Source organism: Pseudoalteromonas sp. S2755 (genome assembly GCF_005886535.1).
Taxonomy (GTDB): Bacteria; Pseudomonadota; Gammaproteobacteria; order Enterobacterales; family Alteromonadaceae; genus Pseudoalteromonas.
This window is the reverse complement of sequence record NZ_PNDS01000022.1, coordinates 1-90065: the sequence shown is the minus strand read 5'-3', so window position 1 is coordinate 90065 and position 90065 is coordinate 1. Positions and strand designations below refer to the sequence as shown.

The following is a 90065-nucleotide window of genomic DNA, read 5'->3' as shown; positions in this document are numbered from 1 at the left end:
CGTCTGTCATACTTACCCCTAGCAGACAAATCCCAATAATAGGGCCTAATACCAACCCATGTAGCCTAAGGGACCATAATCCCGGTGAGCGCGGTACCGAAACAACCCGACCATCGCATTGGCTCGGGTAGCTTACACCACTAAAGTCGTCTCTCGGCGCAAATCTGTCTTTACAGGGTTTTGCTTCTTTAAACTTACAGCCGTTTAGTTCTTCAGCCTTAGCTAGTCGTTCCTTATAGCTTAAGTTATGGAGGTAATCTTTGGGTAGTTCTTCGTAATAAGAATCATTAAGGCAATAACCAACCCTTCTATCTATATACTCTTCTCTTTCTGCTTCTCTTTTCTCTTCTTCAGTTGCTTCTTTTCCGTAGTATTTCTCTCTTTCTTTTGATCTCTTCGTGAAATGGTCATCTAACTCTTCCCGAGTCATATCCTTAATCTTTTTCAAATTCAGTACCCTTCTATTTTATTGGCGGCCTTTCAGGAAATCTGAACTTTTGATTTAATCTTGAAAGTTCTTTAATGTATCTAACCCCTTTAGTGATCAAATAACCATCGTCTTTTTTGGTCACCACCGTTGGCAAGGAGTACAACTCAGTTGCGCTCTCGATCACTTTTTTACCTTTACCATTGGGGTAGCTTTCTACTTCTATGATTAACTCGATAGAGCTACCAACTTCTAGGTTTAATAGTTCGCAAAGCTTTCCTTCAGTGAACTCAAAGTAATAACCGGTTCGATTAGGGTATAGCTTCCAACCACTGCTAAGCTTGGCCAACTGATGATGATTTATCTCCTGTATTTTGTCATCACCTTCTTTTGACCAATAAAAACGAGCAGAAAACCCTTCTAATTCATTGGTAAGGGGCGCGCTTACCTGCACTTTAAACACACTTAAAAATCTTTGAATATTTATCGCAGGCGAGTACAACATACTATAAAAATCGGTTAACGCATTTTCCATTTTTTGCTGCCATGTTGACGCCCGTATAGCCGAAGACTTATTGCTATCGTCTATATATTTTTGTTGGCGATTTTTACTCCAAGAGCAGGCATTTAACCAAGCCTCAATTTCAGACTCATGAAAAATAAGCAGTAAACCAGCACCAATTAAAATAATCAATAAACCCAATAACCCTAGCGCACTTGCAATAGCGCCAAATGTTGCGACTGCGCCAACACTTAAGGCGGAAATTAAATGTGTTGCAGCGACTAAACTTGCTGAAGCGGTTAGTGACAAAAAGCCTACCATCATCGTCATATTGGCATAATATAATGCAGTATCTCCACTTTTCTTTTCTAACATCGCATCCTTAAACGCAACATAAGCACTAACGACAGCGGCAAGTAGGGAAATCGCATTTGCAGTAAAAACCAATACCCCTCTTAATACGACCATACCTGAAACATACGATGCTGAGTTTTTCAATATGGCGTTGACTTGCTTGGGAGTTGGTAACCCAGCCTTTTTTTCTACCACATTCGCACCGATATTGATCATAATGTCGGCAAAATCAAGAATTGCTGACGCTTTTGTAAGCCCACTTGCACTAGCATTTTTCATTGTATCGAATAAATTAATTGCCTCTAATGCGGCAACAAAAGATAGTGCACCGTTTAATGCTATATTGTATGTGCGAGGTTTTACGCTAAATTTCGAGAGTCTTTCTAAGGAATCCACTTCTTTTTTAATACTATCCAATTCCCAGCTTTTTCCATCGATCTTACCGTCAAGTTTAAAATACTCATCATCCATACCACCAATTTCGAACTTGAGCTTTTCAATCTTACTCGCATCCAACACCAGTACTTTTTGCTCTAAGCGTTTTTGTGCAAATTCGGCTTTTATTTTTTGTCGCTCCAGTGTTTTTTCAATTTCACCCAAGGTACCGTCTAGAGACAAAATATGATCTAACTGTTGCTGAACAATCTGTCCTCCACCTAACTCAGTTCTGACATAAGGGTGTGCTACAGGATTCTTCTGATGACTATCAGTAAATGCCTCTGCGGCTTTCTCCAGCTCATTCAGGCGCTTAGATGCTCGTTCAGCTTTTGACTGAAAATCCAGAGGTAAAAATCCATCAGGTAAATTGCCATCTAAATAGTCTGCAATTGATAGGTTAATCTCTTTTATCAAACCATTTGTCGAAACATCTACCAATTGCTTAAATCGACCAAAGAGATCCCCTCTGACACTGTTTTCAAATCTAGCTGATTTTGCATACTCTATAGAGCTTGACAATGCACTAAGCTCTCTCTTTGCATTCGTTAGTTGATATTGCACATTGGAGGCAGTTTTTTTGATATCACGTAATGCTTGCTCTTGGCGTTTTATTTGTAAGTCTAGCTGTGCCACTACTGAGTCTGGATTCATGCCTCCTGCAACAGCCGCATTTAAAATTTGGTTACGCGCTTTAATATAAGCACTAATTTCTGCTTGTTTAGCTTTAATAGAGCGCTCTAGTTCCACCTTTTCATCTTTTAGTGCATTTGTATCAAGCGCTAACGTTTCTGCTTTGGCTTTACGGTCTCCGTATACCGATTTGATATCCTGCCCTTGGGCAGCATTTAATCCAGTTGGCACCTCGAGACCAATCACCAAGAATCCCCACATCGCCTGTGATGCTCTTCGGAGTACTTGTATTACCGCATCTGTATATGATGCGTCTTGGTCATGCATGGGCTGCAAGTTATCTTGCATAAGCGTAAGATCAAAGCGCGTGTCAAATTCGTCGTTTGAACCTTTAAGACGGCACTCATACGCAGTCATCTCATCCTTTATCTTTTTAGGATAGAGCAGCTCAATTAATCTTAGCCTTTCAGTCGGATGCGTCCCCATCGCTTTTAGCCAACATTCTTGCCCTAAGTCATTCGCATCCAATTCATCTAACTTTTTGAAATCATCATCTGACACCGCAAAATGACTGATCAGAGTAATGGTTAAGTCCTTTATTGGGCCGAGTACATCGGAGCATACTGCGTATAGTAAGCACCGGCGTATATCATCGTAGTAGGCATAGTCTTCAATGGAGTAATAAAAAGAATTGTTTTTTTGTTCGTCGCTAATAATCTCAAAGAGCTTCGCTTTTGATTGGTTAATTAATAGACCAAGTTCAAAGGCGCGGTCAGTGTGTAGATATTTTCTAAACTCAGTGGTGCTAAAGCTATCTTCTATATACTCCTGATACTGCTGTGCAAGATCTTCGGCGTCTTCATCAACCTCCACTCCGAGCGCCTTCTTCTTTTTGATTCCATTTGGATATTGAAAGAAGGTGCTCTGAACTGCAGTTGCTAACGAATGCTTTGCCAATTGGTTTGGACTAGGTTCAAAACGTTCTGTGTTTGACTCTGATTTAAATTCAGGATCTTGTTGTATTGATTCTACGGGAAGGCTTAACAACTCCTTGCGGTATATCGCAACTCTGGCGCTGGTGTCACGGGCTACCCCTAAACTGTCGGTTAGTATCGGGACATACACACCAGACATATCTGGAACGGGTAAAACTAGGTGCTCGGGCAATGTCGAATTATCGAAACCCTGCTTAAAACTTGCCAACTTATCGAGTTTTTGCATTCTGTTGGCACGTCTGTTAGTCGCTCTCTCCCCATTAAGACCGGGCTTTACACTTGGTCCATAATTTAAACGCGGATCCGTTTCGGCCATACCGCCAAATGCTTCAATTTGCTTCCAGCTCCATTGCGTTTCTGAATAGGCGATTTCTACACTACACTGTTGGCCATACAACTTGTTTGGGACGATGATAGTGCTTAATTCTTCTGTGGTGGCTTTCCGCTCCCCTTTGTCGACCATCTGAAGTGCTAATTCTGTATTGTCTACACTACACTCTTTGCCATAGTTATCTTTTTTATACGAATATTCAGCAACACGAATAACTCTATGACCCTTTTGAAAGGCTAAATTGACATCTTTAAACGCGACACCCTCACCATTTTCCCTTGGAAGTACTTCCAGCTCTCGCCATAAGTGTCCGTCAACGTAAATATAGATAAATCCTTCTCTTAGCTGATCTTCTCCCTCTATCCCCATTCTCAACGGATAAATATGGACCAACTCCACTTCTGCATCTTGTGCAGTGTCATTCGCCGAAGAAGTACCAAGTGGTATTTTGTAGTATCCCGAGGTGCCAAGGTCTGGGTTAGTATCAGCAACCATCAAAGACACTTTCTCTTGGTCGTTTGCTAGCCCTTCAAAAACCAGCTCTCTGTGAGCGGTTTCAAGATTCGTTAAGTCTGGTACTGTAAAATCACTCATCCTAGTTTCACTCCATCCTTGTAATACTCTTTACCTGATACGCTTACTTTTAACTTTTTACTTCCTGATTTATCGGGGGTTGCATCTCTTTTTGCCACTGACAGTGAGCTAGGAGTAGCACCGCCCGGTTGATTAAGGGGAGAAGGCGGCGTATTTTTACTGTTAGAGATCATAAGATCTCCTTGGCGTACGGCGGGTTTTCCTTCGATATACACATCAAAAGAGCCAAGAATGAATTCGGCTTTGCCCTTGATTGTGCCGCTAGCAATGCCTTTCTTTTTACCGGGTTGATCACCTGTACTTTTTGAAAAGTTACTTTTGATGTTGGCTGCAGGGTTGCCATTGATTTTTACTGAGCTGGCTGTACTTGCCGCGTCTTTAGATTTGGCGAGATTGCTATAAGGAATTGGCACGACAACTTTACCAATTTTAGTCCAGCAAACATCTATGGTATTTAACATGCCACCACTGTCTTTATGTACTGCGGTGCGACCATTAATTAATACGTTTTGGCCGCTTACGATGCCGACTTGCTGGGCTTCGCTATCTACGTCTTTTTCGATTTGTTCCTCGCTGCCAGCTTGCCATCCTATTTTGCGTTCAACTAAGTCTAAAAACGCTCTGGCGTCATCAATTGGCTTATGCATATCCATGCCTGTTTCTGGTTCTTCATGAGGTAAAATCGGCTCGTCTTTTTCATCGTCCCACTTAGGCGGTGGAACAATATAGTCACTGGCAAACTCGGTTATCATTTCACCTAGCATCATATCGCCATATTTAGCGCGCGCAATCTCATCTATAAATGCGTTTTCACCGCTGGCTTTGTCAGGAAATACGGCTATCCCATTTACACAACCAATGGCACCATTATTTTTCGCTGCGATAGTAAGCTTTAACAATGCTGGATTGTTGTGTCGCCACGACACACTCCCGCCTACTCTCAGCGTTGCAGACATGGCATCTTGATCGTACTGAATCGAATCTGGCTCTTTTCCCTTTACTGCTGCGATAAAGCTCATAACACACTCCTTGTTACTGAGATTAATTGTGGTTTTTCTTGCTCTGTGATCAGCCACACTCTATCAATATGGCGATTTAACGGGTTATGTAAATAACTACTGGCAACCGCAAGTCCCATTGCATTATGGCCAGCGCCAATATAACCAATGGTATTTGCTGTGTTATTTAGCTCTATTAACGCGTCGTGTTCTTGGTACAGGGCTCGGCTGGCATTAAGCCATTCTCTTTGCCACTGTTCACTGAGTATGCGGGTTGAAATATAGGGCTCACTTACCTCTGCGTGCAGCTCTTTTAATAGCTCACCTAAGTCGCCCTGATATGCTTTAATTTGGCATCCGTCTTTACTCGCGTTTGTACCAAGCAATGCGCAACCGCCTTCACTTAATACAACACCTTCAGGGCCGCCAACAACTTGTAGCTTGCCCACCCAGTTTGGTTTTGACGCTTCGTCATAACCAACGCAACTATCTACAAATACATAGAGACTATTTGGCGAGAGCGAATCAATATCAAGCGTTTTATGCAACTGAATATCGTCAACGTTCAGCTCAAGATGGTCACAAAGCGTCCTAACATCAGACACCTCTATATATGGCTCTTCTGCTTTTGCGTAGCCAGTAATTAGATTAATGGTGCCGTCCCATGTGTTGGCACTGCCATCAAACCGTTGTTTTGTCTGATTTAATAAAGATTCAAGAATGGTTAAACAGCGGTCTTTACGTAACGTGACCGAGATCTCTTCAATTTGTGCGCGCAAGTATGGGGCGTCGAGGCTTATATCGTACCTAACAATAGCTTTACTTGGCGTGCAAAAGCGCATGTTATTTGCGACCGCGGTATATAAAGCACTAGGATGGTTACCGGCGGGGGTTTCTAGCGCGATTAATTCAAACTGCATGTGCCACTCCTTGCGTTTGTGCCTCTTCGACTAAGAACACGCTGTTACTGCCCGTTTGGCTCTTTTTTACCTTTCCTCGCCAAATTAATGAAAACTGCTGTGTTTGTGAGTCAATTACCAGCGTATCACACTGCATATCAATAGGCGCGGCGTCTGGGCCATTAACCAAACGACAGCGAGGCACGATTCTGGGCAACGTTAGCTTTAGGCTTTGTCCATAAGGTAAATCTGGCGTTAAGCCCATCATTTCAATCCACCAGCCATCACTAAACGGGTTTGGAGTTTGTTGGTCTTGCGGCGCGACTTGATAATGCGCAGCAGGGACTACTTCTTTAAATGGAAACTTACCCGCGAGGGCTTGGGCTTCGTCAACCTCTGGGAGTTTGTCACCCCTTGGCGACCAAAATGGTGGGATCGCTGCAAAGCTTGCTACCGCAGTGTCGTGACTCGGTTTTTTTAATACCTGATTAGCATACTCTACTTGTGGCAATGGCTGGCCTTTCGCTTCTTTATTTTTGAGCTTATAGCCACGACCAAGAGGGTTTTGGGTTGAAACTTGTTCTTCATCCGACGGACTTGTGCCGCCATAGGCAAGTTGATAATTTAATACACAGGACGATAATACTAGTGGATCGCTCGCCACAGGCCCGAACAGCGATCGCTTCCACACACGCTCACCAGTAACTCGCAGTAATTTATCAACAAAGACCCTATCGTTACAGCCGAGTTTTAGTCCAACTTCAATCACTCGCGCTTGCTTGTCGGTTGGTGGAAAGCAGGTCAATTCGCCATATACCTCAAAACCGGTTTTATAGGGCTGAACTTCGCTAACGGCGGTTAGGCAGGCTTCAAGCCCCTCACCGTCGAAGTCATCAGCAAGTACAACTGGCGCTCCAGCTGGATCGGGATACACATTACCCTTTACGTCGTATTCAAAGTTTTGCTTCACAGCGATGACTACGATGGGATCTTTTTCCTCATCCCAAGCCTCAACCGTGCTACTTTGCCACTCGGATTCATTCACTAGCATGGTTCAACTCCTGCTTTACTGATTGCCATTGAAGATAAGCCATCGGCATGTAAAAAAGCGCAGCGCCTAGTGCATGCGAGGAAATTTTGGAAAGCTTGCGCTGTATCGCAAGGCCAGCCAATCCCTGTTGTAACCAAGCTGCAGGCTCGGAGACTTTACGCCCCGCGAGTTGATGTTGAGTATTTGCTGTTATTAAGGCTTGGCGTTCATACTCTGCTTGCCTAAAACTGGGTAGTTTTTGCGAATTTTGAGATTTAACCACAGTTTTTGCATCACTTATTGCAAATTCTTCAGGCAAGTCGAGATCGGTGATTTGTTTCCACGCCTCGTAAGCCGGACGAGCGGTACTTGGGGCTTCGAGTAACTTAACTAGATTTTGTAACGAACGGGTATGAGAAAAGTACGGAAATACTTCAGCAATGTAGCTTGGATTGTGCTGACAATAAAGTAAACATGGTTCATCCCATTTAGGCTCGTCGAGCAAACCTGCAAGCTGCAATAATTTTGCTTTTAGCACGGCATCATCTGTCATCGCAAACCGCTTCACTAAGTGCTCTGAAAGCTGCTCTGTATTACACAGCCACATATTCACCAATGCCGTGTAGGCAATTTCAGGGTTGCTATGTTCAAGTGCAGCCATAAGTTGGTGGCGCGACAAGTTAGCGGTACTAAATGCTAAATAGATAAGGCTCGTAGGCCAATTTTCATCGGTTGATAAAATTCTCTGCCTGAGTGCATCACCAAAATCAATGCGCCATGCTGATAAGTTATGAATGAGTAACTCGGCAAGCGCAGGCTCGCGATTAATAGCCGTGATTATTTCACTGGCTTGATCTTCAAGTGCTCTTGTCCCAAAGAGATGGTTAATGAGTAATAACAGCTGAGGTGAGTCAATCTCTTGAGTTAACTTAAATACATCATCAATCGATCCATGCGCGATACAATCTAGTTGTGAGCGGTTTATCCAGTGTTCTTCGTCCGTCGCAGCTAAGGTATACACATGATTTAATAGTTGTTTTTCAAGGGCATGTAAACGCCCAGTCTCAACTACTTGGCGTGCATTAAACTTTTGATAATGACGCCAAAGCGACTTAAGTTGTTGACGGTGAACGGCCAATTTGGTTGCAGCTAAAAACATAGTCACACCGTATCAGCTTAATTTAATCGAATTGGCCAGCCTTGGAGGCTGAGATCTTGCTCAATATCGGCGTTTAACAGTTTACCTTCAAGCTGTATCTCACCATTGCCGTTGATCGCAATGCTGCCATTTTTGGTTTTGACACAGACTTTTTGCTCGCCATTTAGCACCACAGTGCCGTTGTTATTTGTTACCGACGCTGCCGGAAAATCTTGCGGTGCGGCTAAGCGACCAATAACGATAGGCGTTGCCACGCTATGAAGCAACACTTCATCGTCAATATTCACGCGTGTCACGCTGTCTAGTTGACCTGTAACCTTCATTTCTACCTTAGATTCGTCACACTTCACTCGTAACACTTTGCCTAATTTATCAATGGCAGATACACGCCATACGATGTTGCTTAACGACGGTGGAAATTGTACAACATTGGTTTTCATAGACTTTGCTCCCTGCTTAGTTATGGCTAATTGCAGAGCCAGACACTGAAATATTGCTGGCGCTTAAGTTCAAGTTGTTCGCATCGATAGTAATATTACCTGCCGCATCGATTTCTATTTTTCCGCCGCCTTGAGAGAGCTGAATTGAGCCGCTACCTTGGCCAACGATAGAAATGTTTCTATCGGCATTAATGGTCAAGTTACCATTTTGCGCCGCAAGCTCAACATTACCATCAACGCTGAAGTAACTGATGTCTTGCGCTGCCTCAAGATTGATGGATTGCTGCGCTTCGAATTGAATATTGCTGTCAACAGACTGAATTTTAATGTCGGTGTCTGCGGTGAGTTGAATCGCCTCTTTGGCATTGATCTCAATATTGGACTCAATACTTTGGATATACACCGCATCTTCTGCGCGAATGCTTATTTCTTTGTCGGCTTGTGCCACAATATTCGCTTGTGATTGCAGCGTCATCGCTTCTTTCGACTTAATATCGATGTAACCTTTTTTGGTTTCAAGCTTGATAAATTCGCTGCCTTCGGTGGCATTAAATTCGAGCATATTTTCTTGTGCTTTGGTGAACAATTGGATTTTCTCTTCGCCTTGTTTGTCATCCATCAACAAGGTGTTTTCTGCCTTTGTCACCAATTTATTTTCAGTGGCATTCTCAGCAGTAACCGGGCTTAGCGCTTCATCGTTAAATAGCGCACCAAGAATGACCGGTCTGTCTAAGTCACCATTTTCGCCCGCCACCATAACCTCGGTTCCTTTGTTTAAAGGAAAGTGCATGCCGTGCCCGCCAGGCCCACCATAGTGCTGCATAAGTCGAGTCGGTTTACTCTCTTCCCCTTCACCATCTTGGTTAAATGGCAGCTTGACTTTATAGCGCCCTTTGTCATCCACTTCTTGCTCAATCGTGGCGTTAAACGATGCAAAGACCTTTTTACGCTTAATCACAGGCGCTTTAAACTGCACATCAATTGGGATAATCGTCGCTTGGTTTTTATAGGTTAAGCCTTTTACCTTGGAACCGTATTCAACGCTACCGCCTTGGCAGCCTTTATGAGCAACAGACACCACTAAGTAACGACCGCTGTAATTAAGGTGATCGGTTATGGTTAAAGCGACACCCGGACGAAGCGCCCGACAGTCGGTATCGATAACAAAAAGGTTTCTCTGACAATCAATGCTTTGCTGGTGCACTTTGGTAAGCGTATCGCCATCTCCTTCAGTCATGAAGTTTTCAGCAAATATACTGTCTTCACCAAAGCCGCCCACCTCTGTTTGATTATTGCTATTAACAGACAGTGCACAGCCTTTTTCATAGTCTTCGTCATACAGTCTAAAGCCACTATTTCGTAGACTCGCCTTTTTAGAAAAGGCAAAAACAGACTCGCTCGGTCTAACCTGTCCTGTAGGTGACGCGTAAGGCAAAGTTATCTCTTCCATCTCTGAAGAAAAATCACTGCTGCTGCCAAACACTGACAGATTGGCTTGACTGCCCGTTGACTCTGTGCTGCCGTAAACAAAACCGTAGCGGCGCATTAGACGCGTCACAAAGTCAAAGTCGCTTTCGTCATACTGCACTGTCATAGCAAGGGTTGGCGATGATGCCTTTAGTTGCAATTTTCCTGACGGGAACCCTGCCTTGTCTAACACACTTTTAACGATGGCATCCGCAGACATGTCGGTAAAAACGCGATTTGATCGTTGATGTTTGAGCAACACCAAAAGAGATTGAAAAGATAAGGTATACACGTAGCCTTGATGACTGCGACCATGGCAAACATATTCGGTAATAATTCCCGAAACCGTTCTGTCAGATATAGCCCACGTAATGGAAAATGTAACATCTTTACCAATCACCAGATCAGGCTCAATTAGCTCTTCACTTAACACCTCAATATCGAAGCGATAGTCACTGCATAAGCTGTCATTGTGTGATTCAAAACTCAATACTTTAAATAAACTTCCTGATAGCCCCGCAATTTCGATTGCAAAGTGACTTTCGTTTGCCTTAGGCAGTTTATCGGCAAGTGATGCTAGCATTTCCATTTTTGTCTCCTTACTCGTATCTACCGTTAGCTTAAGTCGGCGAATACGGCTTCAATTTCACCATTTTCATCCAGTGTCAGCGTCAGCAGATCTGGCATATCTTCTTCGCTCATAAAGCCCAAAATTGAACGAGCGATCCCAGGTAAAATTTGTTGTTCAATTGTTGCGTTAACCAATCGTGCGCCGCTATCAGACATAGCGCATTTATCGGCTAGATAATCTAGCGCTGTTTGATCTACGCGCAGTTGTATTGCGTGATTGTCATGAAGTCGCGCCGCGACCTTCTCAAGCTTTAGTGCCACGATATGTTTTAACACATCAGTATCTAGCGGGAAGAAAGGCACAACCTGCATACGCGCTAAAAGCGCAGGTGCAAAATGCGCGAGCAAGTTTGGCTTAATTAAGCTGACTAGCTGCTGAAAGCTCGGTCTCTCAAACGGTGTTTCTTGTTCGTTGTTGTCTTGTGCTTCTTCGTCTTCGGGTACGCCTTGCTGAATGATCCCATCCACCATTTGTTGCATGGCCTGCTGCTCGGTTTCTGGTGTACAAGCATTGATGATTTGCTCAGCCCCTAAATTAGAAGTCATGATGATAACCGTGTTTCTAAAATCGATTTCACGCCCTTCACCATCACGCATTACACCCATTTCAAACACTTGGTAAAACATATTCATGACATCTGCGTGGGCTTTTTCCACTTCGTCAAGTAACACCACAGAATATGGACGTTGGCGCACAGCTTCGGTTAACACCCCGCCTTCACCATAACCCACATAACCCGGTGGTGAGCCTTTGAGTTGTGATACCGTGTGCGCTTCTTGATATTCACTCATGTTTATCGTGGTTAAGAACTTCTCGCCACCAAATAGTAGTTCGGCTATGTGTTTTGCAGTTTCGGTTTTACCAACCCCTGAAGGACCCGCTAATAAGAATACGCCCAGTGGGCCAGATGAGGCCGATACACCCGCTTTTGCAACCCGTAAGGTTTGTGCAATCGCAGTCAATCCAGCATTTTGACCCACAACGCTTTGTGCCAGTGATTGCTCAAGCTTAAGTAAGTTCTCCAGCTCGTCTTTCACCATGTTACCGACAGGGATCCCAGTCCAACTTGCGATCACTTGCGCTACCGTATCACTGGTCACTTCGGAGAAAATCGCATTGTCATCTTGATTTAACGCAGCAAGCGCTTGTCTAATCGCTGGTTTCTCTTCGTCGCTTGCACCGTGTAGGGCATTATAAGTATCAATTTGCAGCTCACGGCTTTGCTCAAGCTCAGCAAGCTGCTCTTGGGCTTGTGTAAGCGCATCGGTGAGGCTTTGAATGCAAGTTTGATCTGCAATCCCAAGCTTTGACTCGATTGCCAAGCGTTCAATTCTGCTTTGATAGTAACGGATCTGCTCTTTGGCTTTATCAATTACAACAGGCGACGTTGCCGGTCCCATTCTGACCATTGCAGCCGCAGTATCTAGTACATCAATGGCTTTGTCAGGTAATTGTCTACCAGTAATATATCGTGCAGACAAACTAACCGCGGCTTCAATTGCACTGTCTGTGATTTGAATTTGGTGATGCTTTTCGTATTTCTCTTTAAGACCCGTGAGCATAAGCTTTGCGGCTTGCTCGGTTGGCTCATCGACTTTAATTAATTGAAACCGGCGTTCAAGCGCAGCATCGCGCTCAAAATATTTTTTATATTCACTCCATGTCGTTGCTGCAAGTGTTCTTACTTCTCCACGAGCAAGTGCAGGTTTTAGTAGGTTTGCGGCATCTCCCATACCAGCGTCGCCACCAGCACCAATCAAGGTATGCGCTTCGTCAATAAATAAGATAACAGGGGTCGCTGAACGCTTTACTTCATCAATGACTTGTTTAAGACGACGCTCAAATTCACCTTTTACGCCGGCTCCGGCTTGTAGCAGCCCCATATCTAGTACGCAGATCTTAACTTCTTTGAGTTCTGGCGGAACTTGCCCTTCAACAACGCGCTGAGCAAGCCCTTCTACCACTGCCGTTTTACCAACACCGGGCTCACCGACAAAGATTGGATTATTTTTGCGGCGACGACACAACACATCAATTGCGAGACGGATTTCTTCGTTGCGCCCAAGAACCGGGTCAATTGCACCAGAACGTGCTTTTTCAGTGAGGTCTTCACAAAATGATTCTAGCGCGCTTTCACCTTGTGAACGGCTATTCGACACCGTGTTGTCAGCATTTGGCTTACTAAATACTTGACGCTCAGTCGAGCCTTTACAGATCTTGTTTAAATTCTGCTTTAAGAAGTGCGTATCAATCTTGTCGAACTCGCGCGCCAGTCCAAATGCAGGGCTGTATATCGCCATGTCTTTGAACGAGTCAATCAGCGCAGCGCCTGTGATCCAATCATTTTGATGGCGCATGTTTGCACTGAGCCATGCTTTTTCTAACCACTCATAGAGGCGACGGGAGAAAACCGGCTTGCTCGGGTTACCAGCATCTTGTTGATTGATAAATTCGAGCGCACTATTCCACAATGCGTCTTGATCAACTTCGAAGAAAGGTAAGATCTTCGCAACATCGCCGTCATTGTGCTCTTCCATTAACTTTAATAGGTAATGCTCTGGTAGCACTTCAAAATGCTTTCGACTCGCTGCGAATCCAGCCGCAGCTTCTAACGCTGTCGCGCTGTGATGATTGAGTTTGTCTATGAGATTCTTTATGCTTGTTGCGTCCATCTTTTAATCCTTGCTATTCCCGTTCGCATTAAAACTGTGATTGTGAATATATTTTCTTCTCTACGCGTGCGTTAACTTTGCCTATCGCACAACTTATCCCAAGCTTGCCAGCCCCTAACCGAGTGCCCTCGCGTGCTTGGCGATTGATCTGTACTAACAGTTGCCAGTTCATTTTGGTGGAGGTGTGCCAATTTAATAATTGTGATAAACGTTTGGCCTTTAGACCACCTGGCTCATATAGGTGCGCCTCAGCCTCGTCCATTGGGCCAAGCTCAATGCAAATACGATTGCCGGTGACCAGTACGCGTTTACCCAATACGCCATTACCACCCAATGAGAAACCGCTTTGCTTTGAGCCTAACTTGCCCGCTTCGGTAATATCTTCCCATTCAACGATATTGTCTTTTAGCGTTAAGCTTTCGTCTTGTAACGCTTGCTTTAATACTTGCTCAAGCCCAGCAGCGCTGGTTTGTTTGGCACTAATAAGATTTAGTTTGCTCTTATCCGACTGGTTATTTTCAAATACCGCAGCAACTATCTGATCAAATTGCTGCGCACCAATGCCAGCAAGATTAATCTGAGACTTCTTCCAACTTTGAAATAGCTGGCAATACAATACATGATTAAAGAGATCTAAAAATGCACGTGTTCTTGCACCTATCTCTTCATCTCCTGCGGCTTGCTCTAATAAGTAGTGCGGCATCGCAGCGTCAACGCCATATAAACCGAGGAATGATGTTTCGAGTCTCAGCTTACCTCGTTGCCTTACTTGCAATTCACAGCGTCTAACGTCTGACGCAGGAAACCCAAGCTCTTTATACGGGGCAATTTCAACGCGATGACTGTGGCCGCTTTGTAACTCGTTATTGCTAGCCCAGTGCTGTTCAATAAGCGTTAGCGCCTTGTACAAACTAAAACGCCAAGGTGTTGCCATCAATTTAGCGATCGGCTCTGGCAGTTTTGCCCAAATGGGTTGGTTTTGCTGCTCCATCATTTACACCTGATAACTATCGCCAGCCGTCACATCCCACTCCCACTCGTGGTAACTTGGCAGTAGCGTCACTCGGGTTTTTAAGCACTCGTTAATTGGCGCATATAATTTAAAGAACTGATGCAACACATCGCAAAAATGATATGCATCAGCTGTGCAAACAAAGCTCTTTTCGTTTAGAGTTAAATGGATCTCTATCCCTTTAACGAACACGCCCTTTTGTAGTAATGAGATAGGTTTAGACTCAGCGCCTTGAATACTCTCAATACGGTTTCGATTTTCAGAGCGTTCCGACCAATCAAACAGCGCCAATAGCTTTTTCAGCTGGGTTGGTTCCGCAAGTTGAGAGAAACGCATATTCAACAAGCTAATGAGTTGCCAATGTAAAGCCTGATCAGGAGAATTAAGCAACTTGCTGGGCCTAACGACATTTTTAACACTAAGTACCGACGGCACATCAGCGCTTTGTGCATTGATATCACCCTCTTGCAGTGTTTGCCTTGGCCACGCCGCGTTATGCGCCAACAGATCCGTCGATAAAGTAGTAATATCACCCACTTCTTGCATTGAAAGCTGAATGTACGTCTGTGGCGATACCCCGCCAATATCGCGGCTTATCAGTGAATACAAATGGGCGTTATCTTCATATACCGTGCTATACCGAGAAACAAAGTCGATGGCTTCTCCAGTGCTACTGCTTGCGCCTTGTACCGACTTCACGCTATAACAAAAACTCTCTCCAAGTTTATTTTGCACTGGATGTAGTTGGTATTCGGTTTGGTTTTCGCTGACTCGGATAGGCTCAGCATCAACCGGATAGATATTTACCGCGGGTACACAATTAAGCAGGATATTATCCGCGTTTACTTTGTTACCAGGGGGTAATTTGATATCGCTGGCTATTTTAATGCTGATAGTATTAGTGTCTGGATCAATATTGAGCGTATCCAGTCCCGTTAGTTCAACAAAATAGAACTTTTCACGAGAGTTAAAGTAATCAAGCAGCAACGCATAAGCGGGATGACTCTGCTCGCTGTTCGGCAACATTCCGGTGCTGTCTTTATGAAAAGCCGCATCAATTTTTGACTTGCTCAAGGTATATTGCGTCGTACTGCCAAGCTTTCCTGTCTCAACCTCTATCGCTGCGTTTGGGTTCTTCATCATTTGATAAAGACTGGCACAAAGCGGCGTGTCACCACGTAAATACACCCGCAATTTAGAGAGATCGTAATCATCTAAACTGCCTTGGCCTAACCGCTTGAGGTGCAAGTTTAACGTCGCACCAGTGTGGATCTCATGATAGTCCACAGAATAGATCTCAAACGGCAGCACTTTCGTTTCTGCGGTGGTAGTAAAGTGACAAGCCACAGGCGCGTTGTCACTTTTATGGGAAGAGATTTTCGCGCCTTTTGGCACACTCACCAACCCTTGCATGGTGAGTTTTGGTGCAAACTCTAGCACCGTCGTAGACGGATAGTAGTTTAATAATATTGGGCAAATCTGTCTGAGTACTTGCTCAGACACTTCAGGTAGCGTCTCGTCCAATCGTTTTTGAGTAAATGCCGTTAAGTAAGCGACTCCTTCGAGCAAGCGCTCAACATGAGGATCTCTATCCTTTAATGCATCAATATTTAAAAAGCCGGCGTGTTCAGGATACTGCTGAGCAAATTGTTTACCTGCTTGTGTTAACAGCCTCATTTGCGCATCAAAATATTGCTGCATATCCATTAGTCTGCTCCTCCTGCATTGACGTTTGCTTTACCACCTGATGCAAACTTAGTATTCAATCTGATTATCTCGCCGGTTTTTAATTGCGCTCTTATTTCAAATCGAATCACACAGTTTTCCTCTTTTATGTCGATGGGTCGAACGATGAGGTTGGTAATTCTTGGTTCGTACTTTTCTATGGTTCTTTTTACTTCATTGGCAAGTGTTTGCTGCGAATAAGGTAGCCCTTCATATAGATCTTCCACATCCGGTAAACCATAATCGCCTAAATGCTCAAGCACTCCCCTACGCGCATTCAATAGTTGCGTTAGGTGTTTACATACGCTGTCGCTTAGATGTGATAAATTGTTATCACTATAGGCTTGGCGTGATGGCTGAGCTAGCAAATCAAATAAGGCCATAGAAAAATACGCTCTCTATTCATTGCACGAACTAGTATAAGCTTGAAAAGGAGGCCAACAGGCCTCCAACACTCGAAATTAACGACCTTCAGTCCATGAGTCAGAGAACTCAATGTTACCGTCTAGGTACGTCCAAGTGATGCGCTTGTAGCGCATGTGCACTGTTTCAAGGTGAGGATAACGCTCTTTATCCAAATCTTTAACGTTGTGCATTGTTGGCGTGATTGAAGTGATTTTCACGTCTTCAAGCGTATGGCGGAAGTACTCACGCTCAGTACCCGTGTCATCAATACGGTACCATTTAAGCTCAAGTTGCTTTAATGTTTGACCGTTTGAACACGCTTTGTACATGTACGGAGTAGCAGCATCCACAGCTTTTGTGATAACAAAAGGCTCGTGCTTACGAGTACCTGTTAGCTCGCCCGTGTCGTTATCAGTTGGGATACGCAATTCGTGATCGAAATGCAAAATCTCAATTGAACCTTCACGCTCAGCTACAGTTACTGAACCTTTAACGTCGTTACCTTGGTCGTCCTTTAACCACATATACGCTGGAATTGCCATTTTTAATTTCTCCTTTTAAGATAAGATGTTTCCTAATTATTAAAGGCATTGATCAAACGCGTGTTTTTCACGTTTGATCCCCAAACAAAGCGCCACGCTTTATGCCAATTTGGGAACATGTCCCAAGTTGGTGGCAGCCAACTTGGGGCAATCTTTCACTACATGTTATAAGTCACCACGTAATTCCATCACTAACGTCGCCGCATCAAATGGCGTTTTTAGTATATCCAGCTGCAAAAAGTGCTGCTGAACCGCTTCGGGTAACTGTTTAAATTCGAATTCTCCACGTACTTCTTCCTCCAAAGCAGAATTAACAAAGCTATCAACCTCTAACCATTCATCACGATTAACCAAAGAGTTGTAGTAGTTAACTGCACTTAAGAAACGAATATATTCGTCTTTCATACAATGGTTAAGCGCGACGTAATGCAAATAGTATACTGCATCTACAACTAATTCTGTTTCAAGTTTGTCTATCTTTAACTCGCTTGGACGAACGCCTGGAGTATGCTCAAAACACGTTTCCATCTCTGCGGTGTAAGAGATAGTTGCTTCTTGTAATTTCTTTTTTGCGAAAAAGAGCTCAGGTGTCAGCCCTTGACTATAAGCAAAGTTAGTCACTAAAACTGTACTTAACACCATTAACCAGCTATATATTTTTCGTTTAAACATGACAATCCATTGCCTTATCGCTTTTTTTATAGGGCTATCTAAGCCTTAGATACGTTTATTCGTTTTTATCAGTGGCTTTTATTTATACTTGGCTTTTGACCAAATATCTTAAGACGCACGTCAATTCCACAGTTTAACGCATGCACTAAAGTGCATCATGGAAGTATAAATCGCTTTAACTTTACTCAGCTTTAATGGGTTCTCCTATAAAGCTTCCGTACTTAATTACAGGCAAAGAAAATAAAATTAAAAACCAGATTACATTTCCAAAAAACAACATTTCAGACGAAGTATAACCGCCTAAGTAAAATTCATTTAGTAAACTGTAAATATTTACAAACCACCATATCAAAACTATCAAACACCATGTTCTTTGGCTTAACATACGCATTTGTAAAATCAACAGTAAGTTTGCCACCAACACTAATCCATCAGTAATAAGAACGACAACTTCTACAAGTGTAACCCTAACCTCAGACAAGATTAAAAATTGATTCTCGTATATTGAAAATAGTGTTAAGGAAAGCTGCACTAAAAATATAACCTTCCAAATAAAATGGCTCGCTTTTATATTCATAAACACACCATTTAATACCAGCAATCATATTAAGTTTTATTTTTTACCAGTAACCAATTTTCAATCGTTGAACTTATCAATCTAACACGGTTTAAAATTTTTTCTTTTCTTACTTTTGAACGCAAGCTCAGCTGACATCTCAAAAGTCCAAACCGCTATTTCTAAACCTCATTATATTAAGGCTTCATTCTTAATAATGGGCAGCTTTCACTGCCCTATATACGCTTCATAGGTTCTTCAGATGGCCTTCATTTTTCGCCAGGCATTTGCCCAACGAGTGCGAGGCGTACGTCGATACCTTCTACTTGGAAGTGTGGAACCACATACGTATTCACACGGTAATAACCTGGGTTACCTGGGATCTCCGAAACCGTCACGTTGGCATCCTTTAACGGGTGCGTAGCAATTAGAGACTCGTCTGGATTATTCATCTTAGTAACTAATGCACCTAACCAATCATTAAGTTGCTGTTCTAGCTCATGACGAGGTTTGCTGGAGCCGATATTTTCACGCTGGATCACCTTCATATAGTGTGCAATACGCGATACCAAATAGATGTAAGGTAATCTTGCATTGATCCGCGAGTTAGAGGTGGCTTCCGGCGTCTCAAAAATTTGTGGCTTTTGCGCACTGTTTGCAGAGAAGAAACACGCAAAGTCACTGTTTTTGTAATAGCTCAGAGGGATAAACCCTTGGTTTGCAAACTCAAGCTCTTTAGTTTCAGAGATCAACACTTCCGTTGGGATCTTAGTTTCTTGACCACGACCAGCCTCAAAAGAATGCAGAGGTAGATTTTCAACGCGACCGCCAGACTGTGGACCACGAATATTTACCGCCCAACCATTTTGGTGGAAGCTACGGACGATATTTGCCGCGAACGCAAATGTCGCGTTACCCCATAGATAACGTTCGTGATGCTCGCTGCTAACGTCTTCTTGATAGTTAAAGTGGCGAATTGGATTTAAGTCACCATATGGTAAACGCAGCAAGAAGCGTGGGAACGCTAAGCCTATGTAACGTGCATCTTCTGATTCACGGAAGTTCTTCCAACGTAAAAACTCAGCACGCTCCATATAAGAGCCTAAATCCTGAATTTTTGACACTTCTTCAAGCGAGTCTTTTAGGAAGAATTTAGCACCAACACTACCTAAGAAAGGACAATGTGCTGCCGCAGATACCCTTGAAATTTCTTGCAATAACGACACATCCGGCGCTGAACAATCAAATTCAAAGTTTGACACCATAGTCGAAATTGGCTCGCCACCTGGTGTGTCATACTCAGCCGTATATACCTGCTTATAGAGCGCAGATTGCGTGGTATCTGGTGCTTCTTCGAAGTCATCACGTAGCGTTTCTTTATCAACATCAAGTAGCTCAAGCTTTACGTTTGAGTTATTTGGACAACGATTTACCAAATAACGCAATGAACGCCACGCCGACTCTACTTTTTGAAACTGCGGATGATGTAAAATTTCGTCCAGCTGTTCAGAAATAATTTTGTCAACTTTGGCGATGTAGTCATCAAGTAATAACTTGTCGATACGCGACACTTCTTTGCTGTCATTAGTGGCCATATCTAAAAAGACATTGATAGCAGCAGTTAAGCGCTCATTGGTGTCGGTTTCCGCAAGGTTATTAGCATCACGGAAGTTATCTATGCTGATTTCGCTTGAAACCGGCTCAATAGACACAAGATTACAGATTGTTTCATAAGCTGAAGCTGTCAACGTCTCTTCTTTGCGCGCTTCAACGTTTAACGTTTCTTGCATATTCATCGGTTCGTGTCCTTACTCTTGCGGTTGTTTTTCTTGCTCAGACAAAAGCGGCGCTAACTCGTTTAGGCGTGCTTTTAACTCATCAAGCTCTGGTTTATTTTGCAAAATACGCTCAAGCTCTTTTCTTAGCGTTGAGTTATCGAGCAAGTTAGATTTCAGATCACGTAATAGGTTACGCATTGACATCATCTTGTTAAGCTCTGGCACTTGGGCTGCAACTTGTTCTGGATCGAATGACTTAAAATCATCAAACGTCAGGTTAATACCAATTTCACCATCACCCGCAATTTTGTTCGATACTTGAAAGTTTGCCTTTGGTGACATGTCTTTAAGCACTTGCTCTAAGTTATTTTTATTTATAGCAATGCGCTCTCGCTCTGCGAGGTCACTGTCGTTTTGGCCGTTGGAATAATCACCAACCACCAAAACTTTCATTGGTAGTTCGCTCTTTTGCGTTGCACCTTCGGTTTCCAGCTCAAGCGCTATATTAATCCGCGCCCTTGGGATCTCTTTTTGAAACGTATCAGACATAGTCTTTCCTTATTTAATCAGTCGTTGCGCCTGCCGTTACAAGCCCAGCGGTTAACAATCAAACCCAGTCAATCGCTGAGCTTACTTTGGTTACGAGCATCTGCTGCTTTATCGCGGTTGCTCGTAGGTCAAATTCATCCCCTTGCTCCAAGGATATTGCTTCATTACATTGCTTGGCATAACGCCAAACCTCTAGAGCAAACGACTCATGCCATAGGTCCAGTCGGTACTGTTCAATGTCTTTAAGCAGCTGCTCAAACATTGGATAGGCAAGATCAGCGCGTTCACTGCGCATCAATAAACGAGCTTGATATAATTTTTGCTTTGCAAAATCGAACTTGTCTTGGGCAAACCCTTCCATTAGCTGCAGTGCTTGCGCAAGCTTATTTTGGTCAACAAGCGCCTGCGCTTCTTTAAATTTATCTAACCAAACTTTCTGATTGCCATCAGTGCTTGCACCGTCACCTTGGCTTAGTAATTTATGTTCGCCAATTCGCTCGCGATTTGCTGCTGAGCAAAACTCACTTCCGTCTTCATATTTAAGGCTGAGCAATGTTGGGTATTGATCAGCGATTGCGGCGAGCTCTAAATCGATCCACTGTGCTTCTTTAAATAACTTGAGCCCTTCAAGTGCAGCGATGGTTAGCCTTTGTAAATTAAGGTTAAAATGCATCGCCCCTTCCATGAATAAGGCTTCTGCTTTTTCTAACGCTTGGGCAAAGTTTTGTGCAGCTAAGGCGTTTTCAATAGGCACAAATGCCGCTTGCCTTGGGGCTGGTAAGCGCGTTTTCAACTCATTATCGTGTGGTGGTAATGCAAGCGCCCCCCACCTCACTGCACGTGCCAAGCGAATCGCTCGCATCCAATTTTGGCTTTCTTTGTCATACGCCAATAGTTTGCGAACTTGCTCCGTATAAGCCGAGTCTGATTGTGGTGCTTCCGCGGCAATAGCAACCGTAGAAACTGGCTTTGAAGCAACAGCTGCAGGCTGTGAAGTTGCCGCTACAGGTTGCTGTACTTGAGGCTGCTCTGCTGTCACAACCTCTTGCTTTTCAACAGGCTCTTGTACCGTCGCAACAGGTTGTACAGTAACTGGTTGCGACACCAAACCTTGCTCACACCAGTGTTTTAAATCAGCAAGCGGACCTGAGTCTGCATCAAGTATCGCAACAGAGTCTGCTGCATATTGTTCAAGTACACGCTTTAACTCTGGCCATTGTTCTGGCATTGTCGCGCTATGCGCTGTCGCAACACCAAGTAAGCGCTGTTGTTGTTGTAGGAACCAAGTATGTACCGATGCCCTCGCACGTTCTTTCACTGGGTGGATCTGCGCCTGATACAGTTGCAAAAGCTGATTAAACAAATCTAACGAGTGGATCAAACCTTCGAGCCCAAACTCATTCGTAGCGGCCAACGCTAGATACGACGCAATGCGAATATCTTTGGTTTGTTTTTCTAACAGCTCTGATGCCAACATAAAATTAGCTTTGAAGTCTGGCTCAGCAACACCTGACGAAGAGGCTTTTAGTAATTTAAATGACTCTTCGTATTTTAAATCATCACCGCATGGCATGCCGTCAAGCGGCGCTAATAAATTTTCACGCCACTGCTGCCAGCTCTGATACTTATGTGGTTGACTCATAACTTACTCCAACTTCTTAGCGCATCGAAAACACTCATATTTGATGCTTTTGCCAATTCATACATATGCGGTGTCACCGGATGTTGTGGCAAAGTCCCTGTTAGATTAATGGTCGTCGACAAGCTATTGTGCTCAAGCCAAACTGACGCAAAATACGATGCGGGCATAGGTCTGCAATACACCACCAGCGAGGCTTTCTGGCTCAATTGACCATAGTTATAAAAACACCAAGGCTGCCAGTGATGATCGGCCACCATATTGGTAATAAGATGTAGCCAAAATGCACCTAACAACTGGGTATCTTCACCCACTTGTGGCATCGGTAACTTCAACCCGAACTGACAACGCAAACAGCCCTGGGTTTTGATCATTTTGAGCGCCGACATCACCTGGCTGATTAATTGTGCTCGCTGGTCAAGATCTTCTAGTTCAAGCGCATCCCATACACGCTGTATCGGTGAAGCCCGTAGTGAAGACATTGCCTTATCAAAATCAATCGGTTGCGAAACCAGCTCACTTACCTGTTTAAGCTCCTGTGCGCTATGGCGCATTTGCTCAACACTACTGCAATTTCTGATCAGCTCATGGTTTAAACTTAACGATTTAAACGCACTACCACATTCGCTAAATAGAAATGCAGGGTTTTGTTTGTAGTCCGCATTACTCGATAATACAAACGAGCAAAATGGGTATTGTCTTCCACTTTTATCTTCGCTTGGCTGTAATGTGCCTAATAAACAGTTTTCGTCCTGACCTGAGGCGATAAAAAATAGCGTTGATTGCTCTTTTTGAGAAGCTGCATCTTTTATCAACGCCTGTCGGCTCATGTCTGCGTAACCTTCTTGAAGCCAGCGTTCAAGCGCTATCGCTTCTCTCGAGTCAACGTTAAACTTAATAAAGTCCGCTTGAATTGGGTTCTTACCCATAAATCCAAAGGGCTGGGTCGTTGGTACCTTGGCGACTTTCTTATTATTAAAAAAACCGAACATGCCTGTGTTACCTCAACGCCAAGTTTTCATTGGAAGCTACACTCACTTTGGTATCAAACAAAGACTCTGGCAGCGCAAACGACGTCATAAAATATTTGCTGAATATGCCACTGTTTCTGCTCGACTTAAGTGCAACTTGAACTTGGATTGGTTCAACACTAGCCTCTGCTTCTCTTTGTAATTGCCACGTTGCCATAAATTCAGTACCACGAACCCACTGTACATTCGCTTCATTCAATACTTTTAGGAATGCCCAAGGCCCTGACTTTTCGATTTCGATTCTGCGGCCTTCACTGTCTAAGCCATATACCACTGCTTTTTCAGTTCCTGCTCTTGCTGGCCAATTAAAACGACGCCACTCTTCGGGTTCGTTTCTATATCGGTAATTTTGGTCACTAAAGCCGATATACGTTTCTTTCAATCCCTTTTGTGCCACTGGCATCATTTGGAAGCTAATCCCTACCTCTGAACCGTCTCGAGGAAATAGCGAACGCGTTACCTTTCTCGCCTTAGTTAGCTTATCTAGTACCCCAGGCTTAAAGCCGATACCAATGCCATTCCACGTTTTCTCTACCCACTCACCACGTTTTAAACGAAGATAAGGAGATAGATTTTCAGCCATAAATTGCCAAAACACACCTGACTCTTGGTTCAGCAGTTCACTAATATCTTCAACTGCTGCATCTGGCCCGTCGATATTGAACGGATATTTACCACGGATATTTTCTTTGTATGTTAAGAATACTTGATTAGACCAACGCTCATTGAGCTGTACTTTCGCTTCGTTCATTACCGTTTGTACACTCGCTAAAAGCGGTGCTTTTAGTAGTTTTTCAAGTGCTTGCTTAGTATCTGGGTCAAGCGCTCTGACTTGGCTTTCTACCACCACCCATGCACTTTGCAGCGCATGGTTTTTGCTATCACCGTTTAACAACGTTTGAGTAAATGACATTGCCATATAGTCATCATTGTTACTCGCTGCGATCGTTTTGATGTCTGAATGAAATGCACTCAAAGCACCGAGATATTGCTCTAGGTAATCAGAGCGAGCGTTCTCTTCTCCTTTTGCCGTATAGCGACGAAGATCTGCAAAGCGGCTCGACAGTTCTGGTACACGCTTTCTCGCAGCGGCTTCTATCTTTGCACCTTTAACCTTGTTGTTTTTAGACTTTGCAAGTAATGCATTTGCCTGCTCGGTCAACTTTTCTGTTTCTACCGTTTTGTTTGGCGAATCAATTAGATTCACGTTGTCGTCGATTGACGCCATTAAATCGACCAATGGACCTTCTGGTGATGACAACTGGGCCAGCGTTAAACTTGCCGCGTTGCTCGTATTAAATGGACTTATTTCTACTGAATTTAAAAACTCAAACCACACATTGGCATAGTCTCTGAAATACAGTGCACGGATAGATTTAACTAAAGCGCTTGCTTTTGCTTCATCAACAGAACCTTGGCTTTCTGCGTTGTCTGTTCCCATCACCCAGTCGCCAGAGAATGCTTTGCTCGCAATGACCTTAATGGCGTCGTACACTTCGTTTTCCCATGCTTCTTTGGTGTAAACGTATGGAATGCTGATCTTGGACTGTAAAAAGGTTTTGTTGTTTTGCTGCATCATTTGATCAAGCGTTAATGCGGCTTTTGATACTGTGACTTTTGCTTTGATCTGCTCATACAGCGCAGTCGGCTCTGGCGCGCTCATTAAGTCTGAACGAGCCTGGTTCACTAAGAAATCATTATTCTGCCAAATCGCAAGCTGCTGCGGTGTAGGCTCAACCGCTAATTGGGCTAAGTAAAAATCAATCAGTCCTGACAGTTGCTCTGTTAATACTTGCGTGTCTTCGTTTAGCGTTAGCTCTAAGCGATCCGCCGTGTAGTCTAATAATTCAGACTTGGCATAGTCTTTATTTAAACGTTCAAACTCGTTACTCATCATAAGCTGCAGCTTTAGTGCCTGATAGTACTTATCACGTAGTTTCGGCTCGATACGTTTAGCAACCTGCTCTTCTGTACTTAGCAGCGCAATCCAGTTTTGGTGACTTTCAAATAGTGCTTGTTGCACAAGCTCCGAACTTGGTTCGCCAATGAGCGCTTGTACACGTTGACGTAATACCTGCTCTATTGGCTTTATGGTGTTGTCAGCACTGTAAACCCCGAGTAAGAAATACCAAGGCAGCTTTTTCTCATAGCCTATTAGCTCTTGATAGTGTGCAAAAAGAGACAAAGTTGAGTTAAATTGCTCCGCCAGCGGCTGGTTTTCAACTCGTGTATTAACAACAGCAGTCGTTAATTTATCACTGGTTGTTAAAAGCTGTTGATTGTGGGTGTAAGAGTTAACCAACAAGCCCGCCAGAGCAAATACCGATGTCACACACAAGCATACTGCAAAGCCTTTGAGCCATTTTTGTACGCGACGCTTTTTACGGTTACCCCGAGTGAGATCTTGCAATTTAAACAACACATCTTTGAATACTTGGTTGATAAAGAACGCGGAGGTAATGCTTTCTTGGCGATACTCAAACAATACAGATCTAAACGTAGATAGTTTGCTCGTTGCGCTACGCTCGATAGGCGTACCTTCTTGCGTACCAGAGGTAAAATACACACCAGCAAACCACGGTACTTCCTGGTACGGGTTTTCTTTAAATAATGTGTCAATAAACTCTTCAACTTTGGCAGACGCCGCTTTGAACTGATTAGGAAAATCATAAATCAGTTGTTTACGTTGGGCGTTACGCTCACGCGTCATTTTAACTAGGCGCTGATCACACAGTCGCTCATATAGGCCAGTTAGATGTTTTGAAAAGTTCTCACTCGCCACTTCACCGGTATTGGTGCCATCTTCCTCAAGTAAATACGCGCCCCAAGGTTGCTTACGCTCATCTTCACTTAATTCATTGAAGAAAGGCTCAAAACCGCTGATCAAATCACACTTGGTAAACACCACATATACTGGAAAGATAAGTCCAAGTTGGTTGATTAACTCATCAATACGAGCGCGGATCTGTTTAACGTGGTCGCGGATCTGTTCACTGTCTGAGGTCAAGATGTCGGCAACACTAATCGCAACCATTACGCCATTAATTGGCTGTTTAGAGCGGTATTTGCGTAACAGCTTTAAGAATGACAACCATTGATCATTATCTGACTCTTCAGTGGTATAACGACCTGCGGTATCAATCAAAACGGCTTGATCTGAAAACCACCAGTCACAATTACGCGTACCACCAAAACCTTGGATATGCAGTTGATTAGATTTTGAATAAGGGAAGTGCAGTCCAGAGTTTGCAAATAATGTGCTCTTACCTGCAGCAGACGGACCAATGATCATGTACCAAGGCAGTGCATACAACGCAGCGTTGCCACGATAGCCTGCACCTAGATGAGACGCTTTTAATGCCGAAAGCGCTTCTTCCATTTTGGCTTTGATTTCTTCGACTTCGGCTTCTGTCCCGGCGTGATTGTTGGCAATTTCTTTGGCTAGCTTGTCGCCAGAGCGCTTCACCCACAGCCAACGAACTAATAAAGTAAGACAAAACAAGCCAAATACAGCACCCATCACCATTAAACGATGATTTTGATCTTCAAGGCCAATAAATCGACCTGCAAACCAAATTAGCGTTAAAATTGCGAATATGCCGACCCAATGAGCCGTCGCACGAGATGACAAAAATCCTAAGACTAGATGCACTAGTCCACTACGATTCACTCCTGACATGATGTTACCTCGCTTTCCCTGTTTTCTCTAACTGCGTTAGTACTTCAATATGCTTATCAATTTGCACGACTTGCTGGTTCGCGCGATTCTCAATGAAATACGTTGAACCAACATACATACTGGCGAGTAACGCAAGCGTTACCGATAAAATAACCCAATAAGGTAGGTTTCTTCCTACTTTAGTGACCATACTTTCTTGCGGTTTTGCATTATCAGAAAGCTGTAATTTTGCAGGTCCAGCAAGCTCTTCTAATTGCGCTCTAACATCCAACATCAACGCTTTGAGTTGCTCTACCCCTTTGATCTTATAAATCCCTTCGAAACCCAGCTGTAAACAAACAAAATATACTTCCAAAACCGTGCGTTGCTGCGCTGCTGCACGGCGGATGTTTTCAAGCTTTTCAAAAAAAGCTTCTCCCGCACGCATATTGCCAAACAATTCTAATTGTAAAGGTCGCGCCATCCACTCCATACTGTAGGGCTTCTGCGCCGTCATGATTTGTTCGTCGACCAAAGCGGTTAATGCAAATTTGGCTTCCTGCATGTCTGATGCACTTATTCGTGCGTCATAACAACTTTTTTCGTATTCATCAAAAGCATCCATGACTTTACTACGTAGACCATCAACTCCTTGATGATCAACCCCACCCTGGCGAATTGAGGTAAGCACCTCAAGTACCGGAGAAATGCAGGCGACTAGTTCAGATTTATTTTTCGACGCTTCCATGACCTTTACCTACTAACTATTTACTCGCCACTGAAACCACTTCAAGTTTCACGCCTTGAAGGCTAAATGGCACAAAGATTCTTAACGCTAATTCCTGTACGACTTGTTCCCAAGCGGCACCGTGCGGTTCGACTTTAAAATATTCATAACCACCTTTAACCGACACTCTATTCGGTGGGCGCTGACAATGTGTTAACTTCACGCCACCAAGCGCTGACGCAATTAAGATTTCCAATTGACTAGGCGCTGCCAGCTTAACCTGCTCTGCAAATAGCTCAATCCACTGGGTAGATTCGTTTTCATAGAAAGCCGCAATGTATAGCTCACCCCGTGTCAAAGTACTGTTTTCTATGTCTTTAACCTCAAAGATAGACTGAGAGATTGCACTGAGTACTAGATCAGACGAGCGTGCTGCGCTTATCGAACCAATAAGGGTTTGAATATGAGATTCGATTAAACCAAAGCTGCGCGTTAAGTCTTGATGGTCATAAACTGGTAACTCAAATTTACTCGCTTCTGGTTCGAAATTTATCAGTTGGCAGACCAGTTTATTTAGCGCCATAAACAATGCACCAGGACTAGTTTTGGCTGTGGTACTTAACTGCTTAATCTCAGGAAAAACAGAGCTAAATGTTTGTAATAACAAAAAGTGTTTGAGTTCTGTTGGACCAAAATCTTCCACGATCCCCATACTCGCACGATTGGTAAACATCGCGGTATACTTAGCCTCAACCATATTGACGAGTTTATTTACGCGCTCGGCCAAATAGCCATGGGCTTTGATGTTTAGCAATGGAGGAATATAGCTTGAGTCAATTTCGAACTGCCCATGCTCACCACGTATAACTTTTATACAAGGCAATTGCTCTATAAAACTGTTACTCGCGCTGAACTCAACTAGCATAAGTTTAGGTTTAGCAACCATCACCTCTGCTTTTCGGTTTGGATCATGTGCATCTTGAAGCTCAACAAAATCACAGTCATAAGCACTAAGTTGCCCAGTTTGCGGGTAACCTTGGATATTACTTACTGAATGATTGTTCGCGAGCGCCACACTAATGATGTATTCGCTTTTGTTATCTTCAAGCTCAAACATAGGCGCTTCGTTGTCAGCAAAAACATGATGTATATGACGACCACTTTTGAAGATTGCCGCAATACTTTGCAGCTTGACTACCCCTTTGGCCAATGCCGATTCGTCGAATACAATGCGGTCTAAACCATATGCATTGTCTCTAAGACTTTGCTGTACACCAGCTAGTTGAGATTGCTGGTATTGATCGAACAGTTGTAAATGCTGCTGACTTAGCATTAAACCTTCAGCCCAAACAGGTTTGTATACGTTGTTGTGCTGCATTACTTGTCCTCCTCTACTTCAGGTAAGCGAAGCGAGTTACTTGTAATTTCAATATCTAGAGAAGTAGATAAAGGCACAGGCCAATCATTTAAGTCATAAAATGCGCGCCAGTTACCACCCGTTCTATCTCTAAATAGCGCAACAAAAGCCACGTACTTTGCAGATTCAGCTTGTTCAAACTCGATTTTTATACGATCTGAGGGGTTTACGGTGCGTTCTTCCACCGTAACTAAGGTGTTAGCCAGAATTGATTTATCTGACTTCCAAAGCTGTTCAAATGTAGAATTTTTAAACGCTTGAATATCAGTAAGTTGATATACTTTTAATACCACAGGTAGTGGCTCGTTAAACTGGTTTAAATTTATGTTATCAGTAGCAGTCACGTCTAACTTAACGTAAGTTGACATACAACCAGTTAAAAACAAAACCATTATAAATAAAGCATTCCTAGCCATAACCGCCTCAATTATAAGACATCCAAATTAGATTATTGGAAACAATTAATCTTTTTAATTTCCAGTACAATAGTGAAAATACATTTGATTTAACTATTTAACAAGAAATTACAGAACACAAGTATGCAGTTTGTAACTGAATACTAAGTTAACATTCGAAAATCTTCTTAAAAAATATTCAACCCATTGTTTTATAATGGGTTTTTTCTTTTACTAGGCATTCAGGGAGGAAGTCAGAAAGCTTAATGAGCAATTCAGTTTGCATTAAGCCTTCTTGCAACTTGTTGAGATAGACACTTCCCTGAAAACAAAAACCACATTAAACACCTGGACTTTTGATGTACATTCTCGAACGGCGCATACGATACACAAACGAATTTTTTAGATCAACCTTAATATCAAATTAATATTATCAATCCACAAAAAGCACACTTGCATTCAACTAAAGTCATGTAATAACCTCTATTATTATATGAGTTTATTTAATAACAGATAATTACATTAAAGCTTCAAATTCACACATCATTAACCAAACTTTATGCACTGTTGTAAAAGTTTTGCAAATCAACTAAGGCTAAATATCATGCACATGAGGAAACCATTTATAGTGCTAAAGTGGTTAGCTTCGAACTAACCACTTGTATAAATGAAAGTTTTATTTACTATAGCACTTTAGGATCAGACTCTATTCTTTCTAACAAACTTTTGGTTGGGAATGATGTAACTTTTGAAATAATCAGCTAAGATAAAATAAGCACTTTTTCATGGGCATTCTTTGTGAACTTTGTATAAGGATGATTTCTGAGTACACTTATTCTTGTCAATCAATCTTACAGCCATGGGTTGAATCACTTAAACAAAAAGATAAAAGCCAAGTTTTTGTAAAAATCGATGTACAATCTTTGATCAATTATCCTTTTTAAAAACGAGCTATTCACAAGAGTGTATAAGATGGCGAGCTACTAAAGATTTACTCACGCTACCGCGGGGCGTACAATCGCCAGAAAACGATGATACTTTTTTCACCCGACTCTTGGCAACGTTCGGCTTAATTTATTGGCTTGAATGCCATGACTTTATCGAGTCATTATGATTGCGGAGTGGAATTGAACTACCGAGTACTCTATTAAGCGTGTCTTTAAAACGACAGAAAATGAATAAAATAATTTACCCATCTACTAATAAGGAAATACCATGATCACGACGGAACAGTATGTTATTGGTTTTTTGGTTTCTTTGATCAGTTTTGTCGTTGCTGTGTTAATTAGCAAACAGAGTCATAAGCTAGTCCACCTTGGATAAAAGCCATGGTGTTACTAATATCAGTGCTTTCGTTCTTTGTCTGTATGTCTATACTTTCGGGGCTATCTGCCAATGCGATTATCATAAGTGAAGCCGCGGGTCACTCGATCATACTTATACTGGTTGGTTTTGGGACCTACAAACTTATAGCACATACCAAAGTCAAAAGTCGTCAGTAAAATCAGATCAACATTTATCGCTTAACATAACAAGGAGTTGGAATGCGAGAAGAAAACCGACAAGTCCCACAACAATTGGGCCAGTATCTATACCAACAAATTAAAGAGCCGTGGAGTGAAGCGCGGCTCGTATTGGACTACCATAACGACAATATGCCTAGGTGTTCCGCTTTTTACTATGACACCAACACTCCCAAACAAGCACATGTCATACCGGTTAGTGATGAAATTTCCGTTCTTTTTCTAAGTTTGTTTGAAAATGCGACATCAAATCAAGAAGAAAACTGGCAAAAGGCTATTTTCTCAGTGCAGCGCAGTGGCCAATTTAGTTTGAACTTTGAAACTGCGGAGAAAGAAGAGTGAGATAAAATCAAACGCTTCGGTTAAACTGGTCTCGTAAATTGCAAAGGCCAACAGTAATGTTAGCCTTTCATGTTTAAAGTGAAGCTATACTTTGATTAATCTCTTTAAGAGCTGCCGCTGGGTTTTCAGCTTTAGTGATCGGACGACCTATCACGAGGTAATCACTCCCCGCTTTCACCGCTTTTTCTGGTGTCATAATACGTTTTTGATCGCCAGCATCAGAGCCTGCAGGTCGGATCCCAGGTGTTACAAGTTTAAATTCTTCACCGAGTTGAGCTTTTAACAGCTCGGCTTCTTGCGCAGAACAAACTACGCCGTCTAGGCCTGATTCTTTCGCTAATTTTGCTAGATATAGCACTTGCTCTTGGGGCGTTTTTTCAATTCCAAGCTTTAATAATTGTCCTTGATCCATACTAGTTAGTACGGTCACAGCAATAAGTAGTGGGGCTTTATCACCGTAAGCTACCAACGCTTCTTTTGCTTTTGACATCATTTCATGACCACCACTGGCGTGAACGTTTACCATCCACACCCCTAGCTCAGCCGCAGCAGTCACCGCTTTTGCAACTGTGTTTGGAATATCATGAAATTTTAGGTCTAAAAACACATCAAAATTCATATCTACCAGTTTTTTTACAAACTGAGGGCCAAAATAGGTAAACATCTCTTTACCTACTTTCAATCGGCATTCATCAGGTGAAAGCTGAGAAACAAATGATAATGCTGCTTCTTCATTATCATAATCAAGCGCAATCAAAACCTTTTTTAAATCTTGTGTCGACATAGTTACCCTATTTGGCCAAATTAAAAACTTAAAAGCCGTCTAACCCACGGCTTGGAGCTAATGACTCCCAATGTTTGCAGGAGGGACATAACCAATACATAGTATGACTTGTAAACCCACAATGACCACATTGATAATTTGGCTTAGTTGCAATATAAGACTTCACCAATTTATCTATTTCTTGTAATACGTGATCTATTTTAGCATCTTTGCCGCTAATGAGTTGCAGCAAATAACTAAAGCCCCTAATTGATGGTTCACGCTTTAAACTATCAGTTAGAAACTCTATTGCCTCAGAAATATGGCCTTTTTGGACTAACCCTTGGCAAAACTTAATTCTGATCAGCACCCCCCCTTTTTCTAACAGCTCTGAGACTAACTCAAAGAATTGATCATGAATATTTAATTTAACATAACAGGATTCAAGGTCTTCGATTACAAGTGGCGCCATAAATACAAATTGGCTCACGAGCTTTCGCCAATAATATATGCACTTCACGTAATCATCATGTTTGTATGCATCTTTGCCCATTTCGTACAAAGGTCTTACTGTTTCATGCGCAAGTGACGTCGCTTTTTCGAATAGACTCGGATTCTTTTCTTGATTTGCAGCTTCACAATAAAAATTTGCAATAGTCGCGCAATGAGACGACTTTTTGAAAAGCTCAGGATGCGCTTCATACATATGAACGCCTTTTCGCCAATCTCTCGTTTGAGAGTATAGGTTTAAAATTGGATCAAGTGCATCTCTAAACCCAAGCTTTACAAGGGTGACTAAGTGTTCTTCAGCACTATCCAATAGACCAGCTAAGACGTAATCTTGAGCAAGCTCTAAGCGACAGGACTTAACCACTTCTTCGTCTAGATTAGGTTGTTTAAGTAGTAACTCATGAATTTTTATTGCTCTATCTAACTCACCTCTCTTTCTAAAAAGCGATGCAAGTGTTAGATAATGGTCAACGGAGTCTGCTGAGACTTCAAGTAATTTAGTGAGGTGTTCAAGACCCTGATCTTCTTCCCTGTCTAGTAGGAATTTTAGGCCTTTACTGTATTCAGAAGTAATTTGTCTACTTTGCTCTAGGGCTTGATTTTTTGCACTATTTTTACCCATAACATAGCCGTAAGCGGCAGCTACAGGTAGTAATAAAAACAGCAGCTCGATCATAACTAGCGTTCGGCTGCTTGACTAAGCTTACTATTACTTTTTTTTAGGCGATGATTTTGCCATTTAAGCTTAGATAAAACCGACGCTGTTACGAGTAAACCAATAATTATCCCAAGAGCTAAGCAAATACTCATTAAGGTTGCGAGTGGTAACTCTGCACTTGCAATTACAAAATTGACATTAACAACTTGTGGATTTTGTGTTCCAACTAAAAATGCAATCAGTATGGCAACAACAGCTAATCCCTTTTTCAATACTGCAACCAAGTTTAGCTCCGTTAGACTTAATTATTTAAGCTTTCGTTTACTCTATCGCGCAGCTCTTTGCCTGGCTTAAAGTGTGGTACATATTTACCATCCAATTCTACTGTCTCGCCTGTTTTAGGATTACGACCAGTGCGAGGAGAACGGAAGTGAAGCGAGAAACTACCAAAGCCACGGATTTCGATACGTTCCGAGTCTGATAATGAGCCAGCCATTTGTTCAAGGATTTCTTTTACCGCATTCTCTACATCTTTAACTGGAACGTGAGCGTGCTGCAGTGCAAGTTGTTCTATCAATTCAGACTTTGTCATAATGTTTCCTTTAGTGTAAAAGGAAGGGCTAAACGCCCTTCCTAGTTTAAAGACCGATTAATTAGTCTTTTTGAGCATTTTTGAAAGCTGCAGCCATTGCGTTTTCGAACGCAGGCTCATCTTTCTTAAGCTTTTCTAGTACTTCTTTTTCTTCAGCTTCGTAGATAGCTTTAACTGATAGGCTGATAGTACGGTTCTTACGATCAACACCTACAAATTTAGCTTCGATTTCGTCGCCTGCAGAAACAGCAGCAGTCGCGTCTTCAACACGCTCTTGCGCGATGTCAGCTACACGGATGTAACCTTCAACGCCTTCGACTAGCTCAACAGTTGCGCCTTTAGCATCAACTTCAGTCACTTTACCTTTAACAATAGCACCTTTTTTGTTGGCGTCTAGGTAGTTAGTGAATGGATCAGCGTCGATTTGCTTAACGCCTAGAGAGATACGCTCACGCTCTGGGTCAACTTGTAGAACGATCGCTGTGATTTCGTCACCTTTCTTGTACTCACGTACAGCTTCTTCACCTGGAGTGTTCCAAGAGATGTCAGATAGGTGTACAAGACCGTCGATACCACCGTCAAGACCGATGAAGATACCGAAGTCAGTGATAGACTTGATCTTACCAGAAACTTGGTCGCCTTTGTTGTTAAGACGAGCAAACTCTTGCCAAGGGTTAGCTTTACACTGCTTAAGACCTAGAGAAATACGACGACGCTCTTCGTCGATTTCAAGAACCATAACTTCAACAGTATCACCTAGTGAAACTACTTTTGAAGGATGGATGTTTTTGTTAGTCCAATCCATTTCTGAAACGTGTACTAGACCTTCAACGCCTTCTTCGATTTCAACGAAACAGCCGTAGTCAGTTAGGTTAGTTACACGACCAGTAAGCTTAGCACCTTCTGGGTAACGACCAGCGATAGCAGCCCATGGATCTTCGCCAAGTTGCTTAAGACCTAGAGAAACACGAGTCTTCTCTTTGTCGAACTTAAGTACTTTAACGTTGATTTCGTCACCTACGTTCACGATCTCTGAAGGGTGCTTAACACGCTTCCAAGCCATGTCAGTGATGTGTAGAAGACCGTCAACACCACCTAAGTCTACGAATGCACCGTAGTCTGTAAGGTTCTTAACGATACCCTTAACTTCTTGACCTTCAACAAGGTTTTGAAGAAGCTCTTCACGCTCTTGTGAGTTCTCAGATTCGATAACAGCACGACGTGAAACAACAACGTTGTTGCGCTTCTGGTCTAGCTTGATAACTTTGAACTCTAGCTCTTTACCTTCAAGGTGAGCTGTGTCGCGAACTGGACGTACATCAACAAGTGAACCAGGTAGGAATGCACGGATTGAATCAACTTCAACTGTGAAACCGCCTTTAACTTTACCGTTGATCATACCAACAACAGTTTCGTGCTCTTCACATGCTTTCTCTAGACGGATCCAAGCTTCGTGACGCTTCGCTTTCTCACGAGAAAGGATAGTCTCACCGAAACCGTCTTCGATAGCGTCAAGTGCTACATCTACTTCGTCGCCAACTGCAACTTCTAGTTCACCAGCAGCATTTTTGAATTGCTCTGCAGGGATTGCACTTTCAGACTTAAGGCCAGCATCAACAAGAACAACGTTGTTCTCGATAGCGATTACTGTACCTTTAACGATTGAGCCTTGCTCAACTTCAAAACCCTGTAGGCTTTCTTCAAATAACTGCGCAAAATTTTCTGACATACTAAATACGTCTCTATAAAGTTAAATTACCAATTAGCGACCATGCTGCATGGGGTTGTTAAATAAACACTAGCTTCCTGCCTGTGTCATTAAAAATTATTTAGGTAAACAACTTTTTGGAAGTTTACCTGCCACAATGGCGTCTTGAATAAAAGACATAACCTGTTCGAACACCTGTTCAGCATTATGCTCAGTTGTATCAACAACTACCGCATCGCTGGCAGGAACTAATGGGGCAACCTTGCGATTCATATCGCGATCATCGCGAGCTTTAATGTCTTCTAACAGACCACTTAGTGTAACATCATGGCCTTTCTCATTCAACTCAACAAATCGCCTGCGAGCACGTTCTTCAGCGCTTGCAGTTAAATAAATTTTAAGTTCAGCATCTGGGAACACCACCGTTCCCATATCACGTCCATCTGCAATTAAGCCTACTTCAGTTCTAAAAGCGCGCTGACGTCGTAATAATGCTTCTCTTACTCGAGGTAGCGCCGCAATTTTTGACGCTGCTGCGCCGACTTCTTCATTGCGAATGGTGTTAGTAACATCTTCACCTTCAAGTACAATTTTGCTTTTTTTAGTTTCTTTATCGATAGAAAATTGTACATCCAAATTAGCAGCGAGTGGGACCAGCCCCTCTTCGTTATCTGTTGCAATTTGGTGGTGTAACGCTGCTAACGAAAGCACACGATAAATTGCACCGCTATCCAACACTTCCCAATTTAATGTTTCAGCTAACAAGCGACAAACAGTTCCTTTGCCTGAACCACTTGGGCCGTCTACGGTGATAACTGGCATAGCTGCCTGCATTTAGACCTCCTAAAAATGCTCACCTGAATTTGACGGCGCATAGTATACGTCAATTTGCTGAATATATCCTTATTTACCTGTCATTTTTTGTTATATCTCAAATTATTAGTGAAGCGAAAGGTGTGAAATGTCAGGTACTGACTGGCTTTGACTGAATAAAATTCAGTCAAATATGCGTGTGTTTGACTTTGTTATAATGACTATTTTAAAGGAGATTTTAAGGTGCTGAACAGCTTCAACACCTTGGTGAAATTAATGCTGACTAATGCTTTCTAACACTGAAAAATAGGTTGGGAAAGTTTTTGCCGTACATTTAGGGTCGTTGATCGTTATAGCTTGACCACCGACTGCCACCATCGAAAAACACATCGCAATGCGATGGTCATTGTATGTGTCTACATCCGTAAAATTAAAATTAGCCGGTGGTGTAACTTCGATAAAATCGTGCCCTTCTACCACTTCTGCGCCTACTTTTTTAAGTTCAGTCGCCATGGCAGCTAACCTATCGGTTTCTTTCACGCGCCAATTGTAGATATTACGAATTGCCGTTTTACCTTTTGCGAATAGCGCTACGGTTGCAAGCGTCATCGCCGCATCGGGGATAGCATTGGCGTCAATGTCCACACCATTTAGCTCACCTTTTCTGACAACGATACGCTCATCATGCCAATCAATGTCTGCACCGACTTGTTCCATCACTTTGGCAAAACCGATATCACCTTGCACACTTTGTTTACCCACTCCCTTTATTTCAATTTCGCCTCCTGCAATTGCTGCTGCTGCGATGAAATAAGAGGCTGACGAGGCATCCCCTTCGACCATAAGTGTTCCTGGAGATTGATACTGCTGGCCTGCTTTTACCACAAAATGTTGGTAATCGTGGTTTTCGACATGAACCCCAAAGTGCGCCATCACGCCAATGGTAATATCAATATAAGGCTTTGAAACCAGTTCACCTTTGATCGCAATATTCGTATCGCCACTAAAAAGCGGTGCAGCCATCAATAATGCAGTTAAGAATTGGCTTGAGATACTACCGTCAATCTCAACTTCACCACCAGCAAGTTGCTTACCTGTAATTTTTAACGGCGGGTAGTCTTTGTTTTTGAGATATTGAATATCTGCACCAAGCGTTTGCATGGCATCAACAAGATGGCCAATTGGGCGCTCTTCCATTCGTGGCTCACCAATCAGTTCATAATCACCGGATATAGCAGCAAGCACAGCAGTTAATGGACGATATGCTGTACCGGCATTGCCTAAAAATAGCGGCTCAACGGGGGTGTTAAAGTTACCACCATTTCCTTTGACCAGTGCCACCGTATTATCGTCTTCTAAGGTTACTTCAACGCCTAACTGAGACAATGCACCTAACATATGGCGGATGTCATCGCTATCCAATAAGTTCGTCACTTTTGTCGTGCCTTCGCACAATGCCGCAAGCAACAAAATACGATTTGATAAGCTTTTAGAGCCAGGTAGCGTCACACTGCCACTGACTTTAGTAATAGGCTTGAGGGTCAATTGTTCCATCAACTGTTCTCCCGTGCGAATTTATCCATAAACGCAACTAACGCTTTGATCCCTTCAATTGGCATAGCGTTATAGATGCTTGCACGCATACCGCCGACAAAACGGTGGCCCTCAAGTGCAATTAAACCGTTTTGTTCTGCCTCTGCCAAAAATTTTGCATTTAGGCTGTCATCGTTTAACCAAAATGGTACGTTCATTAACGAGCGACAATGTTTTGCAACTTTGTTTGAATAGAAGCCAGAGCCATCGATGTAATCGTACAAAATGGCCGCTTTTTCTTGATTGTGCGCTTCCATGGCTTTAACACCACCAATGCTTTCAAGATATTTGAATACCTCAAACGCAAGATACCATGCAAATGTCGGTGGTGTGTTGTACATGCTTTGCTGATCAGCCTCAATGGCGTAATCAAGAATGGCAGGTCTTGGCAACCCTTCACGCTTCAATAACGTCTTACGTACAATAGCGATACTGAGCCCTGAAGGACCGATATTTTTTTGCGCACCAGCATAAATCAAATCAAAGTCATTGACGTTAATCTCACGAGATAAAATATTGGAAGACATATCCGCTACAATTGATGCGCTTGAATGTTTTGGAACGTCAAATATTTCGATACCGTCGATGGTTTCGTTTGGACAATAGTGAATGTATGAAGCGTTTTCTGGTAACTTCCATTCGGAGACAGGTAAAATATCGAATTGACCATTTTCGTCAGTACGGATATTAATCGCATGCGTTTGCGTGAATTTTTCACCTTCTTTCGTCGCACCGGTAGACCAGATCCCGTTCTCGATATATACGCCAGGTACACCATCTACATGTAGATTTAACGGTACAGCAGCAAAGTGACCTCGGCCACCACCATGCATAAACAGGACTTCAAATTCGTCAGAGATGTTCATCAAACGACGTAAGCTGGCTTCGCACTGCTTCGCCATCTCCAAGTAAGGCGCTGAGCGATGGCTAACTTCCATCACCGACACGCCTAAATTTTGCCAATCTAGAAATTCTTTTTGCGCTTTTTTCATCACTTCAACAGGTAACATCGCAGGACCCGCGCAAAAATTATAAACCGTCATATTTTTCCTCATTCCAAATAATCTAGATCATCCAAAGAATAGCGTTATTCTCATGACTTTTCGGATGAACAGTGGGCTGCCCGACTAAAACGTCGGATTGTTGGTAGCCTTAATTTATCAGGCTTCAGGCTCTTGTCATAGAGGAACAGATTGAAAAAATTGACAGAAAGAAAAAAAGCGACCGAAGTCGCTTTTTTTTGGGTAGGATTTTTTATTCCTCTGCGTCAGATCCCGCAGCAGGTGTTGCTTCACCTTCTAGCTCTGCAACGTCACCTTCAGGCAACTCTTCCACTTCAATTTCTTCGATGCGTTGAAGACCAACTACCTTTTCTTCTTCCATCGTACGGATCAGAATAACACCTTGGGTGTTACGGCCTACCGTAGAAACTTCGTTTACACGCGTTCTAACTAACGTACCACGGTTTGAGATCAACATGATTTCATCGTTGTCGTCAACTTGAACCGCGCCAACCACAGAACCATTTCTCTCAGTTACTTTGATTGACACAACACCTTGTGTTGCACGGCTCTTCGCTGGGTACTCTTCAAGCGGTGTACGCTTACCATAACCATTTTCAGTTACGGTCAAGATTGCACCATCGCCTTGTGGTACGATTAGTGATACCACTTTCACGTCATCTGGCATCTTGATACCACGAACACCTGTTGCTGTACGGCCCATCGGACGTAAAGCCAACATTTCTTCGCCAGTTTCAGGATCACGCTTCACTTCACCTGTTTCTGAGTCTCGCTGCTTCTCGTTAAAGCGTACAACTTTACCATGCTCAGTAAATAGCATGATGTCATTGTCACCTGTGGTGATATTAGCACCGATCAGGCTATCACCTTCGTTCAAGTTGATAGCAATAATACCACTTGCACGCTGACGGCTGTATGCAGTCAGAGGTGTTTTCTTAACGATACCACTTGCCGTCGCCATGACGATAAATTTATCTTCTTCGTATTCGCGAACTGGTAAAATTGTCGTAATACGCTCATCAGCTTCGAGTGGTAACAAGTTAACAATTGGCTTTCCGCGCGCAGCACGTGATGCAAGCGGCAGCTGGTAAACTTTTAACCAATACAAACGGCCAGAAGTTGAGAAACAAAGAATTGTATCGTGAGTATTTGCAACGAGTAGACGTTCGATAAAGTCTTCATCTTTCATCTTAGTTGCAGATCGCCCTTTACCACCGCGGCGCTGAGCTTCGTAATCGCTAAGAGGTTGATACTTCACATAGCCTTCGTGAGAAAGCGTAACTACAACGTCTTCTTCGTTGATCAAATCTTCTAAACTGATATCGTGCGCAGCAGCAGTGATCTCTGTGCGACGCTCATCGCCATACGTTTCTTTGATTTCAACTAACTCATCGCGGATCACTTCCATCAAACGCTCTGGAGTAGAAAGGATGTACAGTAGCTCAGCGATAAGATCGAGTAGTTCTTTGTATTCTGCTAGAATTTTCTCGTGCTCAAGACCCGTTAATTTGTGTAGTCTTAAGTCTAGAATTGCTTGGGCTTGTTGCTCAGACAAATAGTACTGACCATCACGGATCCCTAATTCTTCCGCTAACCAATCCGGACGCGCAACATTTTCTTCACCAGTACGCTCAAGCATTGATTTAACGTTACCAAGATCCCAAGCTCGCGCAGTTAGCGCCGCTTTCGCTTCCGCTGGTGTTGGTGACTTACGAATAAGCTCAATGATTGGGTCAATGTTGGCTAGCGCAATTGCGAGGCCTTCAAGCGTATGCGCTCTGTCTCTCGCCTTACGCAGGTCAAATACAGTACGACGCGTTACGACTTCACGACGGTGAATAATAAACGCATCAAGCATTTCTTTCAGGTTGAAACACTTAGGCTGGTTATTGTCTAGTGCAACCATATTGATGCCAAACACAGTTTGTAGTTGTGTTTGAGCGTATAGATTGTTTAGTACAACCTCACCTACTTCGCCGCGTTTGATTTCAATAACAATACGCATACCGTCTTTATCCGACTCGTCGCGTAGTGCACTGATCCCTTCAACCTTTTTGTCTTTAACAAGCTCTGCAATCTTTTCGATTAGTCTTGCTTTGTTAACTTGGTAAGGAATTTCATGAACGATGATAGTTTCTTTGCCAGTCTTCTCATCGACTTCGATTTCAGCTTTCGCACGGATGTAGATCTTACCACGGCCTGTTTTATAGGCTTGTTCGATGCCATTCTTACCGCTAATAATGGCGGCTGTCGGGAAATCAGGACCCGGAATATAGTCGATTAACTCTTCAATAGTGATGTCTGGATTCTGGATCACAGCCAAACAGCCATTGATCACCTCAGTTAAGTTGTGAGGCGGAATATTGGTCGCCATACCAACCGCGATACCAGATGAGCCATTCACCAATAAGTTAGGCACTTTAGTTGGTAACACATCTGGAATTTGCTCTGTACCATCGTAGTTTGGTACATAATCAACGGTTTCTTTTTCAAGGTCAGCAAGTAACTCGTGAGCGACTTTCGCCATACGTACTTCGGTATAACGCATCGCAGCTGCAGAGTCACCATCGACAGAACCAAAGTTACCTTGTCCATCTACGAGCATATAGCGTAGAGAGAAAGGCTGAGCCATACGTACAATAGTATCGTAAACCGCGCTATCACCATGCGGGTGGTATTTACCGATTACGTCACCAACTACACGAGCTGACTTTTTATATGGTTTGTTCCAGTCATTTTTAAGTTCATTCATCGCGAACAATACACGACGGTGAACTGGCTTTAGGCCGTCACGTACGTCAGGTAATGCACGACCTACGATTACACTCATTGCATAATCTAGGTATGAATTTTTTAATTCATCTTCGATATTGACTGGCAGGATTTCATTGGCGAGATCAGACATTTGACTCCACTTTCCTTCAGTGTCCACCCCTTTTGTGTCACACTACAACTTGTGTTGAGATGCTATCTGAATATCAAATTGCTTTTTCTGCTGAAGCGCCAATTAAACGCGCTTCGAAAAATAGCCGAATTGCCTCAGAGTATCAGCGGGGGCTTTGTTTATTATAAAATTCGTCAAGCATGCTAACACACTTTTTACCGTTTTACAGGTGCTATTTTTATCTAATCCCCTTTATAATGCGCTCAATTCGACGAGGAAGTTTTTTATGACCGAACATCAAAATGTAGACCCTAATGAAATCGCTAAATTTGAAGAAATAGCAGAGCGCTGGTGGGACCGAGAGGGAGAATTCAAACCATTACACGATATTAACCCATTGAGATTGGACTTTATTAACGATAAATGTGAAGGCCTATTTGCAAAAACAGTATTGGATGTCGGTTGTGGTGGTGGGATTTTAACAGAAAGCATGGCTAAGCTGGGCGCAAATGCAACCGGTATCGATATGGGACAAGAACCGCTCAATGTCGCAAAGCTTCACGCGCTAGAGGTCGGCGTGGAAGTAGACTATCAAAAAGTGCCAGTAGAAGAATTCGCAGCCTTGCACCATGGCGAATTCGATGTAGTAACTTGCATGGAAATGTTAGAACACGTACCAGATCCAGAATCCATTATTCGCGCAGTCGCACAGCTAGTTAAGCCTGGCGGTCATGTATTTTTTTCTACCTTAAACAAAACTACAAAAGCGTATTTACTGGCTATCGTCGCTGCTGAAAAACTGCTTAAAATGGTTCCTGAAGGCACGCATGAACATGATAAGTTTATTCGCCCTTCGACCTTAATTGACTGGGCTGAAAAGTACGACCTCAAAGTCAGAGCAGCGACAGGGATTAACTACAACCCTATCGGCAAAACATTTACCTTAACTAAAGACGTTTCGGTTAACTACATTCTACACTTCGAGAAGCTGGCATGATCCAAGCGGTACTATTTGATCTAGACGGCACCTTGCTGGATACCAGTGATGACTTGGGCGCTGCACTAAACCACGTTTTAACTACTAATCAGATGCCTACTGTCGGCAAACAGGTATATAGCAGTGCGATTTCAAACGGCGTAGCAGCGATGTTACAGGTAGGGTTTGGTGAGTCATTAAAACACTTTGATACTCAGATATTACGTCAGGGGGTACTTGACTACTACCTGGCAAATCTATCAGTACACTCCCAATGCTTTGCGCAGATTGGTGCGTTATTAGCGGCACTTGCAGAAAAAGAGATTCCGGTTGGGATCATGACAAACAAACCTGAGTTTTTAACACTTCCGCTACTAAAACAAATTCCTGAACTTGCAAAGATCGAGACAGTGGTATGTGGAGATACACTTTCGGTGGCCAAACCCCACCCCGAGCCTTTACTCTTAGTGGCATCAAAATTGGGGGTTTCACCTGAGCAGTGTATTTATGTTGGCGACGCTGAGCGAGATATCATTGCTGCAAAATCCGCAAAAATGATTAGTGCAGCGGCGATGTGGGGATTCATTCCATCTGAAGCTGAAGCTAGGTCTTGGCATGCGGATCTCTATCTTACTAACCCATTAGACACGTTATCGCATATTTAGTGTCGATAAAAAAATAAAACACCATATATTGTGTTTTTGCTATAATAGATACGAATTTGTGTAGAAAAAAATCAGTTAGAATTTTTTTTTATTTTTGCTGAAAAGCATCATCTTTTTGTTGATTTTTCTTTGTGGGCAGATGAGTGGATTGTCATAGGTTAGTGGATACTTACATAAATAAATTATCCCAAACTTATCCACAATTCTGCCCGAGTTGTTCTCTTGCAAATTCACGTCAACCCCACTATCTTGTGATCCCTAGCCACTAGGGCACCATATATAGTGGTGGTTTGCTAAACAATTTTATATTCGTGCGATATCTAAAGCGCGTTCCTAAGGAATACAGGCACATAACATGAACCAACAGCTATCTGTATGCAAAAGAAACGGTCGCAAAGAACCGTTAGATCTAGATAAGATCCATCGTGTCATTACATGGGCGGCAGAAGGCCTGGATAACGTCTCAGTTTCTCAGGTTGAATTAAAGTCACACATCCAGTTTTATGACGGTATTCGTACTGGTGATATCCACGAAACGATTATTAAAGCTGCAGCCGATCTGATCTCAAAAGAGTCTCCAGATTATCAGTATCTAGCCGCTCGTTTGGCTATTTTCCACTTGCGTAAGAAAGCCTATGGCTGTTTTGAGCCGCCGCACTTACACGACCATGTGGTAAAACTGGTTGAAGACAAGCGCTATGATCAGCATCTTCTTACTGATTACACAAAAGAAGAGTTTGATGAGCTAAACAACTACATCGATCATAGTCGAGATATGAACTTCAGCTATGCAGCTGTTAAGCAGTTGGAAGGTAAGTACCTTGTACAAAACCGCGTAACGGGTGAGATCTATGAAAGTGCGCAGTTCTTATATGTTCTTGTAGCTGCTAGCCTGTTTGCAAACTACCCGAAAGAAACGCGTCTAGATTACATTAAACGATTCTACGATGCGGTTTCAACATTCAAAATTTCATTACCTACGCCAATTATGGCTGGTGTTCGTACACCGACACGCCAGTTTAGCTCATGCGTACTGATTGAATGTGCTGATAGTCTAGATTCAATCAACGCAACTTCCTCTGCGATTGTAAAATACGTCAGTCAGCGCGCTGGTATCGGTATTAACGCTGGTCGTATTCGTGCACTAGGTAGCCCAATCAGAAATGGTGAAGCGTATCACACAGGATGTATTCCGTTTTATAAACACTTCCAAACGGCTGTTAAAAGCTGTTCTCAAGGTGGTGTACGTGGTGGCGCAGCGACCCTATTCTACCCACTTTGGCATCTTGAAGTTGAAAACCTATTAGTACTAAAAAATAACCGTGGTGTTGAAGAGAACCGCGTGCGTCATTTGGATTATGGCGTGCAGTTCAACAAAACCATGTATAGCCGCCTAATTAAAGACGACTATATCACGCTATTTAGTCCATCAGATGTACCTGGTCTTTACGACGCATTCTTTGAAGATCAAGATAAATTCGAAGAACTGTATGTTAAGTACGAGCAAGATGAGTCTATCCGTAAGAAACGCATTAAAGCGATTGAATTATTCTCAATGTTTGCGCAAGAACGTGCGAGCACTGGTCGTATTTATCTACAAAACGTTGACCACTGTAATACACACAGTCCGTTTGACTCTAAGGTTGCACCGATCCGTCAGTCAAACCTATGTCTTGAAATTGCACTGCCAACTAAGCCTCTAAGCCACGTAAACGACCCTGAAGGTGAAATTGCACTATGTACGCTTTCCGCATTTAACTTGGGTGCCATCAAGTCTCTAGACGAGTTAGAAGAGTTAGCTGAGCTTGCGGTTCGCGCACTTGATAATTTATTAGACTATCAAGACTACCCCGTACCTGCTGCGTACAATGCAACGATGGGACGCCGTACACTGGGTATCGGTGTGATTAACTTTGCTTATTATCTTGCAAAGAATGGCGTTAAGTACTCCGACGGTAGCGCTAACGGCCTAACACATAAAACATTTGAAGCCATTCAATACTATCTGATGAAAGCTTCGAATGAATTGGCAAAAGAGCGCGGCGCTTGTCCTAAATTTAACGAAACGACGTACTCACAAGGTATTATGCCAATAGATACTTATAAGCGTGACCTTGATAAAGTATGCGAAGAGCCATTGCATCTGGATTGGGATTCACTAAGAGCAAGTATCCAAGAACACGGTATGCGTAACTCAACCTTGTCTGCCTTGATGCCATCTGAAACATCATCACAAATTTCAAACGCGACAAACGGTATCGAACCACCTCGTGGTCATATCAGTGTTAAAGCGAGTAAAGATGGTATCTTGAAGCAAGTAGTACCAGAGTACGACCGCCTCAAAGATAACTATGAGCTACTTTGGGATATTCCATCTAACGATGGTTACCTTGCATTAGTTGGTATTATGCAAAAGTTCATCGATCAAACTATCTCTGCAAATACCAATTATGATCCAAGTAAGTTTGAAGCGGGTAAAGTTCCTATGAAGCTATTGCTAAAAGACTTACTCACCGCATACAAACTTGGTGTTAAAACTCTTTACTACCATAACACCCGTGACGGTGCTTCAGATGCTCAAGATGAGTTAAAACCAGAAGCAGAAGACGATGGTTGTGAAGGCGGCGCTTGTAAGATATAACTTTTATGCGGGTGGTCTTCACCCGCTTTTTTAGGTATTGAGTAACACATTTATGGCATATTCTACGTTTAGCAGAAATCATAACGACCAATTAAAAGAACCGATGTTTTTCGGGCAAACTGTTAATGTATCTCGCTACGACCAACAGAAGTTCCCTATTTTCGAAAAGCTAATTGAAAAACAACTATCGTTTTTCTGGCGTCCAGAAGAAGTAGACGTAAGTAAGGATAGACTGGACTTTCAGGCACTTCCTGAGCACGAAAGACATATCTTTTTGAGCAACCTAAAATATCAAACATTGCTAGACAGTGTTCAAGGCCGCTCTCCAAACGTTGCGCTTTTACCGATTGTCTCCATTCCTGAGCTTGAAACTTGGATAGAAACTTGGGCATTTAGTGAAACTATTCACAGTCGCTCTTACACTCACATTATTCGTAATGTAACGCAAAATCCGGAATTGATCTTTGATGACATCGTGGGCAATGACAAAATTGTTGAACGTGCGGATGCAGTTACCAAGTACTATGACGAACTGATTGAAAAAGTAAGCCTTTACAATCAGTACGGTGAAGGCAAACATGAAATTAACGGCACAACGGTCGCCATTAACTTGTTTGAACTTAAAAAGCTCCTGTACCTTTGCATCATGTCGGTAAACATCTTAGAAGCGATCCGTTTCTACGTGAGTTTTGCCTGCTCGTTTGCTTTTGCTGAGCGCGAGCTTATGGAAGGTAATGCGAAAATCATCAAGCTAATCGCACGTGATGAAGCGCTACATCTGTCTGGCACACAGCACATGCTAAATATCATGCAAGAAGGCAAAGACGATCCTGAAATGTCTATCGTGGCAGCGCAATGTCGTGAAGAAGCAATTAAGATGTTTGTTGAGGCCGCTGAGCAAGAAAAAGAATGGGCTGAGTATCTATTTAAAGACGGTTCGATGATTGGTCTGAACAAAGATATCTTGTGTCAATACGTCGAGTACATCACAAATATTCGTATGTCAGCAGTTGGTTTACCAACGCAATTCGAGACTAAATCAAACCCTATTCCGTGGATCAATGCTTGGCTTGTGTCTGACAATGTTCAGGTTGCACCACAGGAAGCAGAGATCAGCTCATACCTTGTTGGACAAATCGACTCTGAAGTCGATGCCTCTGACTTTGGCGATTTCGACTTGTAATGGTTGAAAAGCCATCCTTCCTAATTCAGGTTGAGAATATTGAGGAGCCACTGGAATATGTGGCTTCTTCGTCTTCAATACTCGAAACCCTTGAAGCCGCAAATATTGAAGTCCCCTATCAATGCCGCGAGGGTTTTTGCGGCGTCTGCCGCGCCAAGCTCATCGAAGGGCAAACACAATACGCGAACGAGCCACTTGCTTTTGTGAGAGATGGGGAAATTTTATTGTGCTGTAGCAGACCCACAAGCCATATTAAAATAGAGTTGCCGTAAATAACCAAAGTCCGAGATAGCAGTTTGTTCTCTAGCAGCCGTTACCCCTAACTACTGCATTAAATCAGCTTGGTAATTTGAGTACGAATGTAGTGTTCACTATCAGTAACACTCATCGCCCCATTTTCAAAAATTACATCCCAATGCAAACTTCGCGTCAGCATTTCACATAATTCAACCACAAAGCCCTTGGGAATACTAAACACAGAGAAAGATCCAATAAACTGTAATTGCGCTCGACGCTCTTCAAACCATTGCTCACCGTCAGCACACAACACCACAACCTTAGCATAAAGCTTTTCATACTTGAGTATCTCGTCGACCTCTAACGTACCGATAAACAAAGCAACTTCAACTTGTTCGCTGTCGTCTTCTAGCCACACATCCGGCCAGTATTTTTTCTCCGCCTTGCTCCACTTTGCTGGCTTATCAAAAGACAGTGCGCAGATCCCAAGCAATTTCATCGCAAAATGCTCACTACTTTCTTTTGACAACATGGCGGTGGTAAATGCTTCTTCATGGTGGCTATGGTGAAATAAGTCAGCAACCTTAATCCTTGCCTTGAAAACAAATGGCTTGTTCATTATGTTGTGCTCACTTTTACTTGTTTCTTAACTATAGCTGTAATTCTAATTTCAACAATAACTAAGTTATAGTATAACGTTATTGAACAGCAAAATTTGTAGTGTTATATTATCACTCAATTAGTCGAACAGCTCACTCGTTCAATACATAACCTAACTCGTGGTAATAAAAATATGTTTAAGCAGTCTCTTATCGCCAGCGCATTAATTTCAATAATAGGTGCAGCGCCAGCTTATGCTGCACAACTAACAGGTAAAGTTGTTGATGCAAACAACCAACCACTCAGTAACGCCACTATCCACCTTCATGGCAAAAGCAAATCGATAAAGTCAGATAAATTTGGCCAATTTACGATTGATCTTGATGCTGACTCGCAGCTACATATCTCAAAGCCAAACTACTTAGATCATCGTATTAATGTTACCGAAGAGCAAGGCTTCGTACGTGTTGAGCTAACACCAACGTCCGTTGAGAGCATAGTTGTTTATTCTTCAGCCCTGCACAAAAATAGTATGGAAATGACCTCTCCAGTCAGTGTATTAAGCGGTGATGAATTAAAAAACCGTGCAAAACCCACACTGGGTGAAACACTAAAAGGTCAACCAGGGATCAATGCCAGCTATTTTGGCCCGGTGAGTTCAAGCCCTATTATCCGTGGTTTAGATGGACCGCGAGTCAAAATCACGCAAAATGGGTTAGACAGTAGCGATGCCTCGCGCGTTGGTCCGGATCACGCCAACACTAATGACTCGCTAGCCGCACAGCAAATTGAAGTACTAAGAGGCCCAGCTACCCTACTTTACGGCTCTGGTGCAATCGGTGGTGTAGTTAATGTTGTTGATAATCGTATTCCCACAGACGTGATCGATAGCCTTCAGGGCGCTGCCGACTATAGCCATGATACCAACTCAAATACTAATACCTTTGCGGTGCTATTAGAATCAGGTTTTGACGGATTTAACTTCCATTTCGATGGCGTTAAGCGTAAAGGTGGAGATTATGAAACCCCAAATTTTGCGCTACCGCACGACGAACATGAAGAACACGAGCATGAACATGAAGGCGAAGATCATGCTCACGAAGCAGAAGAACATGAAACAGAGTACGCTAATCGCGTCGACAATACCTTTATCGATTCTGAGCAATTTAATTTAGGCACAAGTTATGTCGGTGATCATTTGACCGTTGGTTTCTCTTATGGCCGTGTTGATACGGACTATGGCATTCCTGCTCACTCTCATATTGGTCATGACCATGATCACGGCCATGAAGAAGAAGGGCATGACCACGAAGAAGAATCCGTATTTGCTCGAGTAAAGCAAGACCGTTGGCAAGGGCTTGTAAATTATGCAGTACACAGTGATTGGCTTGAATCTGTTGGTCTACGTGTCGGTTACACCGATTATGAACATGCTGAAATTGAAGATGGAAGTATTGGCACTGTATTCGAGAATGATACAACTGAGTTACGCTTAACGGCAGAACACCGCTTAGGAGAGTGGCACGGCACCGTTGGTTATCATTTCTCCGACAGCGATTACGCCGCAAACGGTGCAGAAGCTTTTACGCCATCGACCAATACCAAAACGCACGCACTTTATATCCTTGAAGAACGTCGTTTTGGAGACTTCACACTTGAGTTAGGTGCTCGTATTGAAGACTACCAGTTATCAAGCAAAGGTAACCAACTGGAAGCGTACGAAGAAGATCATGACCACGAAGGTGAACACGACCATGATCACGGCCACGACCATGGTGGAAACTTAGATAATGGGTTTATTTCTTATGACCTGGAAATGACCAATCTAAGCTTATCTATTGGCGGTGTATACGACTTTGCTGAAGGCCAAAACGTTGCTGTTTCGCTGTCTCGCTCGGAGCGCGCACCATTAACCGCGGAGTTGCTTTCAAATGGCATTCATATCGCAACCAGCACCTATGAATTAGGGCTTGGTTATGAGTTAGAAGGCGATCATTTACACTTTGAGCCGCAAGATATCGAACAAGAAACATCAAACAACTTAGACATTAGCGTTAGAAAGTTCTCAGGCGACTTTGGCTACACCGTTAATTTCTTCTACAACGACATCGAAAACTTCTACTATCAGGCATTAACAGACTATATCTATAGCCCGGAGCACGGTTTAGAAGTGGCGGATCATGAACATGAAGGCGCTGTTCCAGTGTTTAAGTTTGAAAGCAGTGATGCCAAACTATACGGTCTTGAGTTTGATGCCCATTACAAACTAAGCAACTTTGCACGCGTCAAAGTGTTTGGTGATTCGCTGACAGCGAAGTTAGATAACGACGAATATTTGCCACGTATCCCAAGCAACAAGCTAGGTCTTGATTACGAACACAGTTACGAGAATCTAACAGCTAATTTCACGGTGACACATTACTTCAAGCAAGACAACATCGCGAGCTATGAAAGTGAAACTAAGGGCTATACGCTAGTGGATATGTCGTTTAACTATGACTTTGAGTTTATGGGCAGTGACATGGTTGGCTATGTTAACCTTGATAACCTAACAGATGAGCTAGGCTTTGTGCATAGTTCGTTTATCAAAGAGCAAGCCCCGCTTCCAGGTCGTAACATCAAGCTTGGCATTAGAGGCTACTTTTAATACCGATTCCTTTCTTTTATAGAAACCAAAAAGCTACCTCTTATGGGTAGCTTTTTTATTTAACTTGAAGCAGTGATACCTAAATTTCATGACATTAAATCAGTAAGTTATGCGCGAGTGCCAAAGATTTTGTCACCGGCATCACCAAGCCCTGGGACTATATATCCTTTCTCATTTAAGTGGCTATCTAATGCTGCCGTGTATATTTCAACGTCAGGGTGTGCTTCTTCCACCAACTTTATTCCCTCTGGCGCCGCTACCAGCACAATCGCTCTGATCTCTTTTGAGCCTGCTTTTTTTAGCATGTCGATAGTAGCGATCAGTGAACCACCAGTCGCAAGCATTGGATCAATAACTAACGCAAGTCTGGCATCAATATTTCCAACCAGTTTCTCGAAATAAGGCACAGGCTCAAGTGTTTCTTCATTGCGTTGCAAACCCACAACACTCACTTTAGCCGCTGGGATCAACTGCAATATGCCATCTAGCATTCCCAAACCGGCTCTTAAAATTGGCACCAAGGTGATCTTTTTACCCGTCAGCCTTTTAACTGTTAACTCGTTACCATCCCAAGCGGAGATGACCTGATCGCTCAACGTCAAATCTTTTGTTGCTTCGTAAGTGAGTAAGTTGCCAACTTCCGAGACAATTTCGCGAAAGTTTTTAGTTGATATGCCCTGCTCTCGTAACAACCCAAGTTTATGCTGAACTAATGGGTGATCAATTACATGTAATGCCATGACTGCGTATCCTTATAAACTGCTAAAGAAATCTTCAGGTTTGTGCCTTGTAGGCTTAGTACACTGTACCGTAGGCGTGCCTAAATAAAGATAGCCAACGATTTCATCCTTTCCATCGAGACCAAGTTGCTTTTTCACTTCTGGACTCTGAGCAAAGTAGCCAGTTCGCCAGACACCAGACAACCCCTGTGCAAAAGCCGCTTGCTGCATAGCAAAGACACTACAGCCTGCACTTTGAATTTGCTCAATACGAGGTACTTTTGGATGTTCTTGATAAGGAGATATAGCGATGATCAACATAGGGGCACGCTCTGGCAATTGTCTCGCTCTATCTATTACCCGTTGCTCTTGTTGCTCTTTTACCGCCGCTTGGTAGTAGATTTCACCCAGCTTTTCGCGGCCTCTTTCTTCCACTATAATAAATTTAAACGGTGTTAAACCACCGTGATCTGGCACTTTTAGTGCCGCCTTTTTAATGATTTCTAGTTGAGCTGGATTGGGTCCAGGAAAAGACAGGTTGCTATCTGACTGGCGTGTTAAGAGTAATTCTATGGCGTCCATTAACTCGTCCCGTGTTGTGCCTTCAAAATGGCCGTGAATTATACTAATTTAACTTAATACTTGCCTCGAAATAGGCTATTTAATTAAGCAAATTGTCGTAACATGGTGATAGTCTACCATTTTACCTTAAATTCGACCACGCGACATCACGAGTTTATGATTGCATCCTTGCCATAACCGATTTTTATTCAGGAATTAAGCCGCGTTGTTTTCTTTCGAAAAGTAGTCTCAACCAATAATCAACACTAACATAACGTCCTCCACCGGTAAAAAATAGTGATAGTAGTAATACAAAGTAAGTTGCTGCAAATTCAATTCCATTGTTTAAAATCACAATATTGCCTTTTTCGTATAGATAACTTGGTTTGCCATTTTCTTCGACAATCTCTTTAATTAAATCTAAACGCTGCTTTGCATCTACACTATTTTCTAAACTCACTTTAGCTTCGTCAAAGCCAAACCAATCTAGTACTTTCGCTGCGCTAGTATCTGGATTTGTTGGCGTTACTGAAAACCAACCGTGCTCCAAATGGACCGTCGTTGCAGCAACAACCATGGTCACCATGAGTGGAATTGATACTAAGCGTGTAAGCAAGCCAAATAAAATTAACCAGCCTCCTAAAAACTCCGTCCAAGCGGCAAGAAAGGCAAGCAAGTCAGGAAAAGGTAAACCTAAGCCCCATTCACTATTACCAAACCAAGCAACAATATTCGGATCGGCGAGGAGACTTTGCAAAAACGTTGCGTCTGGATTGGTCAAATTCAACTTATTATAACCTGCAATGATCATAACAGGCGCGAGAATAAGTCGCATAAGCAATGGTGCAAGACCAGAAAAATATTGAGATAAATGTTGTAGTTGCCGATACGGCTTTAGTAGGTTGGTAAACATATGCGGTCCATAGTTGATGTTTGAATTATCAGTATAGACCGCAGATTGGGTTGGATTATTTCGTTAGATCTTTCTTGCTACCTGAAGTGCCTCTGCAATCGCTCGCTTAGCATCAATCGCTGCAGCCAGTTTGGCCCCACCAATAACGTGCTGATTTACAGGTAGCGCCTCTTTATCGAACAAGCTATCGTTGGAAACTTGTCCAATACAGGCAATGACCGTATCTACATCTAACAGTTGTTCTTCACCTGCCACTCTCACAGTCAAACCTTGATTATCAAAGCTTATATATTCGCACTCTGCAATTTGCTGAACATTGTGATGTTTTGCAACAGCTCTGTGGATCCAGCCAGTGGTCTTACCCAAGTCTTTACCAAAGCGTCCTTCAGAGCGTTTTAACATATAAATTGGCCTTTGCTCTTGTGATGGTTGCGCTTCGCACTCTATTCCCCATTGAGATTTAAAATCTGGAATAGTTTGTTCTCGCTGTTCAGTTAAAAACGCTACCATGTCAAAGCCAATACCACCTGCGCCCAAAATGGCAATTTTATCGCCTAATTCTACTTCGCCTTTGATAACTTCGTCATAGGCAAACACACGTTTTCCATCCGCGCATTCAATTTTCGACATACGTGGGCGTACACCCGTTGCAAATACCACATCATCAAATGCATTTGCCATTGTTTCTTCGTATGGTGTATCTAGGCAAAGCTCAACACCCAAGCGATTTATTTCGCTGACATAGTATTTAAGTGTATGTTGGAAGTCTTCTTTACCGGGTATTCGCATGGCTAAATTAAACTGACCACCTAATTCGCTACCTTTATCAATCAACTTAACTTGGTGGCCTTTTTTAGCTAGATAATAACTTACAGACAACCCAGCAGGCCCAGCCCCAACAACGAGTACGTGTTTTTTCTTTTGGACGGTATGAAGTGGATAATCCAATTCAAATCCTGCTTGCGGATTCACCAAACATGTTGCTCGTTTACCTTTAAATACATGGTCTAAACACCCCTGATTACAGCCGATACAAATATTAATTTGTTCCGAGCGTTGCTCTTGATATTTATTAAAGAATTCAGGATCAGCCAGTAACGGACGCGCCATAGAAATAAGATCGGCATCTCCTTTAGCTAAAATGTCATTAGCAAGATCTGGCGTATTAATCCTATTTACTGCTACAACAGGTATATCTACCGCTTGTTTTAATCTATGAGACGCTTCACGATAGGCACCTGGAGGCACCATCGACGCAATTGTTGGAACGCGTGCCTCATGCCAACCGATTCCGGTATTAAGAATATCCACACCTGCTGCAACCAAAGCTTTGGCTTGCAGCACAACTTCTTCTGGTGTTGAGCCATTTGGGATTAAGTCCATGACCGACAAACGAAAAACGATAATGAATTTATCGCTCACTTTTGCCCTAACCGCTTTTACAATATCTGTTGCCAATCGCATTCTGTTTTCTAAGCTACCACCATACTCATCAGTGCGCTTATTGGTATGGTTGGCCATAAACTCATTGATTAAATAACCCTCTGAGCCCATAATTTCCACACCATCGTAGCCGGCTTTTTCGGCCAACTTAGCTGAGTGAGCAAAGTCCTTAATCGTACCTTTAATAGCACTTACGCTCATTGCTTTTGGTTTATATGGATTAATCGGCGCTTTAATCGCACTAGGTGCAGTGTTGAATGGGTGATAAGCGTAGCGTCCTGCATGTAGTAACTGCAGACAAATTTTGCCACCATGTTTATGTACTACGTCAGTGTATGCTTTGTGTTTAATTACATCGTATAACGAGTTAAAAGAAGAAGAAATTGGTGTCAACTTACCACGTAGGTTTGGACTATAACCACCGGTTACGATCAGGCCCACTCCACCTTTTGCTCGTTCTTCATAAAACGCAGCCAGTCGCTTTCGATTGTGCCACCCTTCTTCAAGCCCGGTATGCATTGATCCCATTACCAAGCGATTTCGCAAACTGGTATGTTTAAGTTGTAGTTCTTGTTCTAACATTTGCCGCCCCACAAAACTGGTCTTACCTGTGAACATTAACGTTTTTTTATTATTTGGCAAGTCTTAAGAAGAAAGAAATTAACGAATTTGGCTGCATTGGCGATATTTCAACCATGAAAATACTTCGTTACGTTTTTCTATTATTCATGAAACTCGCTCTGATATATGATAAATGTATAGCGTTGTATTGAAGTTAAGCATAAGGGATCATTTTGAAACTGATAGCGAATATTTTTAAAGGCATTTGGGCCACACTAAACTTTTCTAGGCGATTAATTCTAAATCTACTTTTTTTATTCATTCTAATCGCCATAGTGATAAGCGTTGTATCAGGTGAGGATCAGGTTAAGGTCGAAAATAAAAGCGTATTACGTTTAAACCTGAACGGTATCATTGTTGAGCAATTAACCTATGTTGACCCTATTGAGGCGGCCATGAGTGATGCTTTTGATGACTCAGAAGAGCCAAGTGAAATTTTATTAGATGATATTATCGATGTTATCAATAAAGCAGCTCGAGACGACCGCATTACAGTGATGTATCTTGATTTACAACGTCTTCATAGCGCCCACCTCGATAAATTACGAGATATCAAAGACGCGCTAGCGCAATTCAAAGCTGCGGGCAAAAAAATCTATGCCCACGGCGCCTATTACACTCAAGCTCAATACTATCTTGCGTCGGTAGCAAATGAAATTTCTCTACACCCATATGGGGGAGTTAATATCACCGGGTTTGGCATGTACCCACTGTATTTTAAAGAGGCGCTTGATAAGCTTAAAGTTACGCAACATATTTTCCGTGTTGGTACATATAAGTCGGCTGTTGAGCCTTATATTCGCAGCGATATGTCACCAGAAGCAAAAGAGTCAAATCTTGGATGGATCACCCCGCTTTGGACACAATATAAAACAGAAGTTGCTGAAAATCGTGGTTTTGACGTGGCTAATTTTGATGAAACCTTCGCAGCATTAACAGACAAAATGGAAGCCGCGCAAGGGGATTCCGCCAAATACGCTATCGACAACCAATGGGTCGATGCGTTAACGACCAATCAGGCATTTGCACAGAAACTGATCGATGAAGTTGGTCTCGATGCACAAGGAAAATCTTTTAAACAGGTCTCGTTCAATCAATATCTCTCAACTTTGCCGCCTAAAGAGTTTGCAGAAAACCCATTTACCGAAAAAGTCGCCGTGGTTGTTGCTAAAGGTCAAATCTCTGATGGCAAGCGTAAAGCAGGTGCTATTGGTGGCGATTCAACAGCTGCATTACTTAGAAAGGCTCGCCTTAATGACAAAGTGAAAGCAGTTGTATTAAGAATTGACTCTGGCGGTGGTAGCATGTTTGCTTCTGAAACCATTCGTAATGAAGTTATTGCACTAAAAGCCGCTGGAAAGCCCGTGATAGCATCAATGGGTTCAGTTGCCGCTTCTGGCGGTTATTGGATTGCAGCATCAGCCAATGAAATTTGGGCGTCTCCAAGTACGATCACAGGCTCTATTGGTGTCTTTGGCATGATCATGACCTTTGAAAATGCAGCAAACTCATTAGGAATTTACTCTGACGGTGTTGCGACAACTGAATTAAAAGGTCAATCTCCATTCAGAGGGATAGATGGTGGTTATAAAAACCTTATCCAGATGGGGGTTGAAGATGCCTATGATAAGTTTATCTCTATGGTTGCAACCGAACGAAACCTTGATAAGTCAGCGGTTAACGATGTTGCGCAAGGACGTGTATGGCTGGCAACTCAGGCGCTTGATTTTGGCCTAGTCGATAAGTTAGGTAACAAGAACGATGCCATTGAAGCGGCAGCAAGTCTTGCTAATTTAGAGATGTATGATGTTATCACTATTGAACAAACACTCACCGAGCAAGAAAAGCTGATGCAGCAATTATTTGGTGCGTCTATGGTGCAAAGTGCCATTAGTGCCCTTGTACCGGAGCAATCGATATTCGCAAAAACTGCATTACATACCCTAGACAGTGTTAGCAATACAATAGCACTACAAACTCAAATGTTAGGCCAGCTTAACGATCCTAACCATGTCTATACGCTTTGCTTAGTGTGTAACGTCTCACCTGAGTAAAATCGATTAAGCACTGCAATTGTGGTGCTGTAATTGTTATACTGAGCCCAGATTTTATTCTGGGCTTTTTTATGAAAAGAAAAAAAATATATATCGCCTATACCGGTGGTACCATTGGTATGAAGCAATCCAGTCGTGGTTACGTTCCGGTTGCAGGATACCTAACAGATACGGTGAAAAATAACGCTGAGTTTACTCGCGATGAAATGCCGCTTTTTGATATTCATGAATATTGCCCGTTAATTGATTCGTCAGATATGTCACCGCATCACTGGCAGCTTATCGCGGATGATATTCAATCAAAATATCATGACTACGACGGCTTTGTGGTGCTCCATGGCACAGATACAATGGCCTATACTGCCTCTGCACTATCCTTCATGTTTGAGAACTTAACTAAACCTGTGATAGTAACCGGCTCTCAAATTCCGTTGTCACAACTGCGCTCTGATGGTCAAGTAAATCTGTTAAACGCGATGTATTTGGCTGCTAACTACCCTATCGCCGAAGTGAGTTTGTTTTTCAACAATAAACTTTACCGCGGTAACAGAGCAATCAAAGCTCATGCTGATGGCTTCGATGCATTCGCTTCTCCAAACCTTTCGCCGCTGGCACAAGCTGGGATCAATATACAGCTGCTCGAAGGGAAGCTAAGCCCTTACGTTGAGCAAAGCTTGCAAGTCACCAAGATTTCACCTCAACCTATCGCGGTAATGCATTTGTATCCTGGGATCTCAACTGAAATCCTTAAAAATCTGATGCGTGGCGAGATGAAAGCGCTGATATTATTGAGCTTCGGTGTTGGTAACGCACCACAAGACGAGCACTTTTTAACTGAGCTTAAAGCAATCAGCGATCGCGGAGTGGTGATTATCAATCTCACCCAATGTATTCAAGGAAAAGTGAATATGGGCGGCTACGCGACAGGAAATGCGTTATTAAACTGTGGTGTGATCAGCGGCTACGATATGACACTAGAAGCGTGCTTAACAAAGCTGCACTATCTCTTTAGCCAGCAACTTGAGCTTGAAACAATCCGTCATTTGATGCAGGACAATCTGCGCGGTGAGCTAACTCGATAGTAATCGATATCAATAAAGCGAAAAGTACCACTACAAAAAAGCCGTGGTATCGTTACCACGGCTTTTAAATCAGCTCGAACTGCTCCGAACGTCGATTATTATCTAACTTTTGCTTCGATATCGACAAGATCAGTCAGGTGACAAGTTTCACCACTGTGTGTCTTTATGCCGTGCTCACCAAAGTAATCACGCTGTGCTTGTACCAAGTGTCCATTGCTTGGTGTGCTTAGTGTTGCAATATAAGTTTGCGTCGCGCCAAGCACAGGGAAAGACAAACCAGTCGCCACTGCTTTACCTGTAATACTACGTAGCGCAAGTGCTGGTTTCTCTAGTGAATCGATAAATTCAACACCTTCAGCGATATCATCTAAGTAATCAGCTCGGATAATACAGCCGGCGCGCCAAGTTTGTAGCGTTTTATTGAGGTCCACTTTCCACTGGTGTGCGCGTGACGCGCCCTTAATCAATGCAAGACCTTGGCGGTAACAGAGTAAACTGGCAAAATAGAATGCATCTTTTAATTCTTCTAAATCAACCTCAATTGTTTGCGTTGATTTATTCGCGTATGTCATTTCTTTTGCGGCTGGAGTATCAATAGTATTGGTGAGGTGACGAGCTTGTACCGCAGCCACAAGCGAAGGTACGGCAATACCAAGCTCCAGCGCGTTTTGCGCAGTCCAAAGGCCAGTGCCTTTAGCCCCTACTTTGTTGTCAATAAGGTCGACTAAAGACTCACCTTGCTCTGTTTCTAGACTTAAAATGTGGCTAGAAATTGCAAGTAGATAACTATTTAATTTGCCTTCAGACCAAGATTCAAAAATCTCAGCAACTTCTTTAGGAGAGCGACCAGTACCTAGGCGTAGCAATTGATAAAGCTCAGCAATGAGCTGCATCAACGCATACTCAATACCGTTGTGCACCATTTTAACAAAGTGACCGCTGGCCGATTGCCCTACACGCGCGAAACATGATTCGTTGTTGTAGCTCGCAGCAACCTTTTCGAACCAAGGCTCGATACGCTCCCAACCACCTTCTGAACCACTTGCCATCATTGCAGGGCCATGACGTGCACCTTCGGCACCGCCAGAAATCCCCATAGTGGCAAACTCAAATTTATTCTGATATTTCAATTTACGTGCAATACCATCTTTGTAATTACTGTTACCACAGTCAACTATAATATCGTCTTTCTCAACTCCAGCTTCAACTAAATCGCTACAAACTTTATCTACTAGTTCACCTGCCGGAACGAGTAATAAAATCGAGCGAGGAGTCTCTAACCTTCTGATCATATCACCGAGATCAGACACTATGTGTAAGCGCTCCGCCATACCTAACGACTGTGCGCAACTCAATAATTCCGCACCTACTTCGGGGTTCTTGTCATAAGCGACTAAGGTCATCCCCTTCTCAATTAGATTTAGCGCGAGGTTTTTACCCATCACACCCAAACCAACTAATGCAACCTGCATTTAGTTTCCTCCTCGGTAACATCAAAACTTTATGCGTTCGTGTATGTGCATTATACCTGAGCGACCATGATTGACCAGTGAGACACACAATTCACTGATATCATATCGGTCCCCAAAATATGACAGCTAACACAATTCACTGTATAGCAATATAGTGACAGCAGCACGAATTCACCAATTTTGTGATAAACCTCAAATAGCCCCCTAAGCTGTAAGGTAAAATATTCGAGATTGACGGCCACTGACACCGGTGTCATAATGATGACATATAGATCATATAACTTAATTCGAGTGTTAAAAAGGGTTTTGCATAATTCTTTATGCTCTAATTAGTTAAATCGTGATTTTACAATGTGGCATGTGTAAAAAAACAGCAATTTTGATTTACTTTTAACACATTCATAAGTTTTTGCTTACCTTGATAAGCTAACAGGAGAATCTGATGCTTAGACGCACAAAAATCGTCGCAACACTGGGGCCAGCGACGGATAGAGATAACAACTTAGAAAAAATCATTCGTGCCGGCACCAACGTAGTCAGACTAAACTTTTCACACGGTGTAGCTCAAGATCACAAAAATAGAGCCGAAGCCGTTCGTGAAATTGCTAAACGCTTAGGTGTAAATGTAGCGATTCTTGCTGATTTACAAGGTCCTAAAATCCGCGTTTCAACATTTAAAGAAGGCAAAGTGTTCTTAGAAGTGGGTGCTAAATTCACTCTTGATGCAAAAATGGAGCCTGGCCAAGGCCACGTTGAAGCCGTGGGTATCGACTATAAAGAATTACCAAATGACGTAAAACAAGGCGATTTACTGCTATTAAACGATGGACTTATTCAGCTTGTTGTTGAAGAAGTACAAGACCACCTAGTCCATACCAATGTTAAAGTTGGCGGTGTCTTGTCGAACAATAAAGGTATCAACCGTTTAGGCGGCGGCTTAACAGCACCTGCATTTACTGACAAAGACAAAAAAGACTTGATCACCGCAACAGAAATTGGCGTGGACTATATCGCGGTTTCGTTCCCTCGCAGTGGTGACGACATGCGTTATGTTAGAGGACTGGCAGAGAAAGCAGGTTCTAATGCACAATTACTTGCAAAAATCGAACGTGCAGAAGCGGTGGAAACTGTAGAAGCGATTGACGACATCGTATTGGCTTCCGATGCGGTGATGGTTGCTCGCGGTGATTTAGGTGTAGAAATTGGCGATGCCGCTCTTGTTGGTAAACAGAAGCAAATCATCAGCCGTGCTCGCTCTCTAAACCGTACGGTGATCACTGCCACCCAAATGATGGAGTCAATGATTGACAATCCAATGCCAACTCGTGCTGAAGTTATGGATGTCGCCAACGCAGTACTTGATGGCACAGATGCGGTGATGCTTTCAGCAGAAACCGCTGCTGGTGATTACCCGGAACAAACGGTCGCAGCAATGGCACGTGTATGTTTAGGCGCTGAATCTCAACCACAGATCCACATCTCTAAACATCGTTTAGACAGCCGTTTTGCAGACACCTGTGAAACTATCGCGCTGTCAGCAATGTACGCAGCAAACCATTTGGACTCAGTAAAGGCGATTGTCGCACTAACTGAATCGGGTAATACCGCAAAGTTGATGTCTCGTATCAGTTCTGGATTGCCTATTTACGCACTGTCTCGCCATCAATCAACGCTTGGGCAGGCATCACTCTATCGTGGTGTATATCCGGTAAGATTTGACTCGACGCAATGCTCAGATGATTCAACTGTTCGCGAAGCGCTTGACACGCTAGTTGCTGCAGGCTCATTGGAAAAAGGCAACACAGTGATCATCACACACGGTGATAAGATGGAAACCATTGGCGCCAGTAACACACTGAAAATCGTCACAGTGTAAAAGCGTTGAACTAGGTAGCATTGCTGCCTAGTTCATCTTTCCTTAGAATACTCTAAAGTGTACAAGCACATAAAATACACTACGTCACCGTAGGCTAAACACGGTGCAAATCACTTTAGCTCGCGCTTTTACTAGCTCGCGAGTGCGGCCTTTACTTTGTCACGGTAACTACGACTGACTTTAAGCTCTTGACCATTCTCAAGTACCAATAAGTATTCGCCACTGCTTTGTGTGACCAGTTTACTGATCTGCTTAGTATTAACAATTGCAGAGCGATGTACGCGCACAAATAACGTTGGATCTAGCTCTTGTTCTAGATCTTTCATTGTTTTACGTAAAATATGGGTCTGACCATCGCTACAGTGTAAGCACATGTAGTCACCAGCTGCATCAATCCACTGAATTGACGATGTCGAAACTCGAATGATTTCACCCTGCTCTTTTACTGCGAGCGACTCTGGGAATTTTTTATCTTCAATTGTGTCTCCTGTTGCAAGTTTTTTAAGGATTTCTTCACAGTTATTACCAGTGATCCCTGCAACAAAGCTGGCTAGCTTTTTCTTATGCGCATTGTCTTGTTGTGTTTTTAAATAGCTTTGCACTTTCTCCACCGCCTGTTTTAATCTGTTGTCATCAACGGGTTTTAAGATGTAATCCAGCGCATGGATCTCAAATGCCTTAACAGCATATTGATCGAACGCAGTTACAAATACGATAGCAGGCAATGGTTTAACACTCTCACTTAACGCTCTCGCTACTTCAAAACCGTTCATGTTCGGCATTTGAATATCGAGAAAGACCAGATCTATGTCCTTAGATTTACATAGATCGATTGCTTGTTGACCACTGCCACACAATTCTACAACTTCGATTTCAGAAAAATCTCTTAACCTTACCGCAAGCCCTTTTCTCGCTAACGGCTCGTCATCTACGATTAGTGTTCTAATTTTGCTCATTACTTCTTCGCCCTTTCATATGGAACGCGAATGTTTACCTTCAAACCAGTTGGCTCATTGTTAGAGAGCACAAATGAATAGTTATTTTCGTACAAGGTTTTTAGACGGTCTTTGGTATTCGCTAAACCCACTCCCTGTGCACTTTTCAGTTGTCCATCTTCCAGCTCGGCGCCTGGACCATTGTCTCCTACTTCCAAGAGTAGCTCATTGGCAAACACCTGTGCTTTTATTTCAATTTTCCCGCCATGCTCTATATGGGCAATTGCGTATTTAATGCTATTTTCAATGAGTGGTTGTAGGATCAGGCTTGGTACTAACGCCTGTTCAGCTTCTTCTGTCACATCAAGCTCAATAGATAAGCGTTCATCAAAACGGACCTTCTCAATTTCTAAGTACAGCTTTAGCGCATGTAGTTCTTGCTCAAGCGGTACCTTTTTTATCGGATCTGTATTTAATGTATGACGCAAGAAATCACTGAGCCTTGCGACCATTTGATTCGCATCTTTGTTCTCTTCAACCAATATAAGCGTCGAAATCGCATTAAGGGTATTGAATAGAAAATGCGGATTCAATTGATATCGCAGCATTTTCAATTGCGCTTCATGGGCCATAGTATTGGCTTTCAAAGCCTTTTGACGCTCACTCTGTAGCAATTGGTAATACTTAATACCAAAGTACAAACCACTCCAACAGAGTATGATATAGACAGAGTCTAGTCCCTGCTGTAAGTAATAAAACCACTCATCCGGTCGATATCCGTGACGATATATTTCCCAATGATTAAATTTTTGAACAACCGCCCATAGTGTTCCAGTTACATATGACGCCGTAAACACAGCGAATATCAGCACTAAAGGTGTTGCATTCCAAATTTTACGATAGAGGTATCGTAGCGGTACAGTCATCAAGCAACCTGCATAGGCATTTAATGCGATGACAAACACATAAATATCACGCATTTCAAAGACTTTTGAGCCAATATAGTTAACCAGCGCGTAGCCCAGCCAACCGGCTATTTGTAATACCCAGAAAAACCTCTGCCTGTTATCAACCAGTGATTGCCACTTCAAAATGATTATACCTCTTCTAGCTTAACTGGATTATATCTCAGCATGTCGGCTCTATTCACTGCTGGTGGTCTCAGTTTTTACACACCTTGCCGCAAATAAAAAAGGCACCGTAGTGCCTTTTCTTAAAATAAATTAACCAGTTAATTTATATTCATCTATTTAAACTGTCGTTCTTAAGCAAGCTTATCAGATGCCACTTTATAAGTAGGATCTGCTTGGCCATCTAGCTCAACGAGATCTTTAGCCTTACTTAGCAATACTTTACAGTCTTGGCTCAAGTGTCGAAGATGAAGCGTTTTACCAGCCTTTTTATAACGTTCAGCTAACGCATCTATTGCTTCAATTGCACTGTGGTCAGCAACACGGCTATGTTTGAATTCAACAATGATATCATCTGGGTCATTGTTAACATCAAACAGCTCAGCAAAGTTTTTCACCGATCCAAAAAACAGAGGTCCGTGTAATTCATACACTTTCGAGCCTTGCTCATCAATATAATTATTGGTGTAGATATGTTTCGCATGTTCCCAAGCGAATACGAGTGCCGAAACAATAACACCAACGCAAACTGCGATGGCCAAATCTGTAATCACAGTAACACCCGACACCAAGACGATCACAAAGGCATCTGATTTAGGGATCTTTCTAATTAATCTAAAACTTGACCATTCAAAAGTCCCCAACACCACCATAAACATTACACCAACTAACGCTGCAAGTGGGATCATCTCGATAAGGCTTGCTGCAAACAGAATAAATACAAGTAGTAATAATGCTGCCGTGATACCTGACAAACGACTACGGCCACCAGAATTAATATTGATCATTGATTGCCCAATCATCGCACAGCCCCCCATCGCACCAAACACACCACAGGTAACATTAGCTGCGCCTTGGCCGATGCATTCACGGTTACTGTGACCACGTGTTTCGGTGATTTCGTCGATTAACGTGAGCGTTAACAAAGATTCAATCAAACCAATCGCTGCTAGAATAAGTGCGTATGGGAAGATGATTTTAAATGTTTCAAATGTCCATGGTACTTCGGGAATATGGAAAGCAGGAAAACCACCAGCTATCGTTGCATCCACGTTACCTGACATATCTTTCAGATAATCAAGCACATTACGAGCGTCTAAATCTAAACCAATAACAAGACCGGTTACTACTAAGATCGCCGCTAAACTCGAAGGTATAGCGGTTGTTAGCTTTGGTAAAAAGTGAATAATGGCCATAGTCAATGCCACCAAGCCCACCATCACATAAAGAGCTTCCCCTTGCATCCAAGTCAGCTCACCTTCGCCGTTAAGTACTTTGAACTGACCAAGTTGCGCAAGAAAGATAACGATGGCTAAACCATTCACAAAGCCTAACATCACAGGATGCGGTACCATACGTATAAACTTGCCGAGCTTAAATATACCCGCGATTATTTGTAAGAGGCCCATGAGTAAAACGGTTGCAAAGAGATACTCTACGCCGTGCTCAACAACGAGACTCACCATTACCACGGCAAGAGCCCCTGTAGCGCCCGAGATCATACCCGGCCTACCACCAAAGATTGAAGTCACAAGACCAACAATAAATGCCGCATATAAACCAACTAATGGATCTACTTGAGCAACAAAAGCGAAAGCCACAGCCTCAGGCACAAGTGCCAAAGCGACAGTAAGCCCAGACAGTACATCATTTTTAGCAGAGCTAGGCGCTTTGCTGATAAGATTAAACATCAATATCCTCAGGTGTGAATTGACTATGAACACAAAGGCGGGGGATTTTAGCAAAAAGCAGCGCCTTTAACAAATAAGATACAAGTATATATTGCAAACTTGGTTGCAATATACATAGCTTAATCAAGCAGTCTGAATTTTAGTATAGAACAATGGTGAAAAGATGACTGGAAGCCCTACTTAAGCAAGCAGGGCCACAAGCTATATTAAAGCGGTAAGGAGGTGCTGCGCTTAACGCAAGTCATTGTAACATTTGAGTGTACTTCTTGCACGAACTCTAAATTAAGTAAATTATCACGAACAAATTGCTCATAGCCTTCAATGCCTTTAGAAATGATACGCAGCATAAAGTCCATGGTACCTGCCATAGAATAACACTCTGTTACTTCGTCGTAACTTAAGATCAATTTTTCAAACTCGGCAAGGTTGTTGCGGCCATGGTTTGAAAGCCTAACATGCGCATAAACTAACATATCAAATCCGAGTTTTTTCTCATCCAGCAATGCAACCTTGCCTTTGATATAACCGTCTTGTTCTAATTTAGCGATGCGACGCCAACAAGGGGATTGAGATAACCCCACTTTATCAGCGATTTCAGCGGTAGAAAGACTTGCGTCTTGCTGTAACAATGCCAGTATCTGGCGATCTACTTGGTTCAATGACATATCTATTCTAGTTTAATTAGCACATCAGTCTATTAACCGATGCTGATTGTTATTCCCTGAAGCATAGCAAATTAAAAAATGCACATCACTACTATGCCACTTTCATTATTTTAACCAAATCGGCCACTCATAAAAGGATTTGTCGCCTTTTCGAAGCCAATTGAGGTATTTTCACCATGGCCCGAATGCACCACGACCTCATCAGGCAAAGTAAACAGCTTATCTTGTATTGACTGTTTTAGTTGGGATGCATCGCCTTTTGGAAAGTCAGTACGACCAACTGAGCCTTTAAACAACACATCTCCTACTAAGACTTGTTTTGAGTTTGGTTCGTAAAATATTACGTGCCCCGGAGTATGTCCTGGACAATGTCTGACTTCGAGTGCAAGGTTTCCTACTCTAATCTTATCACCATCATTTAACCACTTTGATGGTAAAAAAGCAGCATGATTAGGAAAACCAAACATCTGCGATTGCATTGGTAAGGCTTCTAACCAAAATTGGTCGCCCTGATGAGGCCCAATAATCTCGATGTTAAAATGTTCACTTAATTCTGTACTTGCTCCCACATGATCAAGGTGCGCATGGGTAAGCAAAATCATGCTTGGCATTAATCCCTGTGTGTTCAACTGCGCGATAATTTTTTCCGCGTCACCTCCGGGGTCTACAATTGCAGCGGCTTGTGTGTCTGGGCACACGATAACACGACAATTTTGCATAAACGGTGTGACTGGAATAGTGTACACTTGCATGATTAGTTTGCTCCAAACGACATCAAAACAGGATATTTGAGATACGCATTATCATAAAACGGCGTTCTTGCATAAAGCCACTCCATCCTCGCTTTTGGATCGTTTGCAAACTGCTTGTCTTCACGTATTTTTTTGTCGAAGGCTAATGCCATAGCCGGATTTTGTTTTAGCATTTTTCGTGCAAAAGGTTCAAGTGCATAATTTTCAACATATTCTGTACGTTGGAAGATAGTATTGAACTCCCCCCAAGCAAAAAATGAGTCAGGCGCTTCTGGATGTAGTAAGTGAGTCACCAGCTCTCCAGATTTTTGCGCTGTTGCTACTTTATACCACCCACTGAGATCGACCTTATCTGAGAGTTCCTGAATATCAAAAGTCGCATTCACTCGAAAGCGTCCTTCAAAAGGAGCATTATCGAACTTGTAATCTTTTACTGTAGCCTGACTTACTTTTTCCACCACAGTTCCCACCGGTAGTGTAGAAACAGTTATTCCATGCAATTTTAATTTTTCGATCACTTCAGGGTATGCCGGGGGAATGTAAAACTGTTCAGGTACATTCACCGTTGTTTTTACTTCCTTTTGCCAATAAATCGGTAGTTTCTCGTAGTCTTGTGGCTCGCCTAAGTACTTAGCTTCCAAGTGACCAGACAATGCACTTTCAAACTGCTTGTATTTGATGCCCTTAAATTGAATGTAGTCAGGCTCTTTTGCATAGCTGCGTTCAACAACCAGTTGTTTAGGTGTGAATTCAGCCTCTTTTTTGACCGCTTCTCGTAATGCCTGAATATTGCTTGAAAGGCCACTGATAACACCATCCATAAACACATAAGTGCCTAGTACGCGCTGCTTATAGGGTTTCAAAGAATGGTTTTCTACCAGTATGGTTGGTAGTCCCTTTAAATCTCCCCACCCATTTGAAAACCTTGGCGTTGCCACCCATCCAGCCAGTCCTTTTTTAAAGTCTCGCTTATCCATCACAAATACAAGCGGGCCTGGAATATGCCCATTAGCAGCAAGCGTGGCATTAATTTGTGGCGAAATTTGATTCTCTAGCACCTCAGCTATTGCCGGTGATTCACTTGCAAAAGTTGGGTTAAAACCATAAGTGACATCGTATTGGTAGTCTGCGCCATCCGTTACATGAACATCGATGTATAGGTCCGGATTGTATTCGTTAATCACCTGCATGACTGCCTTAACTCCTGGCGTGTCCAATTTAGTGTAATCACGATTGAGATTTAAGTTATTGGCATTAGTTCTAAAGCCCATAACAGTCGGGCCCCGTTGGTTTATACGGTTAAACTGACTGCGTCTTTCATGCCCATCGACGTTGAGAATAGGAATAAAGAGTAAATTCACTTTCGTTAATATATCCCGGCGCTTACCGGTTGCAACATCGCGAAGTAACATAAACATGGCATCTTTGCCATCAATTTCCCCGGCATGAATACCAGCCTGTACTAAAATGGTTGGCTTGCCATTGTTAATAACATTTGACTTGTCACCGCCCTGCTCCGTTGCAACAATCATCTTAATTGCGCGATTACTATTGCTAAACCCAATCGTCTCTAGTTTAAATTGGGTTGGATTAGCAGCCACTAGGCGGTCAACAAATGCCATCGTATCTGCATAATTAGGAGAATCTATCGCACCGCTTAGCTCAAAATCAGTCGTTAATGGGCCCTGTTGTTGTAATAGTTGTTCACTTTTGCCCTGCCACTCTATCAAAGGTGGTAAGTGACCGTTTATACCTAGCATTGCAGTAAGCATAATAATGCTGGAACTCATCATATTTCTCTATTCCTCTGCTTTTATCTGCCAATTATATCAATATTTTAGATATCAGCTTACAATGTGCGGTGATTCAACAAAAATTTGCAGTTAATCGCAGATAACCATAACTTTAGGGATCAAAATGAGCGTACAAAAATCAATTTTAATCACAGGTTGTTCTAGCGGGATTGGTTATTACTGCGCAGTGCAATTGTCAAAAGCAGGATATCAAGTTATTGCTTCGGTTAGAAATACAAAGGACTTGAATAAATTTGAAGGCACAGAAATTCAATGTATTCTGCTCGACTTAGCGTGTGAGCAAAGTATAAATGATGGCTTTAACCAAGCTTTGGCAATCGCAAATGGGCAGCTAGATGCGTTGTTCAATAACGGTGCCTACGGCCAACCTGGTGCGGTAGAAGACTTACCTACAGACGTGTTACGGCAACAATTTGAAGTTAATTTTTTTGGCTGGCATACGCTGACCTGTCTCGCAGTTGAGCAAATGCGTAAGCAAGGCGCAGGCCGCATTATTCATAACTCATCCGTACTTGGGTTAGTTGCACTACCATATCGTGGCGCTTATAACGCGAGCAAATTTGCACTTGAAGGACTTACCGACACCCTACGCATGGAGCTTTCAGGTAGCAATATTCAAGTTAGCCTAATAGAGCCAGGTCCAATCGTGTCTAAATTTAGAGAAAATGCGAAACACGCCTTTTTAGCGAATATCGACCACGAAAATAGTGCTCATTACAAAGCATATCAGGCGCAGCTTAACCGCTTAGGCTCAGAAGAAGCACCGCAAAAATTTACCTTAGGACCAGAAGCTGTTTATAAAGTGCTGCAACATGCACTAAGTGCGAAAACTGCAAAGCCCAGATATTACGTTACCTTTCCAACCTATTTGATGGGGTACTTAAAACGAATATTGAGCAGTAAGATGCTGGATAAAATCTTACTAAAAAACCGCTAACGCTAGCGTTGATAACGAATACAAAACTAAAAAAGGAGCCAAAGGCTCCTTTTCAATACCAGCTTTAGTCCGAAGACTAATTCTAGTTCCGCTTATTAAGCAGCTAGACCATCTTTTGCTTTAGCAACTAGTGCTGCGAAAGCTACTTGGTCGTATACTGCGATATCAGCTAGGATCTTACGATCGATTTCAATCGATGACTTTTTAAGGCCATTGATGAAACGGCTGTAAGAAAGACCATTTTGACGTGCAGCTGCGTTGATACGAGCAATCCATAGTTGACGGAAAGTACGTTTCTTAGCACGACGGTCACGGTAAGCATATTGACCAGCTTTAGTTACCGCTTGGAAAGCTACGCGGTAAACGCGTGAACGCGCTCCATAGTAACCTTTAGCTTGCTTTAATACTTTTTTGTGACGTGCACGTGCAACTACGCCGCGTTTAACTCTTGCCATTTCTGATATCCTCTATTAAGCGAATGGTAACATACGATCGATTAGGCCTAGGTCATTCTTATGAACCATAGACTTAGCACGAAGGTGTAATTTACGCTTTGAAGATTTCTTAGTCAGAATGTGACGAAGATGCGACTGTTTACGCTTGTAACCGCCAGAAGCAGTCTTTTTGAAGCGCTTAGCAGCACCTCTGTGTGATTTTAGCTTATAAGCCATTTGCAATAACTCCGAATGATATTGCTTTAACACAATGTAAGTAGGCGGAGGTAAACTCACTTGTAGGCCTAACTTACTACCTAAAACCGGTGAAGGATCAATACCTTACTTTAAAACCGGATAACGCAGGTGGCGTTAGCACTTGAGACCTGCGTTAAATTCGATGCGTATTATGCCGAGATTAAGACTTTTTAGCAATAGGTGCCATCATCATTATCATCTGGCGACCTTCAACTTTTTTCGGGAAAGACTCAACAGATGCGATATCTTCCAACTCAGTCTTGATACGGTTCAACAGGTCGATACCAATTTCTTGGTGTGCCATTTCACGACCACGGAAGCGAATTGTGACTTTAGCTTTGTCGCCACCCTCAAGAAACTTGCGAAGGCTACGTAGCTTGACTTGGTAATCACCAATATCAGTACCAGGACGAAATTTAACTTCCTTAACCTGAATTTGCTTTTGCTTTTTCTTTTGTTCTTTTTGGATTTTTGCTTTTTCAAAAAGGAACTTACCGTAGTCCATCACTTTACAAACTGGTGGTTCTGCATTTGGGCTGATCTCAACTAGATCTAGACCTGCTTCATCCGCCATGTTTTGTGCGTCTCTTGTTGAGACAATGCCAGCTTGCTCGCCTTCAGCGTCAATTAAGCGAACCTCTTTCGCTGTAATCTCTTCGTTAATACGATTTTTCTGAGCGTTATTTTGCCCTTTTTTGCCGCCTCTAATGGTACGTTCCTCCAAAAAATTCAAAAGTAATTGCGTGCACCAGAAAAAGTGAAGTACACGCAAGTTTATATTTATAGTCGATTTTTAATCTCTTCGCTAACTTTCGCGATGAAATCATCAATCGAGAATTTACCTAAATCTTCACCAGTACGGGTTCTTACTGCAACTTCTTGTTGCTCGACTTCTTTATCACCCACCACTAGCAAATAAGGTATACGTTTTAAAGTATGCTCGCGGATTTTAAAACCAATCTTCTCATTTCTCAAGTCGGCACAAGCTCTTATTCCAAGTTTATTCAACTTTTGTACAACTTCGTGGACATAATCTGCTTGTTTATCCGTGATATTCATGATCACAACTTGTTTCGGCGCAAGCCAAGTTGGGAATTGACCAGCATATTCTTCCGTTAGGATACCAATAAAGCGCTCTAGTGAACCCAAAATTGCGCGATGGATCATAACCGGCGTTTTACGCTCGTTATTTTCCGCAACATAAGTTGCACCTAAACGACCAGGTAATGCGAAGTCTAACTGCACTGTACCACATTGCCACGCACGTTCTAAACAATCGTATAGCGTAAATTCAATTTTAGGACCATAGAACGCCCCTTCACCCGGCAGATATTCAAACTCAATGTTGTTGACTTTCAATGCTTCGGCCAATGCTTCTTCCGCTTTGTCCCACATTTCGTCTTCACCAATGCGCTTTTCTGGACGAGTAGAAAGCTTTACAACAATCTTTTCAAAGCCAAATGTCGAGTATGTGTCGTATACCATTTTGATACACGCAGATACTTCATCCATGATTTGCTCTTCTGTACAGAAGATATGCGCATCATCTTGAGTAAAACCACGAACACGCATCAATCCATGTAATGCGCCTGATGGTTCATTACGGTGACAACAACCAAACTCGGCCATACGTAATGGTAAATCACGGTATGACTTTAGACCTTGGTTAAAGATCTGCACGTGACCCGGGCAGTTCATTGGCTTAATAGCATACTCACGTTTCTCTGACTCAGTCGTGAACATGGCATCTGAATACTTGTCCCAGTGGCCTGACTTTTCCCACAAGCCACGGTCCATCATTAACGGACCTTTTACTTCTTCGTACTGATATTCGCGTAGCTTTTCACGAACAAAATCTTCAAGCTCGCGATAAATACTCCAGCCATCATTATGCCAGAATACCATGCCTGGTGCTTCTTCTTGCCAGTGCCACAGGTCGAGCGCTTTACCAATCTTACGGTGATCGCGCTTTTCAGCTTCTTCTAAACGCTTAAGGTAAGCCTTTAGCTGCTTCTTATCAGCCCAAGCTGTACCGTAGATACGCTGTAACATCTTATTTTCTGAGTTACCGCGCCAGTATGCACCTGCCACTTTCATAATCTTAAAGTGGTGACAGAACTTCATATTTGGTACGTGCGGACCACGACACATATCAACATATTCTTCGTGGTGATATAAACCTGGGCGGTCATCTTTCGCGATATTCTCGTCTAGGATTTCCATCTTATAGGTTTCACCGCGTGCTTCAAATGCATCGCGCGCTTCTTGCCAGCTCACCTTTTTCTTTACTACGTCGTAGTCGGTTTTTGCCAACTCCAACATACGCTTTTCTATCGCTTCAAGGTCTTCTTGAGTAAGTGAATGCTCTAGGTCAACATCGTAATAAAAACCGTTGTCGATGGTAGGACCAATCGCCATTTTAGCTTCTGGGAACAATTGTTTTACAGCGTGACCAATCAAGTGCGCACACGAGTGACGAATAATCTCAAGACCGTCGTCGTCTTTTGCGGTGATGATTTCAAGTGCTGAGTCATTTTCGATGAGGTCACAAGCATCAACACGAACGCCATTTACACGGCCAGCAATCGTTGCTTTCGCAAGGCCAGGACCGATGTCTTGAGCGACTTCTAAGGTAGTGACAGGGTTTTCAAAAATACGCTGACTGCCGTCAGGGAGAGTAATAACTGGCATGATAAATCCTATTTACAGTGGTGACACCTACAATGCATCACATGTATTTAATTAATTTTAAAGTGTGCCTATCAACGCTTTTACGAATAAGCATTGTCTTGCGCGAATTGTCGCGGCTCATCCGAGGACTTTCGAATAAGAGCCACTATTCTCGCGTGTTACTTGGCTAAGTGCAAGCCTAGAGCTAAAATTAATCTATTAATTTACAAAAACTATTTTGGGATTATTCGTGGCCAAAAAGCGTTATCGGTTTGCAACCTTTAATCTACTAAATTTTGCAGCACCACCTTATTCCTTTTATCAACTTCATGAACACTATAATGAAACACAGTGGCAAACCAAAACTCAGTTCATCACGGGACTCATTCAGCATATAAACCCCGATGTCATTGTGTTTCAAGAGGTCTTTTCACCTGATAGCTTACAGATGCTGTGCGAAGACTTGGGTCTTGTTCACTTCGCCACAGTCGATGCGCCAAGTCCTGATCACGTATACCCATCGGTACTGTTTAAACCCGTGGTCGCTATTGCATCAAAACTACCATTTAAATCTTTTGCGCCGTTGGAGCCCTGCCCCGAATTACTCGAATACCTTAATAATCAACATCAATTTAAATTCAATCGCACCCCAATAAAATGTAAGTTCGACATTCCAGGCTTTGGGTTACTCGCGTGTTATGCCGTCCACTTTAAGTCTCAACGTGTTCATTCAATGGCCCACATGCTGGGAGATTCCAATCAAGACGATCCGCTACTTACTTTACTTCACGAAACCGTAGGTACGATGCAGTCGCAGATATCACGTTCACTCGAAGCCTCCATCATTTATTACGATGCATTGAAGACACAAAGGGAGAAACAGGCTGCAACGTTAGTGATGGGCGACTTTAACGATGCATTAGAGAGCCCGGCATTATCTTTTATGACGCAAGCCTTTCCACCCGTCCTTGCTAGTAATGGCTTTGATAGTGTCGGGTTGTTCGACAGTTTTCTTTACGCCGACAACAACCATAAAGAAAAGCCAGTCAGTCATTACTATCAAGGTGAAGGTAATGTACTTGATTACATTCTTTGTTCAAAAGAATTCAATCCCAACCGAGAAACGCCCAGAGTGAAGTCGTTACATTACTACAGTTACGATGCTCACCTTGATCCGAAGCGTATGGACGAAGATATTTGCTATTCTGACCATGCAGCGATAGCAATAGAAATAACACTGTGAGATAATTCAATTTTTGCATAATCTGGACACGAAAATGAGAACACTTGGGGTTGAAATTTCAGGCAGCGAAGCTCTGCTTTGTATGCTAACGAAAGAAGATGATGTTTTTGATATCAGAGACATTCGTCAGCGCCGCTTTACGTTAAGTAACCAAGGGACAGAACTTGATGAAATGCGCAAGTTCCAATTCGACTTTGCAAAACTAGTAGAAGATTACGGCGTAGATTCTATCGCCATTCGTCAGCGCCCACACAAAGGTAAATTTGCAGGTAGTGCGGCTGGTTTTAAAATGGAAGCTGCAATCCAGTTAATTTCAGGTGTGGATGTGCAGTTACTTTCTGGCACTGAAGTTAAAGAGCAATTAAAAAGAAACCCAATTCCTGTTGACTATGAGGACACTGGATTGAAAAAGTTTCAAGAGCAAGCTTTCATCAATGCCTATGTTTATATTCTTCGTAAAACATACGGCAAAGAAGAATAATCATATCGAGGGCCAGCAGCTATTTAGCTACTGGCCTTTTTATTTGCTTCCACATTTATCTTCCCTGTAAATAATTCAAATATAAAATACTTGTAAAAAATTTGCTTTTATTTGATTCAGCCCTCCGCGCTTTTATGCTATTAATATAACCGTAATAAACCGCAAGGAGTGGATTTAGGTGTTACCTCAACAATATGGAAAAGCCGTTATTTTTTGCGCATGTTCGCTGATATCCGTAACAGCATTAGCAAATTCAAGCGCTAACCCTGCTTCTTTAATCTTTGGTGTTAACTCAGATAAACGTGTGTTTGAAAACACGCAGTCACTTGAAAGCCAAATTCCAGTCAAAGGGCATTTAGATAGCAGCTCAGCAAACATTCAATATGCAGCAACTTATCATTCTATTGTCGGCAATTATTTTGAAGCAGAAAAACTCACCTCTGGGGTGATCAACCCAGATATGTTGCTAAACGATTATCGGCTAGTTCCTGCACTAGAAATCATAGAACAAAAGGCTGCTGACACGCGTATCACTATGGTAAACGAGGCGTATCACAATGCTAAACACCGAGCGCTAACAATTGCCCTATTGAAGCCTTTATATGAACAAGGCTATCGCTATCTTGCATTAGAAGCGCTTACCCCACAGATAAGCGTTGAAGAGCAAGTCAATAAGTACGGCTTTACAACATACGAGCATGGGATCTACACCATGGAAGCGACTTACGCTAGTTTGATATTTGAAGCCAAATCGCTTGGCTATCAGATTGTTAGCTACGATCACGACTCACAACAAGGTAGAGCAAAAGCCGCGGCCGAACATATAAAAGAAAAGGTATTTGATAACAATCGCGATGCAAAATTACTCGTTCACCTCGGATTTTCTCAATTAGATGAACAAAACCAACTGGCGAGTGAACTCAAGCAAACATTGAAAATTAATCCACTCACCGTTGATCAGGTTCGCTTATCTGAGGTTCAATCAGTAAGTGGTAATACTCCTTTACTGCTTGCACGGGTAGCAAGTCAATCTCAACACTACTCTTCAGATCCGCAACGATTTGATCTTTCTGTAACTTGGCCCAAAACCACTAAAGTCAATAATCGGCCTAGCTGGATCTCTTCAACGTTTGATCTACAGCAACAGTCACTCGGTGTATGTAAAAAGGTATTTCCATGCTATCTAGAGTTATCATTTTTTGTTGATGAAGGTAATAAACTCGTCCCAATCGATAAAATTACAGTAGAAAAACCACATGATCAGGTCTATTTAAAGCACTATTCTACACCCCTGACGTTGAGTAGCTATAATGCTGTCACCGGTGAGCTCATTACGCAAAAACTACTCAACCAAACACAGCTATAATAATTCGTGCAAATTAAGCACCAATCTGTGACTCGCGCATTTCATACTATCAAGGTAGACTAGCTGCTGAACAAATTTAGGGATCATCCATGTATCGAGTATTTGAACGCTTTACCAAGCCCTTTCCCGAGCAAGAAGTTGGTCAGCCACCACAAGGTTTGTTGGCTTTCTGTCGCTTCTATACTAAGGGAATGGAATTACCCTTATTATTTATGTCGCTAAGTGCTGCGCTCCTCGCAATTTTGGAAGTAACACTATTTGGCTTTATGGGTGATTTAGTTGACTGGCTCTCCACTTATACACCACAAACGCTATTTGAAGCCAAGCAAACCGAGTTAATTCGAATGTCTGTGATCACGTTAGTGGCACTGCCACTGTTAGTCTTTTTTCACAGCGCCATTTTACATCAGAGTTTATTGGGTAATTACCCAATGGCTATTCGCTGGCAGGCACACCGCTACTTGCTAAAACAGTCTATGACATTCTATCAAGACGAGTTTGCAGGACGTATTGCAACTAAAGTGATGCAAACCGCCTTAGCCGTGCGTGAATCAGTCATGAAGCTACTTGATGTACTGGTTTATATTTTGGTGTACTTCACTGCAATGCTCGCGCTTGTTGCAAGCAGTGATATACGTTTGATGATCCCGCTGGTTGTCTGGCTTGGCTGCTATACCTGTTTCCAATTCTATTTCGTTCCTAAACTAAAACGTGTTTCTAGTGAGCAGGCTGACGCTCGTTCAGAAATGACAGGAAGGATCGTTGATAGTTACACCAATATTTCAACTGTAAAGCTTTTCTCCTATACCAAACGAGAAGAAGAATATGCCAAAGACAGCATGGATGTGTTTATTCAACCTGTATATAAGCAAATGCGCTTAGCAACTAGCTTAAACGTTAGTATTCAAGCCTTAAATTATCTGCTGGTATTTTCAGTCGCGGCACTTTCCATCTACTTATGGTCTTTTAATGCGATAACCGCTGGTGCAATCGCAATTACTGTGGGTTTAGCCTTGCGACTAAATGGTATGGCACAGTGGATAATGTGGGAAATTAGCGGCCTATTCGAAAATATTGGTACAGTTGCAGACGGCATGAACACGCTCTCAAGACCGCTTGATATTGTTGATCAGCAAACAGCGCCCCAATTAGACTTTAAAGCCGGAAAAATCGACTTTTGTAACACTACCTTCGCTTATAAGCGTAAAGATGCAGCGAGACAACATAACGTCATCGACAACCTAAACTTACATATCAAACCCGGCGAGAAAATTGGTGTGGTTGGCCGCTCAGGTGCCGGCAAGTCGACTCTAGTGAACTTACTATTGAGATTCTACGATACCGACGACGGCAGCATCGAAATTGATGGTCAAAATATTGCAAAAGTAAAACAGGAAAGCTTAAGACGTCATATCGCGATGGTGACGCAAGATACTTCTTTGCTCCATCGCAGCGTACGCGACAATATTCTTTATGGTCGCCCTGATGCATCAGAAGGTGAGCTAATTGCCGCAACAAAAGAAGCACAGGCTTACGATTTTATCCAAGACTTAGAAGACAGTCATGGTAATACTGGCTTTGACGCACAAGTAGGTGAACGCGGTGTGAAACTATCAGGTGGCCAACGCCAACGTATCGCCATTGCCCGTGTATTATTAAAAAATGCACCAATTTTAATTTTAGACGAAGCCACTTCGGCTTTGGATTCTGAGGTTGAACAAGCTATCCAAGAGAGCTTAGATGCGCTGATGGAAGGTAAAACCGTTATTGCGATTGCCCATAGATTATCCACGATTGCACAAATGGACAGATTAATTGTTATGGATGAAGGTCGGATAGTAGAAGAAGGAAGCCATCAATCCTTGCTAGCCTTAGGCGGTATTTATGCCAAACTTTGGTCACATCAAACCGGCGGATTTATCGGGGTTGAGTAACACCATTACAAAATAGCGCGACTGCCTTTTCAACTAACATATCAAGCTCTGCTTCTGGAAGCGGAGCTTGCCATTTTATCGCGCGCTCCCAATAGCCTAGCTTTTTCAGTGCGCCCCAGAAGTACGCTGCGGCAAAGTCCGCATCAAAACTACCAAGACATCCTGAATTTGCCGCATCCTCGAACCATTGGATCATTGCAGCCTCACAATGACTAAACTTTTCATTTAGATTCTGTGCTTGCTCAAAGCTACGCATCGATTCAATCATCACAATGCGCGACAAGCGCATATAGTCTTCGTCATTCAACAAAGTCATTGCGCTTTTCGCAAGATGTTGCAGTTGTACTGAAAAGTCATAGTTTGGGATAAATTGTATCGCAGTTATCGGCTTAATCCGCTCAATTAACAGCTCAACAACGGCATCAAAGAGCTCGTCTTTGGTCGAGTAGTGCTTGTATAACGTGCGCTTTGATACTTCCGCTGATTGACTGATCGACTCCATCGTCGTCGCCTGCAAGCCTTTTTGAGCGAACTCTTCTATCGCTGCACATAAAATTGACTGCTGTTTTGGTGAAAGTTGCGTCATTTACTTATTCTGTCTTTAATTAATAGTGGGAAAAGCGAGCCATAAATAACTAGCTGCTACTCACATGGTCAGTTGTATACCAAGAATCTCCTCTCTAATTCAGAGATAAGCCTTCTTTGTAATAAATCAACATTCCCTTTATTTTAATCAATAAAGTCGTTAATAAAAAGTACACATGATCGTATACCTAAATTGAAGAAAAGTACACGCAACCGTTTACCTTTTATTTCTTTAAGTATACACTACCGTTTACTTGTTTAATTGTCGAACAAATAGCCTTTACTTTGGTGTGGTTAAGGTATGAAATGAAGTCACTTGTCTGATTGCATCCAGTCGAGTGTGCGTTATTAAAGGCAAATTGCAAGGTAGTTCCCCGCTAAAGTTGGGGCAGCATACAATGATAATATAGGAATTGGAGTGTTCATGTATCCAGCATCAATACGCAGTCGTGTTAAACACCTATCTTTTTTAATGCTCACGTTAGGCACTTTGTCAGCGTGTTCAGAAGCACCACAGCAAGGGGGCCACGAAATGCCGCCTGCGCAAGTGAGTGTACAACAAGTTACTACTCAATCAGTACCTTTCGATATCGAACTTCCGGCGACCCTCGCGGGTGATAAGGAAGTAGAAATTCGTTCTCGGGTTTCTGGCATCATCGAATCTCGCAACTTTGAGGAAGGTCAGTTTGTAAAAGCTGGTCATTCGCTATTCACTATCGAGCTTAAACCTTTTGAATTAGCGGTAGATAAAGCGCAGGCAGCACTTCAGGCAGCAAAAGCAAACGTTGATCAAACTAAGCGAGAAAGTGAGAGACTTGAGCGTTTAAAGAACGAGCGTTCAGTATCAAAGCGCGACTTTGATAACTCGGTATCGGCCTACGATATTGCAGTTGCGAATTTAGAATCTGCAAAAGTCGCATTGAGTGAAGCTAAGCTGGACCTTGAATACGCTAAAGTGGAAGCACCAGTTTCTGGTATTGTCGGTCGTGAACTGATGTCAGAAGGTAGCTACGTTTCTGGTCCAAGTGTACTTTTAACCGAACTTACCGATATCAGCACGATTCGTGCTCGCTTCGGCTTTTCAGAGCGTGAGCAATTGGCAATGCGCCAAGATGTAGAAAATGGCTCATTGTCATTACCAGATCATAATGAATTTGATACCACGATTATTCTGCAAGACGGTTCACTATATGGACAAGCCGGTAAAGTAAACTTTAGCGACGTTCGCGTAAACCGCTTTACAGGGACCAGTGAGTTACAAGCTCGTATTCCTAATGAGAACGGTGAGTTAAGGCCAGGTCAGTTTGTGCGAGTCAAGCTCTCTGGTGCGATACGCAATAACGCCATTGTAGTTCCGCAAAGAGCGGTACTAGACAATGGCACGGGGAAATTTGTGTACATTGCTACCAAAAATGAACAAGGCGTAACCGTAGCCTTACCTGCGCCGGTCAAAGTTGGTGAATGGGTTAAGCTTAATAATGAAAATATGTGGGTTATTCGCGAAGGCTTAGAAGAAGGTCAACCTGTCATCGTTGAAGGTATGGCGAGGATCTTCTTCCCAGGTATGCCAGTGTCTGTGAGCGAGCAAGGAGAATAATCTGATGTTCTCCAAATATTTCATAAACAGGCCTATTTTTGCCTTTGTTATCTCTATCGTGATAGTGCTTGCGGGGCTTGCTGCAATGCGCAGTTTGCCTGTTGCGCAGTATCCCGAAATTGCACCACCTCAAGTTGAGGTACGTGCAGTATACCCTGGTGCATCAGCGGATGTATTGGAACAAACCGTTGCAACCCCTATCGAAAATGCGATTACCGGTGTTGAGGGCATGATGTACATGACATCAACCAGTACTAACTCAGGCGTAACAACGATCGCTGTTACTTTTGAGATTGGAACAGATGTTGATCAGGCTGCCGTAGATGTAAACAACCGAGTAAAGCAAGTGGAAGCTCGTCTCCCAGAGGAAACTAGACGTCAAGGCGTGGTGGTTCAAAAGACTTCTTCTAACTTCTTGCAAGTACACGCGTTTTATTCGCCAGATGGAACTCGAGAAAGTCTCTGGACATCTAACTACGTCACCATGAATATCCTTGACCGCGTCAAACGCATTCCTGGTACGACTAACGTGCAGATTTTCGGTGCAAAAGACTATGCCATGCGTATTTGGTTGCGCCCAGATATCATGAGTCAACTGCAAGTCACAGCAGACGATATTGCGAGTGCAATTAGAGAGCAAAACTCTCAGTATGCAGCAGGTAGTATTGGTGCAACACCGACATCTCAAGACGCGCAATCACTGGTTTATAGCGTCACCGCGAAAGGACGTTTATCGACGGCTGAAGAGTTCGAAAATATTATCGTTCGTGCAAACCCTGATGGCTCAACGCTGCGCCTTAAGGATGTTGCTCGCATAGAACTTGGTTCTAAAGACTATAATTTCCAAGGCACTATTAACGGTAAAGAAGCGGTATTACTCGGTGTATTCTTGCAACCGGGCGCGAATGCGCTTGACGTAGCTAAAGCTGTAGAAGCAGAAATTGAACAGATCAAACCTCAGTTCCCTACAGGCCTCGCTCACGTTAACTCTTACGACACCACACGCTTTGTAGAAGTCTCAATTCGAGAGGTGTTAAAAACGCTTGGTGAAGCAATGATTTTGGTATTCTTAGTGGTTTACCTGTTCTTGCAAAACTGGCGTGCAACGCTAATTCCAACCCTTGCGGTACCGGTCTCGTTACTTGGTACATTTGCAGGTCTCTATATGCTCGGTTACTCGATTAACACCCTTACGCTGTTCGGCATGGTGTTATCGATTGGTATCGTGGTAGATGACGCCATCGTAGTACTGGAGAACGTCGAACGGATCATGCATGAGCAAGGCTTGCAGGCTAGAGAAGCAGCGGTTAAAGCGATGCAAGAAGTAAGCGGCCCCGTAGTCGCGATTGTATTGGTATTGTGCTCGGTGTTTGTACCTATCGCTTTCCTGGGTGGGTTAACAGGCGAACTATTCCGCCAATTTGCGATCACAATTTCCATCTCTGTAAGTTTATCCGGTGTGGTTGCACTGACGATGACGCCTGCACTTTGTGTATTGCTGCTTAAGCACGAGCACAAACAGGATGCCAAGTTTTTCTTGTGGTTCAATGACTGGTTCCATCGTGTAACCGGACGCTATGTTGGCGCGGTTAGCTTTATGGTTCGCCGTGGTTTTGTTGGCCTAACCTTGATGGTAGCGATGATTGGTGCAACGGTATTCCTGTGGCAAAAAACACCAAGCTCTTTGGTACCAGACGAAGACCAAGGTTACTACATGATTGCGGTGTTCTTGCCTGACGGCTCTTCATTAGAGCGCACCGCTAAAGTGGCCGATGAAGTGATAGCTGCAGCAAAGTCTAACCCAGCTAACGAAAACGTCGTGGCGTTTACGGGGATGGACTTCATCGGTGGTGGCTTCAAAAACAGCGCGGCGACTATGTTCGTGACGCAAACACATTGGGATGAACGCGATGTGTCGGCGAAAGAACTTGTTGGTGAGTTATTTATGAAAACCGCGCATATTAATGAAGCACTAGTGCTAGCGTTTAACCCACCACCAATTTTCGGCTTGGGTACAACAGGCGGGTTTGAAGTCTTCTTGCAAAATAAAGGCGGCTCTGATCCTGCTAAATTGAAGCAAGGTATGCAGATGATCATGGCCGAGGCGCAGAAGAGCCCTATCCTTACAGGCATTCAAACGCTATGGCGTCCTGATGCTCCGCAGCTAAAGGTGCATATGGATCGTGAACAAGCGCGTGCCATGGGGGTTAATATCAATTCTGCGTTTAACGCACTTGCAGCCAATTTAGGTAATTACTACGTCAACGACTTCAATAAGTTTGGTCGTGCATGGCAGGTGATTATGTCCGCAGAAGCCGAGTTTAGAATGACACCGGAAGATGTTGGCCGCATTTATGTGAAAAACAACCGTGGCGAAATGGTACCAATTTCTGCATTTACGGATGTTGAGTATAGCCGCGGTCCGGAAACCATGAATCGTTACAATAACTTATCTGCAGTTAAGTTAATGGGCGAGGCAGCACCTGGCTACAGCTCAGGTCAAGCTATCGCAGAATTTGAGCGTATCGCCAACAAAGTGCTACCACCAGATATGACTTATGAGTGGACGGGTTCTGCATTCCAAGAAAAGCAAAACTCTGGCACAACCGGCATTGCTCTTGGTATGGCTGTGATCATGGTATTTTTGATCCTCGCAGCACTTTATGAGCGCTGGTCATTGCCATTCTCAGTTATGTTAGCGCTGCCGTTTGGTACTTTCGGTGCCTTGGTCTCAATCTGGATTGCTGGGCTAACCAACGACGTTTACTTCCAAATCGGTTTGGTTACCCTACTTGGCCTTGCCGGTAAAAATGCCATTCTTATTGTCGAATACGCGCTAATGAAGTATCAAGAAGGATGGAGCCCAGCAACCGCGGCCCTTGAAGCGGCAAGACTGCGTTTTAGACCTATTATCATGACTTCACTTGCTTTCATACTTGGTGTAGTTCCGCTGGTAATGAGTTCTGGAGCTGGCGCAGGAGCAAGACACAGTGTGGGTACTGGCGTAATGGGTGGTATGCTCTCGGCTACCTTCCTTGCAGTATTCTTCTTGCCCCTGTTCTTTTACTGGCTAATGGCGAGACGGATGTCAGAGAAGCGTTCTAAGCAAGAGCTTTCAGATGAAATCGCGAAGCATCATAAAGATGAGCATGTCGATACAGATGAAGGATTAGCTTAATAACATCCCTTAAGTGAAACCACAAAACGCCTGAATTTTCAGGCGTTTTTATATGTCTGATAAAGCTACTACCACCTTTCCACTACCTTGCCATTACACACTTTATCACTAGCCATTAGTCGTAATTTCATGCTTTTCGTCCAAATGCACTTGATTTTGTCGACAATTAGGTTATCACTGATAAAGCATAATGATAAAAACTAGAGATCAACAGCAAGGACAAGATATGACAACAGAGAGCCAATTAATAAATGCAAGTGCACTTACAAAGAGTTACTTCAAAGGCCCCCAAGTAGCACCGCTTACTCAACTCACCATTGGGCAATATCTAGAAGATATTGTCGACAATTATCCAGAAAGAGAAGCCATTGTTGTCTCTCATCAATCAGTTCGCTTAAATTATCGTGAGTATCTGGCAAAAATAAATCAACTTGCCGCAAGTCTTTTAGCTGTAGGCATACAACCAGGGGATAGAGTTGGGATTTGGTCTCCGAACAACCTTGAATGGAGTCTAGTGCAATTCGCAACTGCTAAAATTGGCGCAATCATGGTGTGCATTAACCCCGCCTATCGCCCAAGCGAACTTGAATACGTGCTAAACAACGTTGAGTGTAAGATGTTAGTTATGGCGAAGTCTTTTAAACATAGCCATTATGTTGACATGATAAGAGAGCTGGCACCAGAATCCTACGACTGCATGTTTGGCGAATTATCTTCACAGCGCCTTCCCTCACTCAAACAAATTGTGCTTATTGACGAGGATATTGAACCGGGCCTGATGAATTTCAGCACCTTGTTATCCAAAGCAAATGATGCCCACTACCTTGAGGCAAATGCGATTGCAGCTAACCTCAGTGCCAGTGACGCTATCAATATTCAATTTACTTCAGGTACTACAGGCAACCCAAAAGGCGCCACCCTCACCCACAGTAATATTCTCAATAACGGATTACTCGTCGCCAATGCCATGAAGATCACAGAGCAAGACAAGCTTTGTATTCCCGTGCCGCTTTATCATTGCTTTGGCATGGTGCTCGGTAATCTCGTTTGTATTAGTAAAGGTGCATGCGCTGTATTCCCTAACGATAGCTTTGATCCGCTTGCCACCTTAGAAGTCGTTGAGCGAGAAAAATGCACCGGACTTCACGGTGTCCCGACAATGTTTATCGCACAATTAGAACACTCAGACTTTACACAGTTTGATCTATCTTCGCTGCGTACCGGGGTGATGGCAGGCTCAACCTGTCCAGAAAAGGTCATGCGCCAAGTGCAAACCCAAATGCATATGACCGATGTACTCATTGGTTACGGGCAAACCGAGTGCAGCCCAATCAACAATATTACCGAAATCGATTCGTCTGTTGAGAAACGCGTGCAGACTGTTGGTCGTGCTATGCCACATACAGAGGTCAAAATTATTGACGAGCTTGGACATATTGCCCCAATTGGTACGCCTGGTGAAGTATGTGCCCGTGGCTATTGCGTAATGAAAGGCTATTGGCAAGACCCAGAAAAAACAGCGGCGACCATAGATGATGACGGCTGGTTACACTCTGGCGATTTAGGGGTAATGGACGACGAAGGGTTCGTCAGTATCGTCGGCCGCATAAAAGATATGATCATTCGCGGTGGCGAGAATATTTATCCCAGAGAAATTGAGGAAGTGCTTTATCATCATGATGATATTCAAGATGCCGCTGTATTTGGGATCAAAGACGAAAAATATGGTGAGGAAGTATGTGTTTGGGTTCAACTTAAGCCCGGACACTATATTTCGGAAGAAGATATTCGTGTATTTTTAAAAGATAAACTCGCCTATTTCAAAGTACCAAAATACATCAAATTGGTTGATGCTTATCCGATGACGGTAACAGGTAAGCTCCAAAAGTTTAAAATGAGAGATCAAATGGAGCAAGAGTTACATCAAACAGCGTAATTTGCGTTCGATATCCTTGTTGCCACGCAAATGGGTGTTGCGTGGCAAATCAAATAATCCTCTAAAACTCAATCCTCCCAATAATCTCCTTAGTTAGCCTGCAACGAGTAAGAAGTTCGGTTTAATCAACACACATAAAAGCAATAAATTATCATCATTTTGTTTAACATCTATCGACTTTTGTACCCAAAAGATATAAAACAGTTTTGTTTCCATATACAGGACAATAACAATATGTTTAAATTATCAACAGTTGCCAGTCTGCTGGCATTAAGCTTTACAACAGGTGCAATGGCACAAATATCCTATCTTGAAGACACACGCGACCAAATTAGTATTCAAGATTATAGTTATGAACAAAAAGCGCTTGTAGCTGAGCAAGCAAAACTATTACTTGACGGTTTATACGTCAATAAATATGCCAAAAACCTGTACTACGGACTTTCTCCGGCCGGACACTTAGACCCAGTAGTTGCAGTAGATGACCTAATCAATAACATGGGAAATCTAAGTTCTTCTCAATTTCATCAGCAGCTGCAAAAGATCTTCTTATCTCAGCGAGATTTTCATTTGGACTATAACTACCCGGCACCAATGAAAAACTTTGTTTCTTTTGTGCCTGTTCATTTTGCACAAACCGTCAATACAGATGGCAGCAAGGAAGTACGCGTAAACCGTATCTGGCAAAACTACACCGTACTTGCACCAGAAACATCAACGGTTTCTTTAGGCGATAAGGTCATTGCATACAACGGCCAAGCAGTAACGGATGTGGTAAACAACACACTATTCCAAGGCGGTGGGGCTAATCCAGATGGCGGGTTTGTTGGTGCGTTAAACAACTTGACTATCAAATCACATAATAAACAGATGCCGCCACAAAATGATGCGCTAACGCTTACTTTGGAATCTTACGAAACGGGCGAAATATATAGCGTTAACTTACCTTGGTTGGTTTATAACGGAAATCCGAGTACTCAAGCGAATACAGAGGATAATGCAGCGCAGTTTACGCAAAGTATTAACTATGAATTTGCTACATTTAAAGAGTTAGAAGCTGCAGCACAAGATAGTGCTTTTGCCCTAGCAGCCAATGCCACTGCTGAGCCGACGGTGACATGGAATAAAGTACAAGTAGACGGCGAGTCAGTCGGCTACATTAAGATTGCCTCTTTTTCACCTAAAAATGGAACTAACACTGCCCTTGTTGCCATCATAGATATCTTAGATAACCAGCTAAGTGACACGAAAGCACTTATTATTGATGTTAGAAGCAACCCTGGCGGTAATATTCTATACAACGACTATTTACTACAACTGTTTACACCAAAACGTGTTACTCCATCTCATGTACGTTTTATCAACACACCTGAGAACCACCATATTCTAAATAATTCCCTGTTCGGTACTTACCTAAGTGATAATTGGCACCAAGTATTAGCTGACGTACAAGGCACCAATGAACAATACTCTGCTGCAACCTCATTCATGACAAAAGATGCAGCAAACCAGATTGGTCAGGCATATTATGGTAACGTGGGGGTTTGGGCAAACGCTAACACCTACTCTGCAGGTGATATGTTCACATGTGGTATGCAAGATAACGGTATTGCAACCGTATTTGGACAGCACGAACGTACTGGTGCAGGTGGCGCAAACGTAATTGAGCACGGTTTATTTGTACAGTACGTGGGTGCACCATATCAAGCGTTACCTTATGATCAAAGTATGCGGGTGTCGTGGCGTCAGTCAGTACGTCAAGGTCATCACATCAATGCGCTCATTGAGGACTACGGCTGTGTTGCCAATGAAGTTGTCAGTTATAACGTTGAAGACATATTCGATGGTGATACTCAAGATTTCAATACGATCGCTCGTAAGTTACTCGCAAAACCCACAGCGCGTGCAACGGTAGCATTTAATTCAGATAGATTTGCGCCGGTTGCTGAAACTAACGGAGTGTATAATTTTGATGTAACCAACACAGAATACGTAGATGTATACATTGATGGCACTAAAGTAAAACGTATTTCTGCATTTGCGTATGGTACTCAAGCTAAAACGATTAGCTATACATTACCAAGTAACGTAACGACTGGTACGGTGCAGTTTGTTGGGTTAGATAGTGGTAAAACACGTTTATGGAATTCAACGAGGTTTTTCTAATACTTTAGCTACCATTAATTTCTAAATATGCAGCGGATGAAACCGCTGCATTTCAACAGTCTGTATAATTCACGTAGCGCTTACATCACCCTGAAAACTTTGCTCAGTAAAACTCACAACCCCCGTCGTCAAAATTTATAACCAATTGTTTCTATTTAACTTTTATTTTGGTTCATTTATTGCTGTTAATTTCTAAATTTTATATGAAGGAAACGAGCAATGACGAAGTGTCCATTAACGACCACCGCAGGTAATCCAATCGCCGATAATCAAAATAGCTTGACCGCAGGCCCTCAAGGCCCATTATTGGTTGAGGACTACCAGTTAATCGAAAAACTGGCGCATCAAAATAGAGAGCGTATTCCAGAGCGTACCGTGCATGCTAAGGGATGGGGTGCGTTTGGAACATTTACGGTAACAAACGATATAAGCCGATATACCAAAGCAAAGCTATTTGCTGAGGTTGGTAAGCAAACCGACATTCTGATGCGCTTCTCCACGGTAGCCGGAGAAAAAGGGGCTGCGGATGCGGAGCGTGACGTAAGAGGCTTTTCGATAAAGTTTTACACTGAAGAAGGAAACTGGGATTTAGTTGGCAATAATACCCCCGTATTTTTTGTCCGTGATCCGTATAAATTCCCAGATTTTATTCACACCCAAAAACGTCACCCTAAAACGAACCTACGCTCCAACACCGCACAATGGGATTTTTGGTCTCTGTCACCGGAAAGCCTGCATCAAGTATTAATTTTAATGTCTGACCGTGGCTTGCCAACGGATGTAAGGCACATGAACGGTTATGGCTCACATACCTTTAGTTTGATCAATGAAGAGAATCAAAGAGTTTGGGTAAAGTTTCATATGAAAACCCAACAAGGCCACCAGCATCATACTGATGAAGAGTCTAAAACGGTAATTGGCGAAAGCAGAGAGAGCTTTCAAGAAGACTTGCTTGAGGCCATAGAGCGCGGAAATTATCCGAAGTGGGATATGAAAATCCAGGTGATGACTGAAGCACAAGCAAAACAGTTCCAACACAATCCGTTTGATTTAACCAAAGTCTGGCCGCATGGCGACTTTCCACTCATCGATGTTGGCACACTCGAATTAAATCGCGTACCAGACAATTATTTTGCTGAGATAGAACAAGCTGCATTTAGTCCGTCTAACGTGGTATCTGGCATTGGATTTTCTCCGGATAAAATGTTGCAAGCACGCATTTTCTCCTATGCCGATGCTCACCGCTACCGACTCGGTACGCATTATGAGGCATTACCTGTTAATCGCCCGAAATGTCCTGTGCATCATTACCACAAAGACGGTGCAATGCGATTTTTTAACAATGAACCCGGTGGTAACGAAGATGCTTACTACGAGCCTAACTCGATGGGAGGCCCAAAAGAGAATCCAGAGTATAAACGCCCTGCTCTTGAACTTGAGGGAATGGCGGATAGATACGACCACCGCAAAGATAATGATGACTTTTCACAGCCTCGTGCTCTATATTGCCTATTTGATGATGCCCAAAAGCAGCGCTTGTACGGCAACATAGCGCGCGCTATGGCGGGTGTACCTGAACATATCATTGAACGCCAACTTGGGTTATTTAAATGTGTTCACGAAGAACTTGAAGCCGGTGTTAGAACAGCACTGAATGAATAAGGTTAGCTACCCTATCTGAACACAAGCTAGCACCTGAAGTGCTAGCTTTTAAAGCTGCTAGATTTGTAACCATGCCTTTTTGGTTCCAAGCGCGTAAGCGCCACCTATTACCAAACAAATTGAAGAGCTCACCCACCAAAACGTCATGCTGTTATCTGGGATCGTTGACATGATAAAAACAAAGCCAATTCCCCTGATTAAAAAGATTGCACTTATTACACACAAAGCGGTTTTCATCAAAGGTAATTGTCGGATCAATTTCGCCCCTGAAAACGCATAGCATGACCAGAGCAGTAAAATTGTAGCGATAACGGCAGTGATAAGGTGAGGATAAATAAGTCCTTGCTCGGCCATAGTAGCCATTTCCTCGCCCGCACCAAAAAAGCGATACCAAGGCGCGCCAAAGATAATGCAGCCAATGTGCGCCACTGCCGCAATGGCTGTACACACACCCGCGAAGAGTAAAAAGTGGTTTTTGGTTTGAGTTTGCGCGTTCAAGTTCATTTCCCTATATTGTCAATTTGCTTGAGTATCGCTGTTCTGCCTTTACCTGTCGATAGGTATGCGTTTAGCAGAAAATGAGGCTAACAAAATAAATTTGTGAAGCTTGTAATTTGTAGGTCGTGATTTATCACGACACTGGATTTCCGCCGCCTAAGGTACGGCATTAAAACCAAAAAGATCGCGGGGTGAACCCGCTTATATGGACTCCTCCAATTGTACAAGCCATTTTTAGTATTATTGGTATTATTGGTGTGATTGCGTGCTTATATCCGGGCTCTTGATGAGGTGCTACCTCGGCCTCTTTGATGTATTCGCGCCCTTGTGCCTTCTCTCCCACGCGGTATTTGTATACACCT

69 protein-coding genes and 1 pseudogene are annotated in these 90065 nt (G+C 42.8%); 20 read left to right on the top strand and 50 right to left on the bottom strand.

Annotated features, from left to right (window positions below):
- From CWC03_RS04475 to tssJ, 23 genes and pseudogenes are all read right to left on the bottom strand, one after another.
- Positions 1-430, bottom strand: a pseudogene (locus CWC03_RS04475) (hypothetical protein); the annotation flags it as partial.
- A 31-nt stretch (positions 431-461) separates the two neighbouring features.
- Positions 462-4271: a toxin VasX gene (locus CWC03_RS04470; protein WP_138580739.1), complete on the bottom strand. Its 3810-nt coding sequence runs from the start codon at positions 4269-4271 to the stop codon at positions 462-464.
- Complete coding sequence (locus CWC03_RS04465) at positions 4268-5290, bottom strand: DUF4150 domain-containing protein (RefSeq protein ID WP_138580738.1); 1023 nt, start codon at positions 5288-5290, stop codon at positions 4268-4270. Before CWC03_RS04465 ends, CWC03_RS04470 begins: the two co-directional genes overlap by 4 nt.
- Positions 5287-6189, bottom strand: a complete 903-nt coding sequence (locus tag CWC03_RS04460; protein ID WP_138580737.1) for a hypothetical protein — start codon at positions 6187-6189, stop codon at positions 5287-5289. The genes CWC03_RS04465 and CWC03_RS04460 overlap by 4 nt, the downstream gene beginning before the upstream one ends.
- Positions 6179-7219 (bottom strand): DUF2169 family type VI secretion system accessory protein, encoded by a 1041-nt coding sequence (locus tag CWC03_RS04455; protein WP_249313945.1) that lies wholly within the window; start codon positions 7217-7219, stop codon positions 6179-6181. Before CWC03_RS04455 ends, CWC03_RS04460 begins: the two co-directional genes overlap by 11 nt.
- A complete protein-coding gene (locus tag CWC03_RS04450) occupies positions 7206-8357 on the bottom strand; it encodes a hypothetical protein (protein ID WP_138580736.1) in 1152 nt (383 codons plus the stop codon). Before CWC03_RS04450 ends, CWC03_RS04455 begins: the two co-directional genes overlap by 14 nt.
- Before the next feature lie 17 nt (positions 8358-8374).
- Positions 8375-8797 (bottom strand): hypothetical protein, encoded by a 423-nt coding sequence (locus CWC03_RS04445; RefSeq protein WP_138580735.1) that lies wholly within the window; start codon positions 8795-8797, stop codon positions 8375-8377.
- 16 nt (positions 8798-8813) lie between these two features.
- A complete protein-coding gene (locus CWC03_RS04440) occupies positions 8814-10853 on the bottom strand; it encodes a type VI secretion system Vgr family protein (RefSeq protein WP_138580734.1) in 2040 nt (679 codons plus the stop codon).
- Positions 10854-10879: 26 nt separating this feature from the next.
- Positions 10880-13567: a type VI secretion system ATPase TssH gene (gene tssH, locus CWC03_RS04435; protein ID WP_138580733.1), complete on the bottom strand. Its 2688-nt coding sequence runs from the start codon at positions 13565-13567 to the stop codon at positions 10880-10882.
- A 28-nt stretch (positions 13568-13595) separates the two neighbouring features.
- Positions 13596-14561, bottom strand: a complete 966-nt coding sequence (gene tssG / locus CWC03_RS04430; RefSeq protein ID WP_249313944.1) for a type VI secretion system baseplate subunit TssG — start codon at positions 14559-14561, stop codon at positions 13596-13598.
- A complete protein-coding gene (tssF, locus tag CWC03_RS04425) occupies positions 14562-16286 on the bottom strand; it encodes a type VI secretion system baseplate subunit TssF (RefSeq protein WP_045963374.1) in 1725 nt (574 codons plus the stop codon).
- Positions 16286-16687 carry a type VI secretion system baseplate subunit TssE gene (gene tssE / locus CWC03_RS04420; protein ID WP_039495807.1) on the bottom strand — a complete coding sequence of 134 codons (402 nt, stop codon included), beginning with the start codon at positions 16685-16687 and terminating at the stop codon, positions 16286-16288. The genes tssF and tssE overlap by 1 nt, the downstream gene beginning before the upstream one ends.
- A gap of 78 nt (positions 16688-16765) precedes the next feature.
- Positions 16766-17251, bottom strand: coding sequence for an Hcp family type VI secretion system effector (locus CWC03_RS04415; RefSeq protein ID WP_010377064.1), 486 nt, complete (start codon positions 17249-17251; stop codon positions 16766-16768).
- A 165-nt stretch (positions 17252-17416) separates the two neighbouring features.
- Positions 17417-17923, bottom strand: coding sequence for a hypothetical protein (locus CWC03_RS04410; RefSeq protein ID WP_249313943.1), 507 nt, complete (start codon positions 17921-17923; stop codon positions 17417-17419).
- A gap of 181 nt (positions 17924-18104) precedes the next feature.
- Positions 18105-18500 carry a hypothetical protein gene (locus tag CWC03_RS04405; protein ID WP_138522812.1) on the bottom strand — a complete coding sequence of 132 codons (396 nt, stop codon included), beginning with the start codon at positions 18498-18500 and terminating at the stop codon, positions 18105-18107.
- Between the two features lie 248 nt (positions 18501-18748).
- On the bottom strand, positions 18749-20275 hold the full coding sequence (tssC, locus tag CWC03_RS04400; RefSeq protein ID WP_010377056.1) for a type VI secretion system contractile sheath large subunit: 1527 nt from the start codon (positions 20273-20275) through the stop codon (positions 18749-18751).
- Positions 20276-20287: 12 nt separating this feature from the next.
- Positions 20288-20806 (bottom strand): type VI secretion system contractile sheath small subunit, encoded by a 519-nt coding sequence (gene tssB, locus CWC03_RS04395; protein ID WP_128728171.1) that lies wholly within the window; start codon positions 20804-20806, stop codon positions 20288-20290.
- Positions 20807-20864: 58 nt separating this feature from the next.
- Positions 20865-22448 (bottom strand): TssA family type VI secretion system protein, encoded by a 1584-nt coding sequence (locus tag CWC03_RS04390; RefSeq protein ID WP_138580732.1) that lies wholly within the window; start codon positions 22446-22448, stop codon positions 20865-20867.
- Complete coding sequence (tagF, locus tag CWC03_RS04385; protein ID WP_095729325.1) at positions 22445-23437, bottom strand: type VI secretion system-associated protein TagF; 993 nt, start codon at positions 23435-23437, stop codon at positions 22445-22447. The genes CWC03_RS04390 and tagF overlap by 4 nt, the downstream gene beginning before the upstream one ends.
- A gap of 7 nt (positions 23438-23444) precedes the next feature.
- Positions 23445-27155: a type VI secretion system membrane subunit TssM gene (gene tssM / locus CWC03_RS04380; RefSeq protein ID WP_138580731.1), complete on the bottom strand. Its 3711-nt coding sequence runs from the start codon at positions 27153-27155 to the stop codon at positions 23445-23447.
- Positions 27156-27159: 4 nt separating this feature from the next.
- Positions 27160-27882 carry a type IVB secretion system protein IcmH/DotU gene (gene icmH, locus CWC03_RS04375; RefSeq protein WP_138580730.1) on the bottom strand — a complete coding sequence of 241 codons (723 nt, stop codon included), beginning with the start codon at positions 27880-27882 and terminating at the stop codon, positions 27160-27162.
- 16 nt (positions 27883-27898) lie between these two features.
- Positions 27899-29239, bottom strand: a complete 1341-nt coding sequence (gene tssK / locus CWC03_RS04370; RefSeq protein ID WP_138580729.1) for a type VI secretion system baseplate subunit TssK — start codon at positions 29237-29239, stop codon at positions 27899-27901.
- A complete protein-coding gene (gene tssJ, locus CWC03_RS04365) occupies positions 29239-29670 on the bottom strand; it encodes a type VI secretion system lipoprotein TssJ (protein WP_010377046.1) in 432 nt (143 codons plus the stop codon). Before tssJ ends, tssK begins: the two co-directional genes overlap by 1 nt.
- A gap of 1547 nt (positions 29671-31217) precedes the next feature.
- Here tssJ and CWC03_RS04350 point away from each other — a divergent pair.
- The gene (locus CWC03_RS04350; protein ID WP_138580728.1) at positions 31218-31538 is read left to right on the top strand and encodes a hypothetical protein; all 321 of its coding nucleotides are present in this window, start codon (positions 31218-31220) and stop codon (positions 31536-31538) included.
- 73 nt (positions 31539-31611) lie between these two features.
- On the opposite strand, the gene pyrF is transcribed toward CWC03_RS04350, so the two are convergent.
- From pyrF to gyrA, 9 genes are all read right to left on the bottom strand, one after another.
- Entirely contained in the window at positions 31612-32322 is a 711-nt protein-coding gene (pyrF, locus tag CWC03_RS04345) for an orotidine-5'-phosphate decarboxylase (protein ID WP_138580727.1), read from the bottom strand.
- Between the two features lie 28 nt (positions 32323-32350).
- Positions 32351-33487, bottom strand: a complete 1137-nt coding sequence (locus CWC03_RS04340; RefSeq protein ID WP_138580726.1) for a lipopolysaccharide assembly protein LapB — start codon at positions 33485-33487, stop codon at positions 32351-32353.
- Positions 33488-33489: 2 nt separating this feature from the next.
- On the bottom strand, positions 33490-33753 hold the full coding sequence (locus CWC03_RS04335; protein ID WP_010377035.1) for a lipopolysaccharide assembly protein LapA domain-containing protein: 264 nt from the start codon (positions 33751-33753) through the stop codon (positions 33490-33492).
- A 17-nt stretch (positions 33754-33770) separates the two neighbouring features.
- Positions 33771-34061: an integration host factor subunit beta gene (ihfB, locus tag CWC03_RS04330; RefSeq protein ID WP_010377033.1), complete on the bottom strand. Its 291-nt coding sequence runs from the start codon at positions 34059-34061 to the stop codon at positions 33771-33773.
- A 61-nt stretch (positions 34062-34122) separates the two neighbouring features.
- Positions 34123-35790, bottom strand: coding sequence for a 30S ribosomal protein S1 (gene rpsA / locus CWC03_RS04325; RefSeq protein WP_138580725.1), 1668 nt, complete (start codon positions 35788-35790; stop codon positions 34123-34125).
- A 96-nt stretch (positions 35791-35886) separates the two neighbouring features.
- Positions 35887-36603 (bottom strand): (d)CMP kinase, encoded by a 717-nt coding sequence (gene cmk, locus CWC03_RS04320; RefSeq protein WP_138580724.1) that lies wholly within the window; start codon positions 36601-36603, stop codon positions 35887-35889.
- A gap of 252 nt (positions 36604-36855) precedes the next feature.
- Positions 36856-38136 carry a 3-phosphoshikimate 1-carboxyvinyltransferase gene (aroA, locus tag CWC03_RS04315; RefSeq protein WP_138580723.1) on the bottom strand — a complete coding sequence of 427 codons (1281 nt, stop codon included), beginning with the start codon at positions 38134-38136 and terminating at the stop codon, positions 36856-36858.
- Positions 38136-39218 carry a 3-phosphoserine/phosphohydroxythreonine transaminase gene (gene serC / locus CWC03_RS04310; protein WP_138580722.1) on the bottom strand — a complete coding sequence of 361 codons (1083 nt, stop codon included), beginning with the start codon at positions 39216-39218 and terminating at the stop codon, positions 38136-38138. The genes aroA and serC overlap by 1 nt, the downstream gene beginning before the upstream one ends.
- 211 nt (positions 39219-39429) lie before the next feature.
- A complete protein-coding gene (gyrA, locus tag CWC03_RS04305) occupies positions 39430-42102 on the bottom strand; it encodes a DNA gyrase subunit A (RefSeq protein ID WP_138580721.1) in 2673 nt (890 codons plus the stop codon).
- A 265-nt stretch (positions 42103-42367) separates the two neighbouring features.
- Between gyrA and ubiG the strand changes: the two genes are divergently transcribed.
- From ubiG to yfaE, 5 genes are all read left to right on the top strand, one after another.
- A complete protein-coding gene (ubiG, locus tag CWC03_RS04300) occupies positions 42368-43078 on the top strand; it encodes a bifunctional 2-polyprenyl-6-hydroxyphenol methylase/3-demethylubiquinol 3-O-methyltransferase UbiG (RefSeq protein ID WP_138580720.1) in 711 nt (236 codons plus the stop codon).
- Positions 43075-43722, top strand: a complete 648-nt coding sequence (locus tag CWC03_RS04295; RefSeq protein WP_138580719.1) for an HAD family hydrolase — start codon at positions 43075-43077, stop codon at positions 43720-43722. The genes ubiG and CWC03_RS04295 overlap by 4 nt, the downstream gene beginning before the upstream one ends.
- Positions 43723-44077: 355 nt before the next feature.
- On the top strand, positions 44078-46363 hold the full coding sequence (gene nrdA / locus CWC03_RS04290) for a class 1a ribonucleoside-diphosphate reductase subunit alpha (protein ID WP_138522182.1): 2286 nt from the start codon (positions 44078-44080) through the stop codon (positions 46361-46363).
- Positions 46364-46415: 52 nt separating this feature from the next.
- The gene (nrdB, locus tag CWC03_RS04285) at positions 46416-47546 is read left to right on the top strand and encodes a class Ia ribonucleoside-diphosphate reductase subunit beta (RefSeq protein WP_138580718.1); all 1131 of its coding nucleotides are present in this window, start codon (positions 46416-46418) and stop codon (positions 47544-47546) included.
- The gene (gene yfaE / locus CWC03_RS04280; protein ID WP_138580717.1) at positions 47546-47818 is read left to right on the top strand and encodes a class I ribonucleotide reductase maintenance protein YfaE; all 273 of its coding nucleotides are present in this window, start codon (positions 47546-47548) and stop codon (positions 47816-47818) included. Before nrdB ends, yfaE begins: the two co-directional genes overlap by 1 nt.
- 59 nt (positions 47819-47877) lie before the next feature.
- Here the strand turns inward: yfaE and CWC03_RS04275 are convergent, their stop codons facing one another.
- Positions 47878-48402 carry a YaeQ family protein gene (locus CWC03_RS04275; protein WP_138580716.1) on the bottom strand — a complete coding sequence of 175 codons (525 nt, stop codon included), beginning with the start codon at positions 48400-48402 and terminating at the stop codon, positions 47878-47880.
- 174 nt (positions 48403-48576) lie between these two features.
- Between CWC03_RS04275 and CWC03_RS04270 the strand changes: the two genes are divergently transcribed.
- On the top strand, positions 48577-51030 hold the full coding sequence (locus tag CWC03_RS04270; RefSeq protein ID WP_138580715.1) for a TonB-dependent receptor: 2454 nt from the start codon (positions 48577-48579) through the stop codon (positions 51028-51030).
- A 107-nt stretch (positions 51031-51137) separates the two neighbouring features.
- Here the strand turns inward: CWC03_RS04270 and upp are convergent, their stop codons facing one another.
- The 4 genes from upp to CWC03_RS04250 form a co-directional block, all read right to left on the bottom strand.
- Entirely contained in the window at positions 51138-51770 is a 633-nt protein-coding gene (gene upp / locus CWC03_RS04265; RefSeq protein WP_138580714.1) for a uracil phosphoribosyltransferase, read from the bottom strand.
- Between the two features lie 12 nt (positions 51771-51782).
- On the bottom strand, positions 51783-52331 hold the full coding sequence (locus CWC03_RS04260) for an NAD(P)H nitroreductase (protein WP_138580713.1): 549 nt from the start codon (positions 52329-52331) through the stop codon (positions 51783-51785).
- A gap of 184 nt (positions 52332-52515) precedes the next feature.
- Positions 52516-53223 carry an HvfX family Cu-binding RiPP maturation protein gene (locus tag CWC03_RS04255; RefSeq protein ID WP_138580712.1) on the bottom strand — a complete coding sequence of 236 codons (708 nt, stop codon included), beginning with the start codon at positions 53221-53223 and terminating at the stop codon, positions 52516-52518.
- Between the two features lie 63 nt (positions 53224-53286).
- Entirely contained in the window at positions 53287-55248 is a 1962-nt protein-coding gene (locus tag CWC03_RS04250; RefSeq protein WP_138580711.1) for an FAD-dependent oxidoreductase, read from the bottom strand.
- Between the two features lie 212 nt (positions 55249-55460).
- Between CWC03_RS04250 and sppA the strand changes: the two genes are divergently transcribed.
- Together sppA and ansA are read left to right on the top strand one after the other, a co-directional pair.
- Positions 55461-57341 carry a signal peptide peptidase SppA gene (sppA, locus tag CWC03_RS04245; RefSeq protein WP_138580710.1) on the top strand — a complete coding sequence of 627 codons (1881 nt, stop codon included), beginning with the start codon at positions 55461-55463 and terminating at the stop codon, positions 57339-57341.
- A gap of 71 nt (positions 57342-57412) precedes the next feature.
- A complete protein-coding gene (ansA, locus tag CWC03_RS04240) occupies positions 57413-58423 on the top strand; it encodes an asparaginase (RefSeq protein ID WP_138580709.1) in 1011 nt (336 codons plus the stop codon).
- Between the two features lie 98 nt (positions 58424-58521).
- Here the strand turns inward: ansA and gnd are convergent, their stop codons facing one another.
- The gene (gnd, locus tag CWC03_RS04235; protein WP_138580708.1) at positions 58522-59895 is read right to left on the bottom strand and encodes an NADP-dependent phosphogluconate dehydrogenase; all 1374 of its coding nucleotides are present in this window, start codon (positions 59893-59895) and stop codon (positions 58522-58524) included.
- A 442-nt stretch (positions 59896-60337) separates the two neighbouring features.
- Here gnd and pyk point away from each other — a divergent pair, with 442 nt between their 5' ends.
- Positions 60338-61771, top strand: coding sequence for a pyruvate kinase (pyk, locus tag CWC03_RS04230; protein ID WP_138580707.1), 1434 nt, complete (start codon positions 60338-60340; stop codon positions 61769-61771).
- 131 nt (positions 61772-61902) lie between these two features.
- Here the strand turns inward: pyk and CWC03_RS04225 are convergent, their stop codons facing one another.
- The 6 genes from CWC03_RS04225 to CWC03_RS04200 form a co-directional block, all read right to left on the bottom strand.
- A complete protein-coding gene (locus CWC03_RS04225) occupies positions 61903-62727 on the bottom strand; it encodes a LytR/AlgR family response regulator transcription factor (protein ID WP_138580706.1) in 825 nt (274 codons plus the stop codon).
- Positions 62727-63797 (bottom strand): sensor histidine kinase, encoded by a 1071-nt coding sequence (locus tag CWC03_RS04220; RefSeq protein ID WP_138580705.1) that lies wholly within the window; start codon positions 63795-63797, stop codon positions 62727-62729. Before CWC03_RS04220 ends, CWC03_RS04225 begins: the two co-directional genes overlap by 1 nt.
- Before the next feature lie 173 nt (positions 63798-63970).
- Positions 63971-65527, bottom strand: coding sequence for a SulP family inorganic anion transporter (locus CWC03_RS04215; RefSeq protein WP_138580704.1), 1557 nt, complete (start codon positions 65525-65527; stop codon positions 63971-63973).
- A 206-nt stretch (positions 65528-65733) separates the two neighbouring features.
- Positions 65734-66192: an Lrp/AsnC family transcriptional regulator gene (locus CWC03_RS04210; RefSeq protein WP_010376979.1), complete on the bottom strand. Its 459-nt coding sequence runs from the start codon at positions 66190-66192 to the stop codon at positions 65734-65736.
- 110 nt (positions 66193-66302) lie between these two features.
- Positions 66303-66944 carry an MBL fold metallo-hydrolase gene (locus tag CWC03_RS04205; protein ID WP_138580703.1) on the bottom strand — a complete coding sequence of 214 codons (642 nt, stop codon included), beginning with the start codon at positions 66942-66944 and terminating at the stop codon, positions 66303-66305.
- Between the two features lie 2 nt (positions 66945-66946).
- The gene (locus tag CWC03_RS04200; RefSeq protein ID WP_138580702.1) at positions 66947-68737 is read right to left on the bottom strand and encodes a M14 family metallopeptidase; all 1791 of its coding nucleotides are present in this window, start codon (positions 68735-68737) and stop codon (positions 66947-66949) included.
- A 124-nt stretch (positions 68738-68861) separates the two neighbouring features.
- Here CWC03_RS04200 and CWC03_RS04195 point away from each other — a divergent pair, with 124 nt between their 5' ends.
- Entirely contained in the window at positions 68862-69695 is an 834-nt protein-coding gene (locus tag CWC03_RS04195) for an SDR family oxidoreductase (RefSeq protein ID WP_138580701.1), read from the top strand.
- Positions 69696-69790: 95 nt separating this feature from the next.
- Here the strand turns inward: CWC03_RS04195 and rplT are convergent, their stop codons facing one another.
- From rplT to thrS, 4 genes are all read right to left on the bottom strand, one after another.
- Complete coding sequence (gene rplT, locus CWC03_RS04190; RefSeq protein WP_010376973.1) at positions 69791-70150, bottom strand: 50S ribosomal protein L20; 360 nt, start codon at positions 70148-70150, stop codon at positions 69791-69793.
- Positions 70151-70165: 15 nt separating this feature from the next.
- A complete protein-coding gene (rpmI, locus tag CWC03_RS04185; protein WP_010604868.1) occupies positions 70166-70366 on the bottom strand; it encodes a 50S ribosomal protein L35 in 201 nt (66 codons plus the stop codon).
- 181 nt (positions 70367-70547) lie between these two features.
- Entirely contained in the window at positions 70548-71111 is a 564-nt protein-coding gene (gene infC, locus CWC03_RS04180) for a translation initiation factor IF-3 (protein WP_099643259.1), read from the bottom strand.
- Positions 71112-71167: 56 nt separating this feature from the next.
- On the bottom strand, positions 71168-73078 hold the full coding sequence (thrS, locus tag CWC03_RS04175) for a threonine--tRNA ligase (RefSeq protein WP_138580700.1): 1911 nt from the start codon (positions 73076-73078) through the stop codon (positions 71168-71170).
- A gap of 229 nt (positions 73079-73307) precedes the next feature.
- Here thrS and CWC03_RS04170 point away from each other — a divergent pair, with 229 nt between their 5' ends.
- The 4 genes from CWC03_RS04170 to CWC03_RS04155 all read left to right on the top strand — a co-directional run bounded on the left by CWC03_RS04170 (position 73308) and on the right by CWC03_RS04155 (position 78081).
- Positions 73308-74300, top strand: coding sequence for an endonuclease/exonuclease/phosphatase family protein (locus CWC03_RS04170; RefSeq protein WP_138580699.1), 993 nt, complete (start codon positions 73308-73310; stop codon positions 74298-74300).
- A 34-nt stretch (positions 74301-74334) separates the two neighbouring features.
- Positions 74335-74781, top strand: coding sequence for a DUF3010 family protein (locus CWC03_RS04165; RefSeq protein WP_010604871.1), 447 nt, complete (start codon positions 74335-74337; stop codon positions 74779-74781).
- Between the two features lie 178 nt (positions 74782-74959).
- A complete protein-coding gene (locus CWC03_RS04160; RefSeq protein ID WP_138580698.1) occupies positions 74960-76147 on the top strand; it encodes a hypothetical protein in 1188 nt (395 codons plus the stop codon).
- 89 nt (positions 76148-76236) lie between these two features.
- Positions 76237-78081 (top strand): ABC transporter ATP-binding protein, encoded by a 1845-nt coding sequence (locus tag CWC03_RS04155; RefSeq protein ID WP_138580697.1) that lies wholly within the window; start codon positions 76237-76239, stop codon positions 78079-78081.
- Here the strand turns inward: CWC03_RS04155 and CWC03_RS04150 are convergent.
- Positions 78065-78667, bottom strand: coding sequence for a TetR/AcrR family transcriptional regulator (locus CWC03_RS04150; protein ID WP_138580696.1), 603 nt, complete (start codon positions 78665-78667; stop codon positions 78065-78067). The two genes, CWC03_RS04155 and CWC03_RS04150, sit on opposite strands and share 17 nt — an antisense overlap.
- 423 nt (positions 78668-79090) lie before the next feature.
- On the opposite strand from CWC03_RS04150, the gene CWC03_RS04145 reads away from it, so the two are divergent.
- From CWC03_RS04145 to CWC03_RS04125, 5 genes are all read left to right on the top strand, one after another.
- Positions 79091-80263, top strand: coding sequence for an efflux RND transporter periplasmic adaptor subunit (locus tag CWC03_RS04145; RefSeq protein WP_138580695.1), 1173 nt, complete (start codon positions 79091-79093; stop codon positions 80261-80263).
- Positions 80264-80267: 4 nt separating this feature from the next.
- Positions 80268-83441 carry an efflux RND transporter permease subunit gene (locus CWC03_RS04140; protein WP_138580694.1) on the top strand — a complete coding sequence of 1058 codons (3174 nt, stop codon included), beginning with the start codon at positions 80268-80270 and terminating at the stop codon, positions 83439-83441.
- 226 nt (positions 83442-83667) lie between these two features.
- Positions 83668-85377, top strand: coding sequence for an AMP-binding protein (locus CWC03_RS04135; RefSeq protein WP_138580693.1), 1710 nt, complete (start codon positions 83668-83670; stop codon positions 85375-85377).
- Positions 85378-85611: 234 nt separating this feature from the next.
- Positions 85612-87543: a S41 family peptidase gene (locus CWC03_RS04130; protein WP_138580692.1), complete on the top strand. Its 1932-nt coding sequence runs from the start codon at positions 85612-85614 to the stop codon at positions 87541-87543.
- Positions 87544-87762: 219 nt separating this feature from the next.
- Positions 87763-89205 (top strand): catalase, encoded by a 1443-nt coding sequence (locus tag CWC03_RS04125; protein WP_138580691.1) that lies wholly within the window; start codon positions 87763-87765, stop codon positions 89203-89205.
- Positions 89206-89262: 57 nt separating this feature from the next.
- On the opposite strand, the gene CWC03_RS04120 is transcribed toward CWC03_RS04125, so the two are convergent.
- Positions 89263-89709, bottom strand: coding sequence for a hypothetical protein (locus CWC03_RS04120; protein WP_138580690.1), 447 nt, complete (start codon positions 89707-89709; stop codon positions 89263-89265).
- Positions 89710-90065 lie beyond the last annotated feature (356 nt).

Excerpts from the sequence above, each read along its gene's own strand:
- CWC03_RS04295 (WP_138580719.1), top strand. The coding sequence starts at position 43,075 with ATGATCCAAGCGGTACTATTTGATCTAGACGGCACCTTGCTGGATACC.
- CWC03_RS04445 (WP_138580735.1), bottom strand. The coding sequence starts at position 8,797 with ATGAAAACCAATGTTGTACAATTTCCACCGTCGTTAAGCAACATCGTA.
- CWC03_RS04145 (WP_138580695.1), top strand. The coding sequence starts at position 79,091 with ATGTATCCAGCATCAATACGCAGTCGTGTTAAACACCTATCTTTTTTA.
- CWC03_RS04390 (WP_138580732.1), bottom strand. The coding sequence starts at position 22,448 with ATGAGTCAACCACATAAGTATCAGAGCTGGCAGCAGTGGCGTGAAAAT.
- CWC03_RS04215 (WP_138580704.1), bottom strand. The coding sequence starts at position 65,527 with ATGTTTAATCTTATCAGCAAAGCGCCTAGCTCTGCTAAAAATGATGTA.
- CWC03_RS04155 (WP_138580697.1), top strand. The coding sequence starts at position 76,237 with ATGTATCGAGTATTTGAACGCTTTACCAAGCCCTTTCCCGAGCAAGAA.
- tssG (WP_249313944.1), bottom strand. The coding sequence starts at position 14,561 with ATGATGGAGCAGCAAAACCAACCCATTTGGGCAAAACTGCCAGAGCCG.
- CWC03_RS04125 (WP_138580691.1), top strand. The coding sequence starts at position 87,763 with ATGACGAAGTGTCCATTAACGACCACCGCAGGTAATCCAATCGCCGAT.
- nrdB (WP_138580718.1), top strand. The coding sequence starts at position 46,416 with ATGGCATATTCTACGTTTAGCAGAAATCATAACGACCAATTAAAAGAA.
- CWC03_RS04415 (WP_010377064.1), bottom strand. The coding sequence starts at position 17,251 with ATGGCAATTCCAGCGTATATGTGGTTAAAGGACGACCAAGGTAACGAC.
- CWC03_RS04455 (WP_249313945.1), bottom strand. The coding sequence starts at position 7,219 with ATGCTAGTGAATGAATCCGAGTGGCAAAGTAGCACGGTTGAGGCTTGG.
- CWC03_RS04130 (WP_138580692.1), top strand. The coding sequence starts at position 85,612 with ATGTTTAAATTATCAACAGTTGCCAGTCTGCTGGCATTAAGCTTTACA.
- CWC03_RS04200 (WP_138580702.1), bottom strand. The coding sequence starts at position 68,737 with ATGATGAGTTCCAGCATTATTATGCTTACTGCAATGCTAGGTATAAAC.
- tssF (WP_045963374.1), bottom strand. The coding sequence starts at position 16,286 with ATGGATATGCAGCAATATTTTGATGCGCAAATGAGGCTGTTAACACAA.
- CWC03_RS04340 (WP_138580726.1), bottom strand. The coding sequence starts at position 33,487 with ATGATCGAGCTGCTGTTTTTATTACTACCTGTAGCTGCCGCTTACGGC.
- tssJ (WP_010377046.1), bottom strand. The coding sequence starts at position 29,670 with ATGGTTTTGTTTTTAACTGGTTGTATGTCAACTTACGTTAAGTTAGAC.
- tssC (WP_010377056.1), bottom strand. The coding sequence starts at position 20,275 with ATGAATATGCAAGAAACGTTAAACGTTGAAGCGCGCAAAGAAGAGACG.
- CWC03_RS04255 (WP_138580712.1), bottom strand. The coding sequence starts at position 53,223 with ATGTTTACCAACCTACTAAAGCCGTATCGGCAACTACAACATTTATCT.
- ansA (WP_138580709.1), top strand. The coding sequence starts at position 57,413 with ATGAAAAGAAAAAAAATATATATCGCCTATACCGGTGGTACCATTGGT.
- CWC03_RS04405 (WP_138522812.1), bottom strand. The coding sequence starts at position 18,500 with ATGAATATAAAAGCGAGCCATTTTATTTGGAAGGTTATATTTTTAGTG.
- tssE (WP_039495807.1), bottom strand. The coding sequence starts at position 16,687 with ATGGCCTTATTTGATTTGCTAGCTCAGCCATCACGCCAAGCCTATAGT.
- CWC03_RS04350 (WP_138580728.1), top strand. The coding sequence starts at position 31,218 with ATGCGAGAAGAAAACCGACAAGTCCCACAACAATTGGGCCAGTATCTA.
- tagF (WP_095729325.1), bottom strand. The coding sequence starts at position 23,437 with ATGTTCGGTTTTTTTAATAATAAGAAAGTCGCCAAGGTACCAACGACC.
- rplT (WP_010376973.1), bottom strand. The coding sequence starts at position 70,150 with ATGGCAAGAGTTAAACGCGGCGTAGTTGCACGTGCACGTCACAAAAAA.
- CWC03_RS04270 (WP_138580715.1), top strand. The coding sequence starts at position 48,577 with ATGTTTAAGCAGTCTCTTATCGCCAGCGCATTAATTTCAATAATAGGT.
- tssK (WP_138580729.1), bottom strand. The coding sequence starts at position 29,239 with ATGCAGCACAACAACGTATACAAACCTGTTTGGGCTGAAGGTTTAATG.
- CWC03_RS04135 (WP_138580693.1), top strand. The coding sequence starts at position 83,668 with ATGACAACAGAGAGCCAATTAATAAATGCAAGTGCACTTACAAAGAGT.
- CWC03_RS04275 (WP_138580716.1), bottom strand. The coding sequence starts at position 48,402 with ATGAACAAGCCATTTGTTTTCAAGGCAAGGATTAAGGTTGCTGACTTA.
- nrdA (WP_138522182.1), top strand. The coding sequence starts at position 44,078 with ATGAACCAACAGCTATCTGTATGCAAAAGAAACGGTCGCAAAGAACCG.
- thrS (WP_138580700.1), bottom strand. The coding sequence starts at position 73,078 with ATGCCAGTTATTACTCTCCCTGACGGCAGTCAGCGTATTTTTGAAAAC.
- CWC03_RS04410 (WP_249313943.1), bottom strand. The coding sequence starts at position 17,923 with ATGTTTAAACGAAAAATATATAGCTGGTTAATGGTGTTAAGTACAGTT.
- pyk (WP_138580707.1), top strand. The coding sequence starts at position 60,338 with ATGCTTAGACGCACAAAAATCGTCGCAACACTGGGGCCAGCGACGGAT.
- CWC03_RS04150 (WP_138580696.1), bottom strand. The coding sequence starts at position 78,667 with ATGACGCAACTTTCACCAAAACAGCAGTCAATTTTATGTGCAGCGATA.
- CWC03_RS04140 (WP_138580694.1), top strand. The coding sequence starts at position 80,268 with ATGTTCTCCAAATATTTCATAAACAGGCCTATTTTTGCCTTTGTTATC.
- CWC03_RS04470 (WP_138580739.1), bottom strand. The coding sequence starts at position 4,271 with ATGAGTGATTTTACAGTACCAGACTTAACGAATCTTGAAACCGCTCAC.
- CWC03_RS04260 (WP_138580713.1), bottom strand. The coding sequence starts at position 52,331 with ATGGACGCCATAGAATTACTCTTAACACGCCAGTCAGATAGCAACCTG.
- rpsA (WP_138580725.1), bottom strand. The coding sequence starts at position 35,790 with ATGTCAGAAAATTTTGCGCAGTTATTTGAAGAAAGCCTACAGGGTTTT.
- CWC03_RS04210 (WP_010376979.1), bottom strand. The coding sequence starts at position 66,192 with ATGTCATTGAACCAAGTAGATCGCCAGATACTGGCATTGTTACAGCAA.
- CWC03_RS04205 (WP_138580703.1), bottom strand. The coding sequence starts at position 66,944 with ATGCAAGTGTACACTATTCCAGTCACACCGTTTATGCAAAATTGTCGT.
- tssM (WP_138580731.1), bottom strand. The coding sequence starts at position 27,155 with ATGTCAGGAGTGAATCGTAGTGGACTAGTGCATCTAGTCTTAGGATTT.
- CWC03_RS04460 (WP_138580737.1), bottom strand. The coding sequence starts at position 6,189 with ATGCAGTTTGAATTAATCGCGCTAGAAACCCCCGCCGGTAACCATCCT.
- CWC03_RS04440 (WP_138580734.1), bottom strand. The coding sequence starts at position 10,853 with ATGGAAATGCTAGCATCACTTGCCGATAAACTGCCTAAGGCAAACGAA.
- aroA (WP_138580723.1), bottom strand. The coding sequence starts at position 38,136 with ATGGAACAATTGACCCTCAAGCCTATTACTAAAGTCAGTGGCAGTGTG.
- rpmI (WP_010604868.1), bottom strand. The coding sequence starts at position 70,366 with ATGGCTTATAAGCTAAAATCACACAGAGGTGCTGCTAAGCGCTTCAAA.
- tssH (WP_138580733.1), bottom strand. The coding sequence starts at position 13,567 with ATGGACGCAACAAGCATAAAGAATCTCATAGACAAACTCAATCATCAC.
- CWC03_RS04465 (WP_138580738.1), bottom strand. The coding sequence starts at position 5,290 with ATGAGCTTTATCGCAGCAGTAAAGGGAAAAGAGCCAGATTCGATTCAG.
- CWC03_RS04165 (WP_010604871.1), top strand. The coding sequence starts at position 74,335 with ATGAGAACACTTGGGGTTGAAATTTCAGGCAGCGAAGCTCTGCTTTGT.
- ubiG (WP_138580720.1), top strand. The coding sequence starts at position 42,368 with ATGACCGAACATCAAAATGTAGACCCTAATGAAATCGCTAAATTTGAA.
- gyrA (WP_138580721.1), bottom strand. The coding sequence starts at position 42,102 with ATGTCTGATCTCGCCAATGAAATCCTGCCAGTCAATATCGAAGATGAA.
- serC (WP_138580722.1), bottom strand. The coding sequence starts at position 39,218 with ATGACGGTTTATAATTTTTGCGCGGGTCCTGCGATGTTACCTGTTGAA.
- cmk (WP_138580724.1), bottom strand. The coding sequence starts at position 36,603 with ATGCAGGCAGCTATGCCAGTTATCACCGTAGACGGCCCAAGTGGTTCA.
- CWC03_RS04120 (WP_138580690.1), bottom strand. The coding sequence starts at position 89,709 with ATGAACTTGAACGCGCAAACTCAAACCAAAAACCACTTTTTACTCTTC.
- gnd (WP_138580708.1), bottom strand. The coding sequence starts at position 59,895 with ATGCAGGTTGCATTAGTTGGTTTGGGTGTGATGGGTAAAAACCTCGCG.
- pyrF (WP_138580727.1), bottom strand. The coding sequence starts at position 32,322 with ATGTCGACACAAGATTTAAAAAAGGTTTTGATTGCGCTTGATTATGAT.
- CWC03_RS04195 (WP_138580701.1), top strand. The coding sequence starts at position 68,862 with ATGAGCGTACAAAAATCAATTTTAATCACAGGTTGTTCTAGCGGGATT.
- CWC03_RS04450 (WP_138580736.1), bottom strand. The coding sequence starts at position 8,357 with ATGTTTTTAGCTGCAACCAAATTGGCCGTTCACCGTCAACAACTTAAG.
- ihfB (WP_010377033.1), bottom strand. The coding sequence starts at position 34,061 with ATGACAAAGTCTGAATTGATAGAACAACTTGCACTGCAGCACGCTCAC.
- icmH (WP_138580730.1), bottom strand. The coding sequence starts at position 27,882 with ATGGAAGCGTCGAAAAATAAATCTGAACTAGTCGCCTGCATTTCTCCG.
- tssB (WP_128728171.1), bottom strand. The coding sequence starts at position 20,806 with ATGTCTGATACGTTTCAAAAAGAGATCCCAAGGGCGCGGATTAATATA.
- CWC03_RS04250 (WP_138580711.1), bottom strand. The coding sequence starts at position 55,248 with ATGTTAGAACAAGAACTACAACTTAAACATACCAGTTTGCGAAATCGC.
- CWC03_RS04225 (WP_138580706.1), bottom strand. The coding sequence starts at position 62,727 with ATGAGCAAAATTAGAACACTAATCGTAGATGACGAGCCGTTAGCGAGA.
- upp (WP_138580714.1), bottom strand. The coding sequence starts at position 51,770 with ATGGCATTACATGTAATTGATCACCCATTAGTTCAGCATAAACTTGGG.
- yfaE (WP_138580717.1), top strand. The coding sequence starts at position 47,546 with ATGGTTGAAAAGCCATCCTTCCTAATTCAGGTTGAGAATATTGAGGAG.